This window comes from Vreelandella sp. F11, from assembly GCF_042466685.1.
Lineage (GTDB): Bacteria > Pseudomonadota > Gammaproteobacteria > Pseudomonadales > Halomonadaceae > Vreelandella.
Map to the genome: position 1 here is coordinate 283363 of NZ_CP170448.1, position 112650 is coordinate 396012.

The following is a 112650-nucleotide window of genomic DNA, read 5'->3' on the forward strand; positions in this document are numbered from 1 at the left end:
GCGATAGAGCAGGGCACCGAGCGCAGCATATCCAGGTCATTACCCGAGTCGCCTGCAACATAAAGCGACTGTGGATCAATATGCAGACGTTTGCGCACATGCTCGACGGCCTGACCCTTGGATGCTTCAACAGGCAGTATATCTACATAGCGGCTATGGCTTTGGATCACCGTGCCCGCTAGGCCGCGCTTTTTTAGATGTGTCTGGATACGTGCAATCAGCGTTGGGTCACCATCGCTGAAGTAGCTGAGTTTATGGCGGCGCTGTTCAAGCGACCCTTGGGGCGTCAGTTCAGTCATATCTCTCAGAGCCTGCTCTAATGCTTCCTGCTGCCAGCACCGATCAATCCGCGCTGACCACTCCACATCCTGCTGGTAAGTCACGCCGTTTGGGTCGCGGTAGTAAATCTCTGAGCCCACCGACGAAATGATCACCTGGGGGGCGGGGATGCCGACCTGTTCGAGAATCGACAGCGCGCTGTGAAAGCTGCGTCCGGTGGCAACGCCAAACCCCAGTGTGGGCTGTGCTTCGTACCACTGGTTAAAGGCGCGTATGCCTTCGGGCGATCCGGTAAGCGTATTATCGATATCGCAGATCAGCAGAGACTTGGGCTGCACCGGGTCAAGGGTTGGCTGGGTGAAGCGGGCGAGCAGGTCGTGGTAGCACTGAGTATGGCGCTGCCAGTCGTAGCACTTGACAGCCTCCTGGCCGTTGTCGGCCATGCGCTGCCAGCGTTCGGAATTCTGGAGCAGGTCAAGTGCCTGGCGGATGATCTCATCATGGTGACGGGGGTTGATGAGTACGCCGTTGTTACACTGTTCAATAATATCGCTGGGGCCGCCGCTGTCGGTGGCAATCAGCGGCAGGCCCGCCGCCGAGGCTTCCAGCAAGGTCAGTCCAAACGGCTCGTTGAGCGCCGGGTTGATGAATATGCCGCACCGTTCACGTGCCCAGGCGTACAGCGCAGGGATATCTGCGGGGGAGTGATGCTTGGGGTAGGCCACGTGACCATAGAGATTGTAGTCATCAATTAGCGTTAAAATCTCATGGAGGTTATCGGCAAGTTCGGGCTCTAGCGCATCAATATGTTCGCGTACGCCTGCCACAATCACCAGATTGGCAAGCTGCTGCAGCGCTTTACTCTGCCCATAGGCCGATACCAGTGCCGCCAGATTTTTACGGGTAACGGGACGGGCAATAGCTAGCAGTACGGGTTTGCTGGGGTCGGTCAAAAAGGGTTGCATCATCGCTTCAATAGCGGGTGTTGAAGAGGCGCCAGTAAAATCATCCAGATGGCTGCCGGGCGGAATAACGCGGATGCGGCCAGTATCATAGTGCAGGTAATCGGCGTACTGAACCTCAGCCTCATCGCGGGAGCTGGCGATGATCAGGGTGGCATCACGAATGGCGCGCTCTTCAAAGGTGATGCGGCGCTGCAGAGACTGCTGGGTTGAGTTATCGAGGCCAGGCTGGCCGGTGGCCAGGCATTTCAGCTTGCATCGCCCCAGCGAGTGGGCAGTGAATACGAACGGAATGGCATAGCGAGCGCTGATTTCAGCGGCCACTTCGCCCGCATCGGCGTAGTGGGCGTGCAGAACGTCAGGCGGCTTGGGTAGGCTTCCCAGCCACTCTTCAAAGGCGGCAATAAACGAAGGAAGTTCCTGCCAGAGTGCTTCCTTGGGCAGGTAATTGGCGCACGCGGTAGGCAGGCGCACCAAGGTAATTTTCGGGCTGATCACCTCCACTGGGCAGGTATAATCTACCCGGCTAAACTCACTGGCGAAGGCGCGGGTCACCAGCGTAATACGCTCGACGGCCGGATCCTGTTCGGAAGCCTCGACCAGCTCAAGCAGGTAGCGGATATGGCCGCCGGTATCGGCCGTAATGCCATATTCGATATCGCTGCCGCGCAGGCAGCCCTGTAATGCCAGATGTACGATATGCATGTCGTGAATTCCTTTTCACCTGATGGGGTGTCCCCAATCTATGCTTCAGAAACAGCGTTTACGCATTGCCCAGGTTGCCCCCGTCATCTTTCCAACCCCGCCGGTGGATAACGGAGGCACCGAGCGCATTGTCTACGACCTAACCGAAGCGCTGGTGGCCATGGGCCATGAGGTCACGCTGATAGCCCCTTCCGACAGCCAAACATCGGCGCGCCACCTGCCAACCTCGCCAAGCCTGAGCCGCTGGCAGCAGTTACGTGATAACGTGCCGCCAGGCGTGCCGGGCGTTCTAGAGGCGCTGGCGCTGGAACGCTTGCGTCAGCATTTGGATGAGTTCGATATCATCCACTGCCATGGTGAGTTCTGCCACGCGGCGCTGCTGGGCGAGCGCCGTCGTCATAGTGTAACGACCGTGCACTGGCGCGTTGATGAGCTGGATAGGCAGCTTTTTTTCGAGGGATTTCCCGATTTGCCGGTAGCCTCCATCTCAAAAGCCCAGGGCGCCGCACTGCCTGAGAACAATCACCTGGGTACGGTTTACCACGGCCTTGATGCCCGGCGCTTTAATATAGGTAAAGGTTCAGGAGAATATTTGGCCTTTATTGGCCGTATGACAGACCAAAAACGCCCCGACCGGGCCATTGCCGTGGCGCGCGCCACGGGCTATCCGCTACGCCTGGCGGGTGGCATCGATGTGGGCAACCCTGGCTGGTTTGACCGCCATGTGGCGCCCGAGCTTGATGAGTGCATGCAGCATGTGGGTGTGGTCAATGATCAACAAAAGCAGGTATTTCTGGGCGAGGCGGCCGCGCTACTGTTCCCCATTGACTGGCCCGAACCCTTCGGGCTGGTGATGATCGAGGCCATGGCCTGTGGCACGCCGGTCATTGCCTGGCGAAACGGCTCGGTGGAGGAGATTATCGAAGAGGGCGTCAGCGGCTTTATCGTCGACACCCACGAAGAGGCAGTGGAGGCGGTTAAACGCCTGCCAGCGCTTGAGCGGCACCGTGTTCGCGAGGTGTTTCTTGAACGTTTTACCGCATCCCGCATGGCCGAGGATTACGTAAAACTTTATAAAACGTTATTAGCCGGTGAGTACCGCCAATAACTATTCATAACGACGAAACCAAGTGACCCAATGACAGACCTACTCTGGTACCAGTATGCGCTAATCGGTTTGATTTTTGCCTGGAGCGGTTTCGTGCGCACCAGCCTTGGGTTTGGTGGCGCGGTGCTGGCGCTGCCTTTTTTACTCTTGGTGACCAATCAACCCCTGGTGTTCTTACCGATTATTGCTATCCACCTGCTCATTTTCTCCAGCTGGATCGCGTGGAACGGGCATCGCCAACTGCAGAAAGAGAGTAGCGCCACACGCCCTGCGGAGAGCAATATTGATTGGGCATATCTACGCAAAGCCCTGAAAATCATGATCATCCCCAAGCTGATTGGGGTGGTGGGGCTGTTAACGCTTCCTGCCCAGGTCATGACCAGCATCATTTTCGGCATTGTGTTCATCTATGCCATTGGCTATGTGCTGAACCGGCCATTCAAAAGCAAGAACAAGTACGTGGATTACGTGCTGCTGGCGCTGGGCGGCTATGTCAGCGGCACCTCGCTGATTGGTGCGCCTTTGATTGTGGCGGTGTTCGCTGCACATGTGGCCAAAGAGCAACTGCGGGATACCATGTTCGTGCTGTGGTTTATCCTGGTGGTGATCAAGATGGTCTCGTTCCTGATCGCGGGGGTCGATCTACAGCTAATCCACCAACTGTGGCTGCTGCCCTGTGCTTTTATTGGCCATTTGGCAGGCGAGAAAGCCCACCGCTATATGCTCAAAGCGGACACCGGGCTGTTCTTCCGTGTGCTGGGGGCGGTGCTGATATTGGTCAGCGTGGTGGGGTTGATTCATCCACCCGGCTAGCGGGTGGCGGGCGCCACCCTTTAAAGCTTGCTGTCCGCTTGTAGCGTTGTTTTGCCCAGAATGATCAGTACGACCGCCAACACTCCGCACACGACCGCCATGGCGGTAAACACATTGCGCAGCGAGTCCAGCCAAATCACCGCCGGGGAGACTACCACTGGGGAGATAAACTGGCCAAAAAAGAAGGTCGAGGTAAAACCACCAAATACCCGGCCGCGTACTCGCTGAGGCGTGATTCGCATCAGCCAGGTGGTGGTATTGGGCATAAAGGCCCCCAGGCCGAAACCGGAAATAGCCGCGCCGACGATGGCCATGGCGTAACTCTGGGTGAACCCAACGATCAAAAAGCCAGCGGCCGCCAGCAGGAACCCTAAAACGTATATCGTCATCACCGACAGAAACGGTTTGTAGTAGCCGTAGCAAAACGCCACGATACTGGCCGTTAGGGCCGTCATTGAAAGTGCGATGCCGATTGCCATACCACTGATCTGACCCTGCTGAGAGAGTAAAAAGGGCAGTTGGGCGGGAAACATATAAAACATTGCCATGCTGATCATGGCGATCAGGTAGGCAAGGCCAGTGCGCCCAATATCCACCTTCACCGGTGCACCGTCTGTATCAGCGCTTACGCTACCGCTGGATTTGGGTTCTTGAAGAATCGCCCAGGCGTAGGGCAGCAGCAAAACGCCAGTAATATAGAGTAGAAATGGGCCGCGCCAGCTCCAGTCGGAAAGTATCCCGCCCAGATTGATAAAGATCACCCCGCCCAGTGCCATGCAGCTACTTTGTAGCCCCAAGAAGCGGGCGCGTTCGGTGCTATCGAAATAATCCCCCACCAGTGTGGTGCTAATGCTAAGAATACCCGCCACCGCTATTCCCATCAGTGCCCGCGAGCTTAGCAGCAGATCCACTCGGTCAATGAAAAAGCCCGAGACACCGGCAAAACCGTAGATGCCCAGCATCATCAGCAGCAATTTTTTGCGCCCAAACCGGTCAGCCAAGTAGCCCATCAGCGGGCTAAACAGCGTAATCATCAGCGCAGGAATGGTCAGGATTAGCTGAATCAGTACTTGAGGCTGATCAGGAAAGTGGCGGCTAATGCCCGGCAGCGCAGGCGCAATGATCGCCCCCGACATCACGGTCATGGTGCTGGCAAAAAGGAGAACGGCCTTAATATGAGCTAAATGGCTAATGATTGGCTTCCACATTAAAAGAAAAAGGGAGAGGGACAAGCAAATGTTAATCATAGCATGCTTGTTAGCAGGCTAGTTATTGTCTATTCCGACGACGCGCTTTATCAGGCTAAACGGAGTGGGCGTGATCGCATCAACGGCCTGTAGGGTGACCCTGACCAAACATAACTCCCCTGGCCTGTTGTACAGCGCAAGCGATATCCGCCACATCATATCGTGTCATGCCGTTTCATTCTGTGGCGGCTTTTTTCCGCGCCTGCAGGTATACCCCCGCTCCGTGACATTGTGGGTCACTTCGTCAAAGATCCTAGTCATAAAGTTGTAAGAGATTTCTTACAAATATTGTCGGCAATGTCTTACATAAACGGGATCATTTATCTGTCATGCTGCCTAGGACGCTTGGATGCGCGAGCTGGAAGGAATCAGCTTTTCTGTAAGGAGACGGATACCAAAAACCCTCGGCCATTGGATGGTCGGGGGTTATATTTTTTAAAACAGGCGTAATGGTTGCCGTTCTTATCCTGGCGTAGGCGGTAGGTGAAGCGGGTGAGCTTTTGCGATGACATTGCCATTAGCTACCTCCCTTCCAATGTTTTTATTTTGCTACCTATTTGCTACCTAGAACCGCGACCAACAAAAAACGGCCACTTGCTGATTTAGCTAAGTGGCCGTTTTTTCTGGAATTTTTGGTCGGAATAGCAGGATTCGAACCTACGACCTCTGCCTCCCGAAGGCAGCGCTCTACCAAGCTGAGCTATATTCCGAAGGTTGCCGAACAATGCTTATCTGTGCTCAACAACGGAGGTGGATCATACTTAGCCAGAGGTGTTTTTTCAAGTCCTCGGCGGTGTGATCTAGCAATTTTTATGCTTGGCGATCAACCGCTAAGCGGGCCAACTGGGCCATGCTGTCGCGGTAGGCGCTGGGCGGTAGGGCGTCCAACTGCTGAAGGGCTTTGTCGGCCATCTCTTCGGCGCGCTGGCGGGTATAGTCGAGTGCGCCGGTGGCGTGAATAATGTCCAGTACGGCGTCGAGCTGCTCAAGTCCGCCATCGCGAATCACCTGGCGAATCAGCTTGGCCTGTTCCGGCGTGCCTTGCTCCATGGCGTGGATCAGCGGCAGTGTCGGCTTGCCCTCGGCTAGGTCGTCGCCCACGTTTTTACCCATGGCATCGGCGTCGCCCTGGTAATCCAGCAGGTCATCAATCAACTGAAAGGCAAGACCTAAGTAGCGGCCATAATACTGGAGTGCGCGCTCCTGTTCCGGCGTTGCCTCTGCCAGCACGGCACCGCTGTGGGAAGCCGCTTCAAACAGCATGGCGGTTTTGCCCAAAATGGTCTCGAAGTAATCTTCCTCTGAGATGCTGGGGTTGCCGATGTTGGTTAACTGCAGCACTTCGCCTTCCGCAATGATGCAGGTAGCGCCGGACAGGATCGCCATGATGCGCATCGAGCCCACATCGACCATCATCTGAAACGAGCGCGCGTAGAGGAAGTCGCCGACCAGTACCGACGGCGCATTGCCCCAGGCGTCGTTGGCGGTTTTCTTGCCCCGGCGCATATGCGACTCATCCACCACGTCGTCGTGGAGCAGCGTGGAGGTGTGCATAAACTCAATCAATGTAGCCAGCGGGATATGCTTGTCGCCGGTATAGCCGAGTGAGCGGGCGGCCAGGAGTGCCAATAAAGGGCGCAGGCGCTTGCCGCCGCTTTCGGTAATGTATTGGCCGATCGTTTCAACCAAGGGCACTTTAGAGTTGAGCTGCTCGACAATTGTCCGGTTGACGGCTGCAAAATCATCGGCCACCACGGCGTGCAGCGGTGAAGGCGTTGGGCTGTCAGGCTGTGCTGAGGAGACGTTAGCGGTCATGGGTTACGTTCATCGCGGCAGATTGAGGCGGTAAGTCCCGCCCATAATGGGGGTCATGCTATGGGGCTGCCTGTTAGGCGTCAAGACACGCACTGTGGCCGCACTATTATATGTCTTTATAAACGGAGGGTAGTGACAATTGACAACGGCCTGTGGTCTTGTGGTAAGAGAAGATAGTCGTTATAATCCGCGACCCACTCATCTTGCTCCCTGTCAGATGGCTCCAAAAGGGGCGCCACTCGCAGCAGGTCGATAAGAGCACGACTCGAAAGAGCGTAGGAGATGAGTGCCGTTTAAACGTTAGAACGGCATTAACGACAGTCCGGAGAGCGACATGTACGCAGTTATCAAAAGCGGTGGTAAGCAGTACCGCGTTCAAGAAGGTCAAACCCTCAAGCTCGAGAAAATCGAAGTCGCAACCGGCGAAACGATTGAGTTTGACGAAGTGCTGATGGTCGCTGACGGCGATGATTTCAACATCGGTGCGCCGATGATCAGTGGTGCTAAAGTCTCTGCCGAAGTGGTTTCCCACGGCCGTGGCGATAAAGTCACCATCATCAAGTTCCGTCGTCGTAAGCACCACATGAAGCGTCAGGGCCACCGCCAGTGGTTCACTGAAGTCAAAATTACCGGAATTTCTGCGTAAGCGGTCAATTCCCTTAGGAGGATTTTGCAATGGCACATAAAAAGGCAGCAGGCTCCACGCGTAACGGTCGCGATTCCGAGTCCAAACGCTTAGGTGTAAAACTCTTCGGTGGCCAAGCGGCGACTGCGGGTAACATCATCGTGCGTCAGCGCGGCACGCGTTTTCACGCGGGCACAGGCGTTGGCCTTGGTCGTGACCACACGCTGTTCGCACTGAGCGACGGTTTTGTGAAGTTTGAGACCAAAGGCCCGAAAAACCGCAAGTTCGTTAGCATCGTTTCTGCCTAAGCGGCTAGAGCTATGCTCGCGGTTGCGAGAGAAAAAGCCCCGCTATGGCGGGGCTTTTTTGTCGGTCAAATCTCTTTTCCAAATATGCTTTTTCATCATGCAGGTGGAAATACAGGGTTGGAAAAAAAGCAGTGCATATTAGGGCGGCGGAAGCGGCCGGGAGAATCCAATGCAGTTCGTCGATGAAGCCTCGATTATTGTTGAGGCGGGCAAAGGCGGCAATGGCTGTCTGAGCTTTCGCCGCGAAAAATATGTGCCCAGGGGCGGCCCCGACGGGGGCGATGGCGGTCACGGTGGCAGCGTTTACCTGATTGGTGACGATGCCCTTAATACCCTGATCGATTTTAAATTCCAGCGCTTCTATAAAGCCCAGAATGGGCAGGGCGGCATGGGTCGTCAAATGAGCGGTAAGGCCGGCGAAGATTTGCACGTCAAAGTGCCGGTGGGCACCACGGTGATCGATGAAGATACCCTGGAAGTCATTGCCGATGTCACCGAAATCGGTCAGGTGGTGCTGGTAGGCGAAGGTGGTCGGCGTGGGTTGGGTAATATCCACTTTAAATCCTCGACCAACCGTGCACCGCGTCGCACGACACCAGGCACCGAAGGTGACCGCCGTAACCTGCGCCTGGAAATGAAGGTAATGGCCGATGTGGGCCTACTGGGCATGCCCAACGCGGGTAAATCGACGCTGATTCGCTCGGTGTCTGCCGCCAAGCCCAAGGTCGCCAACTACCCGTTCACCACCTTAGTGCCCAACTTGGGCGTGGTAAAACTGGGGATGCACGAGCACTTCGTGATGGCCGATGTACCGGGCTTGATCGAAGGGGCGTCAGACGGTGCCGGTTTGGGGTTGCGCTTCTTGAAGCACCTTACCCGTACGCGACTGCTGTTCCACGTGGTCGACGTCGCGCCGTTTGATGAGTCTGACCCGGTTGAAGCAGCCAAGGCGATTGTCCATGAACTGGGGCAGTTCTCTCCGGCGCTTTCTGAGCGGCCACGCTGGCTGGTGCTGAACAAGTTTGACCTGTTGCCGGAAGATGAGCGTGAAGAGCGCGCCCAGAAGATTATTCAGGCGCTCAACTGGGAAGGCCCGGTATTCCGCATTTCGGCGATCAGCAGCGACGGCACCGATAAATTGGTGCAGGCGGCCTACCGCTGGTTGACCGAACAGCGCCGTCTTGAGAACGAAGATGAAGAAGCGCTGGCCCGTGAGGAAGAGATGCGCCGCCGCATGGAAGAGGAGTCGGTCGCACGTACGGAAGCGCGTCTGGGTCGTCGGCGTAAGCGTGACGATGAAGATGACGAAGACTTCGACGATGATGATTATGATGTTGAAGTCGAGTACGCCCCTTAGTGATATTGAGCGGGTGCACTCGGTAGTCAGTAAAGTAGTAAGCTTAAAAGAGGCTGCGTTCACGCGGCCTCTTTTATGGGTGTCTGATCAAGTGGTAAGTATATGATTAAGTTGCCAGTGTCTGATGTGGCGGTGAGTATCTGATTAAGCTGTCAGCGCCTGATTGAGGGGGGGGTCGCATGGAAAGTAACGAGCAAATCCTGGGCCGCAGCGCGCTAAGCCGTGCACGGCGGGTCGTTGTAAAGATTGGCAGTGCGCTGCTGACTAACGATGGCCGCGGCCTGGATGAACCTGCCATCGGTGGCTGGGTGGATCAAATTGCCGCCTTGCACCAGCAGGGGGTAGAAGTGGTACTGGTCTCTTCCGGCGCCGTGGCGGCGGGCATGGTGCGTCTTGGCTGGCAGGTGCGCCCCAGCGCCGTGCACGAACTGCAGGCCGCCGCCGCGGTAGGTCAAAATGGCCTGACCCAGTGCTACGAGCAGCATTTTGCCCGTCACGGCATGCTCACCGCGCAGATTCTGCTTACCCATGACGACCTCTCCAATCGCAAGCGCTACCTGAATGCGCTCTCTGCGCTGCGTACGCTGGTAGAGATGCGCGTAGTGCCGGTGATCAATGAAAACGATACCGTGGTCACCGATGAGATTCGCTTTGGCGATAACGATACGCTTGGCGCACTGGTGGCTAACCTACTGGAAGCGGATGCGCTGCTGCTGCTGACCGACCAGGAAGGCTTGTTTGACGCCGACCCCCGCCACAACCCCAATGCCCAGATGATTGCTGAAGGGCGCGCCGACGACCCGCGCTTAGCCGCCGTGGCAGGCAGCGGTGGCGCGCTGGGTCGTGGTGGTATGACCACCAAGGTGCGTGCGGCGCAGTTGGCGGCGCGTTCCGGGGCGGTCACGGTGATTGCCAGTGGCCGCCAGCCTGACGTTATCAACCGGATAATGGCGGGCGAAGCGCTGGGCACGCTGCTGCGTCCTGACCAAGCGCCCATGGCGGCGCGCAAGCGCTGGCTGGCGGGACAACTGCAGGTGCGCGGCACGCTGGTGCTGGATGCGGGGGCGGTCAAAGTGCTGCGGGATAAAGGCTCTAGCCTGCTGGCAGTGGGTGTGCGCAGTGTTCAGGGCAGCTTTAAACGCGGCGATATGGTGGTGTGTGTGGATGAGCAGGGCGCGTCTGTGGCCAAAGGGTTGGTGAATTATGGTGCTGATGAAGCGCGCCAACTGGCGGGTCAGCCCAGTCACCAGATTGAGGCAATCCTTGGCTACGTAGAAGCCCATGAGCTGATCCATCGCGATAACCTAGTGGTTATCTAGGGGGCTCTGGCTGTTATTTAGTCGCGAACGCGGGGCGGCAGAGGCACTTGTCGAGGCCAGTCATCGGGCACTATAAATAGCCGCTGGTAGCGTTGTTCACTGTGCTCTCTCGTTGGGTAACACAGCATCACTTGCTGGGGGGAGCGCCAGGTATTGACCCGATCAATCACGATTGGCAGTACCTCTGCCGCAGGGCGAAAAACGCTGGCTGGCGGCGGTGCCAGCCAGTGGGGCTTTTCCAGCTCTATCATACTCGGCGTGGCGGAAAAGCTGGCTGACAAGGCCGGCCAGTCACGCAAGTAACACCAGATACCACGGCGATGATCTGCCGTCGCGCCTTCCGGCGCTGGCATAGCGGCATGCCAAGGGTAGTAAAGCACGCCGGGCATCGCCAGCCGCTGAGTTAACTGTTCGCCTAAACGCAGATCAGAACCACCCAAATCCCGTGGCGTAAGCCAATGCGCGAGGGTTTCCAGCGCGGGCGCCGTGGTGGAAAGGGGGAGTTGGTGACGTTGCAGATGAGTGCACTTAAGCGCCAGACTGTCTAACCCGCCGGGGCCGATCCAGCGGCTTTGGCTATTGGCTGCTCCAGGCCCTTCAGGCAGCCCCAGGTAGAACTTGATAGCGACTTCTAAATGAATCGGCGCCGGATTGTCGCGGGTTCTGTACAGCATATCCAGCTCGCCCAGGGTGTTGCGCTGTCGGGTGATGCGGACATTTCGGGCGAGCAATCGCGTATTGGGTGCGTGATCCAACAGCGTATGCCACAGGCGTTCATGGTAGTGCCCCATACGCGTCGCGCGGCTCCCATTCAGGGCCGTTAGCGGTGGTCGGCCAAGCTGACCCAGCCAGGGTAGTAGCGCACCCTCTAATCCCAGCTCTTTTCGCGTAGGCCGCCCTCCACAGGGAATCGGTGGCGGCAGCTCCACAAGGTCAGGTGTGGCGACCAGCCAGGCTAAGTCGCGTAGCACTGAACTCAATAGTGTAGAACTGAATAGCGCTGAATCGCCCAGCTCTGGCTTGCACGGCACTGAGTTGCCGGCTCCTAAAGCTAGCGCCGCCGAGCCGAGTTCTTCACTCTCCAGCGCACCGTTAACGCCTTCGTTCAGCACAGATCTCTCCTCAGCACCCTGATAAGGTCGGCACTATCAATTTAGCGACATGCTTTAGCAGCCTACCATAAACGCAACGGGCTCCCCGTGGGGAGCCCGCAAAGCGATTAGCTGGAAAAATTAATCGCGGTCAATTTGCGTCACTTCGGAAGAGCCCTGACGCACGCTGATCTCTAGCTCACGGCCATCTTCACCGCGGCCTTCAATATCGATGATGCCGCTTTTATCGATATCGAGATCTTCAAATTCAACCATACCCTCCTGGCTAGCCACATCCAGTGCTTGACGGATATCGTCTTCGCTCATACCCCAGGCACCGCTAATCAGGCGCTCACGTTTCTCTTGTAGGGTCTCACCGTTATCGAGTGAGAATTCCACGTCGGCGTACCACTCATCGTCCAGCCAACCTTCCACTTCTACGCGGCCACGGCTTTCAATGCTAACTTCTTCGTAGTGGCTGAAACCGTACTCATTGGTGTGGCTCAATACGTCATTAATGCGATCCATCGGCAGTGAATCGGCCTGGGCACTACCGGCAGCCACAGCAAGCAGCAGAGCAGAGGTCGGGATCAGCAGCATTTTTTTCATGGTGTTCATAGCAAATTCCTTCTTTACGTATCTGTACGAGAATGAATAAACGGCATTCAGCGAATGCGACAGTGGATTTATATCACCACGATACTTTCCTTAAGCTGACAAAGCTGTTCATCTAACGTTCATGTTGCCTTTGGCATGCTGACGCTATGAGTAAAATCCTACGCCACTTCAAAAAACTACTGCGCAGCGTCCCGCGTGGCCCTCGCCGCAACGTCACTGGGTTAACCTTGGTGCTGTTGCTGGCGGGTAGCGCGGTGGGCGACCAGCCTTGGGAGTCGCTACACGGCGAAGTGCACCGCGGCGAGGTCGTGCCCCTCGACACTATTTTGGATTGGCTGGAAGCTAACTACATCGGTGAAGTGTTGGAGGTTGAGGTGGAGCGCGAAGGGGGTTACGTCGAGTATGAGATCAAACTGCTCGGTCCCCAGGGCCAAGTCGTTGAGTTTGAGTTCGATGGCCATAACGGCCAGTTGATGTCGATAGAAGGCGTACGTATCAATGATATGCGCCGTTAATATGCCGGCTTGAAGCGCTCGATGACATCGTTACAGCATTACCAAACAAATTAGTCGATGAGAAAAGGGTCGTTAGCCGATGAAGTGTTTGCTGGTAGAGGATGACCAAGCGCTTGCCCGTGAACTTAGCCAAGCGTTGCGCGACGGAGATTGGCTGGTAGAGCATGCGGCGACTGGCCAGGAAGCCGATTTTCTGGTGCGTACAGAAGCCTACGACACGCTGATTTTGGATGTCGGTCTACCCGATGGTGATGGTACCCGCTGGCTTTCCGCCTGGCGGGAGGATGGTATCGACCTGCCGGTGCTGATCCTTACCGCCCGGGAGCGCTGGGCCGATAAAGCCGCGGGGTTTACTGCCGGAGCCGATGACTACGTCACCAAGCCGTTTGAACCAGCGGAAGTCCTATTTCGCCTGCGCGCCCTGGTGCGCCGCAGCCACGGCCATGCCCATCCGGTTCTGAAAGTGGGTGAGCTGAGTTTGGATACCCACACCCAGCACGTTACCTTGGCAGGTCGGCCAGTGGGGTTAACCGCCCAGGAGGCTCGCCTGCTCGGCTATTTAATGCACGCCGCCCCGCGGGTGGTGAGCCGCACCGAACTCTCGGAGCACGTTTACGACCGCGACCACGAGCCGGACTCCAACGTGATCGATGTTCAGGTCAGCCGCCTGCGCCGCAAGCTGGGCAGTTGGCGAATTGCCACCCTGCGTGGCCAGGGATACCGGCTATTAGCAGAAGAGCCTGCTAGCGAATGAGTCAAGATACCACCGCATGGAAAGATCGCTGGGCAAAACGTTCTATCAGCGTGCGGCTACTGCTGGCCGTACTAGTGATGGTGGGGCTGGCGCTGCCTGTTGCGGGCACGCTGCTCTCCCACCATTACCGCGCCTCAGCCACCCAGGCGTTCGACGAGCGTCTGGAGGCTACTCTCAACGTCATTATGGCGGGCGTTACCTATGACCGTGTAGAACAACAGCTTGTTCACGACCGGGCTCTGGGCGACCCGCGTTTTGACAACGTCTACTCCGGTTGGTACTGGCAAATCACCGATGGCGAGGAGAACACCCTGGCCTCGCGCTCGCTGTGGGATCAGCGCCTGCCGGTGATTGATAGCGACACCCTTAGCGCTCGCTCGATACCTGGCCCCAGGGGGCAATCGCTGCGCGTGGTGGAGCGCGATATCCATTTGGCGCCGTTAGAAGCGCCGCTCCATATTAGCGTCGCCGCCCGGGACGATGTGTTGACCCGCGATATTGGCGAATTTCAACGCCTGCTGTGGGGCGGTTTAGTCGGTCTGGGCGTGCTGTTACTTGGCGTATTGGCGCTCCAGGTACGCTGGGGGTTAGCGCCACTGCGCCGCATGCACGCCAACCTGCATGAGGTAGAGCAGGGGCGGGCCGAGCAGTTAGACACCCGCTTACCTGACGAGTTGGCGACGCTTGCCGCCTCAATGAACGCGGTGCTGGCACGCGATCAGCGCTTGATCGAGCGCGGCCGCCATACCGCTGGCAACCTAGCCCATGCGCTGAAAACCCCGCTGAGCGTGATGCGGCTGCAGCTACGCCAACTGCCGGAAGCGAACCGCGCCGCCTGGGAGGTTGAGCTAGAACGCGTGGATAGCGCGGTACGCCATCATCTGGCGCGGGCATCGGCAGCGGGTGAGGGGATACGCTTTGCGCCGATTGATTTACATGCCACCCTGGCGCCGCTGCTCAATGGGTTGGCCAGGCTTGCCCAGCGGCGTGGCATTGCGCTGCGCCAAACCTGGGCGGGTGAGATTAATGTGCATATGGATGGGCAGGATATCCAAGAGCTGGTGGGTAACCTAATGGATAACGCGCTGCGCTGGGCGCATAGCGATGTGCAGCTACAGGTAGAGAGTGAGGGGCAGCAGTTAACCTTGACCGTTAGCGACGATGGCCCAGGTATGTCGGAAGCAGAGTGCCAGCAGGCGGTGCAGCGCGGCAAACGGTTGGATGAACAGCGCTCGGGCAGTGGCTTGGGTTTGGCCATTGTGACTGACCTTGTCGCCCTGTACAGCGGCCATATGCACCTTAGCCGCGCCAGCACTGGCGGTTTAAGCGTGGCGGTGGCACTGCCCGTCGTCGCGCGTAATCGTCGCGTGTAAATAATGGAGACCGCACCGAATGAATCGCATCGATACGCTGCCCGATATAGTCGCCGGCCCCCTATTAAGACGCATCAGCGCTGCACGGCTGGTACTTTGGCTCGTCGCCACTCGGCCACTGAACATGAAACTGGTGCTGCGCCCAGGGCACGCCGATAGCCAGTCAATAGGCCTAGCGCACCACCAGCAGTGCATTCCCATCGGCCAGCGGGCCTTTATCTACCTAATCGATTGTGAGCTTGGGTCAGCGCTGCCCTGCGACGAGCGTATTGAGTACGACCTGCAGGTCGAAACCCAGCAGGGCGAGTGGCGCTCACTGCCCGAGTGGGCGCCGTGGCTCTGTTATGACGGTGCCGCCTATCCCGCCTTTGTGGTTGCCTCGCGCCATCACCGCCTAATGCACGGCTCCTGCCGCAAGCCTCATCACGCCAGTGCCGATGGCCTGGTGCGCGCCGACAGCTGGCTTGCTGAGCAGCAGTCAGCCCCCACCGAGTGGCCCGCTTGGCTGTTGATGACCGGTGACCAGGTGTACACCGACGACGTGGCCGGGCCGATGCTACGCGCCGTGCATGCGCTGATTGAGCGGCTAGGGCTGGTGGATGAGTGGCTGGAAGGTGCGACTGTCGACGATAGTCAGGCGCTCTACCGCTCGCCGGATAGCTACTACCGGCGTGCTGAACTGTTGCCGGATGTGACCAGCAACGCGGCCCTGCGCGAGCGCTTCTTTGGCGGTGTCAAAAAGCCCGTGTTTACCTCGGCGAATGCCCATAACCACCTAATGACGCTGGCTGAAATGCTCGCCATGTACTGCCTGGTGTGGTCGCCGGTGCCCTGGCAAGTGATTGCCCCTGAAGCGCCTGCCCTTGATGAAAAAGATGCCGAACTCTATCGTCAGGAGAAGGCGGTGATCGATACCTTCGCTGAAGGTTTGCCCCAGTGCGCGCGGGTAATGGCGCACCTGCCCAGCCTGATGATCTTCGATGACCACGACGTTACCGACGACTGGAACCTAACTGCCGACTGGGAGCGCGCCGCCTACGGACATCCGTTCTCTAAGCGTATTATCGGTAACGCCTTGGTGGCCTATCTGCTCTGCCAAGCCTGGGGTAACGATCCGGATAAATTGAACCCATTAGTCCATCATGCCTCGACCCTGCTGGGTGAGGGCGACCAACCGCTAGCCTGCGCTGAACAGGATGGGTTGATTGAGCGGCTGCTACGCTTTCAGGGCTGGGAGTTTCAGGTGCCCGGCACCCCTGCGCTGATAGTGCTGGATACCCGCACCCGGCGCTGGCGCAGCGAACGCAGCCCGCACCGGCCGTCAGGCTTGATGGACTGGGAGGCGCTAATGGAGATGCAGCAGGCGCTAATGGGGTTCAAGAGCGCGGTGATTGTCTCTCCCGCGCCGATGTTTGGTGTCAAGTTGATAGAGGGAGTTCAAAAGCTGTTCACCCTGGTGGGTAAGCCGCTGGTGGTGGATGCTGAAAACTGGATGGCCCACCGCGGGGCAGCCAATACGCTGCTGCAGATTTGGCAGCACTCCAAGACCCCAGGCAACTATGTGATTTTATCTGGAGATGTGCACTACTCGTTTGTCTACGACATTTTGGTACGTCGGCGAAAAAGCGCTCCTCATCTGTGGCAGATTACCTCCAGCGGCATCAAGAATACGTTTCCCAAGCAGCTACTCAATACCTTTGATCGGCTCAACCGTTGGCTCTACGCGCCGTGGTCACCGCTTAACTGGTTCACCAAGCGCCGTAAGCTAAGCGTTCACCCCCGTGATCCCGATCGCGCCAGCGCCGGTGAACGGCTGTGGAATGCCAGCGGCATTGGCTTAGTGACCCTTGACGAGAAAGGCCGCCCGATCAACATCCGTCAGCTCGACGCTGACGGCAGCGAGGTTCTCTTTCCTGCTCCCGAGAGGATCCTTTCATGACCTCTGTTTAGCGCCAACTGCCTGACGCCCTTGATGTTTGTCATGATAGCGTCACAAAAATGACGCACGCTTGCAGCTTATCAACAGCCTCCAGGGACGGTGACACATCATCGACACCACCGCTGGTGATTAGGGTGGCAGCAGAGGGCAGCAGGCAAATGACCGCACAAGAAGCGCAGTGGCTAAAAAAGATCATTGCACAAGAAGAGTTGCATGTGCTTTTTCAGCCCATTGTGGATGCCAGCCAACAGGCGATTTATGGCTACGAAGCACTGATCCGAGGGCCTAAAACCTCGCCGCTGTACTCCCCGTTACGTTTGTTTGAGGTGGCTACCCAGGCCGGGAAGTTAGTCGAGTTAGATTTGCTTTGTCGGCGCCTCGCCATACAGCGTTTTGCAGAGCTCGACCTACCCGGTTTGCTGTTTCTTAACGTGATGCCGCTGACGATTGTGGAGCGCGACTTTCGCGAAGGCTTAACCCTTGGCTTTATTCGTGACAGCGGTTTGCCCCCAGAGCGGGTGGTGATCGAACTCACTGAACATGTGCCTATCCATGACTATGAACTAATGCGCCAGGCGGTGGATCACTACCGCACCATGGGCTTCCAGGTGGCGCTGGATGATCTCGGTGCCGGGCACTCAAGCCTGCGCCACTGGTCTGAGCTGCGCCCCGATTTCGTTAAGCTCGATCGCCACTTTATCTCCGGCATCGACCAGGATCCTGCCAAGCGAGAATTCCTACGCTCGATCCTCGATGTGGCCCGTAGTCTGGATTGCCAGGTCATTGCCGAAGGCGTGGAGACCGCCGCCGAGCATCTCTGCTTGTGGGAACTCGACCGCGGCCTCGCGCTGCTGCAAGGTTTCTATTTTGCTCGACCCACCCAGCAGCCGCCGTTGGAACTCAACATGCTGCTGCCGGCGACCACCCATTTAAAAAGTCCCGCTGGCCGCACCGCCCGCTCAATTTTGCGGACTACCGAGGCCATCACCACGGATTGCGCTGTGCCGTATATCTCCGAACGTTTTCGTCAACAGCCCAGCTTGCGCTGTGTGGCCGTGCTGGAGAATGGCAAGCCCGTAGCGGTGGTGCGCCGCAATGCATTTTTAACCCTGTTTACCAACCCCTACAGCCATTCACTTTATGCCAAGCGCCGTGTGCTGGACGTTGCTGATGCACGCATGCTGGTGGCTGAAGCAGATACGCCGCTGGAGATTTTGAGCCAGAAGCTGACCGATAGCCGGGATATCGAGCAGGAGGACTTTGTTATCGTTAAGGCTAACGGTGACTACCTGGGCATGGGCAATATCGTTGACCTACTACGTGAAATTACTGCCATTCAGGTGCGTCAAGCCCGCCACGCCAATCCGCTGACGGGCTTGCCGGGCAATATTCTGATTAATGAAACCCTGGCCGCCTATTTAGCTGCAGAGCGCGGGTTTGCCGCGGCCTACGTTGATTTGGATAACTTTAAAGCCTTTAACGACGCCTATGGCTACGCCCGCGGTGACCACATCATTATTTCGCTATCGCGGCTGCTGCAAGCCCAGGTAGAGAACGCCGGGGGATTTATCGGCCATATTGGCGGTGACGATTTCATGATGCTGCTGCCGCTTGAGCACTGGGAAAGTGTTTGTAAGCAAATTCTGCACTCATTCGAGGTGATGGCCCCGGGTTTCTACGAAGAGGCTGACCGCCTTCAGGGCGGGATTCATATCGAAAACCGACAAAATAGACTGACGTTTTACCCTTTTGTCAGTGTCTCGATTGCGGTGAAGCCCATCCCCGATGCGACCAACTGTCAATCGCTGGATATAGCGGGTGAACTTTCCGAGCTGAAGCATCAAGCCAAAAAAATCCCTGGCAATAGTCTGTTCGTGGAGCGTCGCGGCCGCGATGCTGCTCAAGCCACACATTAAAGATGCCTGCTTAAAAACGTCACGAAGTGGTCATATAAGTGCCCCATTTTTGTCATCTGGACTCGTCAGGATGTTGTCATCTTTTAACAACTCTACAGAACGCTACAGGTGACCCATGCAAACATTATCCCTCTCCCGCACGTTAATCAGTGCCGCCGTTGCCAGTGCCTTCGCCTTGGCCGCTGTAAACGCCTCTGCGGATCTTTCATCACGCTATGTGGATAATGATGGCGATATGATCGCCGATGTTCCCAGCGACGAGTCACAGTGGGTTGACCCGGATACCCTGGTGTTTGCCTATACCCCGGTTGAAGATCCCGCGGTTTACGCGGATGTCTGGTCTGACTTTCTGGATCACCTGAGCGAAGCCACCGGTAAAAAAGTCCAGTTCTTTCCGGTCCAGTCCAACGCTGCCCAGCAGGAAGCGCTGCGCGCTGGCCGCCTGCACGTCGCTGGCTTTAATACCGGCGGCGTACCGGTGGCGGTTAACTGCGGTGGCTTCCGTCCCTTCGCCATGATGGCCGCTGAAGATGGCAGCTTTGGCTACGAGATGGAGATCATCACCTACCCAGGAAGCGGCATTGAAGACGTTGAAGACTTGCAGGGTCGCCAGCTAGCGTTTACCTCCGAGACTTCCAACTCTGGCTTCCGCGCCCCGTCAGCGTTGCTGCGCTCTGAGTACGGCATGGAAGCGGGCGAAGATTTCGAGACCGCTTTTTCGGGCTCCCACGACAACTCAATTCTCGGCGTGGTCAACGAAGACTACGACGCGGCGGCGATTGCTAACTCCGTGGGCAAGCGAATGATTTCCCGCGGTGTGGTGAACGAAGGTGATTACGACATCATCTACACCTCACAAACCTTCCCCACCACCGCTTACGGGCTGGCGAATAACCTGAATCCGGAACTTGCCGAGAAAATTCAGGATGCGTTCTTCAGCTACGACTGGGAAGGCACTGCCCTCGAGTCAGAATTCGCCAACTCCGGCGAAGCACAGTTTATTCCGATTACTTATCAGGAAAACTGGGAAGTTATTCGCACCATCGCTGACGCCAACGGCGTGACCTACGACTGCGATTAATCTCTAAGCAGCACCCCAATACGATCGGCCAGGAGGGCAACCTTCTGGCCGAACCGCTATGTAGATGAGGCACTTCCATGTTGACACTCACCGGCGTTGGCAAACGTTACCCTACCGGGGATCGAGCGCTGACGGATATTGAACTCACGCTGCCCAAAGGCCAAGTGCTGGCGCTGATTGGCCCCTCTGGCGCGGGTAAAAGCACGCTAATTCGCTGTGTTAACCGGCTGGTTGAGCCTACCCAGGGCAGCATTCGTCTGGACGGCACGGAGCTGACGAAGCTTTCGGGGCATAAGCTGCGTCACGCCCGCCGCTCCATGGGCATGATTTTCCAAGAGTATGCGCTGGTAGACCGCTTAACCGTGATGGAGAACGTACTCTCGGGTCAGCTCGGTTATGTGGGCTTTTGGCGCAGCTTCCTGCGCCGCTACCCGCAGGAGGCCGTGATTGAAGCCTTCCGTCTATTGGAGCGAGTGGGGCTGCCGCATGCCATTGATAAACGCGCCGATGCCCTGTCCGGTGGCCAACGCCAACGGGTGGGTATCGCCAGGGCGCTCCTGCAAAGTCCCAAGCTGTTGCTGGTGGATGAACCTACCGCCAGCCTTGACCCAAAAACTTCCCGCCAAATTATGCGTTTGATTCGCGAGCTATGCGCAGAGCGCGAACTGGCGGCGATCATCAATATTCACGACGTGGCCCTGGCTCAGCAGTTTGCCGATCGTATTGTCGGCCTGCGCGCGGGAGAGATCGTTTTTGATGGCCTGCCCAGCGAGCTCGACAGCGAGATACTCACCACGATCTATGGCGAAGAGGAGTGGGACACCACGCCTGAGCCAGTGGACGATGAAGTCAGCGGTGATGAAGCGACTAACACTGCCCCGTTTAATCCTCCCTACGCGCGGGTGATGTCGACCATTGAAGCGGGAGCGACACGATGAACGAGCAGGCACGCCAGCAGTCGGCGCAGCGCGGTCAGTGGCGGCGTCTACCGCTAATTGAAAGCCCTCGCTTGCGCTGGGGGCTAGCCATCGGCGCGGTGGTGTATCTGTTTTTAGCGCTTGCCTCGGTAGAGGTGAACTGGGCGCGGGTAGCGGAAGGCGCAGGCCGGGCGGTTAATTTTTTAGGCGCCTTTATGCAGCCAGACTTTGTCAGTCGCTACGACGATATCGTTGCGGGCTTGCTGGAAAGTTTGACCATGACACTCACCTCCACGGTACTGGGTGTGCTGCTGGCGATACCCGTAGGCTTAGGCGCGGCGCGAAATATCTCACCGCTGCCGATCTACTTTGTGTGTCGCGGGATTATTGCCGTTTCGCGCACCTTTCAGGAGATCATCATCGCCATTCTGTTTGTGGTGATGTTCGGCTTTGGGCCCTTTGCGGGCATGATCACCCTGGCTTTCGCGACAATTGGCTTTATGGCCAAGCTGCTGGCGGAAGATATCGAAGACTTGGATTGGCGTCAGGTGGAAGCGGTGCGTGCCACCGGCGCCAGCTGGTGGCAGACCATGAATCACGCCGTGCAGCCCCAGGTGATGCCGCGTTTGATCGGGCTCTCTATGTACCGGCTGGATATCAATTTCCGGGAGTCCTCGGTAATCGGCATTGTCGGCGCAGGCGGTATTGGTGCTACGCTGAACACCTCACTGAGCCGCTATGAGTACGACACCTCCGCGGCGATTCTGCTGATCATTATCGCTATCGTGCTGCTATGTGAATATAGCTCTAGCCATGTTCGCCGCTGGACTCAGTAAATGCTGATTCAGTAGCTTCTGGTTCAATAATTTCTGGCCCCTTAATTTGTCGAGAGTTTAAATGCCTGTTTCCACTACACCCCAGGGTCAGCCAGTTTGGCAGCGGCGTACTACCCGCGCTCAATGGTTGCAGTACCTGGCTTGGCTGGCGGGTGTCAGCCTATTTCTGCTCTGCTGGAAGATGATTTCCGACAACACTATGTGGGTATTTGTGGAAGATGCCGGTCGCCAGGGAGCAGACTTGATCAGCCGCATGACCCCTCCCAAGTGGGGCTACGCCAGTGTGCTCTGGAAGCCCATGTGGGACACCATCAATATCGCTACGTTGGGCACCGCGCTAGGGATTATGATGGCGTTTCCAGTGGCATTTTTAGCCGCCCGTAACACTACGCCGCATCCGCTGGTGCGCAGCGCCGCCCTGGTCATCATTGTCTCCTCGCGCTCCATTAATTCGCTGATTTGGGCGATGCTGCTGGTGACCATTCTCGGCCCTGGCGTGCTGGCAGGGATTATCGCCATTGCCCTGCGCTCCATCGGCTTTGTGGGCAAGCTGCTTTACGAAGCGATTGAAGAGATACACCCCACCCCCGTCGAGGCGATTAGTGCGACCGGCGCAAGCCGGCTGCAGGTGATGAACTATGGCGTACTGCCCCAGGTGATGCCTGCATTCGCGGGGATTAGCGTTTACCGCTGGGACATTAATATTCGCGAGTCGACGGTATTGGGCTTGGTGGGCGCAGGCGGTATCGGTCTGCAGTTGAATGCCTCGATCAATAGCCTCGCCTGGAATCAGGTTAGCGTTATTTTTATTATGATTTTCGCTACTGTATTGGTCTCCGAGTGGATCTCTGCACGGGTTCGTCACGCCATTATTTAACTGAATTATTTAACTGAATTATTTAACTAAATTTAGCCACCCAGGAGGCGAGTATGCGTTTTCCCGACGCGGAGATCACGACGATTGATTTACTGCGCCACGGTGAACCGATAGGTGGCCGTATGCTGCGCGGCTCCACCGATCACCCGTTGAGTGAAACCGGCTGGCAGCAGGTGACCGATGCGGTAATGCGGCAGACGGTCGACGGGCATCTGCCCTACGATGCGATCGTGACCTCGCCGTTAACACGCTGCCGCGAGTTTGCCCTGTGGCTGGGCGAAGAGTTTGATCTGCCCATTCAGGTGGAGGAGGCTTTTGCCGAGCTGCACTTGGGGCGATGGGAAGGCAAAACCCACGCCCAGGTGTTTGCCGAAGAGGGCACCGAGCGAATGAGTGCGTTTTGGTACGACCCTGCCTCGGTGTCTCCCCCCGGCGGTGAAACCCTGCAAGCCTTTGATGCTCGCCTGGGCGAGGCCTGGCAGCAGCTATTAAGCCACCCACCTGGCCAGCATGTGCTGGTGGTGGCGCACCTGTTTGTCTGCAACGGGCTGCTGCGTCAGGTGATCGAGCAGCCGCTTTCGCGGGTATTAACAATGGACTTACCCTACGCGGCCATGAGCCGGGTGCGTCATGAGCGCCACGCGCTGGGCGCAACCAGCTTTGTGGAGTGGATCGGCCGTTAATCATTGGCGGCTAGGCAGGCTTTGCGCCATCATGAAGGCAAGCGGGTTTATCGGAGCGGTTGTCCATGATATCGGTTCGTCTGTGGCTTCTACCTTGCGGGTTGGCTCAATTGGGAAGGTGTCTGCTTACCTGCCTGTTCATACTGATGCTGGCGGGTTGTGCCAGTCGCGAACTGACCCCCATTGAGGCACCGCCTAACCGCGCAGGTCTCTCAATGGAGCGCGCGTTGATTCTCTCCCATGCTCAGCAGGCTATTGGCACACCGTATCGCTTTGGGGGAAATACGCCCGATGGTCTGGACTGCTCTGGCTTAGTGGAAATGACCTACCGGGCGGCGGGAATTCGCGTACCGCGTACCGCCGATGAGCAGTTTCGCGCTTTGCCACCCGCTAACGCCCCACGCCCCGGAGATCTGCTTTTCTTTGGCGACCGTCGCAAAGCGACCCACGTCGGAATTTATCGTGGCAATGGCCAAATGATTCATGCCCCCGGCAATGGCCGTGCAGTGGTTAGCGTACCGTTAGAGATCGATTACTGGCAGGCGCGCTTTTTGGGTGCCGCCAGTCCCGCGCCTTAAGGGGCGCCCCTCTCAGTCGTTTGTTCCGTCAGGTCTTATGACGTGGGTCAATAACAGCCCCTAAAGACGCCCTATACTCACGCCGCCTTGCCATTATTTTATCTACTAAAGTTAATCGTATTTAATAATAGGGCAAAGTGCGGCAGACTTAGCTAAAACGCGTCAACTGATGCGGACAATAATACTCGAGCATGCCGCTTACCTCCCCAATGACGCTAAATGTTTGAGGTTAAGCCATGAAAACTATCGTTAACCGCATGCCTATGCGGTTTAAATTTACCATTGTACTGCTGCTGCCGTTGCTGGCTCTGGCGTGGTTTGCCGCTCAAGGTATTATGGAGCGGCGTGGGGCAGTCCAGGAGTTTGAGCGTCTTCACTCCCTGACCCAACTAGCCCAGCTTGCTGGGGATGCCGTACATCAAATGCAGCTTGAACGGGGCATGACCGCCGGCTTTCTTGGCAGCGAAGGTGCAACCTTTGGCAACCGGCTAAGCGAACAGCGGCCCAACACGGATGCAGCCGCTAAAGCGTTTCAAACCCAACGCGATAACTTGGATCAAGCGCTGCTGTCCCCCGCTATAATGCAACAACTCAATGCGATTGATGCGCAGTGGCAGCGCCAGGCGCAGCTGCGTAAGCAAGTCGATGAACTAAATATTACTATGGGCGATGCGCTAAGCCACTACACGGGCGTCAATGGTCAACTTATGGCCTTTGTGGGCACGCTGTCGCATCTAACCAGCGAAGGGAATATTGCACGCCAGTTAAGCGCTTACTACCAGCTGCTGGAAGCCAAAGATTTAGCCGGCATTGAACGGGCGCTGCTGGCGAATGTCTTTGCCGCTGACGGCATGACCGACGCTACGTTGCGTCGTTTCTTATCGCTGCTTGGCGAAGAGCAGGCCTTTCTGGGTAGTTTCCGTGTTTTGGCTGGTGGAGAGAGCCGTAGCCAACTGGACGAGGCATTGAGCGGTGCTGATATTGAGCGTCTCTTGGAGCGGCGGGAGTTGGCGATCAGTCAAGCCCAGACGGGCGGCTATGGCGTCGACCCCGAACAGTGGTTTGAGTGGCAAACGGTCAAAATTGCACGCCTCAAGTCCTTAGAGAATCAGGTGGCCAACGCGGTCGTATCGGAAACCGTAGCCCTGCGTGAGTCAGCGCAATGGGCACTTTGGCAGTACGCGGTTATTGCGCTGGTGGCCAGCTTGATGGCGATTATCGCAGCCGCGCTGATAGTGCGTGCGATTACCCAACCGCTCAACCAGGCGTTGGTAAACATCGCCAACCGCGGTAACGATTTAACCCAGCGTCTGGCAGTCCCCGGTAGCGATGAGTTGTCGCAGCTCTACCTGGCGTTCAATGCATCATCAGCGGTGACCGAGGCGCTGGTGGCTGATGTAAAGCGCAACGCGCAGTCGGTGGCGGTGGCCAGCAATCAGATGGCGCAGGGTAATCAGGATCTTGCCCAGCGGACAGAAGAGCAGTCTGCCTCACTGGTGCAAACCGCGTCGAGCATGGAGCAGATCACCGCGACGGTGCGGCAGAGTGCAGAAAACGCCCAGCAGGCTCAGCACATGGCAGGCGATGTGGCTCATCAGGCGAAAGAAGCCACGCAGGTAGCGTCACAAGCTCAGCAGGCGATGCAACTTATCCTGCAAGCCAACGAGCAGGTGACGAGCATTGTGGCGACTATTGACAACATCGCCTTCCAAACCAACCTGTTGGCGCTAAATGCCTCGGTTGAAGCGGCGAGAGCCGGTGAACACGGGCGTGGTTTTGCAGTGGTCGCCGATGAAGTGCGTAAATTGGCTAGTCGTAGTGCCCAGGAGGCCAGTCAGATTCGCCACTTGATCGATAATAATGCGACTAAAATTTCCGAAGGTGAAAACCTGGTCACGTCGACCAACGATACGCTAGGGCGAATCGCCCAGAGTGTGGAAAAAATGGCCAGCTTGGCCGATGAAATGGCTTCGGCCACCCATGAGCAGTCGGCGGGGATTGAACAAATCAACCGTGCCATGGCCCAGTTGGAAGACGTGACCCAGCAAAATGCTGCTCTGGTTGAGGAAATGGCGGCAGCGAGTCGCTCCCTGGATGATCAGGCGGATGATATGACCAGTAAAGTGAGCGATTACCAAGTGCGCGATACGGCGCAGATCACCCAGCACTTAGCCCTCTCTCCCGCGTAGCTTGTTACCGTTATATTGACGGCATCGCCTTAACTTATTTCCTCGTCAGCCGATAAGGTACTTTGCAGCGCAAAGTACCTTCGCCGTCATACGGTGTTATTATGACTAGCAATACCACTGTCTTCATAATAACGACTCTATTTACCTAATAACGGCTCTATATAACAACGAATTTATATGGCGAAGGCTCTATAAAATGATGAGGAGAGCAAAGACGTATGTATAAATCCTCGAAGGTATCGCAGGAACAGTCTTTGTCTCAACAGTACTCCCAGCCAACATCTTCACTGCCAAGCTCGAACACGATGCCGACAGCATCCGTCAGCCAAACAGTGTCGCCCGCTGAATCGGTATTTTGCTATGCCAATGAGGCGATCATTATCACCGATGCGGAAAATAGGGTGGTGGAGGTCAACCCCGCTTTTTGTGAATTAACGGGGTTTACCCAGGGGGATGTAAAGGGCAAAACGCCGGAAGCATTCAGCATTTTACCGCTGGATGATAGCCGCACCACGCGTTTGATGCGTGAAGAATTTCAGTTGCGTGACCGCAGTAAAAGCCAGGTGAGCTACCGTAGCCACGATGGCCAGTTTTATCCGGGGATGATGTCGATTAATCGCGTGCGCAATGAGCATGGGGATATCGGTCACCATGTGATCGTGCTGGCAGATCTTTCGGCCATTCCTGCTCATGCCCGTCACCTTAATCGGGAAGTCTATTTCGACGCCCTAACCGGGCTCCCCAATCTGCAACTGTTGACGCAATTGATTCACGAGTCGATGCAGCATGCAGATGCCAAGCAGCTACCCTTGGCGGTCTGCTCGCTCGATATCGATTTTTTCAAGAATATCAATGACCGTCTTGGCGCCACCGTGGGGGATGCGCTGCTCTCATCTTTTTCCCAGCGTATAAGTCATCTGCTATTTGGAGATGATGTGCTTGCGCGTGTTGGGGGCGACGAGTTTGTGCTGTTGCTCCATCATGTCGTAGACGACGATTTTTTTGAGAAGCTGCTAGCCTCTATCCGCCAGCCGCTAATGATAGAGGGGCAGAGTATCCACCTGACGGCCAGCCTGGGAGTGACGTTCTACCCCAATGACCACGTGCAGGGCGATCTGCTGTTACGCCATGCCAATCAGGCGATGTACCGCGCCAAGCAGCGTGGCCGCGATACCTTTCACTTGTTTGACCCAAACCATGACCGCTTGCTGCAGGTGCGTCATGAGCAGCGGCAGCGTTTTATTGATGCCCTCAATAACCATGAACTGCGCCTCTATTATCAGCCCCAGGTCGATATGCGCAGCGGTCGAGTGGTTGGCCTAGAGGCGCTGATTCGTTGGCAGCACCCGGAAGAGGGGTTGCTTGCGCCGGGGCAGTTTTTACCCATCATTGATACCACGCCGTTGGAAGTGGAGCTTGGCGAGTGGGTCATTGAGCAGGCGTTGCGCCAGTTGTCTATATGGCAGGCTCAAGGTATCGCGCTACCCATCAATGTGAATATAAGCCCTACGCATCTGTTAGTGAGTAATTTTAGTCAGCGCCTGAGTGAGCTCCTGGCACGCCACCCCAATGTACCGCCAGCGATGCTCAAACTCGAAGTACTGGAGAGTGCGGCGATGCATGATATCCAGGCTGCACTGCAAAATATGTCGCGCTGTCAGTCACTAGGCGTGAGCTTTGCTATTGATGACTTTGGCACCGGGTTTTCGTCGTTAACGCACCTGCGGCAGCTGCCGGTCAGCCTGATCAAAATTGACCAGAGCTTTGTCCGCGATATGCTCAGCGACCAGGACGATATGGCGATTGTAGAGAGCGTCATTTACATGGCGAACCGCTTTAAGCGACCTATGCTGGCGGAGGGGGTAGAAACCTTAGAGCATGCCAAGGCCTTGATGGCGCTGGGGTGCGAGTTAGCCCAGGGCTATGGGATTGCCCGCCCTATGCCCCCCGAGGCGCTACCTGCCTGGTTGGCGAATTGGCCTAGGCGCGAAGAGTGGAACTCCCTCGCAGAGGCGAACCCTTAAGCGGCTAACTCACCAGCGGCTGATCCATCCGCAGAGGGGGTGGCAGTGGAGGGTGTCGTCGCAGCGCCGTCGCTGCGGGCTTGCTCCATTTCACTGCGCAGCATGGATGCTTCCAGCTTGGCCTCAAGCAGGTACTGGCGCGCTTGGGCGGCCACTTGGTAGTCTTTTGGCGAGGGATCCGCAGGCGCCATGGCCGCGGCAATCACGGTCTGCATTTTTTCGATCGTCGCTTGGGGGTCATTGGGCACCGGGCCATAATCGATCGGCACTTCGCCTGCTACCGCGTAGCGTTTGCCATCAGGGCCGACTTCATATTCGTAGCTGGCACCGCCCGCATAGGCGCCGCCCACTGTTTGGTGGGCCATCTCATGCTGGCGTACTTCGCGGTCTGTCTGTTTAAGCTGTTCGAGTAGCTGAATCTCTTCCGGTGCCATGGGCGTGCCGTCTGCCCGTTTGGGGCCGGCAGCTTCGCTGTTTTCATCGCTACTGCTGGTAGCGTTGGGATCATCGGCTTTCGTCGTCTCTTCTTCAGACGCACGGCCTCTGGCTGCCTGCTCAACGCGCGGTGACGTCGCATTGGCTGCCGGATACGCCCAAGCAGCAGCGGGAACGGTGCTCACAGAAGAAACGACCATAGAGAATTACCGACTAAGAATGAGTTGGGATACCATGAAGTATTAGCGAGGGAGGCTGACAGCGCAAGTTCGTCGGCACTTTTTTGACATGATGACGGCCGATACCCATTTTGTTCCAGCGCAGTGCAGCCCAGCTCTATGCAAACGATTGATGTGATTATTAATCTTAATTATGATGAGTGTTTGGCTCATTATGAGGGGCGCATTGCCCACGTACGTGCCCGCAGTGTGGATGGTCGCTGGGTAATATTTCCCGCCGAGGCAATTCGGCGCATAGTCGGTCGTGACGGTGTGCACGGTATCTATCGATTAAGTTTTTCTGAGCAGGGCCGATTGATTAGCATTAACTCCATAACCGAATAATGAGCTGCCTATGCACCACCATGGAACACCGATCACCTTAAATGTCCTCATTTATTCCATCATTCCCAATCTAAACAGTGCTGAAAAGTTAGTTTTCTCTACCCTGGAAAGCTTGATTGAGACCGCGACAAACCCTTTGGACATACTTAAACGCACCGATCAGCGTCAGGCGTTTGGTTTGGAGATACATCGTATACGCATCAACCTGGAGCATTTGCTAAGCCGCTACCGGACGGAGCTCGATGCCGTGCTACGCAGCGAAGGTGAATATACCGGCCCGGTAGTAGAACCCGACCCCCAAGAGGCCGATGCCATTCGTAGCGCAGTGGATATCTATATTCATGTATGTGCCTTTCAACGCGGGGAGCGTCCCAACCCCGTGCCTGGACATGACTCTAAGTTGGGCAAGCCGTAAACATTCACACCTGGCATCAACATTGCTTGTATAATGTGGCCATTCTGGCTTTCAGGGTTACCCCCTTGAAAGCAAACAGCCTGCCTACCCGGCGCTGGCTGTGGACACATTTGGAGATATACCATGTCTGCCTCACCTGTCACATTGATGGTGGCTCGTCGCGTTGAGCACGGCCGCTACGCTGATTTTAATCGTTGGCTTAACGAAGGGCGTGAACTGGCCGCCGATTTTGCAGGCTACCTTGGCTCCGGCGTATTGGCGCCACCGGCTGACGACGATGAGTACCAAATTATTTTCCGCTTTAGCAGTAGCGAAACCTTAGCCGCTTGGGAGCACTCCGCCTCACGCCATGCCTGGCTGGCGCGCGGCAAAGGCTTATACGAAGCGCCCCACGAGCACCGGGCCACCGGGTTGGATGCGTGGTTTCAAGCCGGTAGCAGTGCACCGCCGCGCTGGAAGCAGGCCGTGGCGGTTTGGCTGGCTTTCTTTCCTATCTCGCTGATCTTTCAATTTGTATTCGGCGGTGTTTTGGCCGATTGGGCACTAGTGCCGCGGGTAGTGGTGAGCACTCTAATGCTCACGCCTGTGATGGTGTTTGTGTTTATTCCACTCTCTATGCGTTTACTAGCGCCCTGGCTGCAGGGAAAGTGGTCACCGCTGGATCTGCTGGCGCGTTGGCGTCACGCTCACCGGTCATAACGTAACTGATTAATAAGCTTGCTTTTGTTCGCGCTTCTATAGTGATCCACGCTGCGTTGATACTATTGATCCTATGATGATGGGCTTTATGGTACTAAGCTAAATGTGCCTATAGAAAAGGATAAGTGTCGCCAGTGCAATGCTGGCGTACAACTCAGCCCACGGAGTGTTTATGATTCACGTTCACCATCTGGAAAAGTCTCGTTCGCACCGCATCCTGTGGCTGCTTGAAGCCCTTGAGCTGGACTATGAATTGGTGGTTTATCAACGCGATGGCAAAACACAGCAAGCGCCAGAGTCGCTGAAAAAAATCCATCCACTGGGTAAATCTCCGGTGATTACCGATGGTGATTTCACTGTGGCGGAGTCTGGAGCGATCATTGATTACCTTCTGCAGCGCTACGGGCAGGGCCGCTGTCAACCCTCTTCGGATGCTATGCCTGAGTGGGTGGATTACCGCTACTGGTTGCACTATGCCGAAGGGTCACTCATGCCGCTGCTGGTGATGCAGCTGGTATTTAGCCAAATTCCCAAACAGTCCCCCTGGCTGATAAAGCCACTGGCTAAGGGAATTAGCGATACGGTAAGTAAGCGCTTCTTAGCGCCTCAGCTTAGGCGGCATCTCACTTTTATTAATCAGCACCTGTTGGCGCAAAGCAGTTTTGGCGGGCCGTGGCCCAGCGGCGCTGATATGCAAATGAGCTTTCCGCTCCAGGCAGTGGCCGCCGTACAGTCACTGGAACAGTATCCTGCCATAGCCGCTTTTTTGTCCCGCATTGAGCAAGACGCCGCTTGGCAGCGAGTGGTAGAGCGGGCAGGCCCGCTTACCATACCTGGTCAGTGACCAGTCGCTATGTACTATTTCGCCTCGTCTGCAGCTCTTCCGCTGGAGCTTCTACGCAGCATTGACGACTATTTGGGGCGTTGGGGTATCGCCTTGCTGCTTGTTTTTCTCCTTTTGGCGCTGCTGGGCAATCTTTTGCTTAAGCGGCGTATGCAGCATAATCGGGCGCTACTTCAGTCCAATAAAGAGATGCTGGCGACAATTCTGGATAGCGTCGATGCGTTTATTTATATCAAATCTCCCACCTTAGAGTACCAATACGTTAATCGCCGCATAAGCGAGCTATTCGGCCTGCCGCCCGACAAAATTATCGGTAAGCGTGATGAGGCTTTTTTTGATGCTGGAAGCGCCGCTGAAATCAAGCAGATTGATCGCAACGTATTGGCATCAGGTAAAAAAGTGACGGTAGAGGAGAGTAATGTCTTGCAAGGCGAAAGCCGGGTAAGAACCTTCTTATCAATTAAAATGCCGCTTTCCATGTCACCCGGTGCAGCCCCTTGCTTGTGCGGTATATCGACCGAACTGACTGATTATCTGGAAATGCAGTCGCGCACCCACTACCTGGCCTTCTATGACTCGCTGACCGGGCTGCCCAACCGGCGGCTGCTGATGGATTCCTTAACGGCCGCTATTGCCCATGAAGAGTGGGCCGCGTCCTATAGCGCTGTCATGGTGATTGATCTGGATAATTTCCGCTTAGTGAACGATATCCAGGGCCATGACAGTGGTGATCAGCTATTAATTAGCGTTGCCGAACAGCTACGCCAGCGGCTTGACGCAGAGGAGACGCTGGCGCGTTTTAGTAGTGATGAGTTTGTGGTGCTGATCAATAACCTGGGCGAGCAACAGGCGAATGCAGCGCTAAAGGTCGAGCGTGTGGCGCGCCAACTGTTGGAGACGATTGCGCAGTTAAGCAGCAGCCATTCGTTACCGATCAGTGCCAGTATTGGTATTTCACTGTTTACGGGAGGAGGTGAGCACAGCATGGATAGTGTGCTGCAACAGGCTGATATGGCGTTGCAGCAGGCTAAAAGCGCAGGCGGTAATGGGCTGTGCTTTTTTAATACGGATATGCAGACCAGTGTACTGGAAAGAGCTAGCTTAGAAGCCGACCTGCACAAGGCGCTTGAGCGCAACGAGCTGGCGCTGCATTACCAGGTACAGGTTGACCATCAGGGCGTAACCATCGGCGTAGAAGCCTTACTGCGCTGGTTTCATCCTCAGCGTGGCTGGGTGCCTCCCGCGACGTTTATTCCGCTTGCGGAGGAGAATCGGCTGATTGTGCCGATCGGTTATTGGGTGATGCGCTCAGCCTGCGAACAGTTGGCGAAGTGGTCACATCAAGCCGCTTATGCACCGCTAAGTATCTCCGTCAATGTAAGTTCAGTGCAGTTTCAGCAGCCGGAGTTCGTGCGTGATGTTGAAGAGCTGTTGGCTGAAACCCAGGCACCGCCGAACCGCTTGGTACTCGAAGTCACAGAGAGCCTGTTGATGCAAGAACCGGTTAGAGTCCGCAACACGATGTTGCAACTGCGGGCTAAAGGGATTCGTTTTGCATTGGATGACTTTGGCACGGGCTACTCATCGCTGAGTTATTTGAAGCGATTGCCGCTGGATGAGTTAAAAATTGATCAATCGTTTATTCACGAGCTGCTTACCAACAAGACAGACGCCGCGATTGTCGATACCACCATTCTACTTGCAGTGAGCTTAGGCTTGACAGTGGTCGCGGAAGGGGTGGAGAAAAAAGAGCAGCTTGATTGGTTAAGAGGCCACGGCTGCTACCGCTATCAAGGCTATCTACTTGGCCGCCCGACCCCGATTGAGTATCTCTTCGAGAGCTATTAAGCGTTTATAACAACCCCCCTTTCCAGCACGCTGAAAAGGGGGAAGTTAACGGCTATCAACTTGTCTGGCTTAGCTGAGCGATTGGCTTAACTGAACAGGGCAAAGCTGTCGGCGTTAAGCCACATATGAACCAAAATACTGGCGATGTAGCCGAGCAGAATAACCGGCGACCAGCGCAAGTGGCCCATAAACGTATAGGAACCCCTTGCCTGGCCCATTACCGCCACGCCTGCCGCGGAGCCAATCGATAACAAACTACCCCCGACACCAGCGGTTAAGGTAATCAGCAGCCACTGGCCATGGGACATATCTGGTTCCATGGTCAGCACCGCAAACATTACCGGAATGTTGTCTACCACGGCCGAAACGACACCCAATACGATGTTGGCGGCGGTGGCGTTCCAGCCGGTATACAGCGCTTCGGACAGCAAGCCGAGATAGCCCATAAAGCCCAACCCGCCAACGCACATTACCACCCCGTAGAAGAACAGCAGGGTGTCCCACTCGGCCCGCGCCACGCGGTTAAACACATCGAATGGCACCACGCCACCCAATTGCTCAAGCTTCTTGTTGTCGCCACGACGGCTATAGCGTTCGCGCTTGCGCTCCAAGGAGCGGGGCAGGCTGCGGCGCAGGTAGTAACCAAAGAACTGCAAGTAGCCTAGGCCGGTCATCATGCCAAGCACCGGGGGAAGGTGGAGCACAACGTGACACAACACGGCGGTGACAATCGTCAGTAAAAACAGCAGCACAATGCGCCGAGCGCCACGCTTTAGCCACACATCTTCATAAACGCTGGAGGGTTTTTCATCCTTGATAAACAGGCTCATGATGCAGGCGGGAATCAGGAAGTTGACCAGGGCGGGGAAGAAAAGAATGAAGAACTCCTGAAACTCCACCATGCCCGCTTGCCATACCATTAGGGTGGTAATATCGCCAAAAGGGCTAAACGCGCCCCCGGCGTTGGCAGCCACAACGATATTGATGCAAGCCAAGTTAATATAGCGCTGGTCGCCTTCGGCCACTTTGGTTACCACGGCACACATCAACAGCGCGGTAGTGAGGTTGTCGGCAATCGGTGAGAGTAAAAAGGCGAGGCCGCCGGTTAGCCAAAACAGTGTGCGGTAGTTGAAGCCCTTGCGCAGCATCCAGGAGCGCAGCGCATCAAAGACACGGCGCTCTTCCATGGCGTTGATATAGGTCATGGCCACAAGTAAGAACAGCATCAGCTCGGTGAACTCCAAAAGCGTAACGCGGAAAGCGTACTCGGACGTTTCCGACATGCCGTTTTGGACATACACCCAGCCGATGAGGCTCCAGATAATACCGGCTGCTACTAACACCGGTTTAGACTTGCGCATATGGATCTTTTCTTCCGCCATGACCAGCGCATAGGCCAGGACGAAGACCGCTACAGCGAAAAAGCCCACTGTAGAGCTGGTTAGATCCAACTCACCGGTCACTGCGAAAGCACTTGGACTTACGCCTAATAGTAAGGCCGCTAACAAAAAAAGCCAGCGACGATATAATCGAGGCTGGCGAGAGGGTTGGCACAACGTAGGCATGTGACGTTCTTCCTCATGGTCAAGTTGTCAGGAGTGGTGTAAAAACGGCCTTATTTTATCAGTCTATATTGCGCCGCAATACCTTATTAAAACGAACGAAAGGAGTTCTTCTTAAGGTAATAGCATCTTTTTTTAGGAAATTAATCTTTTAGGTAATGGTAAAATCTTTAGTATTAGTTTTATAAAAAAGCTAACAGTGGGTTTGGAATTATACTATTGCCGCATAGCATTATTGAATAAGATTCATAATTTATATCTTTTTTAGCTAATGTTTGTTTTGAAAATATTTACCTGGATTGGGGCCGTGAGTGAAGGAAGGTCGGAGAGTGAAGACAGGGGCGAAAGTGCCCACCTGAGGTCAGTCGTGCTATGTTTAGACGCGCCACGCTCCCACTCAGACTGAAAAGTTTGTCCACTAAGCGTTTGCTCAAAAACAGCGGGTGACGATAAAACGAGGCCTGTCAGCCACGGCCATTGGATACGCTAAGGAGTAACACGATGCGCAACCCCTTCTCCTCCCAGTGCCGCGCGCTTGGTACATCCATAGCGACGCTGGCTCTTTTATGTGCCGCTTTCGATATCCAGGCTGAAACTCGTGTGACCTATAAGTCAGCCGCGGCGGGTACGGCCTACTACCTAATGGGCGTAGAGCTCTCTGATGCCATTCGCGAGGGGACTGACGAAGCCATTATTCTCACCCTGGAAGAGAGCCAGGGTTCTATACAAAACGTGATGGAAGTATCGGCTCGCCAAGGCAATTACGTGTTTACCTCTCCGGCCGTTTTAATTGAACAGGCGATGGCCGGCGAGGGGGCGTTTGCAGAGCACCCGCACCCTCGTTTCCAGGAGATCCGAAGCCTGTTCCCACTGCCCTCGATGACCATGCACTTTGTACTTGCAGGCGATAAAGGCAGCATCGATTTTTCCGCACTGGAAGGTAAGCATATACTCATTGGACGTGGCACCTTTAGTGCCCGTGAGGCCACTCGGTACCTGACGTTGTTTGGCCTGGAAGGCCGCGTACGAATCGCGGATGCGGCGATTAATAGCGGGCCTGATGCGATCAAAAACGAACAGATTGATGGTTTTGTTACCGCAAGTGCCTATCCCTCTCCCAGTGTGCTTGAGGCGGCCAGCAGTCTGCCTATCTCGTTGGTCAGCCTGACCGACGAACAAATTGAGCAAACCGGGGCGTCACGCCAAACGATACCCGGCGGCACTTATCCTGGCATCAACAACGATGTCCATACGACGTCGCTCCCCGTGATTGCCTACACCACAACCGCGATGGACGAAGAGACCGCCTATACGCTCACCAAAACGTTTTGGGAGCATCATGAAACCCTGGCGGAGGACGCCCCATGGTGGAGCAGTATTAGCCCCGAAAGGCTGGCAAACATGGCCGATACACTTCACCCAGGGGCGCTGCGTTACTATCAGGAAGCGGGGAGCGAGATATCTGACGCTTTGCGCTAGCTTTTTTAGCTCCCCGATAACCGGCCTACAAAGCAACTTACTTCAAAAAATCGTAAAGCTTAACGCTATATAAGCGGCGTAGCCTGCGAGCAGCACGGCTCCTTCCCAGCGAGACAGGCGCATACCGGTATACAAAAACAGCACCAGTATGCCCGCAGCACCCAGCATTACCCACTGGTCAAACAGGGCCACGCGTGGCGCAAGGGGCAGCGGCTGTAAAAACGCGGAGATTCCCAGAATGCCTAACAGGTTGAAAATATTGCTGCCCAAGATATTCCCAACGGCAACATCCGCATGACGGCGCAACGCAGCAATCACCGACACGGCCATCTCCGGCAGTGAGGTACCCACAGCGACGATGGTTAAGCCAATCACCGCTTCGGAAATACCCATAGCCTGGGCCAAGCCAATGGCGCCGTATAAGAGCAGCTGTGACCCGCCAATCAACATGCCCAAGCCAATTACCAGGGCTACGGCGACCATCCACCCTGTGGTGGGCAGTTTGGTCATCTCCTCCGCTTCTGAAGCGTGCATCTCCGCGGCAGGAATGTGGTGGCGGCTCTCACTTATATAGGCCCAAATAAGATAGCCGACGAGCCCCGTTATAAAAATCCCTGCATCAATGCGTCCTAGCGCACCGCCGAGGGAGAGTCCAATAAACAGCAGGCTAGCCAGCACCATCACCAAGCCATCTCGGCGTAGCGCTAATGGTTGAACGACCATCGGGCAAATAACGGCGCACATGCCCAAAATCAATAAAATATTGCCGATATTACTACCCACGATGTTGCCAACCGCAATGTCAGGCTGCTGGTTAATCGCGGCATCAATTGAGACCACAAGTTCAGGGGCCGAGGTGCCAAAACCAACCACCACCAACCCTGTGAGCAGTGGCGAAACGCCCACTCGTCGCGCCCCAGCCACCGCGCCGCGAATGAGCGACTCACCGCCGAGGGTCAAAAGGGCGATACCGGCCAATAAGCTAAGTCCGTATAGCATGTTCAAACCTCTTCAAAATTGCTCGCCAGGCCGCGAATGACAGGGGTTTGCCGGGTGAGCCAAACGCGCCAGGCGCGTCAGATTAGTAGTGCCTAGCTCTTAGGCAAGATTAAGGCTATTTGTAGTAATTTGCGCGATATTTAAATGACGATGAAAGCAGATCAGCAAAATAAAAAACATAAAGGCTTTGACCTGCTGTGGTCTACGTGGCAGGATGCCCGCAGTTAGTAAGTTAGCAAGCAAGCATGGTTCCAGAAACATTCGAATTCTTTCGGTAGTCTGTAATTGTATTCCTTGTTCTACTCACTATTTATCTGGGTAATACCAGGATTTCTACAATTCGCGACTTGCGAAAAGGATTTAATATCATGGCAACTGGCACAGTTAAGTGGTTCAACGATTCTAAAGGTTTTGGCTTCATCGCACCGTCTGACGGCAGCGACGACGTTTTTGCTCATTTTTCTGAAATTCAGTCTGATGGCTTCAAAACTCTGCCTGAAGGCGCTAACGTCTCTTTTGACGTTACCCAAGGTCAGAAAGGCCTTCAAGCTTCAAACATCAAGCTGCTTTCTTAATCCTAGCGATTATTTAAGTTCTCGAATCGTTTAGATTCGATGATCGGGCCCCGCTTTGGCGGGGCTCGATGCGTTTGCGCCTGTTAAAAAGTGTTTCCTCCCTTTAGGCGTACCTTCTGTGTGCTGGAGTCAGGTTGAGATAAGAATGGGTTTGATTGATGTGATGTTATAATATACCTTTATGGCGAAGATGCATTATTTTGCAATCGGCAAAAGGAGAGATCGGATATGACAGCATTGCCACTTAAGGGCGCCAGCGTATTGGTATTGAGTGCTTTGATACTAACAGGCATTCAGAGCGTTAACGCCAGCGATCATGACCATGAGCATGATCACGACCATACTCATAGCGACCACGACCACGACCACGACCACGACCACGACCACGACCACGACCACGACCACGACCACGACCACGACCACGATATCTATTCAGGCTATTTTGATGATGATCAGGTTAAGGATCGTGCGCTTTCTGATTGGGAAGGCGATTGGCAGTCCGTTTATCCCTACCTGCAAGACGGCACCCTCGACGAAGTGTTTGCGCACAAAGCAGAACATGGTGACAAGACGGCTGAAGAGTACAAAGCGTACTACGACACCGGGTATCAAACGGATGTTGAGCGTATCGTCATTGACGGAAGCAGCGTCACCTTCTTTGAGAACGGCGAAGAGAGAACAGGCGAATACCAATACGATGGCTATGAAATTTTAACCTATCAAGCGGGAAATCGCGGCGTACGGTTTATTTTCGAGTTGGAAGAAGCGTCCGACGATCTGCCCCAATATATCCAGTTTAGTGACCACAGCATTTATCCCACCGATGCTCATCACTATCATCTCTACTGGGGTGATGATCGCGAAGCCCTATTAGAAGAAGTCACCCACTGGCCGACGTATTACCCATCGTCGCTGAGCGGTGAGGAGATTGTTGAAGAAATGGTAGCGCATTAAGCTGCATCGTTTGATACGAATACACCTCCAAATACTTTCGTGTCACTCTTCAGAACAAAATCAAAGCGCTGGCCAGATGCCAGCGCTTTGCTTTCTCACCACCTCCAGTGCTGGAACCCACCCGCATGGCCTACTGGCGACACCGGAGATAGGTGCGCCTATTGCCTCATTTTGGTAGATATGATTTTATTTCTAAATTAATTTAAGGTGGCGCCTGGCGCTCTCAATAGAGAGGGCTAAGAAGCTGCCCACTAATAAAGTGGCGGGAATATAGGAGCGGGTATGGCCACCTATACGCTTTATGACAAAGATGGCAATAAACTTATCCACAACGATTTACAAAAAAAGCAAGAGTGGTGTAAAGACGGAGAGCGCCTGGAAACGCGTTTTCTAGCGCTGTATGGTGAAAAATTGGGCTTGAGGCTCAATGAAGAGAAGTTACGGGATCCAACAGTGCCCGATTTTATTCATACTGAAACAGGCAGGTACGTTGACCTTAAAAGCCAAACGACACCGTTTTTTCAATCACACAAGTACGGCGTTGATCCTCAGTACGCAGTAACGTTAAATAAAATCGATGTGGATAGGTACTATCAGTTATATCCCGGCATTATCGTTCTTTACCATGTGAACTGGATAGCGGTAAAAATGGTAAGTGGTTATGGAAAAACAACGGAAGTAAGGGAGATGGAAGGCATTTGGGCAGCCACCATCAATAACATAAAACAGATGTGTAAGCCTGAAAATCTTCATGCGTATTTACAGCGCATTAACGATAAACGGGGCAATGCCCGAGATAGCTATGTGCTGGATCTGAAGCATAGTTACTTCAAAGTTATTGAGGATGATAAGCAGAATCTAAAGCGGCTTAATTGAACTGTTAGATGATAGCAGCAACGGCCATAGCTCATTTGTGTTCTGTTAACTGTGCGAATAGCGGCATCAGTAGTGCGAAGAGTTCCGTAAATGTTGCTTCTTCCTGACTCTGCATTAGAACTCCCCACCGAGTCTGCGTCCTCGCAAGAGCAACGAATGGGCGCGACTATCGCGTTTACTGAGAGTCTTTTTATCCCTAGCAGCTCCCGTTGACCTAATAACGTCGGTGTTGAAAGCCCAACCTAAGATAATCAGCCGTCTGTGCTAACCTGGGTAGGTGAATCAGAGAAGCAGCAAGACAGGTAACCGCCCCAGGCGGATGTGCCGGGCAATGCAGCACGCTCGCGAATTTTTGATATACAGCCTAATTAAAACTAATGCATAAAATAATCATAGGCTTGGAGGCGTCTGACAGGCTGCATTGTTCGGACAAGCATGCCAGCGGGTTCATCCAATCATAAGATGGGAAGCCTAATACCTGTTAGATGGCTATATCAGAGACTCGCCCACCAAGCATAAAAAAGCCTGCGATTTCCTTCGCGTTCAGTGCTGCTCTAGCGGCTCTTCTCTGGTGGGTCTACTACGAGCGCTATCACAAGTACGCAGAATGTATTGATGCGCTCACCAACTCTAGCTGCGCTACCGCGAACGACGGCAATGTCACTGCTGGCGGGATATTGTGGGGACTCCTCGCGCTTCCGTTCACCTTTTTGGCTGCCATCTTCCTTTGCGTGATAGCCTTTCGTTTGGCACGCAGGCGATCTCGCGGCGCCATCTAACTATTCGTTCAAGCCGAACCCGCTTCGCGGGTCGGCTTAACTCAGGTGTTAGGGTGCTGCAAAATCCTCAGTTGAGGAGGGTTGCGGCTGCGAGGTAAGTAGTCCCGAAGTGATATCAGGCCTGATTGAGAGGTTTGGTGTGGATCTCAAATCCCTGCCTGCAACGGCCATCACTGGAGAAAAAGGCGATATGAACACGGCTCCAGCACCCGATCCAATCGGCATGCCCGGCGCTCTGCAGCTCGTCGATCAGCATACTGCGGATTACGCGATCCGCGTCAACTTGCTGGTCTCGCCCGTCCGCGATCATGTACTGTTGCATGTCGACCTAGACTGGAGAACGCCATGCCTTCCCCCCTCGTGACCACCGCCTGGCTGCAGGACAATCTGGATAACGAACATTTGGTGCTGATCGACGCTAGTATGGCCAATGTCGTTGGCAAGGAGCCGATCGTTTATGACCGTCCGATGTTGATCCCGGGAAGTTTCCGGATCGACCTGGAAGGAGCGCTTTGCGATACCGGTGCTCCCCAAGCTCACGCCTTCCCGACGGAAGAGCAGTTCACGGCGGAGGCCCGTAGATTGGGCATCAAGCCCGAGAGCTTGGTGGTGTTGTACGACGATCAGGGTATCTACTCGGCACCACGAGCCTGGTGGATTATGCGGGCTATGGGCCTCAAACAGGTGTTTGTTCTAGATGGCGGCCTGCCGCAGTGGTTGGCAGAAGGGCGGGACATCGATTCTGCTTCGGTGGCAGATGCGGCCAAGCATGGCAGCGTGGTTGGCAAGCTCGACCACACCCTGGTTCGAGATTCTGCCTACGTTTTCCAGCATCTGGAGGACGAGCGAGTAACGGTCATCGATGCGCGATCACAGGCACGTTTCCTGGCGCAAGCGCCAGAACCCAGGCCTGGTGTGCGCGGTGGTCACATCCCCAATTCCCTCAACCTGCCGTTTACAGAGGTGCTGGAGGGTCATCGGTTCAAGCCAGCCAGCCAGCTGGCGTCAACGTTTGCCCACCTCGCTCCCTCCCTTCAGCCCAGCAACGGTCACCAACTGGTGTTTTCCTGTGGTTCCGGCATCACCGCCTGCATCATCCTACTGGCAGCCGAGCTGGCCGGGTATACTCAGCTGTCGCTGTATGACGGTTCCTGGGCCGACTGGGGCAGCAGTGACTCATTGCCGGTGGCGTAGCGGACATCATCTCGCTACAAGAGGAATTGGCAGTTCCTAACAATCACAGGCACGGCGACGTCTACTCTATTGCGGCTTCGTCCCCGTACAAGGTCACCGCTAAGCTCAGCGCTAGGTGCTTTCTGGTCGACGTAGTAGCCTCATGTCAGCTACAGAAATCGCTATAACCACTGTGGTCTGGAACATTCCCTCCCAGATTGCGGGTTGGGTATCGCCTGGTGGCATCACTGAAGCAGTTCGATAAGAATATCAGCAACGTGTCGAACGACAGGATCCTTCTCATGGCGCAGATGCCATGCCAAGTGCAGGGTAAAGCCGGGTACCTGCACCGGGGGCGGTAGAGAGATCAGGGCTGTGAAGTCAGCTACGACACGGGAAGGCAGCATGGCGATCATATCGGATCCCTGCAGCAGCGCAGGCACCATCTGGAAGTTTGGTACCACCGCACCAACCCGACGTGAGCTGCCTAGCCTGGCCAGCTCCGTATCCAGCGACGTCCGTGTTTCACCGCGCCCGGAGACGATGATGTGCGAGTATTTCAGCCAGGTATTCAGGTTGAAATCGGCGGCGGCAGGGTGCCCGGCGCGCATGGCGACGACATAGTGTTCAACAAACACTTCTTCACGATGCAATTTTTCCTCGACAGATGGGAAAACGGAGATGGCGAGGTCTGTCGAACCGTCGATGAGTGCCTGGCGTGCGGCCTCGGCGCCATGCCAGGGCTGGATCACTATATCGACGCCAGGAGCTGAGCGCTGCAGTTCCTGCTGCAAGGGCGCGGTTACGAACACCGCCGGATAGTCTGCCATGGCGACCCGCACTGTTTTGCGTATTTCAGCCAGCGGCACCTTGGGTGGGTCAACAAGATTCACCACCTCCGCAAGTAGCGATTTCAGCGGCGCACGCAGCGCCTCGGCCTTTGGGGTTAGGCGCATTGTACCGCGGCCGCGCTCCAGCAACTCATCACGGAAGAGATAACGGCAGCGCTGCAGTGCGGCGGAGGCGGCAGGCTGTGACATACCCAGCTTATCGGCAGCATGACTGACGTGCGCCTCATCCAGAAGCGCATCAAGGACAACGAGCAGGTTGAGGTCGAGAGAGCGAAGATTCATGAAACAAATAATAGAACATATTATTAATCGATTGGAGTAATTTTTGTCGTGGGTGCATCGTTTCCCTGCAGTTACCTAAAGGAGGCGAGACCCCCATGACTAAGACGCTTATTCTTCTGTTCCACCCCGATCTTGCGCACTCGAAGGCCAATGCTGCGCTAGCTGCGGCAGCGGCCAAGCTACCCGCCGTGGAGCTCGTCGATATGCAAGCCATCTATCCCCATGGCATCGATCTATCCAAAGACGGCGAGCGCGAGGCCCGGCGGCTGCTTGAATGCGACCGTATCGTGCTGCAGTTCCCCATCCAGTGGTACTCCACGCCTCCGCTGCTGAAAGCCTGGCAGGATGCCGTGCTGACGAGGATGTTCTACATCGCCTACGAGTCTGAAGGGCATATGTTGGAAGGCAAGCCGCTCATGGTGGCCGCAACGGCTGGCAATATACCAGACGCCTACCGTCCCGGCGGGCGCAACATGTTCACAATGAATGCGCTTCTCGCCCCGCTGCAGGCCACTGCGCATCGCTGTGGCCTGCCCTGGGCCGAGCCTTTTGTTCTCTATCAGGCCAACAAGCTGTCAGCGGAAGCGCTTGATGCCGCTGCTATCGAGTATGCCGCCACACTCAAGCGCTGGATCGTAAGCAGTACAGCGCTCGGGGTGAAAGCGCTTGAGCCAAGGAGAGCAGCTCAATGACTTACAGCAGACGCGATATACTGCGTATGGCAAGCGGCCTCGCGGCAAGCACATTCGCAACCTCCATCCTTAGCTTCGAAGCGTTCGCCAAGAGTGGCAGCAGCCCCGGCCCCGTTCCAGGCTTTCTCGACGGGCATTTCCGCCCCGTTAACAGGGAGACGACGGCCTTTGACCTGCCGGTACGCGGCGCCATCCCGCCCGCTTTATCAGGGCGCTACTTCCGCAATGGTCATAACCCGAAGGACGGCATCAATCCAGGCGCCTGGTTCTATGGTTCAGGCATGATCCACGGGTTACGCATCTCGGGCGGGCGCGCTGAGCTGAGTGGTACCGCAATCGCTGGGTCAAAACGCCAGCGCTGGAGGGGGAGCCGCTGTTTGTCGATCACGAGACGATCAACCTCCATGCGAGTGCAGCCGGTACCAGCGTGATCGCCCATGCGGGGCGTATTCTGGCCCTTCAAGAGGTCAACTTACCCTTCGAGATCACGCCTGAACTGGAAACGATCGGCGCCTACGATTTTGGCGGTGCTTTAAAGACTATGATGACTGCCCATCCCAAGATCTGCCCCCGCACAGGCGAGATGCTGTTCTTCGGCAATTCGCCTCTCCCGCCGTACTTGACCTACCACGTGGCGGATGCCTCGGGGCGGCTGGTACATAGCGAGGTGATTGAAGGGCCAAATGGTTCTGTCATTCATGACTTCGCCATCACTGAGAACTATGTGATTTGGTTCGACCCCAACGTCGCGCTTGATCTACATTCCGAGCTTGCTTTTCCCTATACGTGGCAGAGGGAGTACCGCGGCCGGATCGGCGTTATGCCGCGTGACCGCAGCAAAGGGGGAGTGCAATGGATCGACGTTGATCCCTATTACATGCTGCACTTCTCCAATGCCTGGGAAGACGCAGATAGCCTCCTTGTGGTCGAGGGGCCGTTCTTTGACGAAGCCGCTTGGGGGAAAGCCTCAGCCTTTATCAATGGTACCGCGCCTCAGGGAGCCGCGCCTGTCAGTGGGGCTAAGCGCAGCCGTTGGACAATCGATCTGCAACAAGGAGCGGCGAGTGTTGGGCTGCTTGATGACCTTACGATTGAATTTCCTATGATTCATCCTGGCTTCACAGGGCGGCAAAACCGCTTCGCTTATGCGGTGGTTTTCCCTGACGCGGCGCGCGCCGGTTACGGTATCGTCAAATATGACATGGAGTACGATCGGCGCTGGGTGCTTGACCTTCCTGTAGGTGTGTATGCGGGTGAGCCCTGCTTTGTTCCCGACCCACAGGGTCGTGGCGAAGATGACGGATGGTTATTAACCTATGTCACTGACCTGCGTAGTAACGTAGCGGAGCTGTGGATCCTGGACGCAATACAGATCGGCGCGGGCCCTGTCGCTGCGATCGAACTGCCTGCCTGGGTGCCCGCCGGTGTGCATGGAGCGTGGATTGGCGATAATGAGGTCTAGGCTTGGCAACTTATGGGCTGGGATCGCTAGACCAACGTCAGCCCGTTTTTCGGAGAGTTGATATGTTCTCTAAAAAGCGTACTTGGTTAGTCCTTTGCAACCCACAGGCACAAAAAAAGCACCTAAAGGTGCTTGATTTGTAGAGGTGTCTGGTGGAGGCGGCGTCCCGTTTAAAGTAGATTTAACTAATTGTTTGTATTGAAAATAAATTAATCTGATTTAAAAAATGCCCCCAATTATGCCCCCTATTTTATGTCGCTACTCGATCTAACCCGTGCTTTGAACTCAGGTAGGGATTTGAGGGTAATTAAATTTTCAGACCGCTACCCAGCAAGTGCCGTTTATTAAAACCCTGTTTGGCAATAAAGGGGCTGTGGTGCTTTGGGCTTAGCGTATGACGGCTGGCCAGCAAGCTGCCGCGGCTTTGGTGCCCTGTCTGTTACCGCTTCGCTTCATGGGGCTTCGCCCCATCCCCCAGGTAGTGAAGTGCGCCAGCAGACTAATTGCCTTCATCATAGCGTGACAAATTCACCATAACGCCAGCAGCGCACCGGGCATGGCCAGAATACGCCGTTTGGTTGTGGTGGGTTGGTGTATCGCGTGCCTTTGGCCATGGTAGTGGCATGGCCATCTTGGCGGTTAGCGTGTGGTGTTTAGGAAAAGCCCCTGCGTCGCCGAAAGCCTTATAAAACATTGCCATGGCTCATAAGTGGCTTATAAATGGCTCATAATGTCGTGGCGGCCACGGCACGCCAAGCACAGCGGCAAAGGGGGTAATCGTGGTGTGATAACAAAACAACAACCAACCCTGAAAATTTGCCGTGCGTAGGTAAATTCTGCGACTGTTTGCCCCCGTATTGCCGGGGTGGGTGGGGGAGTTCCTTTTTCATTTTCCGGCATGTCGGAGCGCCAGCGGCAGCCACAAAAAAGCCGTGAAGTTGGCTGCCCTTCACGGCTTATGTAAGCGGCCTACTGGTTAGTATTCAAGCTGTTCAGGCGCTTCCATCGTGTAGAACTGTGAAAGCTTCAGTTCAATATGAGCGTCGCTGTATACGATGCCCTCTGGCGCGTAGTGGTTGGCTTCATCGCGAGCGGCATTAATCGCGGTCACACGATCTTGCAGCCCCGCCACCTCGATAGCTTCCAGCAGGTCGCGTTCTGCTTTTGCCACGGCGGCTTTACCTACCTCATAGCCTACGCCACGTTGCAGGCTTTCCAGCTCGGTAAGTTCGGCTTGTAGATCGTCGCGGATTTTTTCTAGCCCCCGGCGGCCACTGGCTTGCTTCTCTGCCTGTTCGGCTGCTTTTTCGGCAGCCTTGCGGGCCTTCGCTAGCGTGGTGGTGGCTTGACCCTTAGCCGTTTCGTCAACTTCACCCATCAGCGCGCTAGCCTCTAGACGATCCACCTCTTCAGCAGCGCGGCGGGCTTGATCTTCCAGGTCGGCAATTATGCTTGTGTTGTCTTTCATCGCTGTGATGGTGCCGTTGATTTTATCGATGCGCTGTTGGTGTGCATCCATAGCCTGCGTTACCGCTTCCAGCGCCTGCGGTGAAGCCTCTGGCCTTGCCTTAAGGGCGGCGGCCAGTGATTTCTCTGCCTGAGTTTGTGCTTCGCTGCATTCAGTATAAACGGCTTGGGATTCCTCAAAGCGGCTGCGAGTTTGCTTAAGGTCGTTCCAGGCGCGTTGTAACTCTTGGCGAATTGGATCATCACGATGTGTAGCGCTTCGCTCCAACTTTTTAGCTAGGTGCTCCATCACTTTTTGAACCTGCTCAGTGGTTGCCGGTTCGGCAATGATTAAGCTGTCTGGCCGTTCTTGCCGGGTCAAATACGTGAGGTGCCGTTCAGCCGTCTCCATTTGTTGCCGCGCTTCTGACGCTTTGACAGTGGCGACGCTTACCGCCTTTTGGGTTTCTTGGTGCTGTTCAAGCCATGCTTTCCAGGTGTTTAAATCGTCGTTCATTGTGTTGCCTCGCTTTTGGGTTGTTTCATTTCAGATAACAGCAGTAGCCAGCCAGCGGCGTTAACGTCGCCAGCGCTGGCCATTTCGTTGAGCATTCGCGCCAGCTCTGCGCGCCGCTGTTGGGTTGGGTAAATCTGGGAACCGCGTTTCTTCATTTTCGTATCACTTTTATTTGCCGTTAATCGGGCCTTATTGGGCCTTTTCTTTAGCGTTGGGCTATTGCATGGCTTCACCTCCCGGCGGCGCTAAGCGCTGGCCTTCGCTGGTGAGTGGTACCGCCTTGATGTGTGCGTTTCGCTGGGGGGCACCTGTACATGCTTTGCCTGTGTAAGCCGGGTGCGGTGTACAGGTCGCACAGGTGATAAGCCGCATCGCTACGCGGATACTGCCCACCTGCGGTGGTACACGCTGGGTGGCCAAAAATTTGTCGAGATCCGGGGCTGCTTGCCCCCGTGGCACAGGGTGTTGGCCGCTAGAAGAACCTAGGTTTTTATCTCGGGGAACTGGCGGGCTTAGCTTTTTGTCCATACAATAAAGACTATGATCATCGACTATGACCCAAACAAAAGCGCCCGGAACGAACAGGAGCGCGGCCTTCCTTTCACGGCGGCAGAGCGCTTTGATTGGGATGGGGCTGTATTTTCGGAAGATACCCGCAATGACTACCCAGAACGGCGCTTCATTGGTTTGGGGAAGATAGGGGAAAGGGTGCACGTGGTGTGCTTTACGCCTATCACCGATGGCATTCGGGTTATCAGTCTCAGGAAAGCCAACGCACGGGAGGTGCGGAGCTATGAAAACGCGACTCACGAATAAAGACGGCGAAGTAAGGGAGCTGACAGACGCGGACGTAAAACAAATGCGCCCCATGGCTGACGTGCTGCCCGTTGCTCTACAAAGAACGATTGGTAAGCGTGGGCGCCAGCAAGCCCCCACTAAGGTTAAAACGTCAATACGCCTTTCTCCCGAAGTAATAGAGCATTTCAAGGCAGAGGGTGAAGGCTGGCAGCGTCGTATTGATCAGGCGCTTAAAACCTATATCCGCGAACATGAACACGGTTAACCACATTGGCAGCGCGCTCATTGCTCAAGCTGCCGCTTTAGCCAACGGTTAGCCGCTTGACGGCCTGCGTTGTTCTTTACGTGGGCGCGCTGTTCTTCCCTGGCTGCCTGTTCCCAGGCAGCGCTATACCCTTCGGCAAGTCGCATTGCTTCACTGTGCTGTTGAGTGGCCAGCCTCAAGCGGATATAGCGACGATCCTCACCCAGCAGTCCGCACCGCTTCTCTATCAGCGCCAGCCATGGCTCTACGCGGGTGGTCACGGTTGCCCGCCGTTGATGTTGCTTGGCTCGGGCACCGGGCTGGCCTTGCGACCGGGCAGCACCAGCGGTGGCTTGCATCTGGGCAATGCGGGCAAGTAGGGCTTCACCGTTCATGCTATGGCTCCCGGTGGAATATCAGCGGGCGACAGCTCACCACGCGCCAGCATGCCTATCAGCAGCTCGCGACCTTCATCCAGTGAGATACGCAAACGCTCGCGGTCATCGTGTTCAAGGCGGCGGCGCACGGATGCAATCCGGTATTGGTGGGCGTCTATTGCTGCCTGCCTTTGAATATCCCTTATCTGCTCACGTGGTAACGGTGGGTGCATTCGCCTAAAGGACTCTGTTACATGCCACTCCCAGTCATTAAGCGGGGTGGCGGGGGTGGTCTGCGTACAGTTAATGACACGAGTCCAAGGCGCTGCGGCTTCGCCTACGCGCTTAAAATCAACCCCGGCAGCTTCACCCTTACGCTCAAACGTCCAGCGGTAGTACCGGGTAAGGTATTCCGTTTCGCCTAGCTGGCTGCTAACCACTAAGCCCCAGGTGCCCGCCATCGGTTCCCCGTAACGGCCAAGCGTGTCGCTTGACCACTCCCCGGTAATCCGGTCACAGTTCGCTATGTCGGTCGTTTGACGTACTACCCGCCATGGGCGAATGGGGGCAGCGTCGCGGGGCTGCATAGGGCCACCCATCAAGTGCAGGTACTTATCCCAGGCGCCAGCATTGGCCGCTTGGCGTAACCCTTCTAGGATCGCGGCGGCTTCCGGTTCTGGCCGTGTGGCCGCTTCCCAATCGGCTAAGCGCTGTTCATCTTTGAGGCGGCGCAGCTCACGCCACACGGTGACAGAAGGAAGGCCGACAAACTGAAACTGGCGAATACCCCAGCAGGCTGCCCACGCTTCAATGCGTGGCGCGCTGGTTTCTAATGGCTGGCCGTAGTGGTCGAGGTTATCGCCCGGTACGCCTTGGCGGCTGTGTTGCTTGCCGTTGATGTTTTTAGCCACGTACTTGGCCACATACCCGGCAGCACTTCCCTTGCTTCGATCAATGGCCACGGGCTTGAATCTAACGCTAGTGTTTCGCTTAACCTCACCCGGTGAATCTTCCAGCGAGTAGCGCCGCAATATGCTGGTTACCTTCGGTTCATCTTCGGGACGCATCCATACCAGCAAATGCCAGTGGGGCGTTCCATCATGGTGGGGCTCGGCAACACGGATCCCATAGATACCTAGACCATCGCGCTTGAACTTGGCGCGGGCTTTAGCCCATAGGTTCTGCAAGTAGGCCTGTGCTTCACGCGGGTTAGCGCCAGCATATTTATGGTTGATGCTGGCGTTCTGTCGTACCGGGTGAAAGCGGCTAGGGGTAGTGATGGTGTAGAACATCCCCCGGTGGCCTGCCCGGTCGGCTTCGCGCTCAGTGTCGGCAATGCGCAGCATTAGCTCTGCCCGCCTAAACTCTGGATTGGCTAAACCCAGCTCGGCCAGCTCTGCAAGGGTGTACTGGTCGCCGTCCTGGTTGGTGGCCGTGATGGCTTCAAGCAAGCGGGCGTTGCGCGTGGTTTGGTCAATGCGACGGCGGTAGCCTTCATCACTAACGTAAATACCTGCCCGTTTCTGTGTGTGGCCTAAGATGCGTTGCCGCTGTTCACGGCGGCGGCTGGTAAGGCGTCGAAGCTGGCGGCGCCACCACATAGGGCATGCAAGGCGTAATAGTTCCCCGGCGGTGCTATGTCCGGTGGGAAGGGGTAAGCAATGCTTAGCTACCCGGCGGCGGGCACGTTGTAGCGCGTAAACTGGATCGCCTAGGCTGGCAGCTTCCAGTTCAATGGCGCGGGCTTGGGCGGTGGCATGGTCGATTAATGCCTGGTCATCGCTTGTACAGTGCCATGGCCCACATTTCAGTAGCGAATCAGCAAGGGCTTGTCGATCAATAAAGGCGGCGTGGCTGGTCATGCAGCCCCCTCGCCGTTTAACGGGCGTAGCTTCTCAGCGCCAGCACCAACCCCGCAGGGTTGGCATTGATCGGCAAGGCATAGGCGCGCCCTATGCCGTGTGCTATTCTCAGGTTTAGCGTTTGCTTTGGTCAGCGGCGCGGAGAAGGCCCAGCCATTGCGCTGGGCTTTTTCATGGTTGTTAGTCAGCAATGTGGCCCCCTTCCAGCTCAGCGCCATCGGCTTCGGGGTCTTGTTCCAAAAGATCATAAGCCAAGGTGGTGGCACGTTCCCCCAAGCAACGGAAGGCGGTTGCCCAGGCTTGCGCCTGCTGTTCCGTGACCTCACCGCTTAGATAAGCAACGTCACCCATCACGGTTGCTAGCGTGGTATTGGCTTCGGCAATATCACGCAGCTCGGCTAGGTGCTTTATGGTTTGGTTGTTTAGGCGGTTCATGCGGCCACCAGCCCAGGAAGCAGCGCTTCCAGATCGCGGGCAATAGCCTGTAGTTGCTCAAGGGAATCAGGCGCGGCGCGTTGGCAAGGGGGCAAGTACACGCTGTAAGTCTTAGAAACGGCGGCGGGGTTGTGCAGGTCAGCACAGCGGCTAACGCTTACATTCAGTTGAAGTAGCACTCCCGAAAAATCTACGCCTATCCAATAGCTGCCTTGGGTGCTGGTAGTCAGCGCCAGCGCTTGAATATGGGCTATGACGTCCCGGTGGGCTTGGGGTATTTGATATTGGCTCATGCTGGCACCTCACTACGCACGCGGCTTAGTGCCTGCTCAATGATGGGCTTAGTGATGGGGACGGTGCGGAAAGGGGCTAGTAGCTCAAGTAAGCGCTTTAGCTGGGAAGTGGTTAATTTCATGACACGGCCCCAACGCTGCGCTTGGCAGTCTCAAGGGCGCGGGCTTCAAGTTGCTGTGCTTTTTCAATGTGGTGGTTGTAACGGGTAAGGCGGGTGCGCGTGCTGGAATTGGCAAACAGTGCGGCTTTCGCCATCGCACGGTGAGCAGCGGCACGGCTGGATAAACTGCGGGTAATCAGGTTGGACAGGCGGATTGATGCCGTCATTGGTGGATCTCCTTTGTGTTTGGAGTCCGCCAGATCACTTGCACATGATGGGTGGCGAACTGTACGCAGGTGTGCAAGACCGGACACAAAGGAACCCGGCAGGCCGAAGCCTCCCACGCACAGCCCACCATAATTGACGGGCATAAAAAAAGCGCCGTCATTTGGGGCGCTGGTGCGCCTATGTGTTTTCGGGCTTGCACACCCGGCTGACGATTTTGCGCCAGCCCTTGGAGCATAGCGGGAAGATGTGGCAACGGTCAACATTATGCGGCCCCCTCTTGACGGCTCGCTTCAATGCGCTGCTGGATCCACTCGTCTACTTCCGACTCTACCCAGGCCACGGCGCGTGGCCCAATGCGAACGGGTTTAGGGAAGTCGCCGCGCTCCATACCGCGATAAACACCGGTTGTACTCATTCCAGTTTTTTCGCGGACAACAGGGAATCTGATTAGGTTGGACGTGGGTTTGGTAGGGGTAGCCATGCCTTTAGTTCCTTTGGTTGCTTATGGGCATGGCTGGAAGGATGGCGAGAAACTTTATTCGTGTAATGGGTAAGTTTTTAGAGGAACTTACCCCCTGCTTTTAAGTGGTGGTGCTGGGAAGCCGGACTTCCATCCAGCCTTTAAATGCGGGTTGGCGTTTTTAACTGCTGTTCTTATTTTATCTTGCGTGCTGTTAAGTGCTTGCTCTGCTGCTAAGTATCCATTGTCGCTTATTGGATACTGCTTTGGGTCTTGTTGGTGTAGCGCGTAAAAAGCGCCAGCAAGTTCTATCCCTTGTTTTCGGGTTCGGGCCTTTTGCCTTTTTCTGCCAGCCTTCTCAGTCTTTTTCATACCGCCATGCTCACCAAGGTAGGCATCTTCATTTTGCGTGACGCGGGTGAAGGCGTGGTTGAGCGTATTCATGGCCACTTGAGGCGGTGGAAAATGGTTGTCACTGGCTGAACTAATCTCTTCCAAGCTAAGACGGAGTGGCTCTGTGCGAGCCATGTGAACATTTTCCTGTAACCGCTCCAGCTCTTCACAATGCTGCTGTAAGTGCTTAGCTGCCGTATCAAAATCGCAGCCAGTGCGAAGCGCATGAAAAAGCAAAGCCATGCCCGCACGCCCCTTTTCCAAACCTGGATATACATCTTCCTCTTCTGTAATCCCCGGATAAAGCTTTTCAAGGCGCTGTTCAATATTGGTCAGTGCTTCGACGGCATTACGTAGCAAATCATCATCCACGACTAGCCACTCCCTTATAGATCGGCACCACATTGCTTGCGCCAGCGCTTAATGCATCCAGATAGTCGGCCCAGCTTTGCAGCATTTCCCGGCGCTGTTCAAGGTGAGTGGTGCGGTTATAGGCGCGACCGTTGCTGTCTTTCACCTTGTGGGCTAGCTGCTGTTCGATGTACTGCTCTGGGTAGCCAAGGCGCTCAGCCAATATAGTGCGGGCCATGGCCCGGAAGCCGTGGGCGGTCATTTCCCCTTTGAAGCCCATACGATCCAGCGCGGCCTTGATCGTGGCGTTACTCATTGGGCGTTTGCTACTGCGGGCACCAGGGAACACGTATTCACCCCGGCCCGTTAGGCGGTGAAGTTCTGCCAGCATGGCAACCGCTTGGCGGGGGAGGGGCACTATCAGCGGATCCGCGTTTTTACTTGGTTTGAAAGCCCACTCCCCATGCTCTAAATCGAAGTCTTCCCACTTGGCTTGGCGTAGCTCCCCAGGTCGAACGAATACCAGCGGGGAGAGCTTGAGCGCCGCAATGGTAACGGGCATGCCGCCGTAACCTTCGATAGCATGCAGCAGTGGGGGCAGCTCTGCCGGGTCGGTGATGGCTGCATGGTGGTTTGTCTTTGGGGTGCGCAGCGCGCCTTTTAGATCGGGGGTTAGGTCACGTTCAGCACGGCCCGTGGATATGGCATAGCGGAACACTTGCCCGCACAGCGTTTTTACCCGGTGGGCGGTTTCGAGGTGGCCGCGCTTCTCAATTTTGCGCAGGCATTCCAGCAGTTCAGGCGGTGTTATGTCGGTAATAGGGCGATGGCCCAGCGCTGGAAAGGCGTCACGGGTTAAGCGTGACTTGTTGCGCTTGTAGTGGTCGGGCACCACTTCATGGCGGTGGATATGCTCAAGCCATTCTGTGGCCACGGCCTTAAAGGTATTTCCCGCCGATGTTTTACCCAGCTCCTTGGTAACGCGCTTTGTGGTGCTGGGGTCTAGCCCTTGCGCCAGCAGCTTGCGGGCCTGTTCTCGGGCCTCTCTGGCAGCGGCAAGGCTAATTTCAGGGTAAACGCCAATGGCTAAGCGCTTTTCCTTGCCGTGGAAACGGTATTTCATGCGCCAGTAGGTGCCCCCAGTGGGGGTAACTTCCAAGTACATGCCCCCACCATCGGTAAGGCGGTAGGTTTTCTCTTGGGGTTTGGCGCTGCGCACGGCTGTAGCTGAAAGCTTATTGCTAACGTGGGCCATATTGGGGGCACCTCATCGGTGAAGGCTCATGATGCCCCCAGATATGCCCCCTATGGTGGGGGCATGTCAAGGTATTGGGTGAAAACTCCTGACAACAAAAAAGCGCCCGGAGGCGCTTCGTTGCTGGTTTCCTGGGAGGTCTTGAGAACTCTTGAAACCTTTATGTGGTGGAGGCGGCGGGAATTGAACCCGCGTCCGCCAGCACGCGCCTATTGGCTCTACATGCTTAGATTCCGTCATTTGCTTTAGCGCGACTGACTCCGACGGTCAGGATTCAGCCACGCGAGTCTTCTAAAGTTTAGCGCTTGGCGAGAAGACACCACCAAACGCGATCCTATCAGCTTTAGCTCGTATCCCCTCAGCGATGAATAGGCACATCACCTTGGGGCCAGACAAGAAGCTAACAGTGTTTAAGCTGCTAGCGCGCCTTGAGCGTAGTTTTCGTCATTTGCGACTATTTTTCGTGATGTGGGATTTACGAGATACATCACGCTCTCGGCATGCACCGCAAGGGTTGTCACCGGCGTCGAAACCATGTCGCCCCCTTATTTCAGGTGAGCATTCTAACGTGCTCACACCTGATTGACCAGTTATGCCTTATTATGTTCCCGCATAATTCGACCTTTTTGACGGCTCCAGTCACGATCTTTCTCGGTCGCGCGTTTGTCATGCAGCTGTTTACCGGTCACCAGCGCCAGTTCGCACTTCACTTTATTGCGCTTCCAGTAGAGCTTAAGGGGCACACAGGTGTGGCCCTTGTCCTGGGTGATCGAAAAGATTTTGGCGATCTCTTTGCGATGCAGCAGCAGTTTGCGGGTGCGCGTCGGGTCAGCAATCTCGTGGGTGCTGGCCGTATTGAGCGGCATGATATGACTACCTAACAGAAACGCTTCGCCGTTACGAACCAGAATGTAGGTATCGGTGAGCTGAGCTTTGCCTGCGCGCAGGCTTTTCACTTCCCAGCCTGCCAGCGCCAGGCCCGCTTCGAAGGTTTCGTCGATATGGTACTCAAACCGTGCCTTCTTGTTTTGGGCAATAACGCTGCTACCTGGGCCCTTGCTGTTACCTTTCTTAGTGGCCATGGAACCTCATAATTAATCTGTCAGTGGCATCCCCTTCGTTATTTGGGGAGGCGTGATACCATTTAGGGTCTGAAAAATGTTTCCCATGATACGCTTTGGGCACTGTGAAGTCAGCGGAGAGGTCAATGCCAACCGTCAATCGTTCCGCCTTAGTGCGGCACACCCCCCAGAAAATGTTCGATCTGGTCAACGACTTCGAACGCTACCCGGAGTTTTTGCCAGGCTGCCGTCAGGCGCGTCTGCTTGAGCATGATGATGTGCATCTGATCGGCGAAATGACCCTTGGTCGCGCCGGTGTCGAACAAACCATTACCACGCGCAACGAACTTTTTGCGCCCGAGCGTATTGAGCTGTCGCTGGTAAAAGGGCCGTTTAAACGGCTAAAAGGTCGCTGGCTATTTATCCCCATGGGAGAGGATGCCTGCAAAGTGAGCCTTGAGATGGAGTTTGAGTTCGCCAACCGCTTGCTCGGTATGGCGTTCGGAAAACTCTTTCAGCAAATCGCTGGCCAGCTAGTCGATGCCTTCACCAAACGCGCAAACGAGCTGTATGGGCGCTGAAGCGCTTACGGTTGAGGTAGCCTTTGCGTTGCCTTCCAAACAGCGCATAGTGGCTCTACGCGTCCCTGAGGGCACTACCGCACGTCAGGCCGTTGCATTGGCCGATTTGCCCACGCTTTTTCCTGAGGTGCCTGGCGATACGTTTGCCGAGGCACCGCTAGGCATCTTCGGTAAAGCGATTCGCGAACCTGATACCCATCTATTACGCGACGGGGATCGGGTCGAAATCTACCGACCGTTGGCGATCGACCCCAAGTCCGCTCGCCTAGAGCGCGCTAAGCGCCAAGCGAGCGACCCGAAGCGTTAATTAAGGCTGTTGAACAGGCTGCGTGCCCTCGGGCGGACGCGTCTGGGTGCTCTCTTGAGGGAGGGCATCCATTGGGTCAACCCCCTCCGTAGCGGGCCCCATGCTGCTTTCACCTTCAAGTGGCAGCGGTTTGGATAGATCGCCTTCTTGCTCAATGTTCACTAGGCGCCCCTGGCGGTCAAAGGTGAGAGTTACGCGACGCTGCTCTACATCGCCATACGCCTTATCTAAACGAAATACATAATCCCACTGGCTGGCGTCAAAGGGCGCTTCCAGCAGCGGTCTGCCCATCACATAAGTCACCTGCTCTTGGGTCATGCCTGGCTGAAGCTGGCTAACCATCTCCTGGGTGACCAGGTTGCCTTGGGGGATATCGCGCTTGTACACGCCTACGTAGCTACAGCCGCTAATGACAGTAAGGGCAACGGAGAGCGTGATGATTTGAGTCAATTTTTGCATTTGGGCCTATTCTTCACTATCGTGGTTTCGGTTGATCATACCCGACCTAACCAGTTACTGCGAAGAGCGACCATGGCCGATCAGAACCATGAATTGCGCAAAGCCGGTCTGAAAGTGACCCTGCCGCGCGTCAAGATACTTCAAATTCTCGAAAATGTTTCGGGTCAGCACCACCTTAGCGCGGAAGAAGTGTACAAAACACTGATTGACGCGGGCGAAGATGTTGGCTTGGCAACCGTATACCGCGTATTGACTCAGTTCGAGTCGGCGGGTTTGGTCATTCGTCATAATTTTGACGGAGGACATGCGGTATTCGAGATGACCCAAGAGGATCACCATGACCACATGGTGTGCCTTGAAAGCGGTGAAATCATTGAATTTGTTGATGAGATCATCGAGCGACGTCAGCAAGAAATTGCTGAAGAGCACGGCTACGAACTAGTGGATCATGCCCTGGTGTTATATGTGCGCCCGCGCGGTTCCGACGTAACGCGCCAGGACAGTGGGCCGACGAACAAGAAATAACGTTCTCAGGTCGCTGCTAGTCGAAAACGCTAGTCGCTGTTTGAAATGTAAGCGCCCCTCATCTACTGGGCCGAATTCGCTTAGTGCATTCGGCCAGTGGGTTAGGGGCGTTTCAGTGTGGCGGGCGCTGACTAGCGTGGAGCATCTCGCGCGCATGGGCGAGGGTTTGGTCAGAAAGCTTCACACCCCCTAGCATGCGCGCCAGTTCGCTGATGCGTCCTTGCTCATCAAGTAGTGCCATCTGAGTTAGCGTAGTGTCGCGCTTCGCCTGTTTCTCGATATGCAGATGCTGGTGGGCCTGTGCCGCCACCTGGGGCAGGTGTGTCACGGTCATGACCTGACCGTTTTCGCCCAGTTTGCGCAGCAGTTGGCCAACGATCTCTGCGGTGGCGCCCGAGATACCCACATCCACTTCGTCAAATACCAGGCTGGGCACCGTTGAGTGGGTCGCTGCGACGACTTGAATGGCTAGACTGATCCGCGACAATTCGCCGCCGGAGGCGACCTTGGTCAATGGGCGCGCGGGCTGGCCAGGGTTGGCGCTAATCAAAAACTGCACACGGTCAAGGCCTTCAGGGGAGGGGGCGTCCTTGGCAGTGACCTCCACTTCAAAACGAGCTTTGCCCATGGCCAAGAAGCCCAACTGCTGCTGCACCTCTTTGCCCAAGCGAAGCGCGGCTTTTTGACGGCTCTCGGTGAGTTTTTTTGCCTCTTGGCGGTACGCTTCACGTAACTCGACGACCCGTGCACTAAGGGCCTCCAGGTCATTGCCACCCTCTTCGAGCTGAGCGACTTCACGCTGCAGATCCGCATGCAGGGCGTATAGCTCTTCAGGGGCAATGTGATGCTTGCGGGCGATGCGATGGACGTCACTCATGCGCTCTTCCACCCAGGCGAGACGTTCAGGGTCTAATTCGGTAGTGCTGGCGAGGCGGTTGAGTTCGCTGGCAGCCTCTTCCACTTGAATGCGCGCATCGCTCAGCATGGCCAGAGTATTGGCCAGGGTGCCTTTATCACTGCCTGGCAGCGCGCTTAGGTGGGCGTACGCTTGATTGAGCAAAGAGAGTGCGCCGCCCTCGTCGCTGGCGCAGCAGTCGGCGGCAAACTGGGTTTCGCGTAGGGTCTCCTCCGCATGCGCCAGGCTGTGCTGTTCTTCCTCTAACGTGGCTAGCTCACCCTCCGCTAAACCGAGCTGATCCAGCTCCTCTACCTGGTAGCGCAGCAACTGCCGTTTGGCCTCTACTTCACTGCCCTCTTCACTCAGCTTCTTCAACTGACGGCGCGCATTGCGCCACTCGCGGAAGGTGTCGGCTAATTGAGTGGTGGCACCGTTTAAGCCTGCATAATCGTCTAATAGGGCGAGATGGGTCTCTTCGCGCATCAGCGCGTGATGGGCATGCTGTCCATGAATCTGAATCAGCTGCTCGCCGAGAGATTTGAGGTCGGAGATCGTCGCAGGTTGGCCGTTGATCCACGCCTTGGAGCGGCCATTGGCGGTGACCACGCGGCGCAGCAAGCACTCCTCTGTCGGCAGTTCCCGGGCCGTTAGCCACTCGACGGCGGCGGGCAGGTGCTGAATGTCAAAACGTGCGGAGAGATCGGTACGCTCGCGGCCATGGCGCACGCTGCCAGCGTCGGCGCGCTCGCCCAGGCAAAGCCCAAGGGCGCCTAATAGAATCGACTTGCCCGCCCCTGTTTCTCCGGTAATCGCGGTCATGCCGCCGGACAAGTCGAGTTCCAGGTGATCGACAATGGCGAAATCTTGAATAGCTAGCTGAGTAAGCATGGCGCCTCCCGAGGCGGTTCAGCACAGAAGCTGGATACTTATCCAATAGTTGTTGATTTATACAGTAGTTAATAACTCACTTCAATGCACCTCTTGAGATGGAATTTATGGCCCCCATATAGCGTGCATAGATAGTTAAAGCGAGTGATTTTGAAGCTTACTTCTTCGCGCGCCGCCAGCATGGCCGCGCCCTACTTTTTAGGAGCAAAACATGGCGAAAGAACCGCAAACTCCGTTGGATGACGAACTCACACGCCACGAGCATGAAGCCGAGGGCGCTGAACAAGCGGCTGAGAAAGTGGCGGAAGAGCGCTTGATGGAAGGCGAGCTGGAAGGGCTGATCAATGACGAAGAGCCGCTGGAAGGCAGTTCCGATAACCCTGAAGCGGAAATGCTGGCTGCCCAGGTAGAGGAGTTAGAGCAGAGCTTGGCCGACGCCAAAGACCAAGCCCTGCGCGCCGCCGCTGAAGCGCAAAACGTGCGCCGCCGTGCCGAGCAGGAAGCGGAAAAGGCGCGCAAGTTTGCCCTGGAGAAGTTCGTTAAAGAGCTGCTTCCCGTGGTGGATAGCTTGGAAAAGGCTCTTGAAACCATGGAAGAGGGGGCATCGGAAGTTCACCGCGAAGGTGTCTCCATGACCTTGAAAATGCAGCTGGATGTGCTCAATAAGTTCGGCGTTGAAAGCATTGAGCCACACGGTGAACCCTTCGACCCGCAGGTGCACGAAGCCATGACCATGGTGCCTAACCCGGATCTCGATCCGAACACCGTGATGGATGTTATGCAGAAAGGCTATTTGCTCAATGGCCGCCTGGTGCGTCCGGCGATGGTCGTCGTCAGCAAAAAAGCCGATTAAGCCACTGGCGGCACAGAGTGTGAAATAAGAGTGTGAAAAAAAGCCCTTGAAATGTCAGCGGCGGCCCCCAAATAAAGGGCAACCCCGCGGGGAAGCCCGCAGACAAGCTTTAAAGACTAAATTTTCAGTTTTGTAACAACCGAATTCGAGGTATTGCTATGGGACGTATAATTGGTATCGACCTGGGCACCACTAACTCTTGTGTGGCCGTGCTCGATGGTGACAGCGCTAAAGTTATCGAAAACGCCGAAGGCGGTCGTACGACGCCGTCTATCATCGCTTATACCGATGATGGTGAAACGCTGGTTGGTCAGGCAGCCAAGCGTCAGGCTGTCACTAACCCGGAAAACACCCTTTACGCCATCAAACGTCTGATTGGCCGTCGCTTTAAAGACGACGTCGTCCAGAAAGACATCAAGATGGTGCCGTATAAAATCAGCGAGGCTGACAACGGTGACGCTTGGGTTGAAGTAAAAGGTAAAAAAATGGCACCGCCGCAGGTAAGCGCGGAAGTGCTGAAGAAAATGAAGAAGACCGCCGAAGACTACCTGGGCGAAGCGGTCACCGAAGCGGTCATTACCGTACCGGCCTACTTCAATGACAGCCAGCGTCAGGCAACCAAAGATGCTGGCCGCATTGCCGGTCTGGATGTTAAGCGCATCATCAACGAGCCGACCGCTGCTGCCCTGGCTTACGGTATGGACAAAACCCGTGGCGACAAAACCATCGCGGTTTACGACCTGGGTGGCGGTACCTTCGATATCTCGATTATCGAAATTGCTGACGTTGACGGCGAAACCCAGTTTGAAGTGTTGGCCACCAACGGTGACACCTTCCTGGGCGGTGAAGACTTCGACCTGGCGCTGATCAACTACCTGGTTGACCAGTTTAAGTCTGATAGCGGCATCGATCTTTCCGGCGACAATCTGGCCATGCAGCGTCTCAAAGAAGCTGCTGAGAAAGCCAAGATTGAGCTCTCAAGTGCCCAGCAGACCGATGTGAACCTGCCGTACATCACCGCTGACAACACTGGCCCGAAACACCTTAACGTTAAGGTAACCCGTGCCAAGCTGGAGTCGCTGGTAGAAGAGCTGGTTCAGCGCTCGCTTGAGCCGTGCAAAATGGCACTGAAAGACGCTGGCCTGTCTGCTTCTGAGATCGACGAGGTGATCCTGGTCGGTGGTCAGACGCGTATGCCGATGGTGCAGAAGAAAGCGGCTGACTTCTTCGGTAAAGAAGCACGCAAAGACGTTAACCCGGACGAAGCCGTGGCTGTGGGTGCTGCGATTCAGGGTGGCGTACTTGGCGGTGACGTTAAAGACGTGCTGCTGCTCGACGTTACCCCGCTTACCCTGGGTATTGAAACCCTGGGTGGCGTGATGACGCCGCTGATCGACAAGAACACCACCATCCCGACCAAGAAGACCCAAACCTTCTCAACTGCGGATGACAACCAGACGGCCGTGACCATTCACGTCGTCCAGGGTGAGCGCAAGCAGGTTGCGCAGAACAAATCGCTGGGTCGTTTTGACCTTGCCGATATTCCGCCTGCACCGCGCGGTGTGCCGCAGATCGAAGTCGCCTTTGACCTGGATGCCAACGGTATTCTGAACGTATCGGCAAAAGATAAGGCGACGGGTAAAGAGCAGTCCATCATTATCAAGGCCTCAAGCGGTCTGTCGGACGAAGAGATCGAACAGATGGTTCGCGACGCGGAAGCCCACGCGGAAGAGGACAAAAAGTTCGAGGCTTTGGTACAGCTGCGTAACCAAGCCGATGGCATGATTCACGCCACACGCAAAACGTTGGAAGAGGCTGGTGATAAAGCCACTGACGACGAGAAGCAGGCGATTGAAACTGCCATCAGCGAGCTGGAAGAGGCCGTTAAAACAGACGACCAGGATGACATCCAGAAGAAGTTGGATGCATTGACCGAAGCCTCTGGCAAGCTTGCCCAGAAAATGTACGCCGAGCAGGCAGAAGCAGCGCAGCAAGAGGGCGGTGAAGGTGCCGAGAATGCCGGTGCCAAGCCTGAAGAAGATGTGGTTGACGCCGAGTACGAAGAAGTCAACGACGACCAGAAAAAGCAGTAACATCCTCTTTCTGCCAAGGAACGCGGTAACGCGGGAGCTTACTCCCGCGTTGCTGTTTCCGGGATAAAGACGCACGTAATTAGGTATTTAGCTAAGTACGTAGCTAAATGTGTATGTCGCTAAAGTGCAGTTGAGTGCGTAGCTAACCAGGAGGCGTAGGGCCCATGTCCAAACGCGATTATTACGAAGTCCTGGGTGTCGAAAAAGGGGCCGATCAGAAAGAGATCAAGAAGGCCTATCGCCGTCTGGCGCAAAAATTCCACCCTGATCGAAACCCGGACGATAAAACCTCTGCGGAAAAATTCCGCGAAGTGTCCGAAGCATATGAAGTGCTTAGCGACGGCGAAAAGCGCGCTGCCTATGACCAGTTCGGCCATGCAGGCGTTGATGGCCAAGGTGGTGGCGGTGGCTTCGGCGGCGCAGGCGCTGGCGATTTCAGCGACATTTTTGGCGATGTGTTTGGCGATATTTTTGGCGGAGGTGGTGGTCGCCGCCGTGGGCCCAATGCCCCGGCACGTGGCTCCGACCTGCGCTATAACCTAGAGCTGGATCTGGAGAACGCCGTTTCAGGCACCACGGTGGATATTCGCGTGCCGCGGCATATCGAGTGTGACCGCTGCGATGGCGGTGGCGCCGAGCCCGGCTCCTCGAAAGAGACCTGCCCGACCTGTCATGGCCACGGCCAAGTGCGTATGCAGCAGGGCTTTTTCGCCGTGCAGCAAACGTGCCCCACCTGTCATGGCTCTGGCCAACACATCAAAGTGCCCTGCCATAAGTGTAATGGCGAAGGTCGTGTACGTGAGACGCGCACGCTGTCCGTCAAGATTCCGCCCGGCGTGGATACAGGCGACCGTATTCGCTTGAATGGCGAAGGCGAAAGCGGCGTGAACGGTGGCCCGCCTGGGGATCTGTATGTGCAGGTGGCGATCAGGCCGCACCATATCTTCCAGCGTGACGGTAAGCACCTGCAGTGCGATGTGCCGATCAACTTTGTTGATGCCGCGCTAGGTGGCGAGCTTGAAGTGCCGACGCTAGACGGCCGCGTGAAGCTGAAAATTCCGCCGGAAACCCAAACCGGCAAGCTGTTCCGCCTGCGTGGTAAAGGCGTGAAGCCCGTGCGCGGTGGTATGCCCGGCGACCTGCTGTGCAAAGTGGTCGTGGAAACGCCCGTGAAGCTTAACGACGAGCAGCGCGATTTACTGCGCCAGCTCCAGAAGAGCTTCGACGACAGCAATAGCCATAACCACTCGCCGAAGAAAACCGGCTTCTTTGACAGCGTGAAAAGCTTCTTTGAAGATATGAAGCCGTAAAACTGTAATAATGGTAAGCAGTTAGTTGTTTTGTTCAAAAACCCTCGGTTCGCCGGGGGTTTTTGCTGTTTAAGGAATGATAAGCGCAATGGATCACCTTGAAGAAAGGCCCACCATGGGCATTTTGCTGCGGGTACTGTCTGGCTTGCTGTTTACCGGGATGTTGGTGTGTATTAAGGCAGTCAGTGATGAAGTGCCGGTGGGGCAGTCGGTGTTTTTTCGCTCGCTGTTTGCGCTGCTGCCTATTGTTGTTTTCCTTCTGCTGCGGCGTGAGTTCCCCCAGGGGTTGGCTACGCGCCGCCCGCTGGGGCATGCGCTGCGTTCTGGGCTGGGGGCGGCGGCGATGTTTGCCTCTTTTGCGGCGGTGGCGCTTCTGCCCGTCGCTGAGGCAACCCTGTTAGCCCAGCTTACGCCGGTCTTTATGGCGGTGGGTGGTGTGCTGTTGCTGGGGGAGCGCTTCTCGCTTAATCGCGCGGGTGGCGTGGTGCTGGCGCTTGCCGGGGTGGCCCTGCTGATTTTACCTGGGCTCAATGCCGGTTCCAGTAATGGCCAAGCGACCGGGTACGCGCTAGGGGCGTTGAGTGCGCTGCTAACGGCAGGTGCTTTATTGACCGTCAGGCGTATTTCGCGCACTGAGACGGCTGCTTCAATCGCCTTCTACTTTATTTTGGTGGCCGCGCTAGCCGGGCTGGCGACGCTGCCGCTGGGCTGGGCCGCGCTTAGTCGGGTGGAGTTTGCGCTTTTAGTGCTATCGGGCCTGTTTGGCGGCGCTGCGCATATCGCGATGACATTAGCGCTACGCTACGCCGAGGCGTCGCGTTTGGCACCTTTCGAATATATTGCCCTGGTGTGGCCCGTGCTCGCCGATTGGGTGCTGTTTGGAATCCCTGTCTCCAGTGGCTTCCTGCTCGCGCTGCCGCTGATGCTATCCGGAGTAGCACTTGCGGCGATGGAGGGGCGACGGCTTAAATGGCTATTTCGCCGATAAGCTGCAGCTGCGCGGAAACATGCCGTTCCAGTGTATTGTTAATCGCTGCTTGGTGCTGGTCACTGCGGGCATTACGCTGGTAGGTATTTTATGAATGCTTTTCTGGAGGAGTCATCATGCCTTTATCTCGTGTTGAAATTGTCACGCCTTCCGCCGAGCGTTTGATCAATCGGCTCTGTAAACACTGGGCGCATAAGTTGGACGTCGAGCAAAGCGACCAGCAAGCCACCATTACGTTTGCCACCGGCACCTGCGTCATGGTGGCTGAGGCCGATAAGTTGGTGGTGGCCCTCGAAACCCTGGAAGAGGAGCATCTGGATGAACTGGAGGGGGTAGTCGAGCGCCACTTGGTGCGTATGGCCGGTGATGAAGAGCTGGCGATTGTATGGGAGAACTAGACCACGACGGGTCTGCTATAATCGCGCTGATTTTGAAAACATAAGTCTTACGCACCGAAACCGAGAGCGCAGGAGTTCGCATGACCCGAATTGCCATTGTAGGCGTGGCTGGCCGCATGGGCCGTACGTTGGTAAATGCTGTAGAGCAAGAGGCTGAGGCAACGCTAGCCGGTGGAATTGTGGAGCCAGGCAGCTCCTTAGCGGGCGCTGACATTGGCGAGCTTGCTGGCGTAGGGAAGCGCGGCGTTGTTGCGGTCGATTCGCTCGCGTCGATTGTCGATGACTTTGATGTGCTAATCGACTTCACGGCTCCCCAGGTCACGCTGGGTAACCTGGCGTTCTGCGCAGAGCACGGCAAGCGTATCGTGATTGGCACTACCGGCATGAGCGATGATGAATTGGCTCAGCTCGATAGCTACCGTGATAAGGTCGCCATGGTGTTCGCGCCGAATATGAGCGTCGGGGTTAATTTGACCCTGAAACTGCTCGAAACCGCTGCCAAAGCACTCGGCGATGAAGGCTACGATATTGAAGTGATCGAGTCTCACCACCGCCATAAGGTTGATGCGCCTTCCGGCACCGCGATCAAAATGGGCGAAGTCATTGCCGACAGCCTGGGGCGTAACCTTAAAGAGCACGGCGTGTTCGAGCGAGTCGGGCAGTGCGGTCCACGCACCGACAAAGAGATTGGCTTTGCCACCGTGCGTGCGGGCGATATCGTGGGTGAGCACACGGTAATGTTTGCCACCGAAGGCGAGCGCATCGAAATCACTCACAAGGCCTCCAGCCGAATGACCTTTGCCAAAGGCGCTGTGCGTGCGGCGCGCTGGGTCGCTGGCAAAGAGAGCGGTCGTTACGATATGCAGGATGTGTTGGAGCTGAGCTAGGATCGATAAAGGCGCATTTATCGTTTGCGGGCGAGAAGGGGTGAGAGCCCCTTCTGGGCATCTAAACAGCGAGCCTTAAAACAGGCTGAGGCTCGGCTGCGGCACTTTTTGCTGTCGCTCGAAGGCTTGGCTCCACTCGTAGTGAGAGGTCTCCCGGTAGCGTGAGAATTTAAAATCTTCCGGCGGTGCCGTTGCTTTATTGTCGAGCAGGTCTTTGATCAGCTTGCCGACCGCGTAACCTAAGCTGGCAGGTACGGCGTTGCCCACCTGTTTATATTGCTGCACTAACGGCCCCGCCAACTGCCAGCCATCGGGAAATTCCTGGATTCGTTTGTACTCTTCTATGGATAAGGGCCGGTCTTCTTCTGGATGAGCCAAGTCTGTGGCGGGCATGGCGGGGTGGGTAACCAGGGTGGGAGAGGGTTTGTCCCAGCTTAGGCGCCTCAAAAAGCCCGTTTTGCCGCCGCCGGAAAAATAGGATTTACCTAATGCTTCTTGCTGCAGGGCGGTGGGTAGCGCGCGCCAGTTCTGTCCCGCCTTTAGCTGCCGATAATACTTCAAGCGTTTTTCTGGAAAATTAAGGTGGGTGTGACTCTCCAGGCCAGCGACTGCGTCTTTAAAGGTTTTCCATCTGGGGAGCCCATGGCTACCGTGCTCCGAGTGGGTAGGCTGCAAAAAGGGCGCAGCGTCGCCATCCCGTGAGCAAATAATGATGACTCTTTCACGGGTTTGCGGGGTGCCAAAGTTCGCCGAGTTATAGAGGTTGAAGGAGCATGAGTAGCCGGCTTTCTGCAGTAGGCACAGCACGAAATTAAGCGCTCCGCCTTTCATTTCGTCCAGTGAGAGGTCGGGAAAGCCAGGGCCGCGTTGGCTATGTGGCCTGTGATCCATCGGGCAGGAGAGCAGGCCGCGTACGTTCTCAATGACCAGAAAGCGTGGCTGTATCTCAATCGCCAGATCGATAAACTTTAGAAAGGCGTTGCCGCGATCATCATTGAATGCCTTTCGTTTGCCCGCGGTGCTAAACGCTTGGCAGGGCGGGCCGCCGACCATCAAGTCGACACTCTCTGCCTCTAGCTGCGCCGCTACTAAAATTTGTGCCGCTGAGTAGTCATTGATATCGCCGAGCAAGGCTGTATTGGGGCGATTGAGCAGAATCGTTTGACGGCAGTACTTGTCGAATTCGCAGGCCAGGCGAATATCAAACCCCGCAGCTTCAATGCCCAGATCCAGCCCCATGGCGCCGGAAAAAAAGCTCAAGGCGACTGGCTTATCCGTGTTGGCGGATGTGTCAAAGTAGGCGGGGTGATCCTGTGCGATGCGCTGCTCGGCTTCCTGCTGATACTGTTGGACGCTTTCAGCATCGACTACCCAGGTGCTACCAATTCTTTCTGCTCTTAGCGCCTGTTTCCGGCACAGGGATCTTGCATGCTGAGGGCTTACCCCAAGCGTTAACGCGGCGTCTTCAATGCTGATGTGGGTACTCAATCTTGTTTCCTTTGCGAAACCTGAGGCAGGTACCTATGGTCGACGCCTAGCGGGTTAGTGTCAATGTGCGCTTAAGGGGGTAGTTTTGGGTCAAGAATTCCTGTAACATTTCAAAAATTTTGGCCGGGTGGCCTGGAAATCCTAGACGGCGCGCTTGTTGCGTTGGCCAGCCCAAAGCCTGCCCCGAGCCCGCTAGCAGTTTTGATGGTTAGCGAGCGGCTCTGAAGGCATCGAACAACAAGCGGGATGAAACCGATTCTTTTTATCGGCTTCGTCCCGCTTTTTTACGACCCCAGTTTTACTAGTGATAGATGTTATTGGCGATAGTTTTACGTCGTGGATAATCAAGAAATTGCTGAGCCTGCGCCCCACAGGCTCCCACCAGCATGGGAGGATCTTGTTTTGAATAACCCCGCATTGAGCAAACCCGCAATATTGGCCCTGGAAGATGGCAGCGTGTTCCACGGTATCGCCATTGGCGCGGACGGATTAACAAGCGGTGAGGTGGTGTTCAATACGGCCATGACCGGCTATCAAGAAATCCTCACCGACCCCTCCTATACCCGCCAAATCGTTACCCTCACCTATCCCCATATCGGCAATACCGGCATTAACGCTGAAGACGTTGAGTCAGCGTCTATTGCCGCCGCTGGCTTGGTGATTCGCGACTTGCCATTGATGGCCAGCAGCTTCCGCTCTGAGCAGTCGCTTTCAGACTACCTGAAAAGCCAGAACGTGCTGGGCATTGCCGATATTGATACCCGCCGCCTAACGCGCATTTTGCGCGATAAGGGCGCTCAGAACGGGGCGATTCTGGCAGGTGCCGACGCTGAGGGCGATGATGCGGTGGCGCGAGCGCTGGAAGCCGCCAAGGCTTTCCCTGGTCTGAAAGGAATGGATCTGGCCAAAGAGGTGTCGTGTAAAGAGGCTTACGAGTGGTCGGAAGGTGAGTGGACGTTGGGTGAAGGCTACGCCGATGCGACTAAAAGCGAGCGCCCCTACCATGTGGTGGCGTACGACTACGGGGTGAAATTCAACATCCTGCGCATGCTGGCCGCACGCGGCTGCCGTTTAACGGTGGTGCCCGCGCAAACGCCCGCCGCTGAGGTGCTGGCGATGAACCCGGATGGTATCTTTTTAGCCAACGGCCCGGGTGACCCGGAACCTTGTGATTACGCGATTAAAGCCATCCAGGAAGTACTGGAAACCGATATTCCGGTGTTTGGTATCTGCCTGGGCCACCAGCTGCTGGCGCTGGCATCCGGTGCGAGAACCGTCAAGATGAGCCACGGCCACCACGGTGCCAATCACCCGGTGCAGGATTTGAATAGTGGCACTGTGATGATCACTAGCCAGAATCACGGCTTTGCGGCGGATGAAGCGACCCTGCCTGCTAACGTGCGCGCAACGCACCGTTCGTTGTTCGACGGCACCTTGCAGGGAATCGAGCTTACTGACCGCCCGGCGTTCAGCTTTCAAGGCCACCCGGAAGCGAGCCCTGGCCCGCGTGATGTGGCGCCGCTGTTTGATCGCTTCGTCGCGATGATGCAGGCCCGAAGCTAACGCATCGCGCTGCCAGATCGCCCTTTTGTCGCTCATCGTCACCATTTTTTGCGGGAACCGTTATGCCTAAGCGTACCGACATTAACAGTATTTTGATCATTGGCGCTGGCCCGATTGTGATCGGCCAGGCCTGCGAATTCGACTACTCCGGCGCCCAGGCGTGTAAAGCGCTGCGCGAGGAGGGGTACCGGGTTATTTTGGTTAACTCCAACCCCGCCACTATCATGACCGATCCGGCCATGGCCGATGCCACCTACATCGAGCCGATTACTTGGCAGGCGGTGGAAAAGATTATCGAAGCTGAGCGCCCGGATGCGATTCTGCCCACTATGGGTGGCCAGACAGCGCTCAACTGCGCCCTTGAGCTAGAGAAGCACGGCGTGCTGGAGAAGTTCGGCGTCGAGATGATCGGTGCCAACGCCGATGCGATTAACATGGCCGAAGATCGCGATCTGTTCGATCAGGCCATGAAACGTATTGGCTTGGAGTGCCCGAAAGCAAAAGTCGCCCACACCATGGATGAAGCCTGGGAGATTCAGGCAGAGCTGGGTTTCCCGACCATTATTCGTCCTTCCTATACCATGGGCGGCTCCGGCGGTGGCGTGGCGTACAACAAGGAAGAGTTCGAAGAGATCTGTACCCGCGGTTTCGAGCTCTCCAACAACCACGAGCTGCTCATCGATGAGTCGCTGCTGGGGTGGAAAGAGTACGAGATGGAAGTTGTGCGTGATAAAAACGACAACTGCATCATCGTCTGCGCGATTGAGAACTTCGACCCCATGGGTGTGCACACCGGTGACTCCATCACCGTGGCCCCGGCGCAAACGCTGACGGATAAAGAGTATCAGATCATGCGCGACGCCAGCCTCGCGGTACTGCGCGAGATTGGTGTAGAGACCGGTGGCTCTAACGTCCAATTTGGTATGGATCCCAAAACCGGCCGTTTAGTGGTTATCGAGATGAACCCGCGGGTGTCACGCTCTTCAGCGCTGGCCTCTAAAGCGACCGGTTTCCCGATTGCTAAAATCGCTGCGAAATTGGCGATCGGCTATACCCTGGACGAGCTGCAGAACGATATTACCGGTGGTCAGACGCCGGCATCATTCGAGCCGTCTATCGATTACGTGGTTACCAAGATTCCGCGCTTCACCTTCGAGAAATTCCCCCAGGCTAACGATCGCCTGACCACCCAGATGAAGTCAGTGGGGGAGGTGATGGCGATTGGCCGCACCTTCCAGGAGTCGCTACAGAAAGCGCTGCGTGGCCTGGAAACCGGCAACGATGGTCTTGATCCGATCATTACCGATTTCACGCCGGACAACATGGCGATTATCCAGGGCGAGCTGCAGGCCGCTGGTGCCGAGCGTATTTTCTACGTGGCGGACGCCATGCGTTCCGGCATGAGCGTCGACGACGTCTTTGCCCTGACCAATATCGGCCCCTGGTTCCTGGTGCAACTGGAAGATCTGGTGCTGACTGAAAATGCCGTTGCCAAACGCACGCTGGCCGATTTCTCAGCCCGTGAACTCTATCAGCTCAAGCGCAAAGGCTTCGGCGATGCGCGCCTGGCCAAGCTGCTGAACGTGACTGAAAAAGAGTTTCGTCAAACCCGCCAGGCTGCCGGTATTCGCCCGGTCTATAAGCGCGTTGATACCTGTGCGGCGGAATTCGCCTCAGATACCGCCTATATGTACTCCACTTACGAAGAGGAGTGCGAAGCGGATGTCTCTGACCGCCAGAAGATCATGGTACTGGGCGGTGGCCCCAACCGTATCGGCCAGGGTATCGAGTTTGACTACTGCTGTGTTCATGCGGCGTTTGCCATGCGCGACGATGGCTATGAAACCATCATGGTCAACTGCAACCCGGAAACCGTCTCTACCGACTACGACACCTCTGATCGTCTCTACTTTGAGCCGGTAACGTTGGAAGACGTGCTCGAAATCGCTGACAAAGAGAAGCCGGTGGGCGTGATCGTTCAGTTCGGTGGTCAAACGCCGCTGAAACTGGCTCGTGAGCTGGAGGCTGCCGGTGTGCCGATTATTGGCACCACGCCGGATGCCATCGACCGCGCTGAAGATCGTGAGCGCTTCCAGGTAATGATCGACAAGCTGGGCCTGAAGCAGCCGCCCAATGCCACCGCGCGCAGCTTTGCTGAAGCGTTTGATAAAGCCGAAGCGATTGGCTATCCGCTGGTGGTTCGCCCCAGCTACGTACTGGGTGGCCGGGCTATGGAGATCGTCTATGACGCCTCCGAGCTTGAGAATTACATGACCCACGCGGTGAAAGTCTCCAACGACTCGCCGGTGCTGCTGGATCACTTCCTGAGTGCCGCGATCGAGATCGATATCGATGCAGTATCGGATGGTCAGCAGGTCGTGATCGGCGGCATTATGCAGCACGTAGAGCAAGCGGGCGTTCACTCCGGCGACTCCGCCTGCGCGTTGCCGCCTTACTCGCTGCCTGCGGATGTGCAGGACGAGATGCGCCATCAGGTTAAGCAGATGGCGGTTGAGCTAGGCGTTAAGGGCCTAATGAACGTGCAGCTGGCCTGGCAGGATGGCGAGATCTATGTGATTGAGGTCAACCCCCGTGCCTCGCGTACGGTGCCTTTTGTCTCCAAGTGTATCGGCACTTCGCTGGCGCAGATTGCTGCTCGCTGCATGGCCGGCAAAACTCTGGCTGAGCAGGGCTTTGAGAAGGAGATCGTGCCGCACTTCTATAGTGTTAAAGAGGCGGTCTTCCCGTTCAATAAATTCCCCGGTGTCGATCCGATTCTGTCGCCGGAAATGAAGTCTACCGGCGAAGTAATGGGATCCGGTGACACCTTCGCAGAGGCCTTCTTCAAAGCCCAGCTGGGCGCTGGTGAGGCGATTCCTGCGCTGACGGGGGAGCGTAAGGCGTTCCTCTCTGTGCGCGAGCCGGATAAGGCGGGGATTATCGAAGTGGGTCGTTCTCTGTTAGCATTAGGCTTTACGCTATGTGCAACACGGGGAACAGCGGCTGCTTTGGAAGCTGCTGGGCTTGCTGTGGAGCACGTCAATAAAGTCTACGAAGGTCGTCCCCATATCGTCGATCTGCTTAAGAACGACGAAATCGCCTACATTGTGAACACCACTGAAGGTCGTCAGGCTATTAACGACTCTTCGGTCATTCGCCGTACTGCTCTCTCGCGCAAGGTGCCCTATGCGACCACCTTGGCGGGCGCTAATGCTGTTTGCATGGCGCTTGAGTACGGTAGGGAGATTACGGTGCGGCGCCTTCAGGATCTGCATGCAGGAGCAAGTCAATGAACAAGGTCCCGATGACAGTTGCGGGAGAAAGAAGCCTTCGTGAAGAGCTCGACCACCTTAAAAGCGAAGCTCGTCCGCAGGTGATCGCGGCCATCGCCGAAGCGCGGGAGCACGGTGATCTTAAAGAGAATGCCGAGTACCACGCCGCTCGCGAGCAGCAAGGATTCATCGAAGGGCGCATTCAGGAGATCGAAAGTAAGCTCTCCGTTGCGCAAGTGATTGATGTCACTAAGCTGCCGAAAACCGGCAAAGTGATTTTTGGTGTGACCGTGTCCCTGATGAACCTGGATACTGATGCGGAAGTCACTTATCGCATCGTCGGTGAAGATGAGGCCAATATTAAGTCTGGTCGCATCTCGGTCACCTCACCGATTGCCCGTGCCCTGATCGGCAAAGAGGAGGGTGATGTCGTGGTGGTTAAAACACCCGGCGGTGACGTGGAGTACGAAGTCGGTAGCGTCGAACACGTGTGATAAAAAACGCCCCTTCGATTGGCCTGCATTAGGTCGGTCGAAGGGGCGTTTTAGTGCAACGGCGCTCTATTTTAAGTGCGCACCTTAAGTGCGTGTCTTAAGTGAGTGCAGATTAACGGTTAATGCCTGCCGTGGTGGTTCTCGAAGCGGGTAACGTTAGAGAGCTTCGGGTTCACCTGCGGGTTTCTGCGATAGAGCAGTGCCATTTTGCCAATGGTTTGCACCAGGTCTGCGCGGCTGTTGGCGATCAGTTCGGCTATTATGGCCGCGCGATCATCACGCTCAGGAAGGGCGAGTTTCACTTTGATCAGTTCGTGATCGGTGAGTGCGCGGTTGAGTTCTGCGAGCAAATTTTCGGAGACGCCGTTCTCAGAAACGGTGACCACTGGGTTAAGATGGTGGCCAATGCTACGAAATGCTTTCTTTTGTGCCTGTGACAAGCTCATGGTATCTTGCGGTATCCCGGTTAGCGCTTAACGCTCCATCTTACGGTGAAACGCCACCGAGTGAAAGCGATCGCGTGAATGCGCCCATCTCTTATTCCAGTGTTAGATTCCCACATGCAGCAAAAGCCCCCGAACCGAAAACATTCCGTCAGTAAGACCAGCAATAACTGGAAGAAGGAGCATTTTGACGACCAGTACGTGAAGCAGAGCTGGCAAGATGGCTACCGCTCCCGAGCCAGTTATAAGCTGATTGAGCTGGATGAAAAAGATAAACTGCTGCGCCCTGGTATGACGGTGATTGATCTGGGCGCCGCCCCCGGCGGGTGGAGCCAAATTGCGGCAGAGAGGGTAGGGCCTAAAGGGGTGGTGATTGCCTCTGATATCCTGGAGATGGATGCGCTAGCAGGTGTGGACTTTATTCAAGGTGATTTCACTGAAGAGACGGTGCTAGAGGCGATACTAAAACGCCTGGATAATCGCCGGGTAGACCTTGTGATGTCGGATATGGCCCCCAATATGAGTGGCATGGCAGCGATTGATCAGCCTCAGGCGATGTACTTAGTGGAGCTAGCGTTAGAACTCGCGCGCGAAACGTTGTCACCTGGTGGTCGGTTTTTAGCTAAAGTGTTCCAGGGGGAAGGGTTTGACGCCTATTTGAAAGAGCTGCGCGGCAGCTTTAGTAAAGTGGTGACTCGCAAGCCAGATGCCTCCCGGGCGCGTTCCCGTGAGGTCTATTTTCTGGCTGAAGGGTTTCGCGGGTGACGATTCTCAAGACGGTGTTTGAAACGGGTCTTGAGGGCAGACACTGCCCGCGTGGTTCATAGCCAAGATTTATCGGCGCGATTGCCAGACAGGCATGCGCAACGTGTGTCACATTAGTCGCCATAAGTGCGCGTGACGCAGATGGCCCGAGGCATAAGACGCTTTGGCAATGGTTGAACGCTTGATGTTGATGTAATGTCTTAATACTAAGCTTATGGGTAGAAGGCTTTATGACGCATCAGCGTTTAACTGACAGATTCTTGTAATGAGGGTAGCCCCTTGAACGATATGGCGAAGAACCTGATTCTGTGGTTGGTCATCGCGGCCGTCCTACTGACAGTGTTCAATAATTTCAGTACGGAAAGCGCACCGCAAAACACAAACTACTCTCAGTTTGTGCAGCAGGTGCAAAATCAGCAGGTACGTAGCGTGACCATTGATGGCTATACCATCCGTGGTGAGCGCACGGACGGCTCTCAGTTTCAGACCATCCGCCCTGCGGCGGAAGATCCGAAGCTGATGGATGACCTGCTGAGCAACAATGTGACGGTAGTGGGCAAAGAGCCAGAACAGCAAAGTATCTGGACGCGGCTGCTTATCGCCAGCTTCCCGATTCTGCTGATTTTGGGCATCTTTATGTTCTTCATGCGCCAAATGCAGGGCGGTGCCGGTGGTGGTAAAGGCGGCCCGATGAGCTTTGGTAAATCGAAGGCCAAGCTACTCTCTCAGGATCAGATCAAAACAACCTTCGCCGACGTGGCGGGCTGTGATGAAGCCAAAGAGGAAGTCGAAGAGTTGGTCGACTTCCTGCGTGACCCGACCAAGTTTCAGCGTCTGGGCGGCACGATTCCCCGTGGCGTGTTGATGGTAGGCCCTCCGGGTACTGGTAAAACGCTGCTGGCAAAATCCATTGCCGGTGAAGCGAAAGTGCCGTTTTTCTCTATTTCGGGTTCTGACTTCGTTGAAATGTTTGTCGGTGTTGGTGCATCCCGTGTGCGCGACATGTTCGAGCAGGCCAAGAAGCAGGCGCCGTGCATTATCTTTATCGACGAAATCGATGCGGTAGGCCGCTCACGCGGTGCTGGCATGGGTGGCGGTAACGACGAGCGCGAGCAGACGTTGAACCAGTTGCTGGTTGAAATGGATGGTTTTGAAGCCAACGAAGGCGTCATTGTTATCGCCGCGACCAACCGTCCGGATGTGCTTGACCCTGCCTTGATGCGCCCTGGCCGTTTTGACCGTCAGGTCACCGTCGGCTTGCCGGACATTCGTGGTCGTGAACATATTCTGGGTGTTCACCTGCGTAAAGTGCCGCTGGGTGATGATGTAAAACCGCAGCTGATTGCACGTGGTACACCGGGGTTCTCCGGCGCTGACTTGGCTAACCTGGTTAACGAAGCCGCTCTGTTTGCCGCACGCCGTAACAAGCGCTTGGTCACCATGGAAGAGCTAGAGCTCGCCAAGGACAAGATCATGATGGGCGCTGAGCGCAAATCGATGGTCATGACCGATAAAGAGAAGCTCAATACGGCTTATCATGAGTCAGGCCACGCCATTATCGGTCTGGTCGTGCCTTCCCATGATCCGGTCTATAAAGTCACGATTATTCCCCGCGGCCGCGCCTTGGGGGTCACCATGTTCCTGCCGGAAGAGGATCGCTACAGCCTCTCCCGTCAGCAAATCCTGGGGCAAATCTGCTCGCTGTTTGGCGGCCGTATTGCCGAAGAGATGACGCTAGGCCCGAACGGTGTGACCACGGGTGCCTCTAACGACATTAAGCGCGCTACTGAGCTGGCCCACAACATGGTCGCCAAGTGGGGCTTGTCGGAGGAAATGGGGCCGATCATGTACGACGAGGACGAGTCGCATCAGTTCCTCGGTGGCCCCGGCCAGGGTGGCGGCAAGATGAAGTCGGGTGACACCACGACGCGTCTTGATAAGGAAGTGCGCAAAATTATCGACGATTGCTACGAGCAGGCGCGCCAGATCCTGACCGATAATCGCGATAAGCTGGATGCCATGGCCGAAGCGCTGATGAAGTACGAGACCATTGATGCCGCGCAGTTGAAGGACATCATGGAAGGCCGCGAACCGCGCCCGCCGGAAGGCTGGGACGACGGTGACTCATCCGGTGGTGGTACGCCCGTTAATGATGATAAGCAGAAGACAAAGGCCGAAGACGACGCCTCTAGCACCTCAGGCAGCGATGCTTCTGGAGGTGGTGATGGCGAAGAGGATGACGACGAGCCACGTCGCCGCCCCTCAGACCCACTAGGCGGCCCTGCTGGCCCATAACCGCCAGTCATCCCCTATGAGAAAAGGCGCCCCGTCATGGGGCGCCTTTTTTGGTATGCTGTGTACACATCACTGCAATGTTTCTTTTCTTGATCAGGCTGCAGCATGAAATCAATTCTGGACACGTCCTCGGCACGAAGCGCAGAAAGCGCGTTCCAGCTGCGTTGCGGACGCCATCTGTTGGATCTCTCCTTTCCCCGTGTAATGGGTATTCTTAATGTGACCCCTGACTCCTTCTCCGATGGTGGGCAGCATGTGGCGCTGGATGACGCGCTGCGCCACGCCGAGCGAATGCTGGCTGAAGGGGCGGCAATGATAGACGTTGGTGGCGAGTCAACCCGCCCTGGGGCTACCCCGGTTAGTTCCCAGGAGGAGTTGGATCGGGTAGCGCCGGTAGTGGAAGTTCTGGTGCGCGAGCTGGATGCGTTGGTGTCGGTAGATACCAGTTGCCCGACGGTGATACGCGAGGCGAGCGAGCTGGGCGCGGGTATGATTAACGATGTCCGCGCATTAGAGCGCGAAGGAGCCCTGCTGGCCGCAGTAGGGAGTGGCTTGCCTGTCTGCTTGATGCATCGCCAGGGCGAACCTCAGGATATGCAGCAGGCCCCCGCTTATCAGTGTCCGATTGAGGATGAAGTGGCGGCGTATTTGGCCCGTCGGGTTGACGAGTGCGAGGCGGCCGGTCTTCGCCGCAATCGTCTATTGATTGACCCTGGTTTTGGCTTCGGCAAAACCGTTGAACACAATCTACGCTTACTCAAATACATGGAGTCTCTGCAATCGCTGGAGCTCCCGGTGCTAGTGGGTATGTCACGCAAAAGTATGATTGGAAAAGTGTTGGGCCGCCCAGTGGAGGAGCGTCTCTCTGGTGGTCTGGCGCTCGCTGCCATGGCGGTTGAGCGTGGGGCAAATATTTTGCGCGTGCATGACGTGGCTGCAACGGTCGACGCAGTCAATATGGCGTGGGCGGTACTACAAGAAGGCTGCGAGCCGCCGCTTAACAAGGAGTTTGACGCATGACAAGGCGCTATTTTGGGACAGATGGCATTCGTGGGACGGTGGGAAAAACGCCGATTACCGCCGACTTTATGCTCAAATTGGGCTGGGCGGCGGGACAGGTGCTGCGCCGGGATAAAGGGCGAACGCGGGTGCTGATCGGCAAAGACACGCGGATCTCCGGCTATATGTTCGAGTCCGCCCTAGAGGCGGGGCTCTCGGCAGCGGGCGTTGATGTCTCACTGCTAGGGCCAATGCCCACGCCGGGTATTGCCTATTTAACGCGCACCTTCCGTGCCGATGCGGGTATCGTCATTTCGGCGTCCCATAACCCCTTTGATGATAACGGCATTAAGTTCTTCTCTGCCGAGGGTAAGAAGCTCCCTGATGAGACGGAAGATCGCATTGAAGCGATGCTGGAGGCGCCGTTGACCACGGCGGAGGCCGCTCAGTTGGGTAAGGCAACCCGTATCGACGACGCCGCGGGCCGCTACATCGAGTTTTGCAAATCGACACTGCCCGATCGGCTTAGCCTTCACGGGCTCAAAATCGTTCTGGATTGTGCTCACGGCGCTACTTACCATATCGCACCCAATGTGTTTCGCGAGCTGGGGGCGGATGTCACGACCATTGGTTCTGCGCCTGACGGGTTAAATATTAACCAGCAGGTGGGCTCAACGCATCCCGCGACTCTGCGTGCCGCCGTTATTCAGCAAAATGCTGATTTGGGGATTGCCTTTGATGGCGATGGCGACCGTGTGTTGCTGGTAGACGGCGACGGGCGTGAAGTGGACGGCGACGATATTCTCTACCTGATTGCCCGTGATCGCCACGAGCGTGGTTTGCTTCAAGGCGGCGTGGTGGGCACCCTGATGTCAAACTTTGGCCTATCGATGGCGCTGGAAAAACTGGGAATCCCCTTTGAGCGCGCTAAAGTAGGTGACCGCTTTGTGATGGAGCGTATGGCCGCTAATGGTTGGGAGTTAGGCGGAGAGTCGTCGGGGCATATTGTCTGTGGCCATGTGCAGACCACCGGCGACGGGGTCGTCTCTGCGCTGCAGGTACTGGCGCTAATGATGCGCGAGCAGAAGAGTCTGCCGACACTGTTAAAAGAGCTGGAAAAAGTACCTCAGGCGCTGGTTAATGTGCGTTTGCCCGCGGGCACTAGCGCCAAGGAAGTGATGGCATCTGCGCCACTTCAGCAGGCGGTAGCTGCGTTAGAGCATGAGCTAGGCGATGAGGGCCGCGTGTTGCTGCGCCCGTCAGGTACTGAGCCTCTCATCCGTGTGATGGTGGAAGGACGCGCCCATTTAGATGTCGATCAATTGGCGCGCACCTTGGCTGACCAGGTGCAGGCACTGCTTAACTAGCTTCGCCCCACCCGTCAGCACAGAAAACCGGTTCCGTCAGCAGGTTTAGTAAATAAGTTTAGTAAACAGGTTGGGTAAACCCAACCTGTAAGCATAACAGCGGTTGTCTTGACAAGGCCGCTCCTATACCATTTCGCTCCACCTTGAGTGAGGAGAGTCGATGCGTACGCCTTTAATTGCCGGTAACTGGAAAATGAATGGTTCCGTGGCGTTGATCAATGAGTTCGGCCAGGCCTTCTCTGCCGCCGTATCGCCAACGAACGTGGATGTGGTTATTATTCCGCCGTTTCCCTATTTGGATGCGGCGCGCCATGCGTTTGAAGGTACGGTGCTGTCGTTAGGCGCACAAACATTGAATCCCATTCACTCTGGGGCGCATACCGGTGAAGTCAGCGGTCGCATGCTAAAAGAGTTTGCGGTCTCTTACGTGTTGGTGGGGCACTCCGAGCGACGCCAGCTCTATAAAGAGGGCGATGAACAAATCTTAGCGCGCCTTTTGGCAGCCTTAAGTGTTGATCTCAAGCCGATCCTTTGTGTAGGAGAGTCTCTAGAGGAGCGCGACGCAGGCCGCACGATGGATGTGGTGCTTCGTCAAGTGGGGTATGTAATGTCTCGCCTAGAGCCCGATCAGCGCAAGCAGGTCGTGATTGCCTACGAGCCCGTTTGGGCCATTGGCACTGGGCGTACCGCGAGCCCTGAGCAGGCCCAGGAAGTGATGGCAGGCATCCGTGCCTACCAAGCGGGCTTCGATACGGGGCTCGCTGAACAACTGCGCTTGCTTTACGGTGGCAGCATGAACGCAAGCAATGCGGCTGAGCTGCTCGCTCAGCCAGATATCGACGGCGGTCTAGTGGGCGGAGCCTCACTCAAGATCGATGATTTTTATGCCATTTGTCAGTCAGCAGGATAACGCCATGCAAGTTGCAATTCTTATGATCCATGTGGTGATTGCGGTCGCCCTGGTGGTACTCATTCTGCTTCAGCAGGGTAAAGGTGCCGAGGCCGGTGCTGCCTTCGGAGGCGGGGCTTCACAAACGGTATTTGGTTCGCGGGGTAGCGGTAACTTTTTGTCGCGCACGACGGCTGTGCTGGCGGCGGGCTTTTTCGTCACCTCGATGGCGTTGGCTTATTTTGCTACCCAGGCAGGCCAAGCGCCGGAAGCCGGGATTCCCGACTCGCGTCTGATCGAGCAACAGCAAAGCGTTCCAACGCTTGACGACAGGCCTGCAGACGTGGATAATGCCGCGCCAGTGCTAGAGGAAAGCGGCGAGTAAGTAGCTGTCTGTTTTTTAGCCTCCCCTGTTGCCGAAGTGGTGGAATTGGTAGACACGCTATCTTGAGGGGGTAGTGACCGTATGGTCGTGCGGGTTCAAGTCCCGCCTTCGGCACCATCTGTTTTGCTGGTTACCAGCTTCCCAGAATGTTTCTTTTGTTACCAGAATGCCACGTTTGGCACCTGAAGCGAAAAAGACAGCTTGAACCAAGAAGTTCTTGACGTAAGTAGTGTTTGTGTCTATTATCGTCGACCTAGATTGATGCGGGGTGGAGCAGTCTGGTAGCTCGTCGGGCTCATAACCCGAAGGTCATCGGTTCAAATCCGGTCCCCGCTACCATTTTCTAGTAACGTGTTCTAGATTGTTATTTTGAAGCTATATAGAAAATAACAGTCGTTTCAGGCGCAGCCTGCTGCATGTTGCTAAGACGGTACTGGAAGTAGTACTTAAGAAATGGTACACAAGGTTTCTTTCAAAAAGCCCCTTCCAGTGAAGGGGCTTTTTGTTAGCAGCTTTTGACTAGCAAGTGCGCTTGTGCGCGGTTCTATTGGCGCCGCCTTGTTGGTAAAAATATCGTTAGCACGAACACCTTAATAGCGGATGTCGTCCGGAAAAGCGGAGACACATTCCCGAGTAACGCCAATCAGCCACCTAGCTTATCTAATAACTCCTGGCCAGGTGCCTGATGCAACGGCTATAGGAGCTTTGTCTGTGGCCACTAAACACGCTGCGCTTCACGCGCTGATAGAACCTGTTGTTGCTGCCATGGGCTTTGAGCTATGGGGCATTGAGCATCTTTCCCAGGGCAAAAATTCGCGTCTGGTGATCTATATTGAGCGCGAGAGTGGCGTCAGCGTGGAAGACTGCGCAGATATTAGTCGCCAAGTCAGTGCCGTTATGGATGTAGAAGACCCCATTGCCGGTGAGTACCGGTTGGAAGTCTCTTCGCCCGGTATGGCACGCCCCTTGTATTCCCTGGATCAGTTTTCCCGCTTTCAAGGTCATCACGTCGCGCTGAAACTGCGCACTGCCTTTGACGGGCGGCGCAAGTATCAGGGCCTTTTGGTCGGTGTAGAGGGGGATGAAGTGCTCCTGCAACTGGATGGCGAAGAGTACTGCTTTCCAATTGAGAGTATTGATTCTGCTCACATTGTACCGCAGTTCGACGATTGACCGAGTGGCGGCGCTGCCGGCAGGCTGCCGGGGTGATGCACATAAGGATAGGTTTTCTGGCGAGGCATACGCATGAGTAAAGAAATTTTAATGGTCGTTGACGCGATCTCCAATGAGAAGGGCGTCCCGCGTGATGTCATCTTCGAGGCGGTAGAAGCCGCTCTTGCGAGCGCGTCACGCAAGCGTTTTGAAAGAGAAGAAGCCAATGTGCGCGTGCATATTGACCGTCGCACTGGCGAATACGAAACCTTCCGCACCTGGACGGTGGTGGAAGATGACGAATTCGAAACGCCAGATTACGAAATTAAACAGAGCATTGCCGAACAGCGCGATCCACCGCTGAAATTGGGCGATGTGGTGGAAAAAAGCATCGAAAATGCCTCGTTTGGCCGTATCGCTGCACAAACCGCCAAGCAGGTCATCGTACAGAAAGTGCGCGAAGCTGAGCGGGCTGAAGTAGTGCGCCAATATGCTGATCGCGAAGGCGAGCTGGTTGCGGGCATCGTTAAAAAGACCACCCGTGATGGCCTGATCATTGATTTGGGCGAAAACGCTGAGGCGTTCCTGCCGCGCAATGAAATGATTCACGGCGAGCGTTACCGCATGAACGAGCGGGTACGTGCCCTGTTGGTCAAAGTGGATCCAGACGCACGCGGTGCCCAGCTTCAGCTGTCGCGGACGTGCCCCGAGCTGATCATCGAGCTGTTCAAAATTGAAGTGCCAGAGATCGCCGAGCAGTTGATTGAGATCAAAGGTGCTGCGCGTGACCCCGGCTCACGGGCCAAAATTGCGGTAAAAACCAACGATCGCCGCATCGATCCTGTGGGTGCCTGCGTGGGTATGCGCGGTTCGCGCGTTCAAGCGGTCTCTTCGGAGCTGCAAAACGAACGTGTCGATATCGTGCTGTGGGACGACAACCCTGCACAATTGGTGATTAACGCCATGGCACCTGCCGATGTTGGGTCTATCCTTGTGGACGAAGACGCCCACGCAATGGATGTGGCGGTGGCGCAAGACAACCTTGCTCAGGCCATTGGTCGGAGCGGGCAGAACGTGCGTTTGGCTTCTGAGCTTACCGGCTGGCGAATTAATGTCATGACCGAAGAGGAAGCGGAGTCTAAACGCGATCAAGAGATTGATAGCCTGGTGGACTCTTTTATCCAGCACCTTGATGTGGATGAAGATGTCGCTCGCCTGTTGGTGGAAGAGGGGTTCACTACCCTGGAAGAAGTCGCCTACGTGCCGATGGAAGAGATGCTCGAAATCGAAGAGTTCGATGAAGATTTAGTCGAAGCGCTTCGCGCACGGGCGAAAGACGAGCTGCTGACGATGGCCATTGCCTCGGAAGAAGCGCTAGATGGTGCCCAGCCAGCAGCTGATCTGCTGGAGATGGATGGTATGGAGCGCCACCTGGCCTTCATTCTCGCCAGCCGCGGCATTGTCACTATGGAAGATCTCGCCGAGCAGTCTGTCGACGATCTGGTCGATATCGAGGAGTTGGACGAAGCGCGCGCAGCGGCACTGATCATGACTGCCCGTGCGCCCTGGTTTGAAGTCGATGACGCATCGGATTCGAACACACAGTAAACAGGTCACGGGCTGAGGAGGGTCAATATGTCAGATATGACAGTTAAAGATTTCGCAGGAAAGGTGGGCCGTGATGTGCCCCGCCTACTAGAGCAAATGAAAGAAGCAGGTTTAAAGCATGCTTCTGAAAGTGATGCCGTGTCTGAAGAAGATAAGCAGAAGCTGCTGAGTTTTTTGAAGAAGAGCCACGGTGGTAGCGACACCGCTGACGCGGGCAAAAACCGCATCACGCTGACGCGCAAAACCCGTAGCCGTATCAATACCGGCGAGCGCGGTAAAACCATTGAAGTGCAGGTACGTAAGAAAAAGACTTACGTCAAAAGCGCTGAAGATGAAAAGCCGAAAGCGCCGGAGCCTAGCTACACCGGCCCGCGCCAGCTAGTGGGCGATATGGCGGAAGCCGAAGCAGAGCGTAAAGTAACCGATGCGCGTGCAGCCGAAGAAAAAGCGGCTGCGCAGAAGGCCCAGGCAGCTAAGGAGGCTGAAGAGGCGGCGGTCAAGAAAGAGGCAGCCGCTAAGAAGCCGGCTGAGACCAAGCCAAAAGCTGAAAAAGCGCCTGCAGCGCCGGATGATATCTCCGTGCCCGATCTTGAGATCGACGACACGCCTTCCGGTGACGATATGCCGCCAGCGCCGCCGAAAGAGGGCCGCACTGACCGTCGTACCGCTCCGCCGAAGAAGACGGCAGCGAAGAACAAAGGTCGTCGCGACGATGAAGATCGTGGTGATCGCGAAGAGCGCAAACGCGGTGGCGGGAAGAAGGTGAAACGTGCCGAGCAGCGTCGCGGTGGTCGCCGTGGTGGCAGTCAGAGTGGCAATGGCAAACACGCTTTCCAGAAGCCAACTCAGCCCATCGTGCGTGAAGTATCGATCCCTGAGTCGATCAGCGTAGCGGAATTGGCCGACAAGATGTCGATCAAGGCCAACGAAGTCATCAAGGCCATGTTTAACATGGGCGCCGCGGTGACCATCAACCAAACCATCGATCAGGATACCGCTGCGATCGTGGTGGAAGAGATGGGCCATACGCCGAAGCTGGTAAAAGACGACGCGCTGGAAACGGAAATGCTCGAAGGCATTTCTTACGAAGGCGAAGAGATTACCCGCTCACCGGTTGTGACGGTGATGGGTCACGTTGACCACGGTAAAACCTCGCTGCTGGATTATATCCGTAAGGCGAAGGTGGCCACCGGTGAAGCCGGTGGTATTACCCAGCATATCGGTGCCTACCACGTGGAAGATAACCACGGTGGCGTGACCTTCCTGGATACCCCAGGCCACGCGGCGTTTACCGCCATGCGTGCCCGCGGTGCCAAGGCTACCGACGTGGTAATTCTGGTTGTGGCTGCCGATGATGGCGTGATGCCGCAAACCATTGAAGCGATTGAGCACTCTAAAGCCGCTGAAGTACCCATGGTGGTAGCGGTCAACAAGATCGATAAAGATGGCATCGATCTTGACCGCATCAAGAACGAGCTTTCGCAGCACGGCGTGATCTCGGAAGAGTGGGGCGGTGACACCCAGTTTGTTCACGTTTCCGCCAAAACCGGTGAAGGTATCGAAGAGCTGTTGGAAGCGATCCAACTCGTCTCTGAAGTGCTTGAGCTTAAGGCCGTTCCGTCTGCGCCCGGTAAAGGCGTAGTGGTTGAATCGCGTCTTGATAAAGGCCGTGGCCCGGTCGCTACCGTGCTGGTTCAGAACGGTACGCTGAAAAAAGGCGATATCGTCCTGGCAGGCCTGCACTACGGCCGCGTGCGTGCGCTGACCAACGAACTTGCCCAGCAAGTAGACGAGGTTGGCCCGGCTATGCCGGTCGAGATTCAAGGCTTGGGCGGTACGCCGGACGCCGGTGATGACTTTATGGTCGTGGCCGACGAGAAGAAAGCCCGCGAAGTGGCTAACTTCCGTCAAGGCAAGTACCGCGAAGTGCGCCTGGCGCGTCAGCAGAAGGCCAAGCTGGAGAACATGTTCAGCCAGATGGGCCAAGACGAAGTGGCCAAGGTCAACATCGTCCTCAAAGCCGACGTGCAAGGCTCGCTGGAAGCGATCAAAGGTGCCCTGGAAGAGCTCTCCACCGGTGAAGTGGAAGTGGCCGTGGTCTCTTCGGGTGTCGGTGGTATCACCGGTACCGATGCCAACTTGGCGCTTGCTTCTGAAGCCATCGTGGTCGGCTTTAACGTCCGTGCCGATGCCGCTGCCCGTGAGATCATCGAGCGTGAAGGCTTGGATCTGCGCTACTACAGCGTTATTTACCAGCTGATCGACGAGGTCAAACAGGCGATGAGCGGTATGCTCGCACCTGAGTGGAAAGAAGAGATCGTTGGTGTGGCCGAAGTACGTGACGTCTTCCGTGCGCCGAAGATTGGTGCCATCGCTGGCTGTATGGTCATCGAAGGCAGCGTGCATCGTAATAAGAAGATCCGCGTACTGCGTGACGACGTGGTGATCTACGAAGGCGAGCTCGAATCGCTGCGCCGCTTCAAAGACGATGTGCAGGAAGTGCGCAACGGCATGGAGTGTGGCATCGGCGTGAAGAACTACAACGATGTCCAAGTCGGCGATAAGATCGAAGTCTTCGACCAAGTGAAGGTCGAGCGTAGCCTGTAAGGCTGCGAGGAGCTAAACATGCGCGAATTCAAGCGTACCGACCGGGTAGCCGACCAGCTCCAAAAGGAGCTGGCGGTATTGATCCAACGCGAAGTGAAAGACCCACGTTTAGGCATGGTCACGGTCAGCGGTGTCACCGTTAGCCGTGATCTTGGCTACTCTGATGTCTATGTCACGCTGTTGGGTGAGCAAGAGCCCGAGCGTATTAAAGAGAATCTGCAGGTGCTGAAGCGCGCCGCAGGTTTTCTAAGAAGCCAGATTGCCAAGCGCATCAAGCTACGCCATGTACCGGAGCTGCGTTTTCATTTCGATGAAAGCGTGGTGCGCGGTCAGCAACTCTCTTCATTGATTGATGAGGCGGTTACGACGGATCGTGCACGCTATCAAGACGATGAGGGTGACAGCGATGCCGAGCAGAGTGAGGAAAGTCGCTAGTGGCGCGTCAACGTCGCGGTTTGCCGGTTAATGGCGTACTGCTGCTGGATAAGCCCAAGGGACTTTCCAGCAACCATGCCCTGCAGCGTGTTCGTCGGCTGTTCCAGGCGCAAAAAGCCGGCCACACCGGCACGCTAGACCCGATGGCAACCGGCTTATTGCCGATTTGCCTGGGCGAAGCCACCAAGTTCTCGTCGCACTTGCTGGAAGCCGACAAGGTGTACCGTACCCGGGTTGAACTCGGGGTGATCACCGATACCGGCGATGCGGAAGGTACGGTGATGGAGCAGCATGCGGTTCCCAGCCTAAGCGTCGATGACGTGGAAGCTGTGCTCAGCCGTTTTCGCGGTGAGATTGACCAAGTGCCGCCCATGTACTCGGCCTTAAAGCATAACGGCAAAAAACTTTACGAGTTGGCCCGTGAAGGCAAACAGGTAGAGCGTGCAGCCCGGCGCGTAAGCGTGTATGATGCGCGCCTGCTATCGTTTGAAGGCACTGCTTTCGAGTTGGAAGTAAGCTGCAGTAAAGGCACTTACATTCGCACGTTAGCCGAAGATATTGGCCAAGCGCTTGGCTGTGGCGCGCACATCAGTCAACTAAGAAGGCTCAAAACGGGGCCTTTTTTAGCCGACGCGATGTGGACGCTAGAGGCTTTGGAAGCATTGAGCGACCAAGCGGCGCTGGAAGCTGAGCTTATGCCCGTGGATGTGTTGGTAGACCATTTGCCGTTACTGACGGTAGACGACACCGCCCATTCTCGTTTGGCCCATGGCCAGCCCGCTGCTCTCGAAACCGGCGCATTAGCCCCGGACGAAGTAGCCCGACTTTATTACGCCGAGACGTTTATCGGCCTTGGCGTAGTGAAAGGTGCTCAGGAAGTGGCGCCTAAGCGACTGTTAAGTACTGTCGCTATCTCGTGAGATACGTTGCAAGGAAGCGACCATCTACGCGAAAATAGTAGCCTGAGACTGCAAATATGCGTGGTCTCAACCATTCATTTTTAGGCATATTGCTTACTGGAGAGACAGATGGCTTTAACCGCTGAGAAGAAGGCCGAGATCGTCACTGAATACGGCCGCGGCGATAACGATACCGGTTCCCCTGAAGTGCAGGTTGCCCTGCTGAGCGCCAACATCAATGGCCTGCAGGATCACTTCAAGACCAACAAACAGGATCACCACTCTCGTCGTGGTCTGATCCGCATGGTTAACCAGCGTCGTAAGCTGCTGGACTACCTAAAGCGTAAAGATTTCGAACGCTATCAGTCTCTGATTCAGCGTTTAGGTCTGCGTCGTTAAGCGTTAACGGCAACGATTAGAAACGGGCAGCTCCCATAGGGCTGCCCGTTTTTTTATGTTTCGCATTCACCATTGAGGGAACTGGTAGCCCTATCGCGCTCCAGCGCCTAGAATGGTAACGAGTCAAAACGACCTAAACGAATAGACAAGTAGATATTGATAATGCTGAAGGAAGTCGCTGTGAATCCGGTAAAGAAAACGTTCCAGTACGGTCGTAGCACCGTCACGCTAGAAACCGGGCGTATTGCTCGCCAGGCCACGGGCGCTGTCATGGTTACCATGGATGACACCGTCGTGCTGTGTACCGTTGTGGCTCGTAAAGAGGCAAATCCGAGCCAACCCTTTTTCCCCCTCTCGGTACACTACCAAGAGAAAACCTACGCAGTGGGCAAGATTCCTGGCGGCTTCTTTAAGCGCGAAGGTCGTCCCACTGAGAAAGAGACGCTGACCTCGCGGCTGATTGACCGCCCGATTCGTCCGCTATTTCCCAAAGGCTTTATGAACGAAGTGCAGGTTGTCTGTACCGTTCTCTCCACCGACCGTAACCACGATCCGGATATCGCTGCTTTACTTGGCACCTCCGCGGCGCTGAGCATCTCTGGCGTGCCGTTTAGTGGCCCGATTGGCGCAGCCCGCGTTGGTTTTAACGAAGAGAAAGGCTACTTCCTCAACCCAACGGTTGAAGAACTGGCCACCTCTGAGCTGGACATGGTCGTCGCCGGTACTGAAAAAGCCGTGCTGATGGTTGAGTCTGAAGCCAAAGAGCTGCTGGAAGACGAAATGCTGGGCGCCGTACTATTCGGTCACCAGGAGATGCAGGTCGCGATCAGCGCCATCAATGAACTGGTTGCTGAAGCGGGCAAGCCACGCTGGGAGTGGCAGGCCGCCGAAGAGAACCAGGCGCTCAAAACCGCCATGGCCGACGCCTTTGAAGCGAAAGTGGGCGATGCTTACCGCATCACCGACAAAATGCAGCGCCAGGATGCACTGGCTGAGTTGAAAGAGCAGGCGATTGGACAGCTGGCAGCCGACGAAGGCGAGCCGGTTAATGACAAATTCAGTCGCGACGACGTGAAAGGTGCTTTTGCGGGTTTGGAAAAACGCGTAGTGCGTTCACGGGTTGTCAAAGGCGAGCCGCGTATTGATGGTCGTGACAACCAGACCGTTCGCCCGCTGGCCATCGAAGTCGGTGTGCTGCCGAAAGCGCACGGTTCCGCTATCTTTACCCGTGGTGAGACCCAAGCGATTGCCGTGGCGACGCTGGGTACCCTGCGTGATTCCCAACTGATCGAGTCCCTGGAAGGCGAGCGTAAAGACCGCTTTATGCTGCACTACAACTTCCCTCCTTTCTCAGTAGGCGAAGCGGGCTTTATGGGCGGCCCGAAACGTCGTGAAATCGGTCACGGCCGCTTGGCGCGTCGTGGCGTCCAGGCGATGCTGCCATCCGAAGACACTTTCCCTTACACCATTCGTGTGGTGTCGGAAATTACCGAGTCCAATGGCTCAAGCTCCATGGCTTCTGTGTGTGGCTCTTCGCTTGCGCTGATGGACGCGGGCGTGCCGTTGAAAGCACCGGTCGCTGGTATTGCCATGGGCCTGGTGAAAGACGCCGATGGCTTTGCCGTCTTGACCGATATCCTGGGTGACGAAGATCACCTTGGCGATATGGACTTTAAAGTTGCCGGTTCCGAAGAGGGCATTACCGCCCTGCAGATGGATATCAAGATCGAAGGCATCAACGAAGAGATTATGGAGCTCGCGCTGCAGCAAGCACTGACTGCGCGGCTGAGTATTCTCGAGCAGATGAATGTCGTGATCAGCCAGAGCCGTAGCGATGTCTCGGACAACGCGCCGTCCATGGCAACGATCAAAATCGATCCGGACAAAATCCGCGACGTGATTGGTAAAGGTGGTGCAACCATTCGCAAAATCTGCGAAGACACCGGCGCCTCTATTGACCTCGACGACGATGGCACCGTGCGTATCTACGCGGAAGATAAAGCCGCCGCCAAGCGCGCCATCGACACCGTACTGGCGATTACCGCTGAAGCGGAAATCGGCAAGCTGTATATGGGTAAAGTGGTACGCATTGCTGACTTCGGTGCGTTCGTTAATATCATGCCGGGTACCGATGGCCTGGTACACATCTCGCAGATCGTTGCCGAACGCGTTAACAACGTGCGCGACTTCTTGAACGAAGGCGATGACGTGATTGTGAAGGTACTGGATATCGACAACCGCAACCGCGTGAAGCTGTCGATGAAAGAGATCACCGAAGAAGAGAAAGCCGCGTTTGCCGCGGAAGCAGCGGAAACCGAAGCGACGATTTAAATCGCAAGCTAGGTTTCTGATACCGCCCTCGTAGCCTCTGGCTGCGGGGGCGTTGTTTTTGCTAGGTACCGTTTTAGCAAAGCACTTTTTTACTAGATACTATTTTAGCAAAGAATTGTTTTGTGATTAGGTATCGCTTTGTTCGCCGGGATTTAGACAGTCAGGGAGCAGCAGATGGAGCAGCAACAAGCACCGCGCTGGTGGGCGGTGGTCGCCGTGATGATCGGCATTTTTTTACTGGTAACCGCTGAGCAACTGCCGATAGGGTTGCTTTCCCAGGTGGCATCTAGCATGGGCGTTACCCCAGGCATGGCAGGCTTAATGGTCACTGTGCCCGGTGTGGTCGCTGCCTTTTCAGCCCCGCTGCTGCCGGTAGCGGTGGGGCGCCTGGACCGGCGCATTATGCTCACGGTATTGATGGTCGTGATGGTGGCCGGGAGTCTGCTCTCGGCATTGGCCAGCAGCTTTATCCTGTTGCTTGCCGCCCGTGTGCTGGTGGGGCTTAGCATTGGTGGGTTTTGGGCGGTGGCGGGCAGTATTGCCCCGCGGCTAGTGCCGGAGGCTCAGGTACCAAAAGCGATGACGATGATTTTTGGTGGCGTCGCGGCGGCCTCGGTGCTGGGTGTGCCACTGGGCACGCTGCTGGGGGATCTCAGCAACTGGCGAGTCGCCTTTGGTGCGCTGGGTGGTTTTAGCCTGTTAACGGCAGTGGCGCTTTGGTTTTGGCTGCCGCCGTTACCACCACGGGAGCCGGTGCGACTCCGAGTGCTCGCGCAGCAGTTTAGCAATCGCGGGGTGCGGGTGGCGGTGTTAACCACGGCTTTTGTGGTGGTTGGCCACTTTGCTGCCTACACCTTTATTAGCCCCATCCTGCAAGAGATCAGCGGTATTTCCCAACGCCATGTGAGCAGTCTGCTGCTGCTTTACGGGGCGGCAGGCATTGTGGGCAATATTGCGGCGGGTATGTTCGCCGGGCGACACCCCTACCGCGCAGTGCTGGCGATTCCCAGCCTGCTGCTCATCGTAGTGGCCGTGTTCCCGCTGCTGGGTGTGCAGCCGAGCAGTGGCGTAATGCTGCTTATGGTGTGGGGTGCCGTGTTCGGCAGCGTATCGGTGAGTATCCAAACCTGGATTCTGCGCACCGCACCCAATACCGAAGCCGCCACGGCGTTGATGGCGTTTACCTTCAATATGTCCATTGGCCTGGGGGCGATGGTCGGCGGGCGCATCGTCGATGGCACCAGCCTGCCTATCGCCATGTGGGCTGCATCGGGCTTGTTTCTACTGGGGATGCTGCTAGTGCTAAGTACGCCAGCCAAGGTCGTTGGCCAGAAAACGCGTTGAGCCAATAGGCACAAAAAAATGCCCCCGTAAGCAGCGGGGGCATTGGTTTAGCGTTACCTCAGACAATAATCAAGGACGCTCAATCGCCAGCGCAACACCTTGACCACCACCGATACACAGCGTCGCAAGACCTTTCTTGGCGTCGCGGGCGATCATTTCGTGGAGCAGCGTGACCAGTACGCGGCAGCCGGAGGCACCAATGGGGTGGCCTAGGGCAATCGCGCCGCCGTTGACGTTCACTTTAGAGGTGTCCCAACCGAGCTCTTTATTGACGGATAGCGCTTGAGCGGCAAACGCTTCATTGGCTTCCACCAGATCCAGGTCATCCAGGCTCCAGCCGGCTTTTTCCAAGCAACGGCGGGTCGCCGGTGCGGGGCCGATACCCATAATGGCAGGGTCAACGCCTGCGTTGGAGTAAGCGGCGATGCGTGCCAGCGGCTCTAGCCCCAACTGCTTGGCTTTTTCGGCGGAGCAGAGCATCACCACTGCCGCGCCGTCGTTGAGCGCCGAGGCATTACCGGCGGTAACGGTACCGTCTTTCTTAAACGCAGGGCGCATGCCGCCAAGCTTCTCCGCGGTAACTTCCCGGGGGTTTTCGTCGGTGTCGAATACCACCGGATCGCCTTTGCGCTGGGGAATTTCCACCGGCACGATCTGGCCTTTGAACCTGCCTTCTTTGATGGCGGCAGCGGCTTTCTGCTGTGATGCCGCGGCGAACTCATCCATCGCTTCGCGAGTAATGCCGTACTTCTCAGCGAGGTTCTCGGCAGTAATGCCCATATGGTAGTTGTTGAACGCATCCCACAGGCCGTCGTGCACCATGGAATCAATCGCCTTCCAATCGCCCATGCGCTGGCCGTTGCGGGAGTTGGGCAGTACGTGGGGCGAGGCGGACATATTCTCCTGGCCACCGGCCAGAATCAGCTCGGCATCGCCGCAGCGAATGGCCTGAGTCGCGAGATGCAGCGCTTTAAGGCCTGAGCCACACACTTTGTTGATGGTCATGGCCGGTACCGAGTCCGGTAGGCCACCTTTGATAGCCGCTTGGCGCGCCGGATTCTGGCCTACGCCCGCGGTGAGCACCTGGCCCAGCAGTACTTCGTCAACTTGATCGGGAGAAACGCCGGTGGAGGCGAGTATATCTTTGATTACCAAGGCGCCCAGGTCGCTCGCGGGAATACCTGCTAGGGATCCACCGAAAGCGCCCACAGCGGTGCGGCGTGCCGCAACAATGACTACTTCTTGCATAAAATGACTCCTGAAGTAATTAACAGACAGTCTGATGCCAGATGCCCGATAGGCGTGCTCTGTCAGCCGTACTCTTTTATTCGTACTCTGTCAGCCGTCTCTTCAGCATAGGGGAAGGTGATGCATTGCGGCAATACGCATTTATAGGCAAATAAAAACGGGCCAACATGTGGCCCGTCAGGAGAAAGCGTTAGAGGCGCTAAGATTAGGCTAGCTGCACCGGAATAATATTGCTGGTGTGGCTGACATGATTGCCTTCCTGTAGATACACCAGCGCAGGCTGGTGATTTTCCAGTTCGGCTTCAGAGTAGTGGGCATAGCTGCAGATAATGATCCGGTGGCCCGGCGCTGCAAGATGAGCCGCTGCGCCGTTAATCGAGATAAGTTTGGAGCCTTCCTCACCGCGGATAGCGTAAGTGGTGAAGCGCTCGCCGTTCTCGACGTTGTAAATCTGAATCTGCTCATTTTCACGAATGCCCGCCATATCCAGCAGGTCGCCGTCGATGGCGCAGGAGCCTTCGTAGTTGAGTACCGCGTGAGTAACGCGTGCCATGTGCAGCTTGGCTTTGAGCATGATGGTATGCATGTGAGTTCCTATTGTTACCCGTTGTTTGTTTATTTATTCTCTGACTGTAGTGTCAGCGCTGGCCGGGAGTTGAACAGTGAGGTTGTCGATTAATCGCGCCGGGCCCAGCTTGGCGGCGGCTAACAGTACCGCTTGGCGAGTGGCTAGGTTAACGGGGCCTAGCGTGGCATCGCGAAGTTCCAGGTAGTCCAGCGTAAAGCCCGCATCATACAGCGCGGTGTGGCCCTGGTGTAGTACCTTTTCGATAGGCTCTCCGCGCGCTAACGCATCGCGAAGCGTACACAGCGTGCGATAAAGCGCAGGGGCGACTGCACGCTCCTCGCTACTTAAATAGCCGTTGCGTGATGACAGTGCCAAGCCATCTTCTGCGCGCACGATGGGCACGCCGATAATCTCGATAGGCATGTGCAGGTCGCACACCAGCTTGCGAATCACCGCCAACTGCTGGTAATCCTTCTCCCCAAAGCAGGCGATATCTGGCTGTACCAGATTAAACAGCATGCTGACCACGGTGGAGACACCGTCGAAATGGCCGGGGCGTGAGCCGCCGCACAGCCCTTCGCCTACCACGGGCACATGTACGCGGGTCTGGGCGTCCAAGCCATTAGGGTAGAGCGAGCTTACCGCCGGGGCGAACAGTACGTCGCAGCCAGCCTCGATAAGCTGCGCTTGATCGGCATCAAAGGTACGCGGGTAGCCGTCTAAGTCTTCGCCTGGGCCAAACTGCATCGGATTGACGAACAGGCTTGCGACCACGATATCGGCGTGCTGTCGCGCGCAGGCGACCAGCGCTAGGTGGCCTGCGTGGAGGTTGCCCATGGTGGGCACCAGGGCAATACGCTGGCCGCGTTGGCGGTAATCTCGAAGCGTGCTGCGTAGCTGATCAATATCTCGCAAAGTGCGCATAGTCGTTTCGTGTCAATAACAAAAAATGGGCGATAGTCGAGCTGTCTTAAAAGAAACCAGTTTTTCAAGACAGAGCTTTAAAACTGGACTTTAAACGCTGGACTTTAAAAGCAGTGCTCTTGAGCCGGGAAGGCGCGGGTTTTGACGGCTTCATGGTAGTGCTGGAAAGCCGCTTGAATGCTGTCGGCGTCGACCATAAAGTTTTTCACAAAGCGCGGCGTGCGGCCATGGGTGATGCCGAGTACATCGTGCATCACCAGAATCTGGCCATCGGTATCCGGCCCTGCGCCAATGCCAATCACCGGCACATCCAGCGCTTCGGTGACCGCTCTGCCCAGGCTGGCAGGGACGCACTCAAGCAGAATCACTGAAGCGCCTGCCTCGACTAAAACTTTGGCGTCGTTGATGATTCGCTCGGCGTGAGCGGCATCGCGGCCTTGCACTTTATAGCCCCCCAACTGGTGCACGGTTTGTGGGGTTAACCCCAGGTGGGCGCACACCGGTACACCGCGACGGGTGAGTTCACGGATGCCATCGGCCATCCACGCTTCGCCTTCCAGCTTGACCAGCTCCGCTCCTGCGCGCATCACGGCACCGGCATCTTCCAGCAGGCGCTCGGTGGTGGCGTTGCTCATAAACGGCAGATCCACCATTAGCAGGCTATGGCCTTTGCCACGCGCCGCGCAGCGGGTGTGGTAAACAATGTCGTCAATGGTGACGGGGAGGGTGCTGCTGTGGCCCTGTAGCACCATGCCCAGCGAATCACCGACCAGCAGGACATCAATGCCCGCCTGACTTGCCGCGTGGGCAAAGGAGGCATCGTAAGCGGTTAGGCAACTGAACGTCTCGCCAGCCTGCTTATAGGCCTGCAGCGTGCTTAGGGTGACGGTTTTCATGGCGTGCTCTCATGTTTTACGTGAGGCCGCTGCGACATAGGCAGCCGACCATTATTGATGCTGCATCCCTGCATTCGCGAAGTGGCTTAACCGGTGATTGTTACCTGAATGGGGTGTCGGTGTCGAGATTTGTGTCAAAAGGTAGCGTTAGCCGCACACTAGGCGTTGGGGAGGCGCTCCAAGCCTTGATCCTCAACACGTTGAAGCCATAGGGATAGCGGCTGTTGGAGAAGCATGAGCGAGGGTGCGATCTCTGTGAGGGGGAGCAACACAAAGGCCCGGGCAGTCATTTGCGGGTGGGGGACGCGTAGCCGAGGCGTGTCGATAGCGTCGTCGGCGTAGAGCAGTAGATCCAGGTCGAGGGTACGTGGCCCCCAGTGGCGCTGGCGGCGGCGGCGATGCTGCTGTTCTAACGCCTGAAGCTGATCAAGCAGTGCCAGTGGCGAGAGGCGTGTCTCCAGCGCCGCTACGGCGTTGATAAAGTCCGGCTGATCCTGGGGCCCCACAGGGCGGCTGGCGTAGAGCGATGAGGCTGCTACCAATCCACTCAGTGGTAGCGTCGCCAGTTCACTGAGGGCCTCGCGAACCTGCTCAATCGGCGCCTCAAGATTGCTGCCTATGCCAATGTAGGCGAGTTGTGCTGTGCCCACTACTCCGGCGCACTCGGCTTACGGCGACGTTTGCGACGACGATCACCCTGGCTGGCGGGGTCGCCACCCACTTTTTGCAGTAAGCGACGCTGTTCGTGCTCATCGCCACGCTGAAATGCCGTCCACCACTCGCCTAAACCACTGGGTATTTCGCCTGCCTGTTCGCGTAGCAGCAGCAGGTCATAGCCGGCCCTGAAGCGCGGGTGCTCCCGAGTTTGAAAGGCTTTTTTACCGCGCCGTTGGGGCAGACGCTGCTGTAACTCCCAAATTTCCCGCATGGGAATGCCAAAGCGCTTGGGGATCGAGGTGAACTCTAACTGACGAGAGACCACCTGCTGAGCCGCTGCTTGCAGGGCGGGAATAGGGGGCATGCCCTCTTGCTCTAGCGCTTCCTGACGATGTTTGACCGGCGCCCATAAGAAGGCGGCCAATAGAAAGGCCGGGGTAACTGGGCGTTCTTCGGCGATACGTTTATCAGTGTTGGTTAGCGCCTGCTCAATCAGATCTTCGGCCCAGGCGGCATCGGCCATGGCTTCTTCGGCCTCTGGGAACAGCATACCAAACAGGCCGTAGTGGCTAAGGAGCCGGAAGGTGACCAAGCCGTGGCCCGACATAAACAGCTTGAGGACTTCATCGAATAGACGTGCAGGAGGGATCTGCAGCAGCAGCGGCGCCTGATCGTACATCGGCGCTTCGGTGGCTGGGTCTAGCGTAAAGTCGAGCTTAGCCGCAAAGCGCACCGCCCGTAGCATTCTGACCGGATCTTCACGGTAACGTGTCGCCGGATCGCCAATTAGACGCAGGGTGCGGGTCTTAATGTCCTCGGCACCATTGGCAAAGTCGGTGATGCTGAAATCGGCGATATTGTAGTAGAGCGCATTAACGGTGAAGTCGCGCCGCAGCGCGTCCTCTTCAATATTGCCCCACACATTGTCGCGTAGCAGTAACCCTTCATCGGACTGGTGGGCAATGTGATCGCCATGCTCGTCTTGGGGTTTGCCACGGAAAGTGGTGACCTCAATGACCTCGCGGCCAAAGCGCACGTGGACAATCCGAAAACGGCGGCCAATCAGGCGCGAATTACGAAATAGATCGCGAACCTGTTCGGGAGTGGCGTTGGTGGCGACGTCAAAATCCTTGGGCATCTTGCCAAGCAGCGCATCGCGTATGCAGCCGCCTACTAGATAAGCGTCGTAACCGGCACCGCTAAGGCGATAAAGCACTTTTAACGCGGCATCACTAATATGCTGGCGAGAAACAGGGTGCTCGGACCGAGGGATGTTGCGCGGAGTAAGGGCGCTGGTGCTGCTCTCTTGGGGATCAAGCAAGGTTTTCAATTGCTCCCCCGGGCTGTGTAGGAAACGGGTAAATCCTTTAAACATGCGACGATTTCAACTCGCAGGGTACGAAAAAATGGTCGTAAACATAGTCGTTAGAAAACACTTCAAACGAATACTGAACATAAACCACGAATGGCTGAGTGTAGCCGACCCTCTAAGGCTTGCAAAGAGCGGCTTGCAAAGCACTTGACGCCAGCGCGTGATGCTTACAGCCTTTTGCATCGAGTTTTATAGCGGACAGACACGGAAAGGGGAGGCTAAGAGAGCCTCCCCTATCAAGCAATCAATCAGCGTCCGTGCTGCTATTTTTCTTCATGATGGCACATCGCCCTGAATACGCACCGCAGTCGGTAGGCGTGAGGAGCACGGTAGTTCCGACCGCCTCGTATTCAAAACAATAATCCAACCGCGAACTTTTCTCCCCCCGGGGAATTATTATTGGCGCCGGGGTGCACACACTGACAGCTATTGTTGTTGTTAGGATGCCGAGTCACGTTGTACGTCGCGTCCTTATCGGGCCACTTGCTGCTTTTATTATTGTTCGCTGCGCCTGTGTTGCCTGCGCAAGCAAGTAATGAGACTCAAGCCTGTTGTTTTTATTAGTACCGTTATCTCTACCTGGCCCTGTTGTTCTTGTTGTGGCTCAGGTGGGGGTGAGGGTCATGTTGTTTTTGTTGGTGACCTACCGCTATGCCCAGTTTGTTTTTCTTACCCAGTAATATTGCAGACCCTGTGCCACCTATTTAATAAATTATAAATTTCAGAAGGTTGGAGTTTTTTAAGTCGCCGCGGAACTTTGTAGCGTGAGAAGTGTTACCCCTTTTGCGTCCGTTTGTGCGCGGCGTTGTGTGGGAAGGTAACAGTGCCTGGGCAGCGTCAGGCAGAATATTTCTTATCTAAATCAGTATATTAGACGATGGTCGTAGGGGCGTGGTGGCATGAATGGATAGCATTGCCCAGGGGGTTAACCTGGGCGACGGGCGGTTTTTTTGCGCGGTATGCCAAGCCGCTGGCGCCGCTCCCAGAGGTTTTTACGGCTAATCCCCAGCTTTTGTGCCAATTCGGTTTCACTCATCTGATCTTGGTGTTCGAGGACAAAGTGCTGAAAATAATCTTCTAGAGAGAGATCATCTTCATTCTCTTCAGCACTTTTTTCACTGCCGCCACTGCTGGCAGATGTACTGGACGAGCCAGTGGGCGGATGGGGGCGTGGCGTGGTCGGCGCTAGACCCAGGTCGTCCGGGTGGATCAGGTGCCCCTCCGCAAGAATTACTCCGCGCTCAAGGGCATTCTCCAGCTCGCGAACATTGCCCGGCCATGGGTAGTCGCGCAGATCCTGACGGGCTGCGCGGGATAGGCGCAGCCCCGTGCGCTCGTGCCGTTTACACGCTTTGTCGAGCAGGATGTCAGCGATCTCAAGCACGTCATCCTCACGCTCTCGCAGAGGCGGCAGCTCAATCTGCATCACGTTCAGGCGGTAGTAAAGGTCGAGGCGAAACTCGCCGGTTTTCGACAGTGCCCGCAGATCACGGTGAGTCGCCGCAATGAGACGGACGTTAACGTGGCGGGTTTCTACCGAGCCGATTTTGCGGATTTCACCCTCTTGCAGAACGCGTAGCAGGCGTGCCTGGGCATCCAACGGAAGCTCGCCAATCTCATCCAAAAACAGCGTGCCGCCATCAGCGGCTTCGACTAACCCAGTGCGCGCAGCACTGGCGCCGGTAAAAGCGCCTTTTTCATGGCCAAACAGCTCGGATTCTATCAGCGTTTCTGGAATCGCCGCGCAGTTAACACAGATCAGCGGTGCCTTGGCCCGCTTGCTCTGCTGGTGAATAGCGCGTGCCACAAGCTCCTTACCGGTGCCGGACTCGCCGAGAATCAGTACGGTGACATCGGCGGGTGCGGTTTTACTGATGCGGGTGTAGACCTGCTGCATGGCGACGCAGTTGCCAATCATGGTTTGTCGGCTGCCGCCTGCATCGGTGATATCCGGCGGAGGGCTCTGTTGCATGGACTGCTTATGCAGGATCCGCTCAACGGTTTCAAGGAGTTCTGCGTGGTCAAAGGGCTTCGCGACATAGTCCACCGCGCCTAGTTTGAGTGCTTCTACCGCCGAGCGCATGCTCGCATAACTGGTCATGATCAATACCGGTACGGGCGCGGCGGCTGCGATCAGCGCCGTGCCTGGTTCGCCCGGTAGGCGCAGGTCGCTGATGATGAGGTCGAAACCGGTGAGCTCAAGCTGGCTGGCCTCTTCAGCACTGGCGGCTTCGCTAACTGTATAGTCATGACGTTCTAGCAGCCGCTTCAATGCGCTGCGAATAATCGCTTCATCTTCAACAATCAGAATCCTGGGCATGGGTTGGCTGATCATCCTGTTGGTAAAGCGGCAGCCATAATGTAATGGCCGTGCCGCGAGGCTGTCCCGGGGGTGGCGAGGCCACGTCTATTTTACCCTGGTGCTCATTGATAATCTGGTAGGCCAGAGAAAGGCCCAGGCCGGTGCCCTCGCCGGCGGGTTTGGTGGTGGTAAAGGGCTCGAATAAGTGGTCGCGTACCCGTGGGTCGATGCCCTGACCGTTATCGACTATCCGCCACCAGGCAAGCTGCCCTTGGCACCCTGCGGTAATGTGAACTTCTCCTCCCAGCCCACAGGCATCCCTGGCATTACTGAGCAGATTGACCATCACTTGCGTTAATCGCTGGGCATCGCCACGCACCACCACATCGTCGGGCGTCTCATTGGTTAGGATAACATCCTCTCCCGAGCGGGCGAGGTGGATCAAGTGCAGTGCGTCTTCGCTAATCGATGCAAGCGCCACCGGCGAGGCGGGCAGCGGCACCGACTGGCGCCCCCCATGGGCAAAGCCAACCAGTGAGTTAACGATTTTGGTGACCCTTTGGGTGAGCTGCTGGATTTGGTCGGCGGTCTCCAGCAGGGCAGGATCGTTGGTGTCGTAGCGGAGGTTTTGCGCCAGGGATGAGATACCGGTAATCGGATTACCAATTTCATGGGCGACCCCGGCGGCTAGCTGGCCGATAGAGGCGAGTCGCGCGGCATGCACCAACTCATCTTCCAGCCACTTCATTTCGGTGTGGTCTTCAATCAGGATGACGCTGCCGCCACGGCTGTCATTGCCGCTGAGAATGGCTTTGTGCAGGGTCAGGAAGTAGTCTCGGCCGTGCAGCGCCACCGCTTGCTTGTAGAGCGGGCCTGGCGTGGCATCTAACGCGCTGCCCAATAGTCTGGGCCAGGGGGCTGGCAGGCTATCGCGGCGTGAGCCGATCACACTTTCACCGCTAATCCCCGAGAGCTGCGAGAGCGCCTGATTCCACATCAAGAGCTCATCGTCATCGCCCAGAACGCACAGCCCTACAGGCAGGTAGGCCAGGGTTTGCCGGTGGTGACGACGCAAGCCGTCGAGCTCACGGGCTAGCCCTGTTAGTCGTGAGCGGTAAGCTTCCAGGCGGCTCTCGACAAAGTGAATATCGTCGGTTTCTGGGGTGTCGTCATGGCGGTAGGGCAGGTAGCGGTCGACGATGTCCCGAGCCACTGAAGGCCCCATCAAACCAGACAAGTTTGCTTGAATTCGGTCACGTAAGCGGCGCAGGGCATAGGGGCGGCGCTCCTGGGGCGTTAAGTTGAGCGCTTGCAGGGCCCTGTTCACTTCGCGGCTGGCGGCTTCATCGCCGAGTGCGTGGGCTAAGTGAGTAGAGAAGTCGCTGGCCGTGGCGGCTTCCAGTGGAAAGCGTTTGGAGCGGATAACGGCATCCACCGAGCACGCCTCTGCGGCGGACTGCTCACCTTCAGAAATACGCGTGAACAGCGATATCACAATCAGCAGCAGGATATTGACCGCTAACGACAGCAACGTAACGTTGTACCAAATCGGTGCACCAGTGTCGGTAAGCGGTGTAATGGGTAGCGTCGGCACGGGGAGCGAGAACATAAGCGGCAGCCATAGGCCCCATAGCCACACGCCGACACCGGCGATCAGGCCAATCACCATGCCTTTACGGTTAGCGCCCGGCCAATAGAGCAGTGCCAGCATGCCGGGCAGGCACTGGGCCATGCCGACAAAGGCGGCTAGCCCCAAGCCGATGAGGCCATGATGGCGTCCTACCCACTGGTAAAACACCCAGCCGCCGATAATCACCGCGACCACGAGCCCACGGCGTAGCCACAGCAACCAGCCGTAGAGATCACTGCGTGCTTCCGGGGGCCTTGCTACCAGCACAATATGATTCAGCACCATGCCAGAAAGCGCCAACGCAATCATAATCATGGTGCCGCTAGCGGCGGCTAACCCACCGATAAACGCCAGTGCCCCCACCCACCAGTGCTCGCTCATTAGGTAGGCGGCATAGGCGGCGATGGGAATGTCCGGGTTGATCGATTGTGCCGCCCACCAAATCAAAGGCACGGGCAGCGCCATGAGCAGCAGAAACAGTGGCAGCGTCCAGCTCGCTTGTAGCAGGGTGTGCTGCGATAGACTTTCTGAAAAACTGATATGAAACAGATGCGGCATCATGAAGGCAGCGGCAAAAAACAGCAGTAGCAGGGTTCGCCACTGAGCAGGGTCAAGTTTGGGCGTCTGCTGCTGGAGCGTTGCGCCTGGACCTTCCAGCCAGCGCTGTAAGTCACCGGGCCCGTCAAACACCATCCACATGGCAACAGCCCCTAGTCCCAGCATCGCCAGCAGCTTAACAATCGATTCAAACGCGATGGCGCTTAGCAGGGTATCGTGGCGACCATGAGACTGGCTGTGACGGGCGCCGAAAATCACCGCGAAAGCGGCAATCACCGCACAAAAAAGCAGCGCAACGCTACCCCCCGCTTGGCTGACGGTGATGATATTGATGGCTTCGCTGAGGGTTTGTACCTGAATGCCGAGCAGCGGCAGCACCGCCAGCAGGCTGACCAGGGTGACCAGCGTGCCCGCCCAGCGGGAGCGAAAGCGAAAGGCAAATAGATCCGCCAGCGACGTTAGTTGATAGGTGCGGGTGATGCGCTGGATAGGCACGAGTAGCACGGGGGCGAGCAAGAAGGCACCCGCTGCGCCCAGGTAGTAGGCGAGGAAGCCAAACCCGGCATGGGCAGCCATTTCCACGCTGCCGTAAATCGCCCAGGCGCTGGCGTAAACACCCAGGGCAAGGGTGTAAACAATCGGATGGCGGGTAATGCGCACCGGCACCCAGCCGCGCTCTACTGCAAAACCGCAGCCAAACAGTAGCGCCAGGTAGCCCAGCCCCAGTAGTAGGACGCCGACTATCTCAACGTTCATCAAGCTTCCTCTTCTGCTCCAGCCAGAGGGTTAACGCAATTAAACCACCCCAAATCGCAAAGGGCCGGTACCAAGCAGCCTCCGGGTCGCTCCAGCCATTCATCAGTAGCGGAGAGAGCAGATAGCCACCAAACACCAGAAACAGCATGATGCGATAGACGTACATATCAATCTCCTGGTGATGAAGAGGGCGGTATTGAACGGTGCTTCGCTGGGCGCAGTTGTTCAAGTGACCAGTTGGCTACCGCCCAGTGTAGCTGAGTCGCCGGGGGCTCAGCAGCAAGCGCCTGAGGCGGTGCTTGGTCAAGTGCTGCCAGGGCCTGAAAGAGCTGCCGCCGCACTCCCCGCTCATCTTCTGCCAGGGCGGGGGCCAGGTTTTGCTTCGAGAGCTTCTGGCCTTCAGCGGTGACGATCAGCGGCAAGTGCAGGTAGCGTGGTTGCGGTAGCCCAAGCGCACCCTGCAACTGGCGCTGCCAGGGGGTGTTATCGAGCAGGTCGAGCCCGCGCACCACATCGGTAATTTGCTGCTCGGCGTCATCGACTACCACGGCCAACTGGTAGGCCCATAAATTATCTTTGCGCTTTAATACCACATCGCCCAGTTCAGCGGGGTCAAACTGCTGCGCGCCGAATAGCCGGTCTTGCCATTGAATAGGGCGCTCGCCAAGGTCGCTGCGTAACCGCCAGGCCACTGGTTTGGTGGGGTCGCAAACGCCATCGCGGCACCAGCCGGGGTAGATATCAAACGCCTGCCACTGCTTACGGGAGCAACTGCAGGGGTAGGCAATATCGAGTTGGATCAACTGGTTCAAGGCAGTTTGATAAGCCGCATCACGGGTGTGCTGCCACATCACACTCCCATCCCACTCCAGGCCAAAGGTTTCCAACTGACGCAGGATCGTGCTCGCCGCGCCATCGGGGCAGCGGGGCGGGTCGATATCCTCAATGCGTACCAACCACTCCCCCTGTGCCGCACGGGCGTCCAGGTAGCTGCCTAAAGCGGCGACCAAAGAGCCAAAGTGCAGCGGGCCTGAGGGCGTAGGCGCAAAGCGTCCACGGTAGCCAATTGAGTCGTTCATTGTAGCGTCGTCCTTGGTGGTTCAGGCAAGCGCTGCCAACAAAAACGGGCACCCTAAGGTGCCCGCGTTCAAGTAGAACGTTGTGTTAGTGCTCAGCCGCCGAGCTGCTTCTCCTTGAGTTCTGCCAAGGTTTTGCAGTCCACACAAAGGGTGGCGGTGGGGCGAGCTTCTAAACGGCGGATGCCGATCTCAACGCCGCAGGCTTCGCAGAAACCGTAGTCATCATCATCGATTTTATCGATGGTTTCGTTAATCTTTTTGAGCAGCTTACGCTCGCGATCCCGGGTACGCAGTTCCAGGCTAAAGCCCTCTTCCTGGGTAGCGCGGTCGGCGGGGTCGGCGTAGTTGTTCGCATCTTCCTGCAGGTGGCGTACGGTACGATCCACCTCTTCCATGAGATCCTGTTTCCAATCCAGCAGCAGCTGACGGAAGTGCGCTAGCTGCTGCTCGTTCATATACTCTTCACCCGGCGCTGGCTCATACGGGGTGAAGGACTTGGACGCTTCCGGTTTCTTTTCTGCTACTGGCATGGGACTGCCCCTTACAAATGTGACTACTGATCGACCATGAGCGATTGTCACGATCTCACGCCAAAGGGATGCTTGTTTAGCTGAAAAATGACGGCGTTGCAAGCATAATGGTGAGCTTTCGACGATAGTCTGGCCTTGAATATGACTAGCGCCATGTTTTAGTTAGTTTTTCAATATTTGCACAGTTTTCTAAATGATTAGATGAAGGAGCCGTTATGGCCTGGAATTCGCGTGTCGAACACGTTGCCCCTTTTCGGGTCATGCATTTGCTGGAGTTGGCCCAGGCACGGGAAGCGGCCGGGCACGATGTGATTCATCTGGAAGTGGGCGAGCCGGATTTTGCTACCCCCGAGCCAATTCTCGCTGCCGGGCAGCAAGCGTTGACCAGTGGCCATACCCGCTATACCCCAGCGGCTGGGCTCCCTGCGCTGCGCGAGGCGATCGCCGGGCATTACGCCGAGCATTTTAACGCTACGGTTGCTCCGGCGCGCATTTTGGTCACCCCAGGAGCGTCGGGGGCGCTACTGCTGGCGAGCCAGTTATTAGTCGAAAGCGGCTCTCGGGTGCTGATGGCTGACCCTAACTACCCCTGCAATCGCCACTTTATGGCCCTGGCCGGCGCCGAGATCGATGCAATCGCCGTGGGGCGTGATAGCGGCTGGCAGTTGGACGCTGCACTGGTCGCCCAGCATTGGCGTGAGGATACTAGTCTGGCGATGTTAGCGTCGCCCTCTAACCCCACCGGCCATACGTTGAGCGCGCAACAGCTCTCTGCAGTACTGGCAGCGGTCGCTGAGCGCGACGGGGAGGTGATCGTCGATGAGATTTATCAGGGCCTCAACTACGACGATACGCCGCTGTCGGCGACCTCGCTCTCAGCCAACGCCTTTGTGGTTAACAGCTTCTCAAAATATTTTGGTATGACCGGCTGGCGCCTGGGCTGGCTGGTGGCGCCAGAGCATGCGGTAGAGCCATTAACGCGGCTGGCGCAGAACATGTTTCTGGCCGCGGCAACGCCGTCGCAGCATGCCGCCCTGGCGGCGTTTACGCCCGCGTGTCGGGATATTCTTGAACAGCGCCGTGAAACCCTAAAAGAGCGCCGCCAGGTGCTGCTGGAGGGCCTAGCAGGCTTGGGGCTGGCACCGGATCTACCGCCCCAGGGCGCGTTCTATCTGTGGCTGGATATCTCCCGCTATAGCCGCGACAGCCAGGCCTTTTGCGAGCGCTTATTGCAGGAGGAGAACGTGGCCATTACGCCGGGAATCGACTTTGCCGTGCGTGGCGGTAAGCACCATGTGCGCATAGCCTTCACCAATGAGGCTGCCCGCCTGGAAGAGGCGGTAACGCGCATTGCTCGCTTTGTGGGCAGACTGTGATGCTCAGCTACCCCGAGCTGGTGCCAGGCACGCTCCTCAAACGTTACAAACGCTTTCTAGCCGATGTGCGTTTGGATGATGGTCGCGAGGTCGTGGCCCACTGCCCCAATACCGGCTCAATGAAAGCGGTGAACGTGCCGGGGTGCCGTGTGTGGCTGTCGCCTAGCGACAACCCTAAGCGCAAGCTGGCCTGGACCTGGGAGTTTATCGAGCTACCCCAAGCCGATGAACCGCTGGCGCTTGCCTCGGTGCATACCGGCCGCGCTAACCGCATTGTGGAGGCGGCGTTAGAGGCGGGTGAGTTAGCGCCCTTGGCAGGCTACGCCACGCTGCGTCGAGAGGTAAAAGTGGCCGATGCCCGTCTCGACTTTATGTTGGATGACCCAGAAAGAGGGCGGGCGTATATCGAGGTGAAGCAGGTTACCCTCAAAGAGCCGGACGGCCATGGCTACTTTCCGGACTCGGTGAGCGTGCGTGGCACCAAGCACCTGCACTCGCTGCGCGTACTGGCAGAGCAGGGCGAACGGGCGGTGCTGCTGTTTTGTGTCGCCCATGAGGGGATTGCCGATGTGGCCGCCGCAGCCCATATCGACGCGGCGTACGCGGCAGCTCTGACGGAAGCATCGGCCAGCGGCGTGGAAGTGCTGGCCTATGGTATGCAAGTGACTCGCGAGCAGGAGCGACCAATGAGCGTGAGGTTAAACCGCCGTCTGCCTGTGCGGCTTAACGGTCAATATAAAAACGCTGAATAAAGTTCACCGGCTCGGGGGCCGCGTTGCGGTCGTAGCGCACGCTTAGTTCAAAGCGCATGCTTTCATCTTCGCGCATGGTAAAAGGCGCCAGATGGTAGGTGGCGTCGCCGTCATGCACGGTGCGAAAGCTGAGCGATTCCTGGACGCCCGTCAAACCGCTAACATGGCCCTGGACGCTGGCGTTAACGGGGCGGGTAGTGCCATCCTCCTGGCGCTCGCGAACGCTTACATTGACCAGGCCTCGGTTGGCGCTGCGCTGGAGGTTGTTAGCCTGGGCCACCTCTGGGGTCAAAAAGCTGCTGTTCACCGCGCTGTAGTGAATCTCGTAATCGCCTACGCTAACGAACTGTTCAGCGTGGGCCCCAGCGGCGGCAAACAGCATGCCGACAAGGGCGGCACCGATCATTAATCTGCGTAACATGGTGTGGCTCCTTGGATGACCTAGCAATGGAGTGTTGACGTCTAGCGCCGGCGAACGCGGAAAATGGCAATTTCACCAAACAGGTTGGGCCATAGCCGCGATTTCCAGTGACCTTGATGATCTCCCACGCCCACCGCACGATCAACAATCACCAAGCCCTTTTCCCTGCATAGATGCTCAAAGTCGTTGAACGTGGATAGGTGGATGTTGGGTGTGTCGTACCAGGCGTGAGGCAGCGATTTGGAGACCGGCATATAGCCGCGCAGGCCCAAGTGCACACGGTGGCGCCAGTAGGCGAAGTTAGGGAAAGTGATAATCCCCTCTTCGGCGACGCGCAGCATTTCATCGAGCATCTTGTCCGGGCGGCGCAGTGCTTGCAGCGCCTGAGTCATGATCACTTGGTCATAACTGTTATCGCAAAAGCTGCTCAAGCCGTCATCCAGGTTATGCTCAATCACGCTGACGCCACGGGCCACGCAGGCATTAATGCCGTCATGGTCGATCTCTAAGCCATACCCGGTTACGTTCTTATTATTCGCCAAGGTTTCCAGCAGTTCGCCGTCGCCACAGGCGAGGTCGAGCACGTGGGCGCCCTCGGGCACCCAGTCGTATATCAATTCTAGATCGGCGCGCATCATGGCGTCTCCTCTGAGCTCGTTGCCACTTTGCCCGCTTGGTCATCGCCCGCTTCAGCGAGCTTTAGCTCCCGAGCAGCGCGGCTCATAAAGGCGCTGAAGATGGCGTCGTAGCGCGGTGCTGAAAGTAAAAAAGCATCGTGCCCATGGGGTGATTCGATGTTGGCATAGCTGACTGACTTGCCTGCCCGGGTAAGCGCATCGACCAGTTCCCTGGAGCGCGAAGGCGGAAACCGCCAGTCGGTGGTAAAGCTGACAATTAAAAACGGGCACTGCGCGGGGGCCAGGGCTTTAGCTAAGTCGCCCCCCTGGGTGGCGGAAGGATCAAAGTAGTCCAGTGCCTTGGTCATCAGCAGGTAGGTATTGGCGTCAAAGGCGGTGGAGAAGGTGTCGCCCTGATAGCGGAGGTAGGACTCCACCTGAAACTCAACGTCGAAACCGAAGTTAAGGTCGTCGCTGCGCAGGTCGCGGCCAAACTTGCTGCCCATGGCGTCTTCCGACAGATAGGTGATATGCCCCACCATACGCGCCAGCTTTAGCCCACGTTTGGGTACGGTGTCGTGTTCAGCGTACCAGCCGTCAAAGAACTCCGGGTCAGAGCGAATCGCTTGGCGAGCCACCTCGTTAAAAGCGATATTTTGCGCCGAGAGCCGCGGCGTGGCGGCAATTACCACCGCGTTGGCTACCCGCTCCGGGTAAGTCATTGTCCACTGCATGACCTGCATGCCGCCCAGGCTGCCGCCCACCGCGGCGGCCCAGCGCTCAATTCCCAGGTGGTCGGCAAGCCGTGCCTGGCTGGCCACCCAATCGCTCACCGTGACCATGGGGAATTCAGGTCCCCACTGGCGGCCCGTCTCGGGGTTGTGGCTGACCGGCCCGGTGCTGCCGTGGCAGCCGCCGAGGTTATTGAGCGAAACCACAAAAAAGCGGTTGGTGTCGATCGCTTTGCCAGGGCCAATATGGGCATCCCACCAACCGGGCTTACGATCCTCTTCGCTGTGGTAGCCCGCGGCGTGGTGGTGGCCTGAGAGTGCATGGCAAATGAGCACCGCGTTGCTGCGTTCGGCATTCAATGTGCCGTAGGTTTCGTAAATCAGCTCGTAGGCAGGCAGCACTTTGCCGCAGGCAAGGGCGAGCGGCGTGTCAAAGCGTGCCACGTGCGGGGTGACCAGGCCGACGGAACCCGCCGGTCGATCTGCAAACGCATGCGTATCTGAATCAGGCATTGAAGGCGCGAGTCCTGCTAAAAAGTACGTCTAAATGAATCAAGCCGAAGCGATTCATTGCACAAAGAACTGGCAGACAGCCGTGATCAGAGTCCGACCAGTGCCCCGGAAATGCCCGCCGCACGAATCAGTGCGCCGACCACCAGGCTATCGACCAGATTAATGGCGATAAACACCACGATAGGCGAGAGATCAATCATGCCCAGAGGGGGGATCACTTTGCGTACCGGCGCCATAATGGGCTCCACCAGTTGCATCACTAGCAGCGCGCCTGGGTGGCTGGCGTTGGGGGCTACCCAGCTTAAGATGATCATCACAATCATGGCGAAGAAGTAGATTTTTAGAATTGCATTCGCCAGGGCCGCTACACCGGCAATCATTAACCCGGCAATGGGGGGCATACCTACGCCAATCACCATAAAGATGGCGATGATGCTGACTACTTTTAACACAAAGCCTGCCGCTAACGTAGCGAGGTCGAAGCGACCCGCAACGGGGCCTAAAAAGCCTTGAAACAGTCCTACTACCGGTTGGGTGATTTTAACCACCGATTGGCTTAACGGGTTGTAGTAATCCGCCCGCGACGCCTGCAGCAGAAAGCGCAGCATGAGTAAAAATAGATAAATATTGATCAGGGTGTTTACCAGCATTAACCCTGCACTGCCCAATTCATTGCCCATTATGGTGTCTCCTTGATGATTCGTTGCGAAGCAGTGGTGTTACTCACTGTTTTGTCACTCTCCGCTCAGTTCCTTGGCCATTGCCTGGGCACGGTCGGCGCAGGCCTGCATGGCGTCGGCAATCGTGGTGCGCAACTGTGCCTCTTCCATGTGGTGAATGGCACGTTCGGTGGTGCCCCCCGGCGACATAACGTTCTGTTTCAGCGTGGCCGGGTCTTTATCACTCTGCTGCGCCATCGTGGCGGCACCCAGCGCGGTTTGAATAGCGAGGCGGCGTGCGGTGGCAGCAGGAAGGCCGAGTTTAACCGCGGCTTCCTCCATGGCTTCGAACATCAGAAAGAAGTAGGCCGGGGCACTGCCCGAAACGGCAGTGACCGCATTTAACAGCGCTTCTTCTTCTACCCACTCGACAATGCCCACTGCTTCCATCAACTGGGTGGCCACATCTCGCTGGGCGTCGCTAACCTTGGCATTGGCGTAGAGGCCGCTGGCGCCGTAACCGACCAGCGAGGGCGTATTGGGCATGCAGCGTACCATGGCATTTTGGCCGCCCAGCCACTGATCGATAGTGTCGGCATCCAGACCTGCAGCAATCGAAATCATCAGCGGCTGCTGGCGCTGAACGCTGTCGCGCAGCGCTTCGCATACGCCGCGCATAATTTGTGGCTTCACCGCGAGTACGACTACATCGGCGTCAGCCACCGCCGCACTGTTGTCGGTATCGGTATTGATGCTTAAGCGTTGTTTAATTTCAGTCAGTTCGCTGTCATTCGGTGCGGTGGCGGTAATCGTCGAGGGTTCAACGCCGCTGTCGATTAGGCCGCCAATAATAGCGCTGGCCATATTACCGGCCCCAATGAAGGTAATCTTATTCGCCATGGTAGGTGTCCCTTAAGTAAAAATGTTCTAGGTAATAAAGCGGGCTACTTTTCGTCTAAGCCGATGGGCGAGCGCCGAAAATCACGGTGCCCAAACGCACCAGCGTGGCGCCTTCCAGCACCGCCGCTTCTAAATCGTCGCTCATGCCCATCGAGAGCGTATCAAGGGGCGCGTCTGGCAAGCTGCTTTGTAAGGCGGTGAAAGCCTCGCGAAGTGCTGCCAATGGCCGGCGCTGAGCGCTTATATCCGACGCCGGTGCGGGGATCGCCATCAAACCGCGCAGGTGCAAATTCGGCAGCGTGGCCACTTCTTTGGCCAACTCCTCTAACGCCTCGGGCAGCACACCGGCTTTGCTCTCTTCGCGGCTGATATTAACCTGGAGGCAGATATTGAGCGGTGCAAGGTGCGCTGGGCGCTGTTCGCTCAGGCGTTTGGCAATTTTTAGCCGGTCGACGCTGTGCACCCAGTCAAAGTGTTCGGCAACCGAGCGGGTTTTGTTGGACTGCAGTGGCCCAATGAAATGCCACACAATGCCGTCAAGATCAGTAAGCTCGGTCTGCTTCTCCAGCGCTTCTTGCAAATAGTTTTCACCAAATTCACGCTGACCCAACTGCCAAACCTGACGAATCATCGCCGCGGGCTTGGTTTTGCTGACCGCCAGTAGCTTGGCTGCATCCTGGGCACGCCCCGCGCCTTCTAATGCGTCATGCAGGCGTTTAAGCGCCTGAGCGTATGAAGAGTCGAGTGACTCGTTAAGCGCGATGTCTGTCATACTCAAGCACCTTACCGCAGCTGGGAAGAGAGATGGATATTACCGAACTGCTAGCATTCTCGGCAAAGCAGAATGCCTCTGACTTGCACCTTTCGGCCGGTTTACCACCCATGATACGTGTTGATGGCGACATTCGTCGGCTCAATGTGCCCGCTATCGATAATAATGATGTTCGCAAATTGATCTACGCCATCATGAATGATCGACAGCGGCGCGACTACGAAGAGCACCTGGAAATTGATTTTTCCTTTGAAGTCCCTGGGGTAGCTCGCTTTCGTGTTAACGCGTTCACCCAGGCCCGCGGGGCGGGGGCGGTATTTCGTACCATTCCCAATCAAGTGCTCTCCATGCAAGCCCTGGGGCTCGGCGAGGTGTTCGAGCGTCTGGCGATGTTACCGCGTGGCCTGGTGCTGGTGACAGGGCCAACGGGGTCGGGTAAGAGCACCACGTTGGCCGCGATGATCGACTACATTAACGACCACCGCTACGAGCACATTCTGACCATCGAAGACCCGGTTGAGTTTGTTCACATGAGCAAGCGCTGCTTGATTAACCAGCGCGAAGTGCATCGCGATACCCATAGCTTTGCCGACGCGTTACGTAGTGCGTTGCGTGAAGACCCGGATGTGATTCTGGTCGGTGAGCTGCGCGATCTGGAAACCATTCGATTAGCGCTGACCGCCGCGGAGACAGGTCACTTGGTGCTGGGAACGCTGCATACCACCTCTGCCGTCAAGACAATCGACCGGATCATCGATGTTTTTCCCGGCGAAGAGAGAGCCATGGTGCGCTCCATGCTGTCGGAGTCACTCCAGGCAGTGGTATCGCAATCGCTGCTTAAACGACAGGGGGGCGGACGCGTAGCGGCCCATGAAATCCTCATTGCCACTTCTGCAGTGCGCAACTTAATCCGCGAAGACAAAGTGGCGCAGATGTACTCGGCCATTCAAACCGGCGGCAGCCTGGGCATGCAAACCCTGGATGCCGCGCTTACTCGGTTAGTGAAAGAGGGTACGGTAAGTTTGGATGAGGCGCAGCTGAGTGCGAAGGGAGCGCTGGCATTGAAAGATGAGTAACGACGGTTCAATGCCAGCCGCCAGCTCCAGCTCATCGGCTAGCAAGCATAAATACCGCCCAGCACCCGCGGGCCTGCCGCGCCGGTTACTGAGGGCAGGTTGCCGGGTAGGTGGTGCAGGCGTTGGTGAGCCAGCCAGGCGAAAGCCCCGGCCTCAATCCAGTCTTCAGGCCAGCCGTAGGCCGCTGGCGAAGTGAGCGTAGCGCGAGGCAGATGATAGGCAATACGCTGCATTAAATAGCCATTGTGGGCGCCGCCGCCAGCGGTGATTAGCGTGAGAGGGTCGTCATCGATCCGTAGTTGTTCAATACCGCGAGCGACACTGACAGCGGTGAGTTCGGCCAGCGTGGCCTGTACATTGGCGGCGTCTTCCTGCCCGCTGAGGTGTTGTTGTAGCCACTCCAGATGGAATAACTCACGCCCGGTGCTTCTCGGCGGAGGTTGCTGGAAAAACGGTTCTGATAACAGCCGAGCTAACAGCGCTTCATCTACCTCTCCACTGGCGGCCCAATCGCCGCTTTGATCAAAGCGGCCACCCTGATGCAAGGCAAACCAAGCATCCAGCAAAACATTCGCTGGCCCGGTATCAAAACCAATCACTGGATCGCTTGGTTGGCTTGAAAGCCAGGTCAGATTGGCGAAGCCCCCCAAATTAAGCACCAATTGATGCGTATCGGCTCGTCCAAACAGCGCCTGATGAAACGCCGGTGCCAGCGGCGCAGCTTGGCCACCAGCGGCTAGGTCGCGGCGGCGGAAATCAGCAACGACCGTGCAGCCGCTCAGTTCTGCCAGCAAACTAGGGTTATCCAACTGAAGCGTATAGGCTGGGCCGCCGTCGTGGCCTTTAGGGGCATGCTCGATCGTTTGGCCGTGGCTGCCGATGGCGCTGATCTGCTCCAACTCTACTGAGAGCGGTGCTAATAGCTGCTTTACCGCTTGGGCCTGGCAGTGGCTGAAAGCGTGCTCTGCTGTTGCTAGCTGGGCAAAGCTCACCTGCTCCGCATGACACAGCGTGAGCAGTAGGCGATGTAACTCATCAGGCATCGGTTCGGCGTGGGTGGCCAACAGGCGGGGTGGTGAATCATTGTCGATGGCGATAAGCGCTGCATCGATACCATCCAGGCTGGTGCCGGACATCAGGCCAATATAGTAACGCGGCGAAGTGGTAGGCGTTTTCATAAGTGAACTCGTGCAAAGCGGGGCTAAAGCTAAGCTAAGGCTAAACCAGGGCTCAACCAAGGCGAACGAGCATGGTAACATCGTCGGCTATTTATCACCTGAGCCCGGTATGGGCGGTTCTTTATAGTGGAGAGAGGCAATGAGTGAGGTGGATCAGGCTTTAGCGCTGCTGTCGCGGGGTACGCACGAAATCCTGGTAGAGGATGAGTTAAAAAAGAAGCTGGCTTCAGGCCGCAAGCTGCGTATCAAAGCGGGCTTTGATCCCACCGCCCCTGATCTGCATCTTGGGCACAGTGTACTGCTGACTAAAATGCGCCAGTTTCAGGACTTGGGTCACACGGTTATCTTTCTGATCGGTGACTTTACCGGGCGTATTGGTGACCCCACAGGTAAGAACGTGACGCGCAAGCCGCTCACCGAAGAGGACGTGAAAGCTAACGCCGAAACCTATAAGGAGCAGGTGTTTAAAATTCTCGACCCTGAAAAAACCGAAGTGCGCTTTAACGCCGAATGGTTTGGTGAGCTCTCTGCCGCCAAAATGATTGAGCTGGCCGCCCAAAGTACCGTCGCACGCATGCTAGAGCGGGACGACTTTGAAAAGCGCTATAAAGCCAATCAGTCCATTGCGATCCATGAATTTCTCTACCCGCTGGTACAGGGCTACGATTCGGTAGCGCTTGAGGCTGATGTGGAGCTAGGCGGCACCGACCAGAAGTTCAACCTGCTAATGGGGCGCGAAATCCAAAAGCACTTCGGCCAAGAGCCTCAAGTGGTGATCACTATGCCGCTGCTGGAAGGGTTAGACGGCGTGCAGAAGATGTCGAAGTCGCTTGGCAACTACATAGGTGTCGATGAGGCACCGGGTTCCATGTTCAACAAGCTGGTCTCCATGCCGGATAGCCTAATGTGGCGCTACTTTGAGCTGCTCTCTTTGAAATCAAATGAAGAGATTGAGGCGCTTAAGCAGAGCGTTGAGCAAGGAGCGAACCCACGCGATGTGAAAATGGAGCTGGCGCGGGAGCTGATTGCCCGCTACCACGGCGATGAAGCGGCGGCCAATGCGCATAAGTCGGCGGGTAATCAACTGGCCGATGGCGAACTGCCGGAAGACCTGCCGGAAGTGACGGTTGATTTTGAAGGTAGTGCAGAAGCCCCTATTGCGGCAGTGTTAAACAGGGCAGAGCTTGCCAACAACAGCGCCCAAGCCAAGGATATGTTGGGGAATGGCCGGGTTAAAGTCGACGGCGAAGTTGTTGCCAAAGACACCATGCTGGCGACAGGTAAGAGCTATGTCATCCAGGCGGGTAAGAAACGTTACGCCCGTGTGACGCTTATTTGAACTTTCTGTCAAAAAGCCCTTGCCAACCCGGCGGCGAATCCGTAAAGTACGCATCCGCTGCCGGGGACGCCAAGCGTTACCAGCGGTATATAAGGTGTAAAACCCTTGGTTAGTCAACGAGTTAGCGGTTTTGGATGTGGTCAGGTTTGCATCGAAAATAACGCCCTTGACAATCGCCAGGAAATGCGTAGAATACGCCTTCCTCGCTGAGGCAAGCCAGTTCAACGGCAGCCCGGTTGCTTTCACAGCAATCTTCCAGCGAAACAGCTCTTTAACAATTTGATCAGGTAATTCATGTGGGCGCTTGCTGATGTTGGTGGCAAATCACCAAATATCAAGGCAGGCGAACACAACGATACTTTTCGGAGTATTACAGTGAATTCGTTTGAACCTTGAGCCAAGTTTGATTCGCTTTTGTTGCTTTCGAGCGACAAGTAAGGATCACAATGATTTTAAACTGAAGAGTTTGATCATGGCTCAGATTGAACGCTGGCGGCAGGCCTAACACATGCAAGTCGAGCGGTAACAGGGGTAGCTTGCTACCCGCTGACGAGCGGCGGACGGGTGAGTAATGCATAGGAATCTGCCCGGTAGTGGGGGATAACCTGGGGAAACCCAGGCTAATACCGCATACGT

Annotated in this window: 107 protein-coding genes, 3 tRNA genes, 1 rRNA gene and 1 other RNA gene (2 of these 112 cut by a window edge); 67 read left to right on the forward strand and 45 right to left on the reverse strand. The window is 56.2% G+C overall.

Annotation, left to right across the window (positions count from 1 at the left end; all coding sequences use genetic code 11):
- Positions 1 to 1946, reverse strand: the 5' portion of a protein-coding gene (locus tag ACFIOZ_RS01380; RefSeq protein ID WP_386081733.1) for an HAD-IIB family hydrolase. It extends 139 nt beyond the left edge of the window; the window shows 1946 of its 2085 coding nt (coding positions 1–1946); the start codon lies at positions 1944 to 1946; its stop codon lies off the left edge, out of view.
- Positions 1947 to 1986: 40 nt separating this feature from the next.
- Here ACFIOZ_RS01380 and ACFIOZ_RS01385 point away from each other — a divergent pair, with 40 nt between their 5' ends.
- Both ACFIOZ_RS01385 and ACFIOZ_RS01390 read left to right on the forward strand, forming a co-directional pair.
- Positions 1987 to 3054 carry a glycosyltransferase family 4 protein gene (locus tag ACFIOZ_RS01385; RefSeq protein ID WP_386081734.1) on the forward strand — a complete coding sequence of 356 codons (1068 nt, stop codon included), beginning with the start codon at positions 1987 to 1989 and terminating at the stop codon, positions 3052 to 3054.
- A gap of 30 nt (positions 3055 to 3084) precedes the next feature.
- Entirely contained in the window at positions 3085 to 3867 is a 783-nt protein-coding gene (locus ACFIOZ_RS01390) for a TSUP family transporter (RefSeq protein WP_386081736.1), read from the forward strand.
- Between the two features lie 20 nt (positions 3868 to 3887).
- Here ACFIOZ_RS01390 and ACFIOZ_RS01395 read toward each other — a convergent pair whose 3' ends face one another.
- The 3 genes from ACFIOZ_RS01395 to ispB form a co-directional block, all read right to left on the reverse strand.
- The gene (locus ACFIOZ_RS01395; RefSeq protein ID WP_386081738.1) at positions 3888 to 5114 is read right to left on the reverse strand and encodes an MFS transporter; all 1227 of its coding nucleotides are present in this window, start codon (positions 5112 to 5114) and stop codon (positions 3888 to 3890) included.
- 633 nt (positions 5115 to 5747) lie between these two features.
- Positions 5748 to 5824: transfer RNA gene (locus tag ACFIOZ_RS01400), tRNA-Pro, on the reverse strand.
- A gap of 100 nt (positions 5825 to 5924) precedes the next feature.
- Positions 5925 to 6929 carry an octaprenyl diphosphate synthase gene (gene ispB / locus ACFIOZ_RS01405; protein WP_088702137.1) on the reverse strand — a complete coding sequence of 335 codons (1005 nt, stop codon included), beginning with the start codon at positions 6927 to 6929 and terminating at the stop codon, positions 5925 to 5927.
- 334 nt (positions 6930 to 7263) lie between these two features.
- Between ispB and rplU the strand changes: the two genes are divergently transcribed.
- The 4 genes from rplU (at position 7264) to proB (ending at position 10538) form a co-directional block, all read left to right on the forward strand.
- Positions 7264 to 7575 (forward strand): 50S ribosomal protein L21, encoded by a 312-nt coding sequence (gene rplU / locus ACFIOZ_RS01410; RefSeq protein ID WP_022520761.1) that lies wholly within the window; start codon positions 7264 to 7266, stop codon positions 7573 to 7575.
- 29 nt (positions 7576 to 7604) lie between these two features.
- Positions 7605 to 7862, forward strand: a complete 258-nt coding sequence (gene rpmA / locus ACFIOZ_RS01415) for a 50S ribosomal protein L27 (RefSeq protein ID WP_008957069.1) — start codon at positions 7605 to 7607, stop codon at positions 7860 to 7862.
- 169 nt (positions 7863 to 8031) lie between these two features.
- Complete coding sequence (gene cgtA, locus ACFIOZ_RS01420; protein ID WP_088702139.1) at positions 8032 to 9219, forward strand: Obg family GTPase CgtA; 1188 nt, start codon at positions 8032 to 8034, stop codon at positions 9217 to 9219.
- Between the two features lie 179 nt (positions 9220 to 9398).
- Positions 9399 to 10538, forward strand: coding sequence for a glutamate 5-kinase (gene proB / locus ACFIOZ_RS01425; RefSeq protein ID WP_386081741.1), 1140 nt, complete (start codon positions 9399 to 9401; stop codon positions 10536 to 10538).
- A 17-nt stretch (positions 10539 to 10555) separates the two neighbouring features.
- Here the strand turns inward: proB and ACFIOZ_RS01430 are convergent, their stop codons facing one another.
- Both ACFIOZ_RS01430 and ACFIOZ_RS01435 read right to left on the reverse strand, forming a co-directional pair.
- Positions 10556 to 11551: a DUF1853 family protein gene (locus tag ACFIOZ_RS01430; protein WP_386083969.1), complete on the reverse strand. Its 996-nt coding sequence runs from the start codon at positions 11549 to 11551 to the stop codon at positions 10556 to 10558.
- A gap of 219 nt (positions 11552 to 11770) precedes the next feature.
- Entirely contained in the window at positions 11771 to 12247 is a 477-nt protein-coding gene (locus tag ACFIOZ_RS01435; protein ID WP_211594884.1) for a PepSY domain-containing protein, read from the reverse strand.
- Between the two features lie 146 nt (positions 12248 to 12393).
- On the opposite strand from ACFIOZ_RS01435, the gene ACFIOZ_RS01440 reads away from it, so the two are divergent.
- The 13 genes from ACFIOZ_RS01440 to ACFIOZ_RS01500 all read left to right on the forward strand — a co-directional run bounded on the left by ACFIOZ_RS01440 (position 12394) and on the right by ACFIOZ_RS01500 (position 27929).
- Positions 12394 to 12762: a PepSY domain-containing protein gene (locus tag ACFIOZ_RS01440; protein WP_386081742.1), complete on the forward strand. Its 369-nt coding sequence runs from the start codon at positions 12394 to 12396 to the stop codon at positions 12760 to 12762.
- Between the two features lie 79 nt (positions 12763 to 12841).
- Positions 12842 to 13516, forward strand: coding sequence for a response regulator transcription factor (locus tag ACFIOZ_RS01445; RefSeq protein ID WP_088702144.1), 675 nt, complete (start codon positions 12842 to 12844; stop codon positions 13514 to 13516).
- Positions 13513 to 14889 (forward strand): ATP-binding protein, encoded by a 1377-nt coding sequence (locus ACFIOZ_RS01450; RefSeq protein ID WP_386081745.1) that lies wholly within the window; start codon positions 13513 to 13515, stop codon positions 14887 to 14889. Before ACFIOZ_RS01445 ends, ACFIOZ_RS01450 begins: the two co-directional genes overlap by 4 nt.
- A 19-nt stretch (positions 14890 to 14908) precedes the next feature.
- The gene (locus ACFIOZ_RS01455) at positions 14909 to 16828 is read left to right on the forward strand and encodes an alkaline phosphatase D family protein (protein WP_386081747.1); all 1920 of its coding nucleotides are present in this window, start codon (positions 14909 to 14911) and stop codon (positions 16826 to 16828) included.
- Between the two features lie 158 nt (positions 16829 to 16986).
- Entirely contained in the window at positions 16987 to 18744 is a 1758-nt protein-coding gene (locus ACFIOZ_RS01460; protein WP_386081749.1) for a bifunctional diguanylate cyclase/phosphodiesterase, read from the forward strand.
- A gap of 115 nt (positions 18745 to 18859) precedes the next feature.
- Complete coding sequence (gene phnD, locus ACFIOZ_RS01465; RefSeq protein WP_088702148.1) at positions 18860 to 19825, forward strand: phosphate/phosphite/phosphonate ABC transporter substrate-binding protein; 966 nt, start codon at positions 18860 to 18862, stop codon at positions 19823 to 19825.
- 77 nt (positions 19826 to 19902) lie between these two features.
- Entirely contained in the window at positions 19903 to 20763 is an 861-nt protein-coding gene (phnC, locus tag ACFIOZ_RS01470; RefSeq protein ID WP_386081751.1) for a phosphonate ABC transporter ATP-binding protein, read from the forward strand.
- Positions 20760 to 21578 carry a phosphonate ABC transporter, permease protein PhnE gene (gene phnE / locus ACFIOZ_RS01475; protein ID WP_386081753.1) on the forward strand — a complete coding sequence of 273 codons (819 nt, stop codon included), beginning with the start codon at positions 20760 to 20762 and terminating at the stop codon, positions 21576 to 21578. The genes phnC and phnE (ACFIOZ_RS01475) overlap by 4 nt, the downstream gene beginning before the upstream one ends.
- Before the next feature lie 61 nt (positions 21579 to 21639).
- On the forward strand, positions 21640 to 22455 hold the full coding sequence (gene phnE / locus ACFIOZ_RS01480) for a phosphonate ABC transporter, permease protein PhnE (protein ID WP_386081755.1): 816 nt from the start codon (positions 21640 to 21642) through the stop codon (positions 22453 to 22455).
- Between the two features lie 53 nt (positions 22456 to 22508).
- Positions 22509 to 23138 carry a histidine phosphatase family protein gene (locus ACFIOZ_RS01485; RefSeq protein ID WP_386081757.1) on the forward strand — a complete coding sequence of 210 codons (630 nt, stop codon included), beginning with the start codon at positions 22509 to 22511 and terminating at the stop codon, positions 23136 to 23138.
- Between the two features lie 65 nt (positions 23139 to 23203).
- Complete coding sequence (locus tag ACFIOZ_RS01490; protein ID WP_386081759.1) at positions 23204 to 23716, forward strand: C40 family peptidase; 513 nt, start codon at positions 23204 to 23206, stop codon at positions 23714 to 23716.
- Between the two features lie 236 nt (positions 23717 to 23952).
- A complete protein-coding gene (locus tag ACFIOZ_RS01495) occupies positions 23953 to 25905 on the forward strand; it encodes a nitrate- and nitrite sensing domain-containing protein (protein WP_386081761.1) in 1953 nt (650 codons plus the stop codon).
- 218 nt (positions 25906 to 26123) lie between these two features.
- A complete protein-coding gene (locus tag ACFIOZ_RS01500) occupies positions 26124 to 27929 on the forward strand; it encodes a putative bifunctional diguanylate cyclase/phosphodiesterase (RefSeq protein ID WP_386081763.1) in 1806 nt (601 codons plus the stop codon).
- Here the strand turns inward: ACFIOZ_RS01500 and ACFIOZ_RS01505 are convergent.
- On the reverse strand, positions 27926 to 28564 hold the full coding sequence (locus ACFIOZ_RS01505; RefSeq protein ID WP_386081765.1) for a putative metalloprotease CJM1_0395 family protein: 639 nt from the start codon (positions 28562 to 28564) through the stop codon (positions 27926 to 27928). The two genes, ACFIOZ_RS01500 and ACFIOZ_RS01505, sit on opposite strands and share 4 nt — an antisense overlap.
- A 138-nt stretch (positions 28565 to 28702) precedes the next feature.
- On the opposite strand from ACFIOZ_RS01505, the gene ACFIOZ_RS01510 reads away from it, so the two are divergent.
- The 5 genes from ACFIOZ_RS01510 (at position 28703) to ACFIOZ_RS01530 (ending at position 32733) form a co-directional block, all read left to right on the forward strand.
- On the forward strand, positions 28703 to 28927 hold the full coding sequence (locus ACFIOZ_RS01510) for a DUF2835 family protein (RefSeq protein WP_386081767.1): 225 nt from the start codon (positions 28703 to 28705) through the stop codon (positions 28925 to 28927).
- Between the two features lie 10 nt (positions 28928 to 28937).
- Positions 28938 to 29342 carry a hypothetical protein gene (locus ACFIOZ_RS01515; protein ID WP_386081769.1) on the forward strand — a complete coding sequence of 135 codons (405 nt, stop codon included), beginning with the start codon at positions 28938 to 28940 and terminating at the stop codon, positions 29340 to 29342.
- Between the two features lie 123 nt (positions 29343 to 29465).
- Entirely contained in the window at positions 29466 to 30041 is a 576-nt protein-coding gene (locus ACFIOZ_RS01520; protein ID WP_386081772.1) for an antibiotic biosynthesis monooxygenase, read from the forward strand.
- 172 nt (positions 30042 to 30213) lie between these two features.
- On the forward strand, positions 30214 to 30885 hold the full coding sequence (locus ACFIOZ_RS01525) for a glutathione S-transferase (protein WP_386081774.1): 672 nt from the start codon (positions 30214 to 30216) through the stop codon (positions 30883 to 30885).
- 9 nt (positions 30886 to 30894) lie between these two features.
- Positions 30895 to 32733: a putative bifunctional diguanylate cyclase/phosphodiesterase gene (locus tag ACFIOZ_RS01530; RefSeq protein ID WP_386081775.1), complete on the forward strand. Its 1839-nt coding sequence runs from the start codon at positions 30895 to 30897 to the stop codon at positions 32731 to 32733.
- Positions 32734 to 32819: 86 nt separating this feature from the next.
- Here ACFIOZ_RS01530 and nhaD read toward each other — a convergent pair whose 3' ends face one another.
- Entirely contained in the window at positions 32820 to 34298 is a 1479-nt protein-coding gene (nhaD, locus tag ACFIOZ_RS01535) for a sodium:proton antiporter NhaD (protein ID WP_386081778.1), read from the reverse strand.
- 498 nt (positions 34299 to 34796) lie between these two features.
- Between nhaD and ACFIOZ_RS01540 the strand changes: the two genes are divergently transcribed.
- Positions 34797 to 35774: a TAXI family TRAP transporter solute-binding subunit gene (locus tag ACFIOZ_RS01540; protein ID WP_386081779.1), complete on the forward strand. Its 978-nt coding sequence runs from the start codon at positions 34797 to 34799 to the stop codon at positions 35772 to 35774.
- A 42-nt stretch (positions 35775 to 35816) separates the two neighbouring features.
- On the opposite strand, the gene ACFIOZ_RS01545 is transcribed toward ACFIOZ_RS01540, so the two are convergent.
- Complete coding sequence (locus ACFIOZ_RS01545; protein WP_386081781.1) at positions 35817 to 36773, reverse strand: calcium/sodium antiporter; 957 nt, start codon at positions 36771 to 36773, stop codon at positions 35817 to 35819.
- Positions 36774 to 37141: 368 nt separating this feature from the next.
- Here ACFIOZ_RS01545 and ACFIOZ_RS01550 point away from each other — a divergent pair, with 368 nt between their 5' ends.
- The 4 genes from ACFIOZ_RS01550 (at position 37142) to ACFIOZ_RS01565 (ending at position 41151) form a co-directional block, all read left to right on the forward strand.
- Positions 37142 to 37348, forward strand: coding sequence for a cold-shock protein (locus ACFIOZ_RS01550; protein ID WP_007111857.1), 207 nt, complete (start codon positions 37142 to 37144; stop codon positions 37346 to 37348).
- 228 nt (positions 37349 to 37576) lie between these two features.
- Positions 37577 to 38302, forward strand: a complete 726-nt coding sequence (locus ACFIOZ_RS01555) for a metal-binding protein ZinT (RefSeq protein WP_386081782.1) — start codon at positions 37577 to 37579, stop codon at positions 38300 to 38302.
- A gap of 282 nt (positions 38303 to 38584) precedes the next feature.
- Complete coding sequence (locus ACFIOZ_RS01560; protein WP_386081784.1) at positions 38585 to 39178, forward strand: hypothetical protein; 594 nt, start codon at positions 38585 to 38587, stop codon at positions 39176 to 39178.
- Between the two features lie 1124 nt (positions 39179 to 40302).
- Entirely contained in the window at positions 40303 to 41151 is an 849-nt protein-coding gene (locus tag ACFIOZ_RS01565) for a sulfurtransferase (protein ID WP_386081786.1), read from the forward strand.
- Between the two features lie 224 nt (positions 41152 to 41375).
- Here the strand turns inward: ACFIOZ_RS01565 and ACFIOZ_RS01570 are convergent, their stop codons facing one another.
- Positions 41376 to 42263 (reverse strand): LysR family transcriptional regulator, encoded by an 888-nt coding sequence (locus ACFIOZ_RS01570; RefSeq protein ID WP_386081789.1) that lies wholly within the window; start codon positions 42261 to 42263, stop codon positions 41376 to 41378.
- Positions 42264 to 42358: 95 nt separating this feature from the next.
- Between ACFIOZ_RS01570 and ACFIOZ_RS01575 the strand changes: the two genes are divergently transcribed.
- Genes ACFIOZ_RS01575 through ACFIOZ_RS01585 form a run of 3 tightly spaced genes read left to right on the forward strand, consistent with a single transcriptional unit; the run spans position 42359 to position 44417 of the window.
- Positions 42359 to 42955 (forward strand): NAD(P)H-dependent oxidoreductase, encoded by a 597-nt coding sequence (locus ACFIOZ_RS01575; protein WP_386081791.1) that lies wholly within the window; start codon positions 42359 to 42361, stop codon positions 42953 to 42955.
- Positions 42952 to 43386, forward strand: a complete 435-nt coding sequence (locus tag ACFIOZ_RS01580; RefSeq protein ID WP_386081793.1) for a carotenoid oxygenase family protein — start codon at positions 42952 to 42954, stop codon at positions 43384 to 43386. Before ACFIOZ_RS01575 ends, ACFIOZ_RS01580 begins: the two co-directional genes overlap by 4 nt.
- Positions 43329 to 44417, forward strand: a complete 1089-nt coding sequence (locus ACFIOZ_RS01585; RefSeq protein ID WP_386083971.1) for a carotenoid oxygenase family protein — start codon at positions 43329 to 43331, stop codon at positions 44415 to 44417. The genes ACFIOZ_RS01580 and ACFIOZ_RS01585 overlap by 58 nt, the downstream gene beginning before the upstream one ends.
- A gap of 976 nt (positions 44418 to 45393) precedes the next feature.
- Here the strand turns inward: ACFIOZ_RS01585 and ACFIOZ_RS01590 are convergent.
- Positions 45394 to 46380 carry a hypothetical protein gene (locus ACFIOZ_RS01590; protein WP_386081795.1) on the reverse strand — a complete coding sequence of 329 codons (987 nt, stop codon included), beginning with the start codon at positions 46378 to 46380 and terminating at the stop codon, positions 45394 to 45396.
- A complete protein-coding gene (locus tag ACFIOZ_RS01595) occupies positions 46377 to 46535 on the reverse strand; it encodes a hypothetical protein (RefSeq protein WP_233973670.1) in 159 nt (52 codons plus the stop codon). Before ACFIOZ_RS01595 ends, ACFIOZ_RS01590 begins: the two co-directional genes overlap by 4 nt.
- A 385-nt stretch (positions 46536 to 46920) precedes the next feature.
- Here ACFIOZ_RS01595 and ACFIOZ_RS01600 point away from each other — a divergent pair, with 385 nt between their 5' ends.
- Entirely contained in the window at positions 46921 to 47196 is a 276-nt protein-coding gene (locus tag ACFIOZ_RS01600) for a BrnT family toxin (protein ID WP_308321894.1), read from the forward strand.
- Positions 47174 to 47443 carry a BrnA antitoxin family protein gene (locus tag ACFIOZ_RS01605; protein WP_035562624.1) on the forward strand — a complete coding sequence of 90 codons (270 nt, stop codon included), beginning with the start codon at positions 47174 to 47176 and terminating at the stop codon, positions 47441 to 47443. Before ACFIOZ_RS01600 ends, ACFIOZ_RS01605 begins: the two co-directional genes overlap by 23 nt.
- Before the next feature lie 17 nt (positions 47444 to 47460).
- Here the strand turns inward: ACFIOZ_RS01605 and ACFIOZ_RS01610 are convergent, their stop codons facing one another.
- The 11 genes from ACFIOZ_RS01610 to smpB form a co-directional block, all read right to left on the reverse strand.
- Positions 47461 to 47817 (reverse strand): hypothetical protein, encoded by a 357-nt coding sequence (locus tag ACFIOZ_RS01610; RefSeq protein WP_386081797.1) that lies wholly within the window; start codon positions 47815 to 47817, stop codon positions 47461 to 47463.
- Positions 47814 to 49661 carry a replication endonuclease gene (locus tag ACFIOZ_RS01615; RefSeq protein ID WP_386081799.1) on the reverse strand — a complete coding sequence of 616 codons (1848 nt, stop codon included), beginning with the start codon at positions 49659 to 49661 and terminating at the stop codon, positions 47814 to 47816. The genes ACFIOZ_RS01610 and ACFIOZ_RS01615 overlap by 4 nt, the downstream gene beginning before the upstream one ends.
- Positions 49662 to 49841: 180 nt before the next feature.
- Positions 49842 to 50096, reverse strand: a complete 255-nt coding sequence (locus ACFIOZ_RS01620; protein ID WP_386081800.1) for a hypothetical protein — start codon at positions 50094 to 50096, stop codon at positions 49842 to 49844.
- Positions 50093 to 50389 (reverse strand): hypothetical protein, encoded by a 297-nt coding sequence (locus tag ACFIOZ_RS01625; protein WP_386081802.1) that lies wholly within the window; start codon positions 50387 to 50389, stop codon positions 50093 to 50095. The genes ACFIOZ_RS01620 and ACFIOZ_RS01625 overlap by 4 nt, the downstream gene beginning before the upstream one ends.
- A complete protein-coding gene (locus ACFIOZ_RS01630) occupies positions 50386 to 50511 on the reverse strand; it encodes a hypothetical protein (RefSeq protein ID WP_386081803.1) in 126 nt (41 codons plus the stop codon). Before ACFIOZ_RS01630 ends, ACFIOZ_RS01625 begins: the two co-directional genes overlap by 4 nt.
- Entirely contained in the window at positions 50508 to 50717 is a 210-nt protein-coding gene (locus ACFIOZ_RS01635) for a hypothetical protein (protein WP_386081805.1), read from the reverse strand. Before ACFIOZ_RS01635 ends, ACFIOZ_RS01630 begins: the two co-directional genes overlap by 4 nt.
- A 263-nt stretch (positions 50718 to 50980) precedes the next feature.
- Positions 50981 to 51199 (reverse strand): helix-turn-helix transcriptional regulator, encoded by a 219-nt coding sequence (locus ACFIOZ_RS01640; protein WP_035562644.1) that lies wholly within the window; start codon positions 51197 to 51199, stop codon positions 50981 to 50983.
- Between the two features lie 87 nt (positions 51200 to 51286).
- Complete coding sequence (locus ACFIOZ_RS01645; protein ID WP_386081808.1) at positions 51287 to 51943, reverse strand: hypothetical protein; 657 nt, start codon at positions 51941 to 51943, stop codon at positions 51287 to 51289.
- Positions 51936 to 53177, reverse strand: a complete 1242-nt coding sequence (locus ACFIOZ_RS01650) for a tyrosine-type recombinase/integrase (protein WP_386081810.1) — start codon at positions 53175 to 53177, stop codon at positions 51936 to 51938. Before ACFIOZ_RS01650 ends, ACFIOZ_RS01645 begins: the two co-directional genes overlap by 8 nt.
- A gap of 165 nt (positions 53178 to 53342) precedes the next feature.
- Positions 53343 to 53722: a transfer-messenger RNA gene (gene ssrA, locus ACFIOZ_RS01655) on the reverse strand.
- Positions 53723 to 53767: 45 nt separating this feature from the next.
- The gene (gene smpB, locus ACFIOZ_RS01660) at positions 53768 to 54259 is read right to left on the reverse strand and encodes an SsrA-binding protein SmpB (protein ID WP_087108742.1); all 492 of its coding nucleotides are present in this window, start codon (positions 54257 to 54259) and stop codon (positions 53768 to 53770) included.
- A gap of 125 nt (positions 54260 to 54384) precedes the next feature.
- On the opposite strand from smpB, the gene ACFIOZ_RS01665 reads away from it, so the two are divergent.
- Entirely contained in the window at positions 54385 to 54819 is a 435-nt protein-coding gene (locus tag ACFIOZ_RS01665; RefSeq protein WP_088702172.1) for a type II toxin-antitoxin system RatA family toxin, read from the forward strand.
- Complete coding sequence (locus ACFIOZ_RS01670; protein WP_386081813.1) at positions 54809 to 55126, forward strand: RnfH family protein; 318 nt, start codon at positions 54809 to 54811, stop codon at positions 55124 to 55126. The genes ACFIOZ_RS01665 and ACFIOZ_RS01670 overlap by 11 nt, the downstream gene beginning before the upstream one ends.
- Here ACFIOZ_RS01670 and bamE read toward each other — a convergent pair whose 3' ends face one another.
- Positions 55127 to 55585 carry an outer membrane protein assembly factor BamE gene (gene bamE / locus ACFIOZ_RS01675; protein ID WP_386081815.1) on the reverse strand — a complete coding sequence of 153 codons (459 nt, stop codon included), beginning with the start codon at positions 55583 to 55585 and terminating at the stop codon, positions 55127 to 55129.
- Between the two features lie 72 nt (positions 55586 to 55657).
- Between bamE and fur the strand changes: the two genes are divergently transcribed.
- The gene (fur, locus tag ACFIOZ_RS01680) at positions 55658 to 56110 is read left to right on the forward strand and encodes a ferric iron uptake transcriptional regulator (protein WP_007111850.1); all 453 of its coding nucleotides are present in this window, start codon (positions 55658 to 55660) and stop codon (positions 56108 to 56110) included.
- 112 nt (positions 56111 to 56222) lie between these two features.
- Here fur and recN read toward each other — a convergent pair whose 3' ends face one another.
- Positions 56223 to 57896 (reverse strand): DNA repair protein RecN, encoded by a 1674-nt coding sequence (gene recN, locus ACFIOZ_RS01685; protein WP_386081817.1) that lies wholly within the window; start codon positions 57894 to 57896, stop codon positions 56223 to 56225.
- Between the two features lie 211 nt (positions 57897 to 58107).
- Here recN and grpE point away from each other — a divergent pair, with 211 nt between their 5' ends.
- From grpE to dapB, 6 genes are all read left to right on the forward strand, one after another.
- Positions 58108 to 58749 (forward strand): nucleotide exchange factor GrpE, encoded by a 642-nt coding sequence (gene grpE / locus ACFIOZ_RS01690; protein WP_226250327.1) that lies wholly within the window; start codon positions 58108 to 58110, stop codon positions 58747 to 58749.
- Between the two features lie 158 nt (positions 58750 to 58907).
- Positions 58908 to 60842, forward strand: coding sequence for a molecular chaperone DnaK (gene dnaK, locus ACFIOZ_RS01695; RefSeq protein WP_226250328.1), 1935 nt, complete (start codon positions 58908 to 58910; stop codon positions 60840 to 60842).
- Positions 60843 to 61006: 164 nt separating this feature from the next.
- Entirely contained in the window at positions 61007 to 62152 is a 1146-nt protein-coding gene (dnaJ, locus tag ACFIOZ_RS01700; protein ID WP_386081819.1) for a molecular chaperone DnaJ, read from the forward strand.
- 88 nt (positions 62153 to 62240) lie between these two features.
- Positions 62241 to 63140: a DMT family transporter gene (locus ACFIOZ_RS01705; protein WP_386081821.1), complete on the forward strand. Its 900-nt coding sequence runs from the start codon at positions 62241 to 62243 to the stop codon at positions 63138 to 63140.
- A gap of 116 nt (positions 63141 to 63256) precedes the next feature.
- Complete coding sequence (locus ACFIOZ_RS01710) at positions 63257 to 63538, forward strand: DUF2218 domain-containing protein (RefSeq protein ID WP_088702180.1); 282 nt, start codon at positions 63257 to 63259, stop codon at positions 63536 to 63538.
- Between the two features lie 80 nt (positions 63539 to 63618).
- The gene (gene dapB, locus ACFIOZ_RS01715; RefSeq protein WP_088702181.1) at positions 63619 to 64425 is read left to right on the forward strand and encodes a 4-hydroxy-tetrahydrodipicolinate reductase; all 807 of its coding nucleotides are present in this window, start codon (positions 63619 to 63621) and stop codon (positions 64423 to 64425) included.
- 75 nt (positions 64426 to 64500) lie between these two features.
- On the opposite strand, the gene ACFIOZ_RS01720 is transcribed toward dapB, so the two are convergent.
- Complete coding sequence (locus ACFIOZ_RS01720; protein ID WP_386081823.1) at positions 64501 to 65913, reverse strand: DNA cytosine methyltransferase; 1413 nt, start codon at positions 65911 to 65913, stop codon at positions 64501 to 64503.
- Between the two features lie 417 nt (positions 65914 to 66330).
- On the opposite strand from ACFIOZ_RS01720, the gene carA reads away from it, so the two are divergent.
- From carA to greA, 3 genes are all read left to right on the forward strand, one after another.
- Positions 66331 to 67476: a glutamine-hydrolyzing carbamoyl-phosphate synthase small subunit gene (carA, locus tag ACFIOZ_RS01725; protein ID WP_386083973.1), complete on the forward strand. Its 1146-nt coding sequence runs from the start codon at positions 66331 to 66333 to the stop codon at positions 67474 to 67476.
- Between the two features lie 62 nt (positions 67477 to 67538).
- Positions 67539 to 70769 carry a carbamoyl-phosphate synthase large subunit gene (gene carB / locus ACFIOZ_RS01730; RefSeq protein WP_386081824.1) on the forward strand — a complete coding sequence of 1077 codons (3231 nt, stop codon included), beginning with the start codon at positions 67539 to 67541 and terminating at the stop codon, positions 70767 to 70769.
- Positions 70766 to 71242, forward strand: coding sequence for a transcription elongation factor GreA (gene greA, locus ACFIOZ_RS01735; protein ID WP_386081826.1), 477 nt, complete (start codon positions 70766 to 70768; stop codon positions 71240 to 71242). Before carB ends, greA begins: the two co-directional genes overlap by 4 nt.
- Positions 71243 to 71361: 119 nt before the next feature.
- Here the strand turns inward: greA and yhbY are convergent, their stop codons facing one another.
- Positions 71362 to 71688, reverse strand: coding sequence for a ribosome assembly RNA-binding protein YhbY (yhbY, locus tag ACFIOZ_RS01740; protein ID WP_308338590.1), 327 nt, complete (start codon positions 71686 to 71688; stop codon positions 71362 to 71364).
- A gap of 114 nt (positions 71689 to 71802) precedes the next feature.
- Here yhbY and rlmE point away from each other — a divergent pair, with 114 nt between their 5' ends.
- The 16 genes from rlmE to ACFIOZ_RS01820 all read left to right on the forward strand — a co-directional run bounded on the left by rlmE (position 71803) and on the right by ACFIOZ_RS01820 (position 89160).
- The gene (gene rlmE, locus ACFIOZ_RS01745; RefSeq protein ID WP_386081828.1) at positions 71803 to 72450 is read left to right on the forward strand and encodes a 23S rRNA (uridine(2552)-2'-O)-methyltransferase RlmE; all 648 of its coding nucleotides are present in this window, start codon (positions 71803 to 71805) and stop codon (positions 72448 to 72450) included.
- Positions 72451 to 72729: 279 nt separating this feature from the next.
- Positions 72730 to 74745 (forward strand): ATP-dependent zinc metalloprotease FtsH, encoded by a 2016-nt coding sequence (gene ftsH, locus ACFIOZ_RS01750; protein ID WP_265154227.1) that lies wholly within the window; start codon positions 72730 to 72732, stop codon positions 74743 to 74745.
- A gap of 105 nt (positions 74746 to 74850) precedes the next feature.
- Positions 74851 to 75765 (forward strand): dihydropteroate synthase, encoded by a 915-nt coding sequence (folP, locus tag ACFIOZ_RS01755; protein WP_386081830.1) that lies wholly within the window; start codon positions 74851 to 74853, stop codon positions 75763 to 75765.
- On the forward strand, positions 75762 to 77111 hold the full coding sequence (glmM, locus tag ACFIOZ_RS01760; protein ID WP_386081832.1) for a phosphoglucosamine mutase: 1350 nt from the start codon (positions 75762 to 75764) through the stop codon (positions 77109 to 77111). The genes folP and glmM overlap by 4 nt, the downstream gene beginning before the upstream one ends.
- Before the next feature lie 160 nt (positions 77112 to 77271).
- On the forward strand, positions 77272 to 78021 hold the full coding sequence (gene tpiA / locus ACFIOZ_RS01765) for a triose-phosphate isomerase (RefSeq protein WP_386081834.1): 750 nt from the start codon (positions 77272 to 77274) through the stop codon (positions 78019 to 78021).
- Between the two features lie 4 nt (positions 78022 to 78025).
- Positions 78026 to 78385 carry a preprotein translocase subunit SecG gene (gene secG / locus ACFIOZ_RS01770; protein WP_386081835.1) on the forward strand — a complete coding sequence of 120 codons (360 nt, stop codon included), beginning with the start codon at positions 78026 to 78028 and terminating at the stop codon, positions 78383 to 78385.
- A gap of 30 nt (positions 78386 to 78415) precedes the next feature.
- A tRNA-Leu gene (locus ACFIOZ_RS01775) sits at positions 78416 to 78502 on the forward strand.
- A gap of 145 nt (positions 78503 to 78647) precedes the next feature.
- A tRNA-Met gene (locus ACFIOZ_RS01780) sits at positions 78648 to 78724 on the forward strand.
- Positions 78725 to 79096: 372 nt separating this feature from the next.
- On the forward strand, positions 79097 to 79558 hold the full coding sequence (gene rimP, locus ACFIOZ_RS01785; protein ID WP_226250341.1) for a ribosome maturation factor RimP: 462 nt from the start codon (positions 79097 to 79099) through the stop codon (positions 79556 to 79558).
- A 72-nt stretch (positions 79559 to 79630) separates the two neighbouring features.
- Positions 79631 to 81145: a transcription termination factor NusA gene (nusA, locus tag ACFIOZ_RS01790; protein ID WP_386081837.1), complete on the forward strand. Its 1515-nt coding sequence runs from the start codon at positions 79631 to 79633 to the stop codon at positions 81143 to 81145.
- Between the two features lie 27 nt (positions 81146 to 81172).
- The gene (infB, locus tag ACFIOZ_RS01795) at positions 81173 to 83752 is read left to right on the forward strand and encodes a translation initiation factor IF-2 (protein WP_386081839.1); all 2580 of its coding nucleotides are present in this window, start codon (positions 81173 to 81175) and stop codon (positions 83750 to 83752) included.
- Between the two features lie 18 nt (positions 83753 to 83770).
- On the forward strand, positions 83771 to 84187 hold the full coding sequence (rbfA, locus tag ACFIOZ_RS01800; RefSeq protein WP_386081841.1) for a 30S ribosome-binding factor RbfA: 417 nt from the start codon (positions 83771 to 83773) through the stop codon (positions 84185 to 84187).
- Positions 84187 to 85107, forward strand: a complete 921-nt coding sequence (truB, locus tag ACFIOZ_RS01805) for a tRNA pseudouridine(55) synthase TruB (RefSeq protein ID WP_386081842.1) — start codon at positions 84187 to 84189, stop codon at positions 85105 to 85107. The genes rbfA and truB overlap by 1 nt, the downstream gene beginning before the upstream one ends.
- Before the next feature lie 108 nt (positions 85108 to 85215).
- Positions 85216 to 85485 (forward strand): 30S ribosomal protein S15, encoded by a 270-nt coding sequence (gene rpsO, locus ACFIOZ_RS01810; protein WP_007111823.1) that lies wholly within the window; start codon positions 85216 to 85218, stop codon positions 85483 to 85485.
- Positions 85486 to 85647: 162 nt separating this feature from the next.
- Positions 85648 to 87816 (forward strand): polyribonucleotide nucleotidyltransferase, encoded by a 2169-nt coding sequence (gene pnp, locus ACFIOZ_RS01815; protein WP_386081844.1) that lies wholly within the window; start codon positions 85648 to 85650, stop codon positions 87814 to 87816.
- 219 nt (positions 87817 to 88035) lie between these two features.
- On the forward strand, positions 88036 to 89160 hold the full coding sequence (locus ACFIOZ_RS01820) for an MFS transporter (protein WP_386083975.1): 1125 nt from the start codon (positions 88036 to 88038) through the stop codon (positions 89158 to 89160).
- 69 nt (positions 89161 to 89229) lie between these two features.
- Here the strand turns inward: ACFIOZ_RS01820 and ACFIOZ_RS01825 are convergent, their stop codons facing one another.
- The 11 genes from ACFIOZ_RS01825 to dksA all read right to left on the reverse strand — a co-directional run bounded on the left by ACFIOZ_RS01825 (position 89230) and on the right by dksA (position 101680).
- The gene (locus ACFIOZ_RS01825) at positions 89230 to 90408 is read right to left on the reverse strand and encodes an acetyl-CoA C-acetyltransferase (protein ID WP_386081845.1); all 1179 of its coding nucleotides are present in this window, start codon (positions 90406 to 90408) and stop codon (positions 89230 to 89232) included.
- Positions 90409 to 90613: 205 nt separating this feature from the next.
- Positions 90614 to 90994: an aspartate 1-decarboxylase gene (gene panD / locus ACFIOZ_RS01830; protein ID WP_007111819.1), complete on the reverse strand. Its 381-nt coding sequence runs from the start codon at positions 90992 to 90994 to the stop codon at positions 90614 to 90616.
- A gap of 33 nt (positions 90995 to 91027) precedes the next feature.
- Positions 91028 to 91900 carry a pantoate--beta-alanine ligase gene (panC, locus tag ACFIOZ_RS01835; protein ID WP_386081847.1) on the reverse strand — a complete coding sequence of 291 codons (873 nt, stop codon included), beginning with the start codon at positions 91898 to 91900 and terminating at the stop codon, positions 91028 to 91030.
- 104 nt (positions 91901 to 92004) lie between these two features.
- Positions 92005 to 92796, reverse strand: coding sequence for a 3-methyl-2-oxobutanoate hydroxymethyltransferase (panB, locus tag ACFIOZ_RS01840; protein WP_386081849.1), 792 nt, complete (start codon positions 92794 to 92796; stop codon positions 92005 to 92007).
- A gap of 158 nt (positions 92797 to 92954) precedes the next feature.
- Positions 92955 to 93446 carry a 2-amino-4-hydroxy-6-hydroxymethyldihydropteridine diphosphokinase gene (gene folK / locus ACFIOZ_RS01845; protein ID WP_386081851.1) on the reverse strand — a complete coding sequence of 164 codons (492 nt, stop codon included), beginning with the start codon at positions 93444 to 93446 and terminating at the stop codon, positions 92955 to 92957.
- Complete coding sequence (gene pcnB / locus ACFIOZ_RS01850; protein WP_211594920.1) at positions 93446 to 94828, reverse strand: polynucleotide adenylyltransferase PcnB; 1383 nt, start codon at positions 94826 to 94828, stop codon at positions 93446 to 93448. The genes folK and pcnB overlap by 1 nt, the downstream gene beginning before the upstream one ends.
- Before the next feature lie 922 nt (positions 94829 to 95750).
- A complete protein-coding gene (locus tag ACFIOZ_RS01855) occupies positions 95751 to 97145 on the reverse strand; it encodes a sigma-54-dependent transcriptional regulator (RefSeq protein ID WP_386081853.1) in 1395 nt (464 codons plus the stop codon).
- Positions 97123 to 100071: an ATP-binding protein gene (locus ACFIOZ_RS01860; RefSeq protein WP_386081855.1), complete on the reverse strand. Its 2949-nt coding sequence runs from the start codon at positions 100069 to 100071 to the stop codon at positions 97123 to 97125. The genes ACFIOZ_RS01855 and ACFIOZ_RS01860 overlap by 23 nt, the downstream gene beginning before the upstream one ends.
- Positions 100061 to 100237, reverse strand: a complete 177-nt coding sequence (locus ACFIOZ_RS01865; RefSeq protein WP_007111811.1) for a hypothetical protein — start codon at positions 100235 to 100237, stop codon at positions 100061 to 100063. The genes ACFIOZ_RS01860 and ACFIOZ_RS01865 overlap by 11 nt, the downstream gene beginning before the upstream one ends.
- Before the next feature lies 1 nt (position 100238).
- Positions 100239 to 101150 carry a tRNA glutamyl-Q(34) synthetase GluQRS gene (gene gluQRS / locus ACFIOZ_RS01870; RefSeq protein ID WP_386081856.1) on the reverse strand — a complete coding sequence of 304 codons (912 nt, stop codon included), beginning with the start codon at positions 101148 to 101150 and terminating at the stop codon, positions 100239 to 100241.
- Between the two features lie 92 nt (positions 101151 to 101242).
- Positions 101243 to 101680, reverse strand: coding sequence for an RNA polymerase-binding protein DksA (gene dksA, locus ACFIOZ_RS01875; protein ID WP_088702211.1), 438 nt, complete (start codon positions 101678 to 101680; stop codon positions 101243 to 101245).
- Between the two features lie 215 nt (positions 101681 to 101895).
- Between dksA and ACFIOZ_RS01880 the strand changes: the two genes are divergently transcribed.
- Both ACFIOZ_RS01880 and sfsA read left to right on the forward strand, forming a co-directional pair.
- Complete coding sequence (locus tag ACFIOZ_RS01880; protein ID WP_386081858.1) at positions 101896 to 103056, forward strand: aminotransferase class I/II-fold pyridoxal phosphate-dependent enzyme; 1161 nt, start codon at positions 101896 to 101898, stop codon at positions 103054 to 103056.
- On the forward strand, positions 103056 to 103808 hold the full coding sequence (gene sfsA / locus ACFIOZ_RS01885) for a DNA/RNA nuclease SfsA (protein ID WP_386081860.1): 753 nt from the start codon (positions 103056 to 103058) through the stop codon (positions 103806 to 103808). The genes ACFIOZ_RS01880 and sfsA overlap by 1 nt, the downstream gene beginning before the upstream one ends.
- Here the strand turns inward: sfsA and ACFIOZ_RS01890 are convergent.
- From ACFIOZ_RS01890 to ACFIOZ_RS01915, 6 genes are all read right to left on the reverse strand, one after another.
- Positions 103780 to 104229 carry a DUF4426 domain-containing protein gene (locus tag ACFIOZ_RS01890; protein ID WP_386081862.1) on the reverse strand — a complete coding sequence of 150 codons (450 nt, stop codon included), beginning with the start codon at positions 104227 to 104229 and terminating at the stop codon, positions 103780 to 103782. The two genes, sfsA and ACFIOZ_RS01890, sit on opposite strands and share 29 nt — an antisense overlap.
- A 41-nt stretch (positions 104230 to 104270) precedes the next feature.
- Positions 104271 to 104864 carry a methionine biosynthesis protein MetW gene (metW, locus tag ACFIOZ_RS01895; RefSeq protein ID WP_088702231.1) on the reverse strand — a complete coding sequence of 198 codons (594 nt, stop codon included), beginning with the start codon at positions 104862 to 104864 and terminating at the stop codon, positions 104271 to 104273.
- On the reverse strand, positions 104864 to 106090 hold the full coding sequence (gene metX, locus ACFIOZ_RS01900; protein WP_386081865.1) for a homoserine O-succinyltransferase MetX: 1227 nt from the start codon (positions 106088 to 106090) through the stop codon (positions 104864 to 104866). Before metX ends, metW begins: the two co-directional genes overlap by 1 nt.
- 86 nt (positions 106091 to 106176) lie before the next feature.
- Positions 106177 to 106770 carry a YggT family protein gene (locus ACFIOZ_RS01905; RefSeq protein ID WP_088702216.1) on the reverse strand — a complete coding sequence of 198 codons (594 nt, stop codon included), beginning with the start codon at positions 106768 to 106770 and terminating at the stop codon, positions 106177 to 106179.
- Between the two features lie 54 nt (positions 106771 to 106824).
- Positions 106825 to 107649: a pyrroline-5-carboxylate reductase gene (gene proC / locus ACFIOZ_RS01910; protein WP_386081867.1), complete on the reverse strand. Its 825-nt coding sequence runs from the start codon at positions 107647 to 107649 to the stop codon at positions 106825 to 106827.
- Between the two features lie 55 nt (positions 107650 to 107704).
- Positions 107705 to 108421, reverse strand: a complete 717-nt coding sequence (locus ACFIOZ_RS01915) for a YggS family pyridoxal phosphate-dependent enzyme (protein WP_386081868.1) — start codon at positions 108419 to 108421, stop codon at positions 107705 to 107707.
- 32 nt (positions 108422 to 108453) lie between these two features.
- Here ACFIOZ_RS01915 and ACFIOZ_RS01920 point away from each other — a divergent pair, with 32 nt between their 5' ends.
- Positions 108454 to 109497 (forward strand): type IV pilus twitching motility protein PilT, encoded by a 1044-nt coding sequence (locus ACFIOZ_RS01920; RefSeq protein WP_386081869.1) that lies wholly within the window; start codon positions 108454 to 108456, stop codon positions 109495 to 109497.
- Between the two features lie 38 nt (positions 109498 to 109535).
- On the opposite strand, the gene ACFIOZ_RS01925 is transcribed toward ACFIOZ_RS01920, so the two are convergent.
- Positions 109536 to 110675: an anhydro-N-acetylmuramic acid kinase gene (locus ACFIOZ_RS01925; RefSeq protein WP_386081871.1), complete on the reverse strand. Its 1140-nt coding sequence runs from the start codon at positions 110673 to 110675 to the stop codon at positions 109536 to 109538.
- 139 nt (positions 110676 to 110814) lie between these two features.
- Here ACFIOZ_RS01925 and tyrS point away from each other — a divergent pair, with 139 nt between their 5' ends.
- The gene (tyrS, locus tag ACFIOZ_RS01930; RefSeq protein WP_386081873.1) at positions 110815 to 112014 is read left to right on the forward strand and encodes a tyrosine--tRNA ligase; all 1200 of its coding nucleotides are present in this window, start codon (positions 110815 to 110817) and stop codon (positions 112012 to 112014) included.
- 454 nt (positions 112015 to 112468) lie between these two features.
- Positions 112469 to 112650, forward strand: a 16S ribosomal RNA gene (locus tag ACFIOZ_RS01935); it runs 1351 nt beyond the window's last position.

Bases quoted from the DNA above. Each gene is read 5' to 3' on its own strand.
- dapB (WP_088702181.1), top strand. From the start codon at position 63,619: ATGACCCGAATTGCCATTGTAGGCGTGGCTGGCCGCATGGGCCGTACG.
- infB (WP_386081839.1), top strand. From the start codon at position 81,173: ATGTCAGATATGACAGTTAAAGATTTCGCAGGAAAGGTGGGCCGTGAT.
- ACFIOZ_RS01395 (WP_386081738.1), bottom strand. From the start codon at position 5,114: ATGATTAACATTTGCTTGTCCCTCTCCCTTTTTCTTTTAATGTGGAAG.
- panD (WP_007111819.1), bottom strand. From the start codon at position 90,994: ATGCATACCATCATGCTCAAAGCCAAGCTGCACATGGCACGCGTTACT.
- ACFIOZ_RS01670 (WP_386081813.1), top strand. From the start codon at position 54,809: ATGGGCGCTGAAGCGCTTACGGTTGAGGTAGCCTTTGCGTTGCCTTCC.
- rpmA (WP_008957069.1), top strand. From the start codon at position 7,605: ATGGCACATAAAAAGGCAGCAGGCTCCACGCGTAACGGTCGCGATTCC.
- ACFIOZ_RS01390 (WP_386081736.1), top strand. From the start codon at position 3,085: ATGACAGACCTACTCTGGTACCAGTATGCGCTAATCGGTTTGATTTTT.
- ACFIOZ_RS01560 (WP_386081784.1), top strand. From the start codon at position 38,585: ATGGCCACCTATACGCTTTATGACAAAGATGGCAATAAACTTATCCAC.
- ACFIOZ_RS01905 (WP_088702216.1), bottom strand. From the start codon at position 106,770: ATGGGCAATGAATTGGGCAGTGCAGGGTTAATGCTGGTAAACACCCTG.
- ACFIOZ_RS01385 (WP_386081734.1), top strand. From the start codon at position 1,987: ATGCTTCAGAAACAGCGTTTACGCATTGCCCAGGTTGCCCCCGTCATC.
- ACFIOZ_RS01640 (WP_035562644.1), bottom strand. From the start codon at position 51,199: ATGGCTACCCCTACCAAACCCACGTCCAACCTAATCAGATTCCCTGTT.
- dksA (WP_088702211.1), bottom strand. From the start codon at position 101,680: ATGCCAGTAGCAGAAAAGAAACCGGAAGCGTCCAAGTCCTTCACCCCG.
- phnC (WP_386081751.1), top strand. From the start codon at position 19,903: ATGTTGACACTCACCGGCGTTGGCAAACGTTACCCTACCGGGGATCGA.
- rbfA (WP_386081841.1), top strand. From the start codon at position 83,771: ATGCGCGAATTCAAGCGTACCGACCGGGTAGCCGACCAGCTCCAAAAG.
- smpB (WP_087108742.1), bottom strand. From the start codon at position 54,259: ATGGCCACTAAGAAAGGTAACAGCAAGGGCCCAGGTAGCAGCGTTATT.
- yhbY (WP_308338590.1), bottom strand. From the start codon at position 71,688: ATGAGCTTGTCACAGGCACAAAAGAAAGCATTTCGTAGCATTGGCCAC.
- ACFIOZ_RS01435 (WP_211594884.1), bottom strand. From the start codon at position 12,247: ATGAACACCATGAAAAAAATGCTGCTGATCCCGACCTCTGCTCTGCTG.
- greA (WP_386081826.1), top strand. From the start codon at position 70,766: ATGAACAAGGTCCCGATGACAGTTGCGGGAGAAAGAAGCCTTCGTGAA.
- ACFIOZ_RS01460 (WP_386081749.1), top strand. From the start codon at position 16,987: ATGACCGCACAAGAAGCGCAGTGGCTAAAAAAGATCATTGCACAAGAA.
- ACFIOZ_RS01860 (WP_386081855.1), bottom strand. From the start codon at position 100,071: ATGAACGTTGAGATAGTCGGCGTCCTACTACTGGGGCTGGGCTACCTG.
- ACFIOZ_RS01510 (WP_386081767.1), top strand. From the start codon at position 28,703: ATGCAAACGATTGATGTGATTATTAATCTTAATTATGATGAGTGTTTG.
- metW (WP_088702231.1), bottom strand. From the start codon at position 104,864: ATGCGCGCCGATCTAGAATTGATATACGACTGGGTGCCCGAGGGCGCC.
- ACFIOZ_RS01540 (WP_386081779.1), top strand. From the start codon at position 34,797: ATGCGCAACCCCTTCTCCTCCCAGTGCCGCGCGCTTGGTACATCCATA.
- proB (WP_386081741.1), top strand. From the start codon at position 9,399: ATGGAAAGTAACGAGCAAATCCTGGGCCGCAGCGCGCTAAGCCGTGCA.
- rplU (WP_022520761.1), top strand. From the start codon at position 7,264: ATGTACGCAGTTATCAAAAGCGGTGGTAAGCAGTACCGCGTTCAAGAA.
- bamE (WP_386081815.1), bottom strand. From the start codon at position 55,585: ATGCAAAAATTGACTCAAATCATCACGCTCTCCGTTGCCCTTACTGTC.
- pnp (WP_386081844.1), top strand. From the start codon at position 85,648: ATGCTGAAGGAAGTCGCTGTGAATCCGGTAAAGAAAACGTTCCAGTAC.
- ACFIOZ_RS01820 (WP_386083975.1), top strand. From the start codon at position 88,036: ATGATCGGCATTTTTTTACTGGTAACCGCTGAGCAACTGCCGATAGGG.
- proC (WP_386081867.1), bottom strand. From the start codon at position 107,649: ATGGCGAATAAGATTACCTTCATTGGGGCCGGTAATATGGCCAGCGCT.
- ACFIOZ_RS01450 (WP_386081745.1), top strand. From the start codon at position 13,513: ATGAGTCAAGATACCACCGCATGGAAAGATCGCTGGGCAAAACGTTCT.
- ACFIOZ_RS01575 (WP_386081791.1), top strand. From the start codon at position 42,359: ATGACTAAGACGCTTATTCTTCTGTTCCACCCCGATCTTGCGCACTCG.
- ACFIOZ_RS01710 (WP_088702180.1), top strand. From the start codon at position 63,257: ATGCCTTTATCTCGTGTTGAAATTGTCACGCCTTCCGCCGAGCGTTTG.
- ACFIOZ_RS01605 (WP_035562624.1), top strand. From the start codon at position 47,174: ATGAAAACGCGACTCACGAATAAAGACGGCGAAGTAAGGGAGCTGACA.
- ACFIOZ_RS01880 (WP_386081858.1), top strand. From the start codon at position 101,896: ATGGCCTGGAATTCGCGTGTCGAACACGTTGCCCCTTTTCGGGTCATG.
- rpsO (WP_007111823.1), top strand. From the start codon at position 85,216: ATGGCTTTAACCGCTGAGAAGAAGGCCGAGATCGTCACTGAATACGGC.
- ACFIOZ_RS01890 (WP_386081862.1), bottom strand. From the start codon at position 104,229: ATGTTACGCAGATTAATGATCGGTGCCGCCCTTGTCGGCATGCTGTTT.
- ACFIOZ_RS01610 (WP_386081797.1), bottom strand. From the start codon at position 47,817: ATGAACGGTGAAGCCCTACTTGCCCGCATTGCCCAGATGCAAGCCACC.
- ACFIOZ_RS01600 (WP_308321894.1), top strand. From the start codon at position 46,921: ATGATCATCGACTATGACCCAAACAAAAGCGCCCGGAACGAACAGGAG.
- gluQRS (WP_386081856.1), bottom strand. From the start codon at position 101,150: ATGAACGACTCAATTGGCTACCGTGGACGCTTTGCGCCTACGCCCTCA.
- ispB (WP_088702137.1), bottom strand. From the start codon at position 6,929: ATGACCGCTAACGTCTCCTCAGCACAGCCTGACAGCCCAACGCCTTCA.
- phnE (WP_386081755.1), top strand. From the start codon at position 21,640: ATGCCTGTTTCCACTACACCCCAGGGTCAGCCAGTTTGGCAGCGGCGT.
- pcnB (WP_211594920.1), bottom strand. From the start codon at position 94,828: ATGTTTAAAGGATTTACCCGTTTCCTACACAGCCCGGGGGAGCAATTG.
- ACFIOZ_RS01620 (WP_386081800.1), bottom strand. From the start codon at position 50,096: ATGAACCGCCTAAACAACCAAACCATAAAGCACCTAGCCGAGCTGCGT.
- ACFIOZ_RS01595 (WP_233973670.1), bottom strand. From the start codon at position 46,535: ATGAAGAAACGCGGTTCCCAGATTTACCCAACCCAACAGCGGCGCGCA.
- dnaJ (WP_386081819.1), top strand. From the start codon at position 61,007: ATGTCCAAACGCGATTATTACGAAGTCCTGGGTGTCGAAAAAGGGGCC.
- metX (WP_386081865.1), bottom strand. From the start codon at position 106,090: ATGCCTGATTCAGATACGCATGCGTTTGCAGATCGACCGGCGGGTTCC.
- recN (WP_386081817.1), bottom strand. From the start codon at position 57,896: ATGCTTACTCAGCTAGCTATTCAAGATTTCGCCATTGTCGATCACCTG.
- ACFIOZ_RS01555 (WP_386081782.1), top strand. From the start codon at position 37,577: ATGACAGCATTGCCACTTAAGGGCGCCAGCGTATTGGTATTGAGTGCT.
- ACFIOZ_RS01590 (WP_386081795.1), bottom strand. From the start codon at position 46,380: ATGAACGACGATTTAAACACCTGGAAAGCATGGCTTGAACAGCACCAA.
- cgtA (WP_088702139.1), top strand. From the start codon at position 8,032: ATGCAGTTCGTCGATGAAGCCTCGATTATTGTTGAGGCGGGCAAAGGC.
- ACFIOZ_RS01920 (WP_386081869.1), top strand. From the start codon at position 108,454: ATGGATATTACCGAACTGCTAGCATTCTCGGCAAAGCAGAATGCCTCT.
- ACFIOZ_RS01915 (WP_386081868.1), bottom strand. From the start codon at position 108,421: ATGACAGACATCGCGCTTAACGAGTCACTCGACTCTTCATACGCTCAG.
- ACFIOZ_RS01455 (WP_386081747.1), top strand. From the start codon at position 14,909: ATGAATCGCATCGATACGCTGCCCGATATAGTCGCCGGCCCCCTATTA.
- ACFIOZ_RS01865 (WP_007111811.1), bottom strand. From the start codon at position 100,237: ATGTACGTCTATCGCATCATGCTGTTTCTGGTGTTTGGTGGCTATCTG.
- tyrS (WP_386081873.1), top strand. From the start codon at position 110,815: ATGAGTGAGGTGGATCAGGCTTTAGCGCTGCTGTCGCGGGGTACGCAC.
- ACFIOZ_RS01500 (WP_386081763.1), top strand. From the start codon at position 26,124: ATGTATAAATCCTCGAAGGTATCGCAGGAACAGTCTTTGTCTCAACAG.
- ACFIOZ_RS01495 (WP_386081761.1), top strand. From the start codon at position 23,953: ATGAAAACTATCGTTAACCGCATGCCTATGCGGTTTAAATTTACCATT.
- ACFIOZ_RS01650 (WP_386081810.1), bottom strand. From the start codon at position 53,177: ATGGCCCACGTTAGCAATAAGCTTTCAGCTACAGCCGTGCGCAGCGCC.
- ACFIOZ_RS01580 (WP_386081793.1), top strand. From the start codon at position 42,952: ATGACTTACAGCAGACGCGATATACTGCGTATGGCAAGCGGCCTCGCG.
- ACFIOZ_RS01925 (WP_386081871.1), bottom strand. From the start codon at position 110,675: ATGAAAACGCCTACCACTTCGCCGCGTTACTATATTGGCCTGATGTCC.
- ACFIOZ_RS01855 (WP_386081853.1), bottom strand. From the start codon at position 97,145: ATGCCCAGGATTCTGATTGTTGAAGATGAAGCGATTATTCGCAGCGCA.
- panB (WP_386081849.1), bottom strand. From the start codon at position 92,796: ATGAAAACCGTCACCCTAAGCACGCTGCAGGCCTATAAGCAGGCTGGC.
- rlmE (WP_386081828.1), top strand. From the start codon at position 71,803: ATGCAGCAAAAGCCCCCGAACCGAAAACATTCCGTCAGTAAGACCAGC.
- ACFIOZ_RS01525 (WP_386081774.1), top strand. From the start codon at position 30,214: ATGATTCACGTTCACCATCTGGAAAAGTCTCGTTCGCACCGCATCCTG.
- ACFIOZ_RS01445 (WP_088702144.1), top strand. From the start codon at position 12,842: ATGAAGTGTTTGCTGGTAGAGGATGACCAAGCGCTTGCCCGTGAACTT.
- secG (WP_386081835.1), top strand. From the start codon at position 78,026: ATGCAAGTTGCAATTCTTATGATCCATGTGGTGATTGCGGTCGCCCTG.
- ACFIOZ_RS01440 (WP_386081742.1), top strand. From the start codon at position 12,394: ATGAGTAAAATCCTACGCCACTTCAAAAAACTACTGCGCAGCGTCCCG.
- ACFIOZ_RS01550 (WP_007111857.1), top strand. From the start codon at position 37,142: ATGGCAACTGGCACAGTTAAGTGGTTCAACGATTCTAAAGGTTTTGGC.
- ACFIOZ_RS01615 (WP_386081799.1), bottom strand. From the start codon at position 49,661: ATGACCAGCCACGCCGCCTTTATTGATCGACAAGCCCTTGCTGATTCG.
- ACFIOZ_RS01825 (WP_386081845.1), bottom strand. From the start codon at position 90,408: ATGCAAGAAGTAGTCATTGTTGCGGCACGCCGCACCGCTGTGGGCGCT.
- ACFIOZ_RS01490 (WP_386081759.1), top strand. From the start codon at position 23,204: ATGATATCGGTTCGTCTGTGGCTTCTACCTTGCGGGTTGGCTCAATTG.
- ACFIOZ_RS01565 (WP_386081786.1), top strand. From the start codon at position 40,303: ATGCCTTCCCCCCTCGTGACCACCGCCTGGCTGCAGGACAATCTGGAT.
- grpE (WP_226250327.1), top strand. From the start codon at position 58,108: ATGGCGAAAGAACCGCAAACTCCGTTGGATGACGAACTCACACGCCAC.
- folP (WP_386081830.1), top strand. From the start codon at position 74,851: ATGAAATCAATTCTGGACACGTCCTCGGCACGAAGCGCAGAAAGCGCG.
- ACFIOZ_RS01485 (WP_386081757.1), top strand. From the start codon at position 22,509: ATGCGTTTTCCCGACGCGGAGATCACGACGATTGATTTACTGCGCCAC.
- ACFIOZ_RS01625 (WP_386081802.1), bottom strand. From the start codon at position 50,389: ATGAGCCAATATCAAATACCCCAAGCCCACCGGGACGTCATAGCCCAT.
- nusA (WP_386081837.1), top strand. From the start codon at position 79,631: ATGAGTAAAGAAATTTTAATGGTCGTTGACGCGATCTCCAATGAGAAG.
- ACFIOZ_RS01530 (WP_386081775.1), top strand. From the start codon at position 30,895: ATGTACTATTTCGCCTCGTCTGCAGCTCTTCCGCTGGAGCTTCTACGC.
- ACFIOZ_RS01505 (WP_386081765.1), bottom strand. From the start codon at position 28,564: ATGGTCGTTTCTTCTGTGAGCACCGTTCCCGCTGCTGCTTGGGCGTAT.
- ACFIOZ_RS01570 (WP_386081789.1), bottom strand. From the start codon at position 42,263: ATGAATCTTCGCTCTCTCGACCTCAACCTGCTCGTTGTCCTTGATGCG.
- panC (WP_386081847.1), bottom strand. From the start codon at position 91,900: ATGCGCACTTTGCGAGATATTGATCAGCTACGCAGCACGCTTCGAGAT.
- ACFIOZ_RS01630 (WP_386081803.1), bottom strand. From the start codon at position 50,511: ATGAAATTAACCACTTCCCAGCTAAAGCGCTTACTTGAGCTACTAGCC.
- carB (WP_386081824.1), top strand. From the start codon at position 67,539: ATGCCTAAGCGTACCGACATTAACAGTATTTTGATCATTGGCGCTGGC.
- fur (WP_007111850.1), top strand. From the start codon at position 55,658: ATGGCCGATCAGAACCATGAATTGCGCAAAGCCGGTCTGAAAGTGACC.
- glmM (WP_386081832.1), top strand. From the start codon at position 75,762: ATGACAAGGCGCTATTTTGGGACAGATGGCATTCGTGGGACGGTGGGA.
- ACFIOZ_RS01545 (WP_386081781.1), bottom strand. From the start codon at position 36,773: ATGCTATACGGACTTAGCTTATTGGCCGGTATCGCCCTTTTGACCCTC.
- phnE (WP_386081753.1), top strand. From the start codon at position 20,760: ATGAACGAGCAGGCACGCCAGCAGTCGGCGCAGCGCGGTCAGTGGCGG.
- ACFIOZ_RS01515 (WP_386081769.1), top strand. From the start codon at position 28,938: ATGCACCACCATGGAACACCGATCACCTTAAATGTCCTCATTTATTCC.
- nhaD (WP_386081778.1), bottom strand. From the start codon at position 34,298: ATGCCTACGTTGTGCCAACCCTCTCGCCAGCCTCGATTATATCGTCGC.
- ACFIOZ_RS01705 (WP_386081821.1), top strand. From the start codon at position 62,241: ATGGATCACCTTGAAGAAAGGCCCACCATGGGCATTTTGCTGCGGGTA.
- tpiA (WP_386081834.1), top strand. From the start codon at position 77,272: ATGCGTACGCCTTTAATTGCCGGTAACTGGAAAATGAATGGTTCCGTG.
- ACFIOZ_RS01520 (WP_386081772.1), top strand. From the start codon at position 29,466: ATGTCTGCCTCACCTGTCACATTGATGGTGGCTCGTCGCGTTGAGCAC.
- ACFIOZ_RS01665 (WP_088702172.1), top strand. From the start codon at position 54,385: ATGCCAACCGTCAATCGTTCCGCCTTAGTGCGGCACACCCCCCAGAAA.
- sfsA (WP_386081860.1), top strand. From the start codon at position 103,056: ATGCTCAGCTACCCCGAGCTGGTGCCAGGCACGCTCCTCAAACGTTAC.
- dnaK (WP_226250328.1), top strand. From the start codon at position 58,908: ATGGGACGTATAATTGGTATCGACCTGGGCACCACTAACTCTTGTGTG.
- ACFIOZ_RS01635 (WP_386081805.1), bottom strand. From the start codon at position 50,717: ATGACGGCATCAATCCGCCTGTCCAACCTGATTACCCGCAGTTTATCC.
- phnD (WP_088702148.1), top strand. From the start codon at position 18,860: ATGCAAACATTATCCCTCTCCCGCACGTTAATCAGTGCCGCCGTTGCC.